The sequence below is a fragment of the Massilia aquatica genome, from assembly GCF_011682045.1.
Lineage (GTDB): Bacteria > Pseudomonadota > Gammaproteobacteria > Burkholderiales > Burkholderiaceae_D > Telluria_A > Telluria_A aquatica.
The window spans coordinates 1-86,765 of sequence record NZ_VVIW01000030.1 but is presented as its reverse complement, the minus strand read 5'-3'; the positions used below and the strand labels follow the sequence as shown (position 1 = coordinate 86,765).

The 86,765-nt window shown below is 62.9% G+C and carries 63 protein-coding genes, 6 tRNA genes and 2 pseudogenes; 41 read left to right on the top strand and 30 right to left on the bottom strand.

Translation table 11 applies throughout. The features are described from left to right. The first annotated feature begins 761 nt into the window (after positions 1-761). Genes F1609_RS30115 through F1609_RS30095 form a run of 5 tightly spaced genes read left to right on the top strand, consistent with a single transcriptional unit; the run spans position 762 to position 8,115 of the window. Positions 762-1,922, top strand: coding sequence for a GNAT family N-acetyltransferase (locus F1609_RS30115; RefSeq protein ID WP_167080955.1), 1,161 nt, complete (start codon positions 762-764; stop codon positions 1,920-1,922). Positions 1,923-1,932: 10 nt separating this feature from the next. Then, positions 1,933-3,147 carry an MFS transporter gene (locus F1609_RS30110; protein ID WP_167080954.1) on the top strand — a complete coding sequence of 405 codons (1,215 nt, stop codon included), beginning with the start codon at positions 1,933-1,935 and terminating at the stop codon, positions 3,145-3,147. Further along, entirely contained in the window at positions 3,144-4,304 is a 1,161-nt protein-coding gene (locus F1609_RS30105) for a LuxE/PaaK family acyltransferase (protein WP_167080952.1), read from the top strand. The genes F1609_RS30110 and F1609_RS30105 overlap by 4 nt, the downstream gene beginning before the upstream one ends. 2 nt (positions 4,305-4,306) lie before the next feature. Continuing rightward, positions 4,307-6,838 (top strand): acyl-CoA reductase, encoded by a 2,532-nt coding sequence (locus F1609_RS30100; RefSeq protein WP_167080951.1) that lies wholly within the window; start codon positions 4,307-4,309, stop codon positions 6,836-6,838. Next, positions 6,838-8,115 carry a phenylacetate--CoA ligase family protein gene (locus F1609_RS30095; RefSeq protein ID WP_167080950.1) on the top strand — a complete coding sequence of 426 codons (1,278 nt, stop codon included), beginning with the start codon at positions 6,838-6,840 and terminating at the stop codon, positions 8,113-8,115. The genes F1609_RS30100 and F1609_RS30095 overlap by 1 nt, the downstream gene beginning before the upstream one ends. 235 nt (positions 8,116-8,350) lie before the next feature. On the opposite strand, the gene F1609_RS30090 is transcribed toward F1609_RS30095, so the two are convergent. The 3 genes from F1609_RS30090 to aceA form a co-directional block, all read right to left on the bottom strand. Continuing rightward, entirely contained in the window at positions 8,351-9,610 is a 1,260-nt protein-coding gene (locus tag F1609_RS30090) for an EAL and HDOD domain-containing protein (RefSeq protein ID WP_167080948.1), read from the bottom strand. Positions 9,611-9,686: 76 nt separating this feature from the next. Further along, the gene (locus F1609_RS30085; RefSeq protein WP_167080947.1) at positions 9,687-10,898 is read right to left on the bottom strand and encodes a 23S rRNA (adenine(2030)-N(6))-methyltransferase RlmJ; all 1,212 of its coding nucleotides are present in this window, start codon (positions 10,896-10,898) and stop codon (positions 9,687-9,689) included. A gap of 236 nt (positions 10,899-11,134) precedes the next feature. Beyond that, positions 11,135-12,433, bottom strand: coding sequence for an isocitrate lyase (aceA, locus tag F1609_RS30080; protein WP_099877013.1), 1,299 nt, complete (start codon positions 12,431-12,433; stop codon positions 11,135-11,137). Positions 12,434-13,099: 666 nt separating this feature from the next. On the opposite strand from aceA, the gene F1609_RS30075 reads away from it, so the two are divergent. From F1609_RS30075 to F1609_RS30065, 3 genes are all read left to right on the top strand, one after another. Then, positions 13,100-14,176 carry a cache domain-containing protein gene (locus F1609_RS30075; protein WP_167080946.1) on the top strand — a complete coding sequence of 359 codons (1,077 nt, stop codon included), beginning with the start codon at positions 13,100-13,102 and terminating at the stop codon, positions 14,174-14,176. Positions 14,177-14,558: 382 nt separating this feature from the next. Further along, on the top strand, positions 14,559-15,635 hold the full coding sequence (locus F1609_RS30070) for a cache domain-containing protein (RefSeq protein ID WP_167080944.1): 1,077 nt from the start codon (positions 14,559-14,561) through the stop codon (positions 15,633-15,635). Positions 15,636-15,674: 39 nt separating this feature from the next. Beyond that, complete coding sequence (locus F1609_RS30065; RefSeq protein WP_167080942.1) at positions 15,675-16,247, top strand: DUF8082 domain-containing protein; 573 nt, start codon at positions 15,675-15,677, stop codon at positions 16,245-16,247. 93 nt (positions 16,248-16,340) lie between these two features. On the opposite strand, the gene rraA is transcribed toward F1609_RS30065, so the two are convergent. Then, positions 16,341-16,835, bottom strand: a complete 495-nt coding sequence (gene rraA / locus F1609_RS30060) for a ribonuclease E activity regulator RraA (protein ID WP_167080940.1) — start codon at positions 16,833-16,835, stop codon at positions 16,341-16,343. A gap of 244 nt (positions 16,836-17,079) precedes the next feature. Between rraA and F1609_RS30055 the strand changes: the two genes are divergently transcribed. Beyond that, positions 17,080-17,802, top strand: coding sequence for a hypothetical protein (locus tag F1609_RS30055; protein WP_167080938.1), 723 nt, complete (start codon positions 17,080-17,082; stop codon positions 17,800-17,802). Between the two features lie 12 nt (positions 17,803-17,814). Here F1609_RS30055 and F1609_RS30050 read toward each other — a convergent pair whose 3' ends face one another. Next, on the bottom strand, positions 17,815-19,023 hold the full coding sequence (locus F1609_RS30050; RefSeq protein ID WP_167080936.1) for an MFS transporter: 1,209 nt from the start codon (positions 19,021-19,023) through the stop codon (positions 17,815-17,817). Positions 19,024-19,127: 104 nt separating this feature from the next. On the opposite strand from F1609_RS30050, the gene F1609_RS30045 reads away from it, so the two are divergent. After that, positions 19,128-19,919: an AraC family transcriptional regulator gene (locus F1609_RS30045; protein WP_167080934.1), complete on the top strand. Its 792-nt coding sequence runs from the start codon at positions 19,128-19,130 to the stop codon at positions 19,917-19,919. Positions 19,920-19,989: 70 nt separating this feature from the next. Here F1609_RS30045 and F1609_RS30040 read toward each other — a convergent pair whose 3' ends face one another. Both F1609_RS30040 and F1609_RS30035 read right to left on the bottom strand, forming a co-directional pair. Further along, positions 19,990-20,538 (bottom strand): hypothetical protein, encoded by a 549-nt coding sequence (locus tag F1609_RS30040; protein ID WP_167080932.1) that lies wholly within the window; start codon positions 20,536-20,538, stop codon positions 19,990-19,992. Beyond that, positions 20,535-21,524: a questin oxidase family protein gene (locus tag F1609_RS30035; protein ID WP_167080930.1), complete on the bottom strand. Its 990-nt coding sequence runs from the start codon at positions 21,522-21,524 to the stop codon at positions 20,535-20,537. Before F1609_RS30035 ends, F1609_RS30040 begins: the two co-directional genes overlap by 4 nt. Before the next feature lie 161 nt (positions 21,525-21,685). Between F1609_RS30035 and F1609_RS30030 the strand changes: the two genes are divergently transcribed. From F1609_RS30030 to F1609_RS30020, 3 genes are all read left to right on the top strand, one after another. Then, positions 21,686-24,100: a catalase gene (locus F1609_RS30030; protein ID WP_167080928.1), complete on the top strand. Its 2,415-nt coding sequence runs from the start codon at positions 21,686-21,688 to the stop codon at positions 24,098-24,100. 381 nt (positions 24,101-24,481) lie between these two features. Next, entirely contained in the window at positions 24,482-26,371 is a 1,890-nt protein-coding gene (locus F1609_RS30025) for a response regulator (protein ID WP_167080926.1), read from the top strand. Between the two features lie 297 nt (positions 26,372-26,668). Further along, the gene (locus F1609_RS30020) at positions 26,669-27,721 is read left to right on the top strand and encodes an NF038122 family metalloprotease (protein WP_167080924.1); all 1,053 of its coding nucleotides are present in this window, start codon (positions 26,669-26,671) and stop codon (positions 27,719-27,721) included. Between the two features lie 54 nt (positions 27,722-27,775). On the opposite strand, the gene clpB is transcribed toward F1609_RS30020, so the two are convergent. Next, a complete protein-coding gene (clpB, locus tag F1609_RS30015) occupies positions 27,776-30,370 on the bottom strand; it encodes an ATP-dependent chaperone ClpB (protein WP_167080922.1) in 2,595 nt (864 codons plus the stop codon). Positions 30,371-30,507: 137 nt separating this feature from the next. Between clpB and pepN the strand changes: the two genes are divergently transcribed. Then, positions 30,508-33,144, top strand: coding sequence for an aminopeptidase N (gene pepN, locus F1609_RS30010; protein WP_167080920.1), 2,637 nt, complete (start codon positions 30,508-30,510; stop codon positions 33,142-33,144). A gap of 48 nt (positions 33,145-33,192) precedes the next feature. Here the strand turns inward: pepN and yiaA are convergent, their stop codons facing one another. From yiaA to F1609_RS29985, 5 genes are all read right to left on the bottom strand, one after another. Next, entirely contained in the window at positions 33,193-33,630 is a 438-nt protein-coding gene (gene yiaA / locus F1609_RS30005) for an inner membrane protein YiaA (protein ID WP_167080918.1), read from the bottom strand. A 21-nt stretch (positions 33,631-33,651) separates the two neighbouring features. Continuing rightward, positions 33,652-34,026 carry a fluoride efflux transporter CrcB gene (gene crcB / locus F1609_RS30000; protein ID WP_167080916.1) on the bottom strand — a complete coding sequence of 125 codons (375 nt, stop codon included), beginning with the start codon at positions 34,024-34,026 and terminating at the stop codon, positions 33,652-33,654. Continuing rightward, entirely contained in the window at positions 34,023-34,481 is a 459-nt protein-coding gene (gene moaE, locus F1609_RS29995) for a molybdopterin synthase catalytic subunit MoaE (protein WP_167080914.1), read from the bottom strand. Before moaE ends, crcB begins: the two co-directional genes overlap by 4 nt. Next, complete coding sequence (locus tag F1609_RS35145) at positions 34,478-37,048, bottom strand: DUF349 domain-containing protein (protein WP_167080912.1); 2,571 nt, start codon at positions 37,046-37,048, stop codon at positions 34,478-34,480. The genes moaE and F1609_RS35145 overlap by 4 nt, the downstream gene beginning before the upstream one ends. Before the next feature lie 171 nt (positions 37,049-37,219). Then, complete coding sequence (locus F1609_RS29985; RefSeq protein WP_167080910.1) at positions 37,220-37,834, bottom strand: hypothetical protein; 615 nt, start codon at positions 37,832-37,834, stop codon at positions 37,220-37,222. Between the two features lie 406 nt (positions 37,835-38,240). Between F1609_RS29985 and F1609_RS29980 the strand changes: the two genes are divergently transcribed. Continuing rightward, positions 38,241-41,216, top strand: a complete 2,976-nt coding sequence (locus tag F1609_RS29980) for a PAS domain S-box protein (RefSeq protein WP_229422141.1) — start codon at positions 38,241-38,243, stop codon at positions 41,214-41,216. Here F1609_RS29980 and F1609_RS29975 read toward each other — a convergent pair. After that, complete coding sequence (locus tag F1609_RS29975; RefSeq protein WP_167080902.1) at positions 41,108-41,686, bottom strand: metallophosphoesterase family protein; 579 nt, start codon at positions 41,684-41,686, stop codon at positions 41,108-41,110. The genes F1609_RS29980 and F1609_RS29975 overlap by 109 nt on opposite strands. 26 nt (positions 41,687-41,712) lie before the next feature. Between F1609_RS29975 and F1609_RS29970 the strand changes: the two genes are divergently transcribed. From F1609_RS29970 to F1609_RS29955, 4 genes are all read left to right on the top strand, one after another. Continuing rightward, a complete protein-coding gene (locus tag F1609_RS29970; RefSeq protein ID WP_167080900.1) occupies positions 41,713-41,913 on the top strand; it encodes an SPRY domain-containing protein in 201 nt (66 codons plus the stop codon). Positions 41,914-41,954: 41 nt separating this feature from the next. Next, a complete protein-coding gene (locus tag F1609_RS29965; protein ID WP_167080898.1) occupies positions 41,955-42,116 on the top strand; it encodes a hypothetical protein in 162 nt (53 codons plus the stop codon). 90 nt (positions 42,117-42,206) lie between these two features. Further along, positions 42,207-42,767, top strand: coding sequence for a hypothetical protein (locus F1609_RS29960; protein ID WP_167080896.1), 561 nt, complete (start codon positions 42,207-42,209; stop codon positions 42,765-42,767). Continuing rightward, positions 42,722-43,153 (top strand): PIN domain-containing protein, encoded by a 432-nt coding sequence (locus F1609_RS29955; RefSeq protein WP_167080894.1) that lies wholly within the window; start codon positions 42,722-42,724, stop codon positions 43,151-43,153. The genes F1609_RS29960 and F1609_RS29955 overlap by 46 nt, the downstream gene beginning before the upstream one ends. Positions 43,154-43,285: 132 nt before the next feature. On the opposite strand, the gene F1609_RS29950 is transcribed toward F1609_RS29955, so the two are convergent. Then, positions 43,286-45,973, bottom strand: a complete 2,688-nt coding sequence (locus F1609_RS29950; RefSeq protein ID WP_167080893.1) for an ankyrin repeat domain-containing protein — start codon at positions 45,971-45,973, stop codon at positions 43,286-43,288. Positions 45,974-46,163: 190 nt separating this feature from the next. Here F1609_RS29950 and F1609_RS29945 point away from each other — a divergent pair, with 190 nt between their 5' ends. Further along, positions 46,164-47,435 (top strand): exonuclease SbcCD subunit D C-terminal domain-containing protein, encoded by a 1,272-nt coding sequence (locus F1609_RS29945; protein WP_167080891.1) that lies wholly within the window; start codon positions 46,164-46,166, stop codon positions 47,433-47,435. Next, entirely contained in the window at positions 47,432-51,190 is a 3,759-nt protein-coding gene (locus tag F1609_RS29940; RefSeq protein ID WP_167080889.1) for an AAA family ATPase, read from the top strand. Before F1609_RS29945 ends, F1609_RS29940 begins: the two co-directional genes overlap by 4 nt. Before the next feature lie 20 nt (positions 51,191-51,210). Here the strand turns inward: F1609_RS29940 and F1609_RS29935 are convergent, their stop codons facing one another. Next, a complete protein-coding gene (locus tag F1609_RS29935) occupies positions 51,211-51,363 on the bottom strand; it encodes a hypothetical protein (protein WP_167080887.1) in 153 nt (50 codons plus the stop codon). A 125-nt stretch (positions 51,364-51,488) separates the two neighbouring features. Between F1609_RS29935 and F1609_RS34905 the strand changes: the two genes are divergently transcribed. The 4 genes from F1609_RS34905 (at position 51,489) to F1609_RS29915 (ending at position 54,666) form a co-directional block, all read left to right on the top strand. Next, entirely contained in the window at positions 51,489-51,701 is a 213-nt protein-coding gene (locus tag F1609_RS34905) for a hypothetical protein (protein ID WP_167080885.1), read from the top strand. Between the two features lie 104 nt (positions 51,702-51,805). Then, positions 51,806-52,654: a hypothetical protein gene (locus F1609_RS29925; RefSeq protein ID WP_167080883.1), complete on the top strand. Its 849-nt coding sequence runs from the start codon at positions 51,806-51,808 to the stop codon at positions 52,652-52,654. A gap of 99 nt (positions 52,655-52,753) precedes the next feature. After that, on the top strand, positions 52,754-53,911 hold the full coding sequence (locus tag F1609_RS29920; RefSeq protein WP_167080881.1) for a methyltransferase: 1,158 nt from the start codon (positions 52,754-52,756) through the stop codon (positions 53,909-53,911). A gap of 5 nt (positions 53,912-53,916) precedes the next feature. Next, on the top strand, positions 53,917-54,666 hold the full coding sequence (locus F1609_RS29915) for a substrate-binding periplasmic protein (protein WP_229422140.1): 750 nt from the start codon (positions 53,917-53,919) through the stop codon (positions 54,664-54,666). A gap of 237 nt (positions 54,667-54,903) precedes the next feature. On the opposite strand, the pseudogene F1609_RS29910 reads toward F1609_RS29915, so the two are convergent. Together F1609_RS29910 and F1609_RS29905 are read right to left on the bottom strand one after the other, a co-directional pair. Then, positions 54,904-55,110, bottom strand: a pseudogene (locus F1609_RS29910) (IS4/Tn5 family transposase DNA-binding protein); the annotation flags it as partial. A gap of 10 nt (positions 55,111-55,120) precedes the next feature. After that, positions 55,121-56,455 (bottom strand): annotated as a pseudogene (locus tag F1609_RS29905) (ISL3 family transposase). A gap of 900 nt (positions 56,456-57,355) precedes the next feature. Here F1609_RS29905 and F1609_RS29900 point away from each other — a divergent pair. From F1609_RS29900 to F1609_RS29855, 10 genes are all read left to right on the top strand, one after another. Continuing rightward, complete coding sequence (locus F1609_RS29900; RefSeq protein WP_167080877.1) at positions 57,356-61,609, top strand: RHS repeat-associated core domain-containing protein; 4,254 nt, start codon at positions 57,356-57,358, stop codon at positions 61,607-61,609. A gap of 8 nt (positions 61,610-61,617) precedes the next feature. Continuing rightward, the gene (locus F1609_RS29895) at positions 61,618-62,037 is read left to right on the top strand and encodes an Imm44 family immunity protein (protein ID WP_167080875.1); all 420 of its coding nucleotides are present in this window, start codon (positions 61,618-61,620) and stop codon (positions 62,035-62,037) included. Between the two features lie 533 nt (positions 62,038-62,570). Continuing rightward, a complete protein-coding gene (locus tag F1609_RS35460; protein WP_370661688.1) occupies positions 62,571-62,993 on the top strand; it encodes a transposase in 423 nt (140 codons plus the stop codon). Between the two features lie 274 nt (positions 62,994-63,267). Next, positions 63,268-63,344 (top strand) — tRNA-Met (locus tag F1609_RS29885). A 94-nt stretch (positions 63,345-63,438) separates the two neighbouring features. Continuing rightward, positions 63,439-63,672 carry a hypothetical protein gene (locus F1609_RS29880; protein WP_167080873.1) on the top strand — a complete coding sequence of 78 codons (234 nt, stop codon included), beginning with the start codon at positions 63,439-63,441 and terminating at the stop codon, positions 63,670-63,672. A gap of 95 nt (positions 63,673-63,767) precedes the next feature. Continuing rightward, positions 63,768-65,177 carry an ATP-dependent RNA helicase DbpA gene (gene dbpA, locus F1609_RS29875; protein ID WP_167080871.1) on the top strand — a complete coding sequence of 470 codons (1,410 nt, stop codon included), beginning with the start codon at positions 63,768-63,770 and terminating at the stop codon, positions 65,175-65,177. A gap of 305 nt (positions 65,178-65,482) precedes the next feature. Beyond that, positions 65,483-66,112 (top strand): type VI secretion system-associated FHA domain protein TagH, encoded by a 630-nt coding sequence (gene tagH / locus F1609_RS29870; RefSeq protein ID WP_167080869.1) that lies wholly within the window; start codon positions 65,483-65,485, stop codon positions 66,110-66,112. Then, the gene (locus F1609_RS29865; protein ID WP_167080868.1) at positions 66,105-66,878 is read left to right on the top strand and encodes a PP2C family protein-serine/threonine phosphatase; all 774 of its coding nucleotides are present in this window, start codon (positions 66,105-66,107) and stop codon (positions 66,876-66,878) included. Before tagH ends, F1609_RS29865 begins: the two co-directional genes overlap by 8 nt. Then, positions 66,875-68,566, top strand: a complete 1,692-nt coding sequence (locus F1609_RS29860) for a serine/threonine-protein kinase (RefSeq protein ID WP_167080866.1) — start codon at positions 66,875-66,877, stop codon at positions 68,564-68,566. Before F1609_RS29865 ends, F1609_RS29860 begins: the two co-directional genes overlap by 4 nt. Before the next feature lie 18 nt (positions 68,567-68,584). Then, positions 68,585-69,049, top strand: coding sequence for a TssQ family T6SS-associated lipoprotein (locus tag F1609_RS29855; protein ID WP_167080864.1), 465 nt, complete (start codon positions 68,585-68,587; stop codon positions 69,047-69,049). A gap of 66 nt (positions 69,050-69,115) precedes the next feature. Here F1609_RS29855 and F1609_RS29850 read toward each other — a convergent pair whose 3' ends face one another. The 8 genes from F1609_RS29850 to gltX all read right to left on the bottom strand — a co-directional run bounded on the left by F1609_RS29850 (position 69,116) and on the right by gltX (position 73,319). Beyond that, on the bottom strand, positions 69,116-69,691 hold the full coding sequence (locus F1609_RS29850) for an elongation factor P (protein WP_054267202.1): 576 nt from the start codon (positions 69,689-69,691) through the stop codon (positions 69,116-69,118). A 118-nt stretch (positions 69,692-69,809) separates the two neighbouring features. Next, positions 69,810-70,985, bottom strand: coding sequence for an elongation factor P maturation arginine rhamnosyltransferase EarP (gene earP / locus F1609_RS29845; RefSeq protein WP_167080862.1), 1,176 nt, complete (start codon positions 70,983-70,985; stop codon positions 69,810-69,812). A 173-nt stretch (positions 70,986-71,158) separates the two neighbouring features. Then, positions 71,159-71,234: transfer RNA gene (locus F1609_RS29840), tRNA-Glu, on the bottom strand. Positions 71,235-71,289: 55 nt separating this feature from the next. Next, positions 71,290-71,365, bottom strand: a tRNA-Ala gene (locus F1609_RS29835). Positions 71,366-71,430: 65 nt separating this feature from the next. Further along, positions 71,431-71,506 (bottom strand) — tRNA-Glu (locus tag F1609_RS29830). 139 nt (positions 71,507-71,645) lie between these two features. After that, positions 71,646-71,721, bottom strand: a tRNA-Glu gene (locus F1609_RS29825). Positions 71,722-71,784: 63 nt separating this feature from the next. Continuing rightward, positions 71,785-71,860, bottom strand: a tRNA-Ala gene (locus F1609_RS29820). Positions 71,861-71,924: 64 nt separating this feature from the next. Further along, a complete protein-coding gene (gltX, locus tag F1609_RS29815) occupies positions 71,925-73,319 on the bottom strand; it encodes a glutamate--tRNA ligase (protein ID WP_167080860.1) in 1,395 nt (464 codons plus the stop codon). Between the two features lie 308 nt (positions 73,320-73,627). On the opposite strand from gltX, the gene F1609_RS29810 reads away from it, so the two are divergent. From F1609_RS29810 to F1609_RS29785, 6 genes are all read left to right on the top strand, one after another. Then, positions 73,628-75,127 carry a vanadium-dependent haloperoxidase gene (locus F1609_RS29810; protein WP_167080858.1) on the top strand — a complete coding sequence of 500 codons (1,500 nt, stop codon included), beginning with the start codon at positions 73,628-73,630 and terminating at the stop codon, positions 75,125-75,127. A 337-nt stretch (positions 75,128-75,464) separates the two neighbouring features. Beyond that, the gene (locus F1609_RS29805) at positions 75,465-76,820 is read left to right on the top strand and encodes an SWIM zinc finger family protein (RefSeq protein ID WP_167080856.1); all 1,356 of its coding nucleotides are present in this window, start codon (positions 75,465-75,467) and stop codon (positions 76,818-76,820) included. Beyond that, positions 76,817-78,415 (top strand): DUF5691 domain-containing protein, encoded by a 1,599-nt coding sequence (locus tag F1609_RS29800; protein ID WP_167080853.1) that lies wholly within the window; start codon positions 76,817-76,819, stop codon positions 78,413-78,415. Before F1609_RS29805 ends, F1609_RS29800 begins: the two co-directional genes overlap by 4 nt. Next, positions 78,412-79,503, top strand: a complete 1,092-nt coding sequence (locus tag F1609_RS29795) for an ATP-binding protein (protein WP_167080851.1) — start codon at positions 78,412-78,414, stop codon at positions 79,501-79,503. Before F1609_RS29800 ends, F1609_RS29795 begins: the two co-directional genes overlap by 4 nt. A 7-nt stretch (positions 79,504-79,510) precedes the next feature. Further along, a complete protein-coding gene (locus F1609_RS29790) occupies positions 79,511-81,799 on the top strand; it encodes a DUF5682 family protein (protein ID WP_167080849.1) in 2,289 nt (762 codons plus the stop codon). After that, positions 81,789-82,946 carry a VWA domain-containing protein gene (locus F1609_RS29785; protein ID WP_167080847.1) on the top strand — a complete coding sequence of 386 codons (1,158 nt, stop codon included), beginning with the start codon at positions 81,789-81,791 and terminating at the stop codon, positions 82,944-82,946. Before F1609_RS29790 ends, F1609_RS29785 begins: the two co-directional genes overlap by 11 nt. Before the next feature lie 70 nt (positions 82,947-83,016). Here the strand turns inward: F1609_RS29785 and F1609_RS29780 are convergent, their stop codons facing one another. From F1609_RS29780 to apbC, 4 genes are all read right to left on the bottom strand, one after another. Then, positions 83,017-84,216, bottom strand: coding sequence for a right-handed parallel beta-helix repeat-containing protein (locus F1609_RS29780; protein WP_187363176.1), 1,200 nt, complete (start codon positions 84,214-84,216; stop codon positions 83,017-83,019). A 155-nt stretch (positions 84,217-84,371) separates the two neighbouring features. Next, positions 84,372-85,157, bottom strand: a complete 786-nt coding sequence (locus tag F1609_RS29775; protein WP_229422139.1) for a substrate-binding periplasmic protein — start codon at positions 85,155-85,157, stop codon at positions 84,372-84,374. A gap of 57 nt (positions 85,158-85,214) precedes the next feature. After that, complete coding sequence (locus F1609_RS29770) at positions 85,215-85,610, bottom strand: DUF4399 domain-containing protein (RefSeq protein WP_167080845.1); 396 nt, start codon at positions 85,608-85,610, stop codon at positions 85,215-85,217. Between the two features lie 175 nt (positions 85,611-85,785). After that, the coding region (apbC, locus tag F1609_RS29765) for an iron-sulfur cluster carrier protein ApbC (protein WP_167080843.1) at positions 85,786-86,765 on the bottom strand (980 nt) is incomplete at its 5' end.

Genomic DNA, 86,765 nt, shown 5'->3' with positions numbered 1-86,765 from the left:
ACATCGTCGGCTTCTACAACTGCAAACGCATCAATTCAGCATTGGGCAATCTGTCGCCCGCCGTCTACGAACGGAAAATGGCAGTACGCGAACCTATCGTGGTGTCCGAAATTACTTGACCACAGCACTCTGTTTCCCGGGTCTGCTGGCAAACTATCCTGTCCAGTTAGTCGATTTACTCATATGGGATGAATGGTCTGTGCCCGGCGGCATTGGCCCGCCGCCCGGTGGATCGATACGAGAATAGAATAATTTAGTACGTCCGTTCGCAAATCTGTTTGACGTGCCGAAAACGCCTGCGCGATGTAAAACATTGACACGACGGCGACGACGCCAGCAGGAGCCTTGTCAGGTGAACGCTTCGCCTCCAAAGCAGGCCGCCCAAAGCGCTGCATGCCGGTCATGCAATCGTCACATTATGTCGAGACCGCCGCGTTTATCGACTGAAAAGGTATCAAATGGTTTGCCAAAGCGAGGCGACGCGTCGCTCTCGTTATTCAAGAAAAACCGGATCCGTGGAAAATAATATGCCTATTGCATATGCGTTACAAATTAATGACAATTTTCCGCTTGATCTCCCTGCCCCACCATGACTAATCATTCGGCACCGGCCTCATATTCCTCCCTTGTCACCAAGCTTTCATATTTCCTTTCTTGACTTTCAATATTGCCTTATATAGAATTCGGCGCCATGATTAACTCGCACGTCGATAAAACGGCGCCATTCAAATAAGATAATACACTGTCAAAAAAATAATATTATGAAAAAAGATATTACCTTAAGAAAAGCCATTCCACGAGATGCCGCTCAGATCGTCGACCTCTACCAGAGCGTCTACCAAGGTGATTACAGTGATCCAATGATGTCGGAGACGGCGCGGCTGCGCGCTGCGCTCGGGCGGGATGACTATTACTGGATTGTGGCGTCCATCGATGACCGAATTGTTGGTTCCGTTGTCTATCAGCACACGCTCACTGGGTTGGCCAAGGTATTTGGCGCAGTCATTGAAAATGACTGCCGCGGACAGAATTTGACGGAACGGATGATGGAATTCGGCTATGCGCAATTGCGCGCCATCGCTCATGTCGAAGTCGTCTACGCCACAACCAGAACGGTTTCTTCGGCACCGCAAAAATTGACGGCGAATCTGGGCTACCGAAAACTGGGAATTTTTCCAAATGTTCACAAGACGAGTGGGTATGAAACGCATTGCCTTACTGCGTTATTTACGAAAAGCGCGCTCGATTCGCGCTTTACCGATTTTACCCTGCATCCACGCCTGCGTCCCCTGTTTGAAATAGTCCGGCGCGAATGCGGCTTGCCCGCGATTCCCGACGATTGGATTCCCCATACCAGCGCCGAAAATTTCTCGCGCGCACGCTCCGCGCTGGAACTCGAATTGATCCATGCACCGCGCCTGACCAAGCGCCGTTTTGACGAGGGCAAGAACACGCTGGTGGCGCAAGACCACCATACCTTTTTCCCGTTTCAAGAACCCAATCTGCTGATCAGCTCGGCCGATCAGGACGTGGAGGTTTTCTGTTATTTTTCAGAGACGGACAAACATTGCGTGTTGATCGGCATTCACGATTTGCGCAATGCAGGATTCGCCGATATCGTGGAAAAGGCATCGGTAATCTTGCAGGACCTGGGAGTGCGCTATATCGAATTCATTATTCGCGCCGATGAGTCGGAGAAAATAGAAAGCGCAATGCAAGCCGGTTTCATTCCCTGCGCCTATTTCCCCGCCATGCATTTGATTGGCGCGCAGCGCTATGATTTCGTCATATTCAGCCGATCTTATGAAATACTGAATTTCAGAAATATCCGCCTGGAAGGCATTAATCGCGAATATTTGAACCAGTATCTGCAACTCTGGAAAAAAAATTCGCTGGAGCCGGAACCGGCGTGCGCAGCGTGACAGGATTATCATGAAATTTTCAATAGCAGTATTCAAGGACCAGAATTCATCCCGGCTTTTCGTCGGGCAATTCATTTCACAAATCTGCGACAAGATGATGACCCTCGGCCTGGTCTGGGTTATTTCGCAGGAGCAATCCATACAAATGGTACCGTGGTTCCTGGCGATAGGCGCGCTTCCCCATCTGTTGCTGGCCAGCAGTGGGGGCAAGCTGGTGCAAAAAATCGGCGTCCTGAGGACACTGATACACACCGACGTATTAAGGGGCATCATCTTCTTGCTGGTCGGACTGTTGTGGCTCGCCTATTTCAAGCACCATTCGCTGACCACGCTATTTATCCTGACGTTTGTTTCAAATTTGCTTGGCGCGCTGTTCAATATCGCTGTCTTTACGTTGCCCGGGCTCATGCCAAAAAAGGAATTGGTCCCACAGTTGACCGCCATGGTCGATTCCTGCTTTTCCCTGGGGACGGTAGTCGGGCCAGCGATTTCCGCCCTGCTCTATCCCTGGCTTGGTTTGTCGGGTCTGCTTGTATTGAATGGGCTTAGCTATTTGCTGGCGGCAGGGCTGGAAGGGGGAATCCGGCTCGATCCTGCTGATCCGGAAACGGTCGAACCGGAGCCGGCGAATGCCGACATGGCGCCAGCGATACCCGGGCGGTCGATGTTTGCCGATCCCTTGATACGCTTCATGTTGTCGGCATTTTTCCTGATGAATCTTGCGCTGACACCCTTGATGGCCTTGCTCCCCTTGTTTGTCCAGACCCGATTCGCCGGCAATCTTGCCATGCTGGCCGCCTTCGAGGTGTCGATCGGCTTGGGGATGGTGGCGGGAAGTTTGTTGCTTTCGGTCGCGGAATTTCCGCTCAAAAGGGGCAAGCGGGCGATCGCCGGCTTGAGCGCCGTGTCCCTGCTCTACCTTTTCTTTGGCTTGAACCACAATCCCGTATTGGCTTGCCTGGCACTGGCTGGCCTGGGGCTGGCACTGGCCATCGTCAATGTGTCGCTATTGACGCTGTTTCAATCGCGGCCTGCGCCAGCCGATGTCCCCGTGGTCATGAGCTGGGTCAATACGATCAGTATTGGCGCCTTGCCGCTATCGATGTTGATGGTGGGAAGCTTGATTGAAAAAATCGATTTGACAAAAATGACGATATGTCTCGCGCTCGGGTTGTTGACGATATCACTGGCCACCGCATTTTATCGGGAATTTAGGGAAATATGAATATCAAGACTATGCACGCGGTCCAGGGCGTTTGCGAACAACGCCATCCCTTCGCTTCCTCCGCCGCGCAGGAATCGATGTTTGTCGATGCCATGAAGGAAAATATCAACTGGCACCGGGAGCAATCGCCATTTTATCGAAAATTGCTGGAAATGAAACAATTTGATGCCGCCACGCTGACGTCGATCGATGACCTGGCGAGCATCCCCTTTGTTCCGGCGACGTTTTTCAAGTCGCACGAACTTCTTTCGGTTGCGCGCGCTGACATCAAGCTGCACCTGACTTCTTCCGGAACGACCGGTCAAAAGTCGCAAGTCTCGTTTGATGCCTGGTCATTGAGCGCCGGGCAAAAGATGATCGACGCGGTCTTCGAGCACTTTGGCTGGAACACGCCGGATGTCAAGACCAACTATCTGCTGTATTCGTATGAAACCGCATCGGATTCGCGACTGGGAACGGCCCACACCGACAATTTCCTGTGCAAGTATGCACCCGTTGCATCGGCATTTTATGCTTTGCGCAGGACCGGCGCGCCAACCACGGCGACGGGCGGCGCGTCGCACGAGTTCGATGTTTTTGGTTGCATCGAAACGCTGCAACGCTACGCTGCGGAAGGTCTTCCGGTACGCATTTTCGGTTTCCCGGCATTTCTGTTTTTTACACTGAAGCGGATGCGCGAGCTGGGCTTGCCGCCGCTCAAACTCTCCCCCGATTCGCTGGTATTCCTCGGCGGTGGATGGAAAGGCAATGACGACCAGGCGATCGCCAAACACGATCTGTACGCCCGCATTCACGCGCAGCTTGGCATTCCCGACCTGCGTATCCGCGACAGTTTCGGCTCGGTCGAACATGCCGTCCCGTACGCGGAGTGCGCACACCACCAATTTCATGTTCCCGTCTGGTCGCAGGTGATCATCCGCGATGTGCGTACCCTGAAACCAAGGAAATTCGGTCAAGCGGGCTTTCTGCAATTTCTCACGCCCTACATCACCTCAGTGCCTGCCCAGAGTGTCTTGATGGGCGACATGGCGACACTGTATCCCGGCGAATCCTGTGCTTGCGGAAATGAGCGGCCGTATTTCGTCATTCACGGACGGGCTGGAACAAGCAAAAATAAAAGCTGCGCCATTGCGGCGGCTGAACTGTTGAGGCGGTAATCATGGAAAATATGAACAAGCAACACCTCTGGCAAGGCGAGTGGATCGGCGATCAAGAACTGGCCAGCAGGATCGGCGATCTGCCATCGTTGGTGGACCGGCAAATGGCGTGCGAACTCGATATCGAGACGGTGCTGGCGGCCGGGGATTTACTCGGGAAAAATATCAGGGAAAAATCGGCTATTTTTACCGAATTGAAGAACTGCTTGTCTGGCACCGATCAATTTACGCCGGACGAAATCGGTCTGGCCTTGCTTGAAATAGCCGATGTCTTGTGCCGTGCGAATCTGGAAAAGAAGCTGATCCGTGAACTCGGTTCCAGCAATCCCTTGCTCGCTTGCCGCACCCAATTCGACGATGCGATCTTCGAAGCTTGGGCGCCGTTGGGTTTCCTGGTCCACATTTCACCGCAAAATGCCTTCACGGTCGGGCCGATGAGCGTGCTCGAAGGATTGCTTTCTGGAAATTTTAACTTTCTCAAGACCAGTCCGCAAGAGAGTTCCTTCCCCCAGATCTTGTTACATGCCTTGGGCAAGTGCGATCCGAGCGCCCAGCTTGAGAAATTCATCATCGTGGCGACAATTTCGTCGAAGCGAAAAGATCTGTTGGAGCCGGTATTTGCCGGGGCCGATGGCATTGCCGCCTGGGGCGGTGAGGAATCGATTCAATCGATACGCGCCATGGCCCCTGCCAGCGTGCGCATGGTCGAGTGGGGACACAAGATATCGTTGGCATTTCTTTCCATGGAAGCTGCCCAGGATCCCCATACGCTGAAACAACTCGCCATGGAATGCTGCCTGATGGAACAGCAAGCCTGTTCCAGTCCGCAATGTGTCTATCTCGACACGTCGGACTGGAATGAATTGCAGCGGTTTGGCGAGCGGCTTGCCGATGCCTTGACGCTGGTGGCGCACGAACTGCCACGCCAGTTGCCCGATACCGCCAGTGCCGGCGAAATTGCTTTGGTCAGCGAGTGTCACAGGCTTGAATCGTGCCTCGGCAATGCCCGCCTCATCGAAGCACCAGATGGCGGGTGGCGCATTTACATCGACGACCATGCGGCGCTGGCGGCATCGCCGCTGTACCGCAGCATCTGGGTCAAGCCCTTGCCGCGCACCGACATCATCCGGGTCTTGCGGCCCATGCGCAACTATCTGCAAACAGTGGCGATCTGTTGCAAACTCTCGGAAATTGATCCGCTGTCGCGCTCTTTTTTGCGTGCGGGTGCGATCCGTATCCGGCGCATTGGCGAAATGACGGGAGGATACCCCGGCGAGCCGCATGACGGTGTCTATGCGTTGCAACGCTATTGCCGCAGAGTGAGCTTGCAGTTGGCCCATGAAGCGCAGGGGATTTCCAATTTCGATGAGTTGAGAAAATTCCCTCCGCTGCAGTGGGACCCCGTTCCGGCCATTACCGCCAAGGAGCAGTTCCAGTCGGTGCCGGCCGATCCTGCACAAGCCCATCTTTTCTTCAAGTCGGGCGGTAGCACGGGCGAACCAAAACTGTCGACGTTCAGCTACCAGCAATACCATGAGCATATCCGGCTCGGTGCCGAGGGTTTGTACGCGGCGGGTTTTGATCCGCTCGGCGACCGGGCGATGAATCTGTTCTTTGGCGGGGGACTCTACGGTGGCTTCATCAGCTTTTTTTCGGCACTCGAACAGCTGGGCGCCATCCAGTTCCCCATGGCGGCCCATGGCGATACCCGCATGGTCGCCCAGGAAATCGTCAAGAACAAGGTGAATGTCTTGCTCGGCATGCCATCGTATATCCTGCAACTGTTTGAAAAGGAAGCTGACATTCTCTCCGCCTATCGGGGAGTCAAGAAGATCTATTATGGCGGAGAACATTTCAGTCCCGCCCAGCGAGATTATCTGCACAAGTCTTTCCAGGTCGATGTGATACGCTCGGCCGCCTATGGCAGCGTCGATATCGGTCCGATCGGCTTCCAGTGCGAACATAGCGATGGCGCCGTCCACCATCTTCAGCAACAGCTTCAATACCTCGAAATATTGAAAATGGATGAAGATCGAGCGGTGCAGGGCGAGGAAGTCGGCCGATTGGTTTTCACGCCGCGCACGTTGTCGGTCAATAAGCCATTGCGCTACGAAATCGGCGATGTCGGCCACTGGATCGCCGATCCGGATGGCATTTGCGCCTGCGGCAGGGCCGCGCCGCGCTTTCGACTGCTGGGACGGACCGGGGATATTTGCCGGATTGGTTCCACTTTCCTCAATTATCAGGAATTCATCCGTATCCTGGCGACGCACTTCGCCTATGCGGGCGAAGCGCAGCTGATCCTGGCGCAAGGCGAGATCAAGGAAAAGGTCATCTTGGTCATTTCCGATTCGGAGCGCTTGCCAGCGCTGCGTTGCCGGGAGATTTTCCTGGAAAACTACCTGGATTTGCAGGAAGCCGTGCTGACCGATGAAACGCTGCTGTTTGAAGTGCAAGCGGTGGCAATCGATGAATTCCACAGGACTGCGGGAAGCGGAAAACTGATTCGTGTGCTGGACCGGAGAGCGCGTTGATGAGCATGGAAATTAGCCGGAAAATACTTCCCTCACTGATCGCGTTTGCCCGGAAAAATTCGCCATTTTATGGCGATCTTTACCGCGCATTGCCGGAAACGATACACGCGATCGAACAGTTGCCCGTGTTGAGCCAGCAAGCGTTTTGGGAAGCCAACCGTCTGGAGGGTGGGCAATTGCTGACGGGGGCGATGCACGATGGCATCGTCTTGAAGAGTGGCGGGACCACCGGCAACCCCAAATTCTCGGTGTTCAGCCGGACTGACTGGAATGTGTTTGTCACAGCCTTTTCCCGCGGACTGGCGCTGGGAGGTCTGCAGGATGGCGACCGGGTCGCCAATCTGTTTTATGTCGGCGAGTTGTATGGATCGTTCTTGTTTACCCACAAGGCACTCGAAGAGTGCCCCAAGCGGGTCATGCAACTCCCGATTGCGGGCGCCACGACACCCGGCGATATCTATCGCTTTATCACGGAATTGAAGGCCACGGTCTTGGCCGGCGTGCCGACCACAATGATGAGTCTGGTAGATCACATTGACAAGGTGGGGCGCGATCCAGCCGCGTCGACGGTCAGATTGATCCTGTTTGCCGGCGAAGCCATGTATCCCGATCAGCGCGCCAGGTTGGAAGCATGCTTTCCAGGCGTCGAGATCCGCTCCATCGGTTATGCGAGCACGGATGCCGGATTGCTGGGATTCGCCGATCTTTCATGCGGCCCCAATGAATTTCGCTGCTACGATGATGATGCGCTGTTCGAAATTATCGATGAAGAAACGGGCTCGCCCATCGTCGCGCCAGGCATCGAAGGGCTGGCCGTGGTTACGGCCCTGCGCCGCCATTTGATGCCGATCCTGCGCTATCCGGTCGGTGACAGGGCCAGCTGGGTCGATGCCCATGGTACGGCGCATCGCAAGTTTCTGTTACGGGGGCGTTCCGATGAATCGGCCAGAGTCGGCCCGGTCACGCTGTATCCGGAAGATGTAAGGTCGGTACTGGCGTCGTTTCCGGCTTGCCAGGGCGCCTGCGATTTTCAACTGCTGACCATTCATCGTGAGGGAAAAGATGGGTTGATACTGCGGATCGGCAATCGCAATGCCGATCCGGCGCTCAGCGCGCAGATCATCGCTGCTATTTACGAGCATCGCCCCATGTATGCTCAATTGCTGGCGCAAGGCAAGATCCTGCCCATCGACATAGAATGGGTGGATGCGACAGCGCTGGAAATCAATCCCCGCTCGGGAAAGCTCAAGCGCGTGATCGATCGTCGCTTTGCCTGAGTTCACGTAGAGGGAAGCACTGATTAATTCGCCCGATCCCGTTTCGGTCTGGCCTGTGATCTGAGACAATACCAACAAGCACTGATGTGCGTTTGCTTGCGGATAATCAGAAACCCGGCATTTGCTCACGCTGGCCGAGCGTATTCTGTTGCGTGCAAGGCAAACTGCGCCTTGCCGATTGCCGGTGCGCGAGCACGAGGCAGCGCTGCGCCAGCCTTTGCGCCAGCCTAGGGTCTCAGGTCACCAGCTCATTGACCCACCCAAACGCTTCCATCTCGATCTCGCGCATGGCGCTCGCGCTCAAGCCCAGCGTCTTGAGCGCACGCGCCAGCTCCGTGCCGCGCTTGGGATTGTCGACCAGCTCGACCACCTTGAGCATTTCGCCCAGCACGCCCTCGCGCTCGAGCAAGGCGGCGCGCACGTCGTCGGCCACCACCACGGTGTTGAGAATATCGCGCATCGACATCGAAAACAGCGCATCCATCAGCGACATGATGCCCACCGTAAATCCGGCCTCGGCGCTGACGCGCCGCTCGGGCGGCACTTTCTGCGTCATCAGCTCCATCAGCTTGCCGCGCGTGGTGGCCATCTGCAGCAGCGGCGAATTGAGTTCGACCGCCGCCCCCGGCTTGGCGTACAGCAAAATCTGCAGCCAGCGCTGCAATTGCTGGCGCCCCAGCACGTACAGCGCCTCGGTCAGCGAGTCGATGCGCCCGCGCGCACCGGCCGCCGGGGTATTGACCAGGCGCAGCAGGTTCAGGCTGATCAGGGCGTCGCGCTTGACCGCGCGTTCGATCTCGGCATTGTCGGCATCGGAATTGATCAGGTCGAGGAGGCGCAGGATCACCAGTTCCGACGGCGCAATCTTCTTGCCGCTGAGGATGGCCGGACGCGCGAAATAATAACCCTGGAAATATTCGAAGCCGAGCGCCATGCACATCTCGAATTCCTCGACCGTCTCGACCTTTTCGGCCAGCAGCTTCTTGTTGCGCCCGTTCAGCGCCGCCACCAGTTTCGGCAGATCGTCCGCCGCCACCGCCTGCACATCGACCTTGATGATGTCGACCAGGTCGACCAGCTTGCGCACGTCGTCGGACTCTTCCACCACATCGTCGAGCGCGAAGGTGAAGCCGAAACCCTTGAGCTCGGCCACGCGGGCGACCAGTGCCGGCGTGGCCCTGACGGTTTCCAGAATTTCCAGGATCACCTTGTCGTGCGGCAGGAAGCGCACGAAGTCGCTCATCAGGACGATATCGTCGACATTCACGAACGCCAGGCGCTCGCCCACCACCTTGGCCATGCCGAGCTGGGACGCGTGCGAAATCACGGCCGCCGTGGCGGCGGCGTGATCGGTCACATTGGCATCGCCGCCATTGGCACTGCGAAATAAGAGTTCAAAGGCAACCAGTCGCTGGTTACGTCCGAGAATCGGCTGGCGCGCGAGAAAGAAATCGTCGGACGGCAGCGCCAGCTCGGCCACGGTGTCAATAGGCATGGGAAATCCGGAAAACAGGAGCGCCAACAACGGCGCCTCCTGCGATGACTATACTACGTATACGACGGCGGGAATCTTAAGGACGGCGCGGGCCGCTGTTGCGTGGACCGGTCGGACGGGCGCTCTTGCCCGCCGTGCCAGCGTCGGCAGGACGCGCACTCTTGCGCGTGACGCCGGCTTCGGTGGGGCGGGCGCTCTTGCCGGCCGCGGCGGCGGCAATGCTGGACCGCTTGGCCACCGGTGCGCGCGGGGCGCCAGCGGCCGCGCCGGGGGTGCCGGCCGGCGCTTGTCCGGGCAGGCGCAGGCTGCCGGTGCCGGCGGTCGGGCTGGCCTTACGGGCGTTACCGACCGGCATGCGGGCAGCGCCATTGGCGCCGGTGCGGGCGGCGGCCGTGCCGGTCACCTGGGTGCCTTTTTCGATCACGTAGGTGGCGTCGGCATTCTTGCCCAGCACTTGCACCAGGTAAGGCATCACCTGGCGCAGGGTCGGCTCGAGCGTGAACGGCGGATTGAGAATGAACATGCCGCTGCTGTGCAGGCCGAAACCATCCGGACCCGGGGTGGTGATGGTCAGGGTGACGTTGAGCCAGTCCTTGGCCGCCAGGCGCTTGAGCTTGTCGGCGAACTGGCGCGATTCCATGCGTTGCAGCACCGGATACCAGATAGCGTAGATGCCCGACGGGAAGCGCACCAGCGCGTCGTCGAGCGCATCGCGCACCTTGCGGTAATCCTGCTTGTCTTCGTAGGGCGGGTCGATCAGCACCAGCGCGCGGCGCGAAGGCGGCGGTAGCAGGGTCTTGAGGGCGTGGAAACCGTCGCCGCGTTCGATCAGCACGCGCCGTCCGCGCGCGCTCGGGCGCTCGCCCTGGGCGGCGGCGTGCTCCGCCACCTTGCGGAAATTGTCGGCCAGGATCTTGCTGTCGGCCGGATGCAGTTCGAACAGGCGCAGGCGGTCTTGCTCACGCATGACCTTGTCGGCGCAGTACGGCGAACCCGGGTAGTAGCGCATCTTGCCGCTCGGGTTGAGTTCCTTGATCAGCTTGACGTACTCGGCCAGCGGCTTGGGCAGGTCGGTGCGCTCCCACAAGGGGCCGATGCCGGTTTCGTACTCGGCGTTCTTGGACGCGTAGCCGCCATCGAGCGCATACACGCCGGCACCGGAGTGGGTGTCGATATAGGTGTAGGCCGTGTCTTTCTGATTCATGTACTCATGCAGTTGAATCTGCACGAAATGCTTCAGGACGTCGGCGTGATTACCCGCGTGAAAGGCGTGGCGGTAGCTCAACATAACGTGGGAATTCCATAAAAAAAGGGGATCTGAGACGCCATTATCCTCTATAAAGGCGGTTCCGACGCAAAAAGCGCGTAAATGCACAACGCCCTCCCCCTTGCCGGCGCGCCGCGAAAGGCGCACGGACAAGGGGGAAGGCGCTGTGCGTTTCCACCCGTGGGGCGCGCGACGGTGCTTGTCCGCACCGTCGCGCTGGCGGCGCTCCTTCTGGAAGCGCCGCGGATCAATAGCTTTTAGGCTACTTTCTTTTCGTCGAAGAATTGTTCATCTTCGGTCGAACCATGCAGCGCGGTGGTCGAGCTCTGGTTCTGCTGAATGGTCTGGGTCACGGCATCGAAGTAGCCGGTACCGACTTCGCGCTGGTGCTTGACGGCCGTGAAGCCCTTGTCGGCGGCGGCGAATTCGGCTTCCTGCAGCTCGACGAAGGCCGACATCTGGCGCCGCGCATAGCCGTGCGCGAGGTTGAACATGCCGTAGTTCAGCGCGTGGAAGCCGGCCAGGGTGATGAACTGGAACTTGTAACCCATGGCGCCCAGCTCTTTCTGGAACTTGGCAATGGTGGCGTCGTCCAGGTTCTTTTTCCAGTTGAACGATGGCGAGCAGTTGTAAGCGAGCATCTTGCCCGGGAACTTGGCGTGCACGGCATCGGCGAACTGCTTGGCGAAGGCCAGGTCCGGCTTGCCGGTTTCGCACCAGACCAGATCGGCGAACGGGGCGTAGGCGATGGCGCGCGAAATGGCTTGCTCGATGCCCGGACGGACTTTATAGAAGCCTTCCACGGTGCGCTCGCCGGTGCAGAATTCGCGGTCGTTGTCGTCCACGTCGGAAGTCAACAGGTCGGCCGCTTCGGCGTCGGTACGGGCGATCACCAGGGTCGAGGTGCCCATCACGTCGGCCGCCAGGCGCGCCGCGGTCAGCTTTTCGACCGCTTCGCGGGTCGGCACCAGCACTTTGCCGCCCATGTGGCCGCATTTCTTGACCGAGGCCAGCTGATCTTCGAAGTGAACGCCGGCGGCGCCCGCGTCGATCATCGACTTCATCAGTTCATAGGCGTTCAGCACGCCGCCGAAACCGGCTTCGGCGTCGGCGATGATCGGTGCGAAGTAGTCGATGTCATCCTTGCCTTCGGACCATTGGATCTGGTCGGCGCGCTGGAAGGTGTTGTTGATGCGGCGCACCACCAGCGGCACCGAGTTGGCCGGGTACAGTGATTGGTCGGGATACATTTCACCAGCGACGTTGGCGTCGCCTGCGACTTGCCAGCCGGACAGGTAGATGGCTTTCAAGCCGGCCTTGACCTGCTGCATGGCCTGGTTGCCGGTCATGGCGCCGAGCGCGTTGACGAACGGCTCGTTGTTGACCAGGTCCCACAGTTTTTCCGCGCCGCGCTTGGCCAAGGTGTGCTCGATCTTCAGCGAGCCGCGCAGGCGCACCACGTCCGCTGCGGTGTAGTTACGTACAACACCTTTCCAGCGCGGGTTGGTGTCCCAATCTTTTTGCAGTTCTGCTACTTGCTGTTCACGAGTTGCCATGGTGTTCTCCTAATTGAAAAGCCGTTTAAGAAATGAAATGCCTTGAACAAATGATAGACCGTTTTGCGCGCTGCAACAACACTCTTATATAAGACATATAACTAAAATTTTATTTATAAAAATCAATGGCTTGAAATTCATTTTCCATGATACGAAATGGGATTTCTCTAAATGGGAGAGCGTGGCGGTGCAGATGCACCATGGTATTTCGCATTGTGAAATGCCGTCCGCGCCTGATGAAATCCGGCACCGTTTTCGCGCGCGCGAGGGCGATCGGCGGCGACGACGCCGGCCGACGCACCAAAATAGGGAGAATGGTGTTGCACAGAAGACACACGAGGGTATAATTCTCACGAAAAACAACAGGAATCGCGCGAAAAGCCATCGCTCGCTTACTGCCCCGTAGGATAATGTGCTCTCAGGCAATCCTTAATCACTGCCGCATGACGCACCTTAGGTCTCCAGGCAGTTTGCGATGCGTTCCATGGCGGACAGTGCAACTCCTACCAACACTTCTTCATCCCAGTCCCGTTGCGCCGACGGGCGGGATGGTTGCCAGATAAAGTCCGGCACGCTGTTTAGTGTCGGCCCAGCAATCGGTATCTTGATGTCCGACAGGCTGGCCGATCTGCCACGTCAAGCAGACCTACATTACGAATGCAACTCATGAACTCAAAATTTACATTAAACATCTTCCACAAAGTACTCATCACTTTGTTAGCGGTCACGCTGATCCCTCTGATTACCTTGTGGCTGGTCAGTAACAAGGCAGCCCAGGGCCAGTTGACCGCCAACGTCTCGCAAAACCTGGTCCTGACCATGGACACCGTGGCCGACGGCATCAATGCCTGGGACAGCACCAACGTGCGCGCCATGACCCAGCTCGGCTACCTGCCGGACATGGTCTCGATGAAGGCCGAGCGCCAGAATCCGATCCTGGGCGTCACCGGCACCGCCTACGAATGGTCGTACCTGATGTTTACGGTCGCGCCCGACGGCAGCAACGTCGGCCGCAACGACGGCGGCGCCCTGACCCCCTACGGCGACCGCTCCTACTTCCAGCAAGTGATCAAGGGCGCGCCGGTCGGCCGCCAGGTCGTGATCGGCAAGACCAGCGGCAAGCCGGCGCTGATCCTGGCCACCCCCATCAAGGATGAGAGCGCCAACCTGGTCGGCGTGCTGGCCATGTCGATGTACCTGACCGACATTTCCAAGATCGTGACCGATATCCGGGTCGGCGAAACCGGCCGCGCGATCCTGCTCGACGCCAGCAACAAAGTCATCGCCCACGGCGATTCCTCCAAGGTGCGCGGCGCGCTGCAGGATTTCAGCGCCTATCCCGCCCTCAAGGTGGCCGGCATCGACAAGGCGCCTGTGGTGTACACGGCGGAAGACCGCAAAGTCATCGGCTTCATGCGTAAATTGCCGCAAGGCTGGACCTTGCTGGTCGAACAGGACTACGACGAAGCCTTCCGCATCATGAAGCAGATGGAAAAAGAGGCGCAGATCCTGATCGCCGTGAGCGTGGCGCTGGTCATCGCGATCGCGGTTTTCCTCGGCAAGGCACTGACCCGTCCGATCAATGAATTGACCGCGATTGCGCGCCAGCTCAGTAACGGCGAACTGCAAGTGACGATCGAACAAACCGAACGCGGCGACGAAATCGGCGCGCTGGCCCGCGCCATCGACCGCCTCGGCATCAGTATCAAGCTGGCAATGGATCGCCTGCGCAAGAAAAGCTGAACCCCGGCGCCATCGACAGGAGTGAAGTCGTTGCACTAAAGACACAAATGCCGCTAATTCTCACGAAATACAAGGAGAGTTGCCGCAATACCGATGCTGTTGGTAAACACCGGTATAATAATGTGCTTACAAGCAACCAAAATCACTGCTAACGATTGCGCCCCGGAATTACTGGAAGACGGCGGCGCGGTCCATGACGGACAGTGCATCCTGCCAACAGTAACCTCCGAATCAACGACCCCGTTGCGCCGCCGGCGAACGGGGTTGCCAGATACAAAAGTCCGACACCTTGTTGTAACGTCGGCCCAGCAATCGGTTCCTTGATGTCCGATACGCTGGCCGATCTGCCACGTCAAGCAGACCTCTATTACGAAGGCCCAGCATGAACTCAAAATTTAGTTTGAATATTTTTCACAAGGTCTTGATGACCTTGCTCGCGGTGACGCTGATCCCCCTGTGCACGCTGTGGTTGATCAGCGACCGGGCGGCCCAGCGCGAACTGACCGACAATGTCGCGCAAAGCCTGGTGCTGACCATGAACACCGTGGTCAGCGGCATCAATGCCTGGGACGACACCAATATGCACGCCATGAACCAGGCCAGCCGCCTGGACGACATGATATCGATGAAGGGCGAGCGCCAGGTTCCCCTGCTGAAAGCGACCGGCAAGGCGTACGAATGGTCGTTCCTGATGTTTACCATCGCTCCGGATGGCAGCAACACCGCCCGTAACGACGGCGCCGCCCCGATCAACTACGGCGACCGCAGCTACTTCAAGGCCGTCATGGGTGGCCAGCCGGTCGGGCGCCAGGTAGCGATCAGCAAAACCACCGGCAAGCCGGCGCTGATCGTGGCGACCCCGATCCGCGACATCAACTCCGCCCTGGTCGGCGTGCTGGCGATGTCGATGAACCTGACCGACATCTCCAAGATCGTCACCGATATCCGTATCGGCAAGACCGGCCGCGCGATCCTGCTCGACGCCACCAACAAGGTGATCGCCCACGGCGACTCGGCCAAGGTACTTACCGCGCTGCAAGACTTCACCGCCCACCCGGCGCTCAAGGTCGCCGGCATCACCGACGCGCCCGTGGTTTATACTTCGGAAGAGCGCAAAGTGATCGGTTTCGTACGCAAACTGCCACAAGGCTGGACGGTACTGATCGAACAAGATTACGATGAAGCCTTCGCCACCATGCACAAGATGGAAAGCGAAGCACGCCTCCTGATCGCCGCCGCCGTGGCGCTGGTCATCGGCGTGGCGATTATCCTCGGCAAGGCGCTGACCCGCCCGATCAATCAGCTGACCGCCATTGCCGTACAATTAAGCAACGGCGAGCTGCAAGTGAACATTCCGCAAACGGCCCGCGGCGATGAAATCGGCTCGCTGGCCCGTGCCATTGAACGTCTCGGCGTCAGCATCCAGCTGGCAATGGATCGACTGCGTAAAAAGGTTTGATACCGATGAGAGGTTACTGATATGTCACAACCGGAATTCATGCCATTTATCGACGTGGTCGACCAGATCGCTGGCTTTTGCGCACAGCGCGTCAGCGGCACTGCGCTGGTCATCAGCGATGACAACCGCATGGCCCAGGTCCACCTGCAAGGCGGCAAGATCGTCTTCATCCTGTGCCGCGGCCGCCGCGGCCGCGACGGCCTGGCCATCATGCGCACCATGAAAAATGCGCGCCTGACCCTGGACAAGGCCGGCGTCGTCAACGCCGACGGCCTGGACTGGCCGACCGAGATCGTGCTGGGCTACCTCGACGGCACCCTGGACGACTTGCCGGGCACGGGCGTACTGGGCGGGGCATCGCCACGCGCCGACACCGCCGCTGCGCGCCCGGTGGCCACGCCGGGCCTGACGCCCGACATCAAGGCCACCTTGCAGCGTTGCCTGGTGAAGTATGTCGGTCCGATGGCGGAGATCGTTTGCAGCGACCATTTCGACGGCGCCACCGATGTGCGCGCCGTGGTCATGGCGCTGGCGAAAGAAATCCCCAACGACGACCAGGCCGCCAAGTTCAAGGTCGACGTCGCCAAGGCGCTCGACATGCCGGCGTTCTGAGAACTCCTGCGCGCGGCGGCTCCGGCCGCCGCGCGCAGGGTGCTGTCGTCCCCTTCCCCGCTGTATTCGCTGTTGCGCGCTGTCCCCCTCCCCTTACACCAGCTTTTGCTGCGACACCACGATGCCATCGGCATCGGCATACAACCAGTCTCCCGCCTGCACCGCCACCCCGCTCACGCAGATGCGCACATTGCGTTCGCCCGCGCCCAGCTTGCTGCTCTTTTGCGGATGCGTCCCCAGCGCGCGCACCCCGATGGCGCAGGCGTTGATCTCGTCGCTGTCGCGCACGCAACCATCGACCACGATGCCACTCCAGCCATTGTTTTGCGCCAATAAGGCCAGTTGGCCGCCCACCAGCGCGCGGCGCAGGCTGGCGCCGCCGTCGATGACCAGCACATTGCCGTTGCCCGGCGCTTCCAGGGTGGCGCGCACCAGGGCGTTGTCTTCAAACACTTTTAACGTGGTCACGCTGCCGCAAAAGCGCACATGCTGGCCGTAATGCCTGAACAGCGGCGGCAACACGGCCAGGCGGCCCTCATTCAGCAGTTCGGGGTGGTCGTCGCACAGATCGGTGGTGGCAAAGGTCATGTCGGCTCGCTCGCAAAAGAGGGAATGGAATTGGAAATGAGAACAATTCTAAGCGATTGGCGCCGCCGCCCCCGCGCGAGCGCGCCCCTGGAATGAGTACGACCGCGCCACCCGGGTGTTGGTTCCCGCGAAAACAAGGCATGTGCGACGCGCCTGATGTGCCACAAGCGAAGGGCAGACAGCGGCTGACATGGCGAGCGGAGCGCGCCATAATCGGTGCCTCTTTCTTGTCAAGGGGGCATGCATGCTGTCACAGATCCGGCGCCTGTGGGACCTTCTCATTGCCATCGCTAAACTGCCGCACGCTCACCTGGAATTCGACATGGCGCTCGCGCCCGCCGACGTGAGCGCCACCTACCGCAACTTTACACGGCGTCATCCGCGCTACCGCATCATCGGCAACAAGACCATCGGCGCGGCCCTGCTCGACACCGGGCAATTCGCCTCAGGCGCGCACTACCGCGACTCGATCGGCGAGCGCAACTGGGGTGGGTTTTTCGCACGGCGGGCCATGGCGCGCGGCTACCAGTTCACGCGCATCGACCGCAACCGCTACGTCGACGCGATCCACGCCATCAACCAGTCCATGCCCGAGCGCCAGGGCCGGCCCATGGCCGCCGGCTACCAGGACCGGGTGGCGCACTACACCGACCGCGAGAACTTCCGCTATTTCGGCGTGCTCGATGCGTCCGGCAAGCTGGTGGCTTACTGCGAACTGGGCATCTACGGCAACTTCGCCCTGTTCTCGCGCCTGCTCGGCTACCGCAACAACGATGGCGTCATGCACTTCATGATCGTGGAAATCGTCAGCATGCTGATCGCCGAGCGCAGCGTGCGCTACGCCATGTATGACACCTGGTTCGGCGCCTCCGGCGGGTTGCAGCGTTTCAAGACCATCCTCGGCTTCAAACCGTACCGGGTGCGCTATGCGCTGCTGGGCGTGGCCAGCCTGTGCCCGGTTACCTAGGAGCCTGCGCGCTCAGGCTTGCTTGAGCGCCGGCGCCCGGCTGCTGCCGCCCACGGTCAGGGCGGTGCCGATCGCCAACACCTGGAACAAGGCGATGCAACCGAACACCCAGGCCGGATGGCCCCGGTCCATCATGGTGCCGAACAGCAGCGGACCGAGCGCCAGGCCGCTGTCGAGTCCCGAGTACACGATGCCGAACACGCGGCCGGTCGCGTTCTTGGGTGCGGCGGCGCGGATCAGCAGGTCGCGCGAGGGACCGGCAACGCCGGCGGCCAGGCCGATGCCGCCCATCAGCACCACCGCCATGGAGCCCGGCACCACGGCCGCGCCCACCAGCAGCGCCATCAGCGCGGCGCAGATGAACGACATGGCAATCGTGCGGTCGTGGCGTTTGGCGCGCGTGGCCAGAAAGCCGCCCAGCACCATGCCGGCGGCGGACGCGAGCATGTAGGCGGTGTAGGCGGTGGTGGCCGAGGCCAGCGACATGCCGTACAGCGCCACCAGGCTGGCCGACGAAAAACTCTGGATACCGCCCAGCGCAATGGCGGTCAGGAAAAAGAAGCCAAAGCTCATCCACACCGCCGGCAGTTTCATGAAGGCGAAGGAACTGTCCTGCACCGTGCCGGCCGCCTGCACCGGGGCCGGCTCGGCGCGCAGGTGGGCGCGCTGGAAGAACAGCAGCGCCAGGGTGGCGAACGGAATGGCGGCGGCCGACAGCAGCGCCACGCGCCAGCCGGCCAGGGCGGCGATGCCGGCCAAAAACGCGGGCGCCGCCGCCCAGCCCAGGTTGCCGCTGATGCCGTGCAGTGAAAAGGCATGGGCGATGCGTGCGCGGCTCACGCGCTCGTTGAGCAAGGTGTAGTCGGCCGGATGGAACACGGCGTTGCCCAGGCCCGCCAGCATCGACCCGGCCGCCAGCATGAGGTAGCTCTGCGCACCGGCCAGCACCAGCGCCGCCGTGCCGAGCAGCGCCAGCCCGGAAAACAGCACGCGGCGCGCGCCGACCTTGTCCACCACGAAGCCCGACAAGGCCTGGCCGATCCCCGAAACCACGAAAAACAAGGTCATCAACAGCCCCAGCTGGGCGTACGACAGGCCGAAGGCGGGCTTGATCCATGGAAACAAAGCCGCCAGGATCAGGTGATAGAAGTGCGATACGCCGTGCGCCAGACTGACCAGGCCGATGACGCGCGCATCGTCGCGCAGGGTGGGTGTGTTCATAAGACATCCATAGTTGAGCAGCGTCCAGTGTAAGCAAAAAGCCATCGACAGTTTTGAGACAGGAAGCCATACTTTGTCGCGAATCCGCCAATATCCAGCCGCCCATGTCCCTGACCCTCCTCACCCATACCCGCTGGCAACCGCCCGAGCTGACGCCGACCCCGGCGCGGCCAGTGCGCGCGCTGGCACGCGACCTCGACATCACCCAGTCGCTCGCTCCGCACCGCCATCCCTGGGGCCAACTGACCTTCGCCCTCTCAGGCGTGCTGCGCGTAAACACCCCCGGCTCCAGCTGGATCGTGCCGCCGCTGCGCGCGATCTGGATTGCGCCGGAGGTGGTCCATTCGGTGCGCGTGCTCGAAAACGCGCGCTTGCGCCCGCTCGGCATCCTGGCCGCGCGCGCCCCGTTCGAGGGCGACGAGTGCCGCGTGCTGGCCGTGTCGCCACTGCTGCGCGAACTGATCGTCGCGCTCGGCCAGACCGGCGCCGGTGCGCGCGAAACGCTGCTGGCAGAACTGATCCTCGACGAATTACCGGGCGCGGCAACGCGGCCGCTGCGCGTGCCGCTGCCGCAGGACAAGCGGCTGGGCGCCCTGTGCGCGGCCCTGATCGACGACCCCGCCTGCCAGCTGACCCTGGGCCAGTGGGCGGCCCAGGTCGGCGCTTCCGAGCGCACCCTGACGCGCCTGTTCGAACGCGAGCTGGGCATGCGCTTCGGCCACTGGCGCCAGCAAGTGCGCCTGGCGCACGCCGCGCCCCTGATCGCGCGCGGCATGCCGCTCTCGCAGGTGGCCGGAGAACTCGGTTACGCCAGCCAGTCGGCGTTTTCGGCGATGTTCAAAAAGACCTACGGCAGTTCGCCGTCGGCATTTTTCGCCGGCGACGGCGTGGCGTGAACTGGCGTCGTTACAGCTGGGCGATAGTGGCCGCTCGACCCGGTGCGCAATGGTGACCTGGTGAGCGACATCATTGCGCGTTCAGACGGTGCGCCGGATCGAACACTGCGTCGAGTTCCTGCGCTGGACAGCCTTGCAACAGCCCCGCGCCGACCGGATGTTCTTCTCCCTCGGCAGGGCCGGCAAGGACTTTCTTGATATTGATTATTTTTGCCGTGCGCAAGTTGACCAGCATGCCGACATAGGTCCATTGCGTGCCCGCCTTGACGGCGCCGGGAGCGGCAAAGCGAAGACTGAGGTAATGCGGAAGCGAGTCGGCGTTGAGATGGTACCAGGACGCACTGGCGCTCACCTGCGCCATCTTCCGTGACGGCAGCAGCGCCACGATGCAGGCCGGCAGCATCGTCACGTGCCGACCGAGCTGCAGGGTTACACTCTCGACCGCTTGTTCCGCATCCGGCGCGGCGAAGACCACGTTCATCCGGGCCGGGCCGAACGCGGCCGGAATCGCGTCCATCATTCCTTCCGCGGAAATATTGACGATGCTATCTCTGTGAGCAAGGCAGGTAGCGCTGCTTCCAGTAAGCGTCAGCAGCAACAGCAAATGAGTCAGTTTCACATGGTCCTTTTGATTGATTGGCTGGCGAGCTTGCGCGCCGCAATCGCGAGGTAGCGCGCATCGCCGTAGGCAAGGTGTTCGCAATGCGCCGACCAGCACAGCTTGACGACGTGCGCATCGGTGGCCCGCGCAGCTTGCGCCATGCAGGCTTGCCAGTCAAGGTCCGGGGCGGCGGCGGGCATGGCGGCTGAAGGTTCGACCGTCAGCGTGGCGACCACGACCGCCTCCCACAAGTAGCGCAGCGCCCGGCCCGGCTCGCCCAAATACGGCAGCAGTAGCCGGAATGCATGGCATGCCGTCACCGTGTGCAAGAGCGTGAAATCTTCGCGCGCATGGTAGGCGCCCAGCGCGAACTGCGCCACTTGCCGCAGGTCCAACCCGCGTGGCTGGATCGCCGTCCCGGCCACGCCTGGATGGCGCGCCGCCTGGCGCATGCGGTCGATGATGATGCCGTCCCACGGCGCATGGCCTGCCACCGCCACGGCCAGGCGCGCGGCGAGCGCGGCCGGGGTGTCGTCCACCGTGTCCGGCGGCAAGTCGAGGCTCACGTATTCCATCACCCAGTACGCCAGCGCGGCGCAGGCTTCGTCATGGTCGCCGGCGTCAATCGCGTACGCCAGCCGGATCAGGCAATGAAAGGCCGACGCCGCCACGCCCGGCAGCAGGCGCGGCAGCCAGTCGCGCAGCACCGCGTCGCGTCCGTCGCGCCTTGCGCACGCCTGGAAATACCGTTCCAGCCCGCCCGCGTTGCGCCCCTTGCCCAGCCAGTCGGCGCCGTCCGCGACCGGGCTGATATCGGCGTCACGCGCCTGCAACTGGCGCGCGTTGGCGTCGAACGCGCGCGCCATGCTGTCCACCGGCGCCCCCATGCGGTCCAGCGCGATCAGCGTCATCGGCAGGTGATTGGCAAGGCGGTCGCCATACAGCGGCCCGAAGCGCTTGCTGCGTTCGAGCAAGGCCCGGCAGGTGTCCGACAAAATTTCCATGCACATCTCCACGCAAGTTTTCCAACGGCAGCGCCGCACTCTTGGCGACGCCCTGATCTCCCGCGCCGCCGCGCCTGTCCATGATCAAGCCCGCGCGCCCTCAGCGATGCAAACTCGACAAGCCAGGGGCGCCCGGCCCCACTCTTTCTAAGAGGTAATCCATGGTCACACGTAAAAAAGGCGGACCGTCCACCGACGGCGCAGGTTCCGTTCTCAGCACCGTCGCGGGTCCTTCGGACCCAACCCTGCCCGGCAGCCTGGGCAGCGCCAATCCCATCGCGGAGCGCCTGCTCGAAAAAGCCGGCGGCGACGCCGACCTGGCCGACGAGCGGCCCTTCAACGCCACCAAGCCGCTCGAATATGGGGCCGAAGCACTTACGCCGCATACCGGCGAATCCTACGCTCCATCGACGCCGCTGGCCACAGCCAGCACCAGCACCGAAAACATCGCTTCGTCCAAGCTCGGCGACGGCATCCCGCGCCTGGGCGACAACGCCCTCAACAGTTCGCTCGACCGCGTGCGCGCCGACGATACCGAACAGCGCCTCACCACCAACCAGGGCATTCCCGTCTCCAGCAACCAGGACTCGCTCAAGATCGGCCTGCGCGGCCCGATCGCGCTGGAAGACTTTGTGATGCGCGAAAAGATCACGCATTTCGACCATGAGCGCATCCCGGAGCGGGTGGTGCACGCGCGCGGTTCGGGCGCGCACGGCTACTTCGAATCGTATCAGGACTTGTGCCAGCTCACACGCGCCGCGCCCTTCGCCTACGCCGGCAAGCGCACCCCGGTGTTCGTGCGGTTCTCCACCGCCACCGGCGAGCGCGGCTCGCCCGACACCGCGCGCGACGTGCGCGGCTTCGCGGTCAAGTTCTATACGGACGAAGGCAACTGGGACCTGGTCGCCAACAACATCCCGGTGTTCTTCATCCAGGACCCGATGAAGTTTCCCGACGTCGCCCACGCGGTCAAGCCCGAACCGCACCACGCCATGCCGCAAGCGTCCAGCGCGCACGACACCTTCTGGGATTTCGCCTCGCTCAGCCCCGAAATCACCCACATGCTGATGTGGCTCATGTCCGACCGTGCCATTCCGCGCAGCTACCGCATGATGCAGGGTTTCGGCGTGCACACCTTCAAGCTGATCAACACCAGCGGCGAGGTACGCCTGTGCAAATTTCACTGGACCCCGCTGCAGGGTACCCACTCGCTGGTCTGGGACGAAGCGTTCAAGCTGCGCGGCCTCGATACCGATTTCCACCGGCGCGACCTGTGGGAAGCCATCGAAGCGGGCAACTTCCCCGAGTACGAACTGGGCCTGCAAGTGTTCACCGAAACGCAGGCCGAGAGCTTCCCCTTCGACATCCTCGACCCGACCAAGCTGATCCCGGAAGAACTGATCCCGGTGTTCCCGGTCGGCAAACTGGTCCTGAACCGGAATCCAGACAATTTTTTCGCCGAGACCGAACAAGTGGCCTTCTGCACCCAGCACATCATTCCCGGCATCGACTTCACCAACGATCCGATCCTGCAAGGCCGCAACCATTCCTATCCGGATACCCAGATCACGCGCCTGGGCGGCCCCAACTTCCACGAAATCCCCATCAACGCGCCGCTGGCCGAAGTGCATAACAACCAGCGCGAAGGCTTTCACCGGCAGTCGATCAACCGCGGCCGGGTCAACTACGAGCCCAACTCGCTGGCCGGCGGCTGCCCGTTCCAGGTTGGCCGCGCCGGTTTCGTGAGCGCGCCCGAGTCCGTCGTCGGCAACAAAATGCGCGGCAAGCCGGAATTGTTCGCCGACCACTACTCGCAAGCGCGCCTGTTCTGGATCAGCCAGAGCGCGCCCGAAAAAGCCCACATCATCGATGCCTTCCGCTACGAGCTCACGCGCGTGGAAACGCTGGCGATCCGGATTCGCATGGTGGCCGGGCTGGTCAATGTGGACGCGACCCTGGCGCACGCGCTCGCCTGCGGCCTGGGCATTGCGGTGCCGCCGCCGCTGCCGCTGGCCACCAGCCTGCCGCTGCCGAACTACGCGCCCTCGCCCGCCCTGTCCCTGCTCAGCCGTCCGGGCGTGACCGGCATCCGCACGCGCCAGGTCGCGATCTTTGTCGCCCCGGGCGTCGACGGGGCCGCCGTGCGCGCGGTCTACGCGGCCTTGCTGGACGCGGGCGCCGTGCCGCGCCTGGTGGGCCAGCGCCTCGGACAGGTCAGTTCGCTGGACGGTGTCCCGCTGCATGTCGAAACCACCATCGAGGTCACGCCCTCGGTGGTGTACGACGCCATGGTCGCGCCGGGCGGCGACGATGGCGCGATCGCACTCGGGCGCGATGCGCGCGTGATCGACTTCGTGCGCGAGCAATACCGCCACGGCAAGCCCATCCTGGCGCTCGGCAACGGCGCCGGCCTGCTCAGCGCCGCCGGCATCCCCACCACCCTGCCGGATGGCTGCGACGACCCCGGCATCGTCAGCATGGACCCCGCGCTTGCGACCCTGGCGATCGGCCAGTTCAGGCAGGCGCTCGCGCGGCACCGCACATTCGAGCGCGACACCGAGCCGCCGGCCGTATAAACGGCCTGGTGTGTGGTAAAGCCGGCATGCGCCGGCTTTTTTTGTGCAGCGAATATAGTGTCGCTATCCGCCCAATCCTGCTGAGCTCAGGCAAGAAATCGGATAAAGTAGCAGGTGGCGATACTAAAACCAGCTTCGTACCAATCGCCTCGGCGCTGTCGTAAAACAAGCTCACATGAATTGCTTACAACCATCCATCGTGTTCTGCGGCGCGCCGGTGTATCATTATTGCCTACAACCAAGATCGCCTTTTATTAACCCATTGCCTTGAAAAAAAGGTAACGACGGAGAGCTGTTCGCGTGTTTACTTCAAGTTACGAAACCAATGTCGGCATAGGCGTTTTTATCATTTTGTTGCTCTACGTGGGGTATCGCGTAGTGATGTACAAGTTGCGCGAACGCGAAATCAAGGCACTGCAACAACGCGATGAACCGAGCATGCTCGATGCTAACGAGCAGGCAAAGAACTTCGCGCGCATCCAGGCCGAGAAGGACGCAGCCGAGGAAGCCGCGCGCGTCGAAGCGGCCCGCCTGATCGCCGAAGCGCGCTCACAAGACGAACAGAACCGCCTGGCGGCGCTGGAACAAGCGCGCCTGGACGAAGAACGCATGGCTGCCGCCGAACAGGCGCGCCTGGAACAGGTGCGCGAGGCCGCCCGCCTCGACGCCGAGCGCATCGCCGCTGCCGAAGAAGCGGTACGCCTGGACGCCGAGCGGCTCGCTAGCGCCGAGGCCGAGCGCCTGGAAGCCGAACGCATCGCCGAAGAAGAGCGTCTTGCGGCGGAAGAAGCCGCGCGTGCCGAAGCGGCGCGCGCCGCCTTCGACGCGGCCGTGCGCGTGGAAGCGGAGCGCATCGCCGCCATCAATATTGCCCGCATGGAAGCGGAACGTCTGGCCGCCGAGGAAGCCGGCCGCCAGGAGGCCCAGCGCCTCGCCGACGAGCAGGCGGCGCAGCTGGAAGCGCAGCGTCTGGCCGATGAGCAGGCCGCGCAGGCGCAAGCGAAGCGCATCGCCGATGAGCAGGCCGCGCAACTGGAAGCCGCACGCCTGGCCGACGAGCAGGCGGCGCAACTGGAAGCCAAACGCCTGGCCGACGAGCTGGCAGCGCAATTGGAAGCCGCACGCCTGGCCGACGAACAGGCGGCGCAATTGGAAGCCGCACGCCTGGCCGACGAACAGGCGGCGCAGCTGGAAGCACAGCGCATCGCCGACGAGCAAGCAACGCAGCTGGAAGCGCAGCGTGTTGCCGATGAACAGGCTGCGCAGCTGGAAGCCGAGCGCATCGCCGCCATCGAAGCGGCACAGCGCGAAGCCGAACGCATCGCTGCCATCGATGCGGCGCAGCGTGAGGCCGAACGCATCGCTGCGGCCGAAGCCGAGCGCATCGAAGCAGAGCGCCTGGCTGCGGAAGAAGCGGCGCGCGTGGAAACGCAGCGCCTGGCCGACGCCGAAGCTGCACGCTTGCTGGCCGAACAGGCGGCGGCGGAAGAAGCTGCACGCGTCGCTGCCGCGCAAGCGGAAGCTGAACGCGTGGCCGCCGAAGAAGCCGCCCGACGCGAAGCCGAACGGTTTGCTGCGGAACAGGCTGCCCGAGTTGAAGCCGAACGCCTTGCAGCGCAAGAAGCGGCAAGTGTGGCGGCGGAGCAAGCGGCGCGCATCGAAGCCGAACGCGTCGTTGCCGAACAAGCGGCCCGTGCCGAAGCCGAGCGCATTGCCGCCGAACAAGCGGCACGTGCCGAAGCCGAGCGCGTCGCTGCGGAACAAGCAGCGCGCCTGGAAGCCGAACGCGCCGCCGCCGACGAGGCAGCACGCCTGGCCGCTGCAAACAGCGCCCCCGCTGCCGCGCCCGAGGTGGCTGCTCCCGCCGCCCCGGCACGCGTACACCAGGCTAAGGTCGCCACCGAGACCGTCGTCATGATCGCCGACGATTCCAAAGTGGTCCGGGTAAAAACCAACCGCTTGCTGGTCAACAATCAGTTCCAGGTAGCGCTGGCCGAAGACGGCCTCGACGCGATGAATCAGATCGCCGCGCGCATGCCCGACGTGCTCATCACCGACGTCGAAATGCCGGGCATGAATGGCTTCGAGCTGACCAGGCACGTGCGCCAGAACCCGCTGACGGCGCACATTCCCGTGATCATGATCAGCGCCGAAGAAAGCTACCAGGTCAAGGCTGCCGAAGCCGGCGTCGATGTCCTGCTCGGCAAGCCGTATTCGGACGCCGTCATGCTCGATCACATCCAGCGCTTCATGCGCGAGGGTCGCACCTGACCCGGCCGGCATCCGGTCTTTCCATCAAAAACCGCCATCCCTGCCAACGCAGGCATGGCGGTTTTTTCTTTCCGCCACCTAAGCCTGCGCTGTCGGATATCTTTACACTCCAACTGTCAAATCCGCCCTCGTTCAAAATTTAATGTTTAGTAACAAGGGCTTAAATTTCTGGCGCGAAACTTGCTTTTACAATACGCTTTTACGAGTGAACCATGCGGGCAATGCCCGATTGCACCAAGCATGGTTAAAAATATACCAATAGTCTGATTCTAATCAGCGACACCTTGAAAAGCGGAAATGAAAACCTTAAAACGTCTCTTGAAGATCGCGCCGGTCCTGCTGTGCGCTTATGCCGGCTCTGCCCAGGCACTCGTCATCAACTTCACCCCGGCCCCCGGCATGGATCCGCTGGCGCTGGCCGGCTTCCAGGCGGCCGCCGCGCGCTGGACCAATGTGTTGCACGATAATGTTCAGGTCAACCTGAACATCGGCTTCCTGGAGCTTGATGCGGGCGTGCTTGGTTCGACCGGCTCGACCCAGGAGCTGTTCAGTTACGACGACTACCGCAACGCGCTGGCCAAGGATGCCTGGAGCGGCAACGACAAGACGGCCGTGTCGAACCTGTCGGCCAGCAGCTGCCTGAACGTGATCATGAACGGCACCGGCACCAACCCGTCGGGCATCGGCAGCGCCACGCCCTTCCTGGACGATAACTGCGACGCCAACAACAACAGCATCCGCATGACCCGCGCCAACGCGCGCGCGGTCGGCCTGAGCGACGCCAGGGATGATGTCTCCGACGGCGAAATCAATTTCAGCAGCCTGTTCGACTGGGACTTCGATCCGGATAATGGCGTCGAGGGCAAGGCCTACGATTTCATCGGCGTGGCCGCGCACGAAATCGGCCACGCGCTCGGCTTCATCAGCGGCGTCGATGTCCTCGACTACAACCGCGATGGCGACTATGCCGACTCGGAGTTCAGCTACATCGCCCCGGGCGACCTGTATCGCTGCTCGTCGCACAGCAAAAAGAAAGCGGCGGACCTGGACTGGTCGGCCGATACGCGCACCAAGTTCTTCTCGCTCGATAAATGCCAGACCACCCTGGCGACCTTCTCCACCGGGTCGGTGTATGGCGACGGCCAGCAGGCCAGCCACTGGGAAGATAACCTGAACCTGGGCCTGCTCGACCCAACCGCCGGCCGTGGCGAAAAGCTCGGCCTGTCGCCGCTGGACCTGCAGTATTTTGACGTGATCGGCTGGAACGTGAACGCGGTTCCGGAGCCGGGCGCGCTGGCGCTGTTCATGCTTGGCCTGGCCGGCCTGGTCGGCCTGCGCCGCAAGCGCTGATCGTGATGTGACCTGCGTGGCGCAGGCGGGCAAGGTGCCCGCCTGCGCCAGCTTTTATTCCCCGAACGATTCGAACGTCAGACTGCCACCCTTGACCCGCACCGGAATGGTGTCCTTCGGTCCGAAGCGTCCCGACAAAATCAGCTTCGACAGCGGATTTTCAATCTGCTGCTGGATCGCGCGCTTGAGCGGCCGCGCGCCATACACCGGGTCGTAGCCCGCCTCCGCGATCTTCTGCAAGGCTTCGTCGGAGACGTCGAGCGTCATCTCCATCTTGGCCAGGCGCTGTTCCAGGTGCTTGAGCTGGATCTTGGCGATGGCGCCGATGTTCTTCTCGTCGAGCGCATGGAACACCACGATCTCGTCGATCCGGTTGACGAACTCCGGCCGGAAGTGCGAGCGCACCTCCGCCATCACCGCCAGCTTGACCACGCCCGGATCGTCGCTGTCCATCGACTGGATCTTGTGCGACCCGAGGTTCGAGGTCATCACGATCACCGTGTTCTTGAAGTCCACCGTGCGCCCCTGCCCGTCCGTCATGCGGCCGTCGTCGAGCACCTGCAACAGCACGTTGAACACGTCGCCGTGCGCTTTTTCGACTTCATCGAGCAGGATCACGCTGTACGGTTTGCGCCGCACCGCCTCGGTCAGGTAACCGCCTTCGTCGTAGCCCACATAGCCCGGCGGCGCGCCGATCAGGCGGGCCACCGAATGCTTCTCCATGAATTCGCTCATGTCGATGCGGATCATCGATTCCTCGGTATCGAACAGGAAGCCCGCCAGCGCCTTGCACAACTCGGTCTTGCCGACGCCGGTGGGGCCGAGGAACATGAAGGAGCCGTACGGCCGGTTCGGGTCCGACAGGCCCGCGCGCGAACGCCGGATGGCGTCCGCCACGGCGACAATCGCCTCGTCCTGCCCCACCACGCGCTCGTGCAGCTTTTCTTCGATGTGCAGCAGCTTGTCACGCTCGCCCTGCATCATGCGCGAGACCGGAATGCCGGTCGCGCGCGAGACCACTTCGGCGATTTCTTCGGCGCCGACCTGGGTGCGCAGCAGCTTCGGTTTGGCGCTTTCGGCAGCCTTGCCGTTGTCGGCTTCGGCGTGCTTGAGCTGCGCTTCGAGTTCGGGCAGCTTGCCGTACTGGAGTTCAGAGACCTTCTGCCAGTTGCTGCTGCGGGTCGCTTCTTCCATCTGCAAGCGCACGCGCTCGATTTCTTCCTTGATGTGCGTGGTGCCCTGCACGATCGCCTTCTCGGACTTGAGGATCTCCTCGAAATCGTTGTACTCGCGTTCCAGGCGCGCGATTTCGTCGTCGATCAGGTCGAGGCGCTTGCGCGAGGCGTCGTCCTTTTCCTTCTTGACCGCTTCGCGTTCGATTTTCAGCTGGATGATGCGGCGTTCCAGCTTGTCCATCACCTCCGGCTTGGAATCGATCTCGATCTTGATCTTCGATGCCGCTTCGTCGATCAGGTCGATCGCCTTGTCCGGCAAAAAGCGGTCGGTGATGTAGCGGTGCGACAGTTCGGCCGCCGCGATGATGGCCGCATCGGTGATTTCGACCTTGTGATGCAGCTCGTATTTGTCTTGCAGGCCGCGCAGGATGGCGATGGTCGCCTCCACGCTCGGCTCGTCCACCAGAATCTTCTGGAAGCGGCGCTCCAGCGCGGCATCCTTCTCGATGTACTTGCGGTATTCGTCGAGCGTGGTGGCGCCGACGCAATGCAGTTCGCCGCGTGCCAGCGCGGGCTTGAGCATATTGCCCGCGTCCATGGCGCCTTCGGCCTTGCCGGCGCCGACCATGGTGTGCATCTCGTCGATGAAGACGATGGTCTGGCCTTCATCCTGCGCCAGTTCCTTGAGCACCGACTTGAGGCGTTCCTCGAACTCGCCACGGAACTTGGCGCCCGCCAGCAGGGCCGCCATGTCGAGCGAGAGCACGCGCTTGCCCTTGAGCGAATCGGGTACCTCGCCGTTGATGATGCGCTGCGCCAGGCCTTCGACGATGGCGGTCTTGCCCACGCCAGGCTCGCCGATCAGCACCGGATTGTTTTTGGTACGCCGTTGCAGCACCTGGATGGCGCGCCGGATTTCGTCATCGCGCCCGATCACCGGATCGAGCTTGCCCAGGCGGGCGCGCTCGGTCAGGTCGAGCGTGTACTTTTTGAGCGATTCGCGCTGGCCTTCGGCGTCGGCTGATTTGACGCCTTCGCCGCCGCGCACGGCCTGGACCGCCGTTTCGAGCGCCTTGCGCGTCAAGCCGCTCTCGCGCGCCAGAGTGCCGGCGTCGGACTTGTCTTCGGTCAGCGCCAGCAGCACCATTTCGCTGGACAGGAACTGGTCGCCGCGCTTTTGCGCTTCCTTGTCGGCCAGATTAAGCACGCCCACGAACTCGCGCCCCGCCTGCACCTGGCCGCCGTTGCCCGATACTTTCGGCAGGCGCTCCAGAGAACTGCGCAGGGCCGTGGTCAGGCTGCCCACGTTCACGCCGGCGCGCTGCAGCAGCGAGCGCGCGGCGCCGTCGTCCTGGTTCAACAGGGCCGACAGCAGGTGGACCGGTTCGATATACTGGTTGTCATTGCCCACCGCGAGGCTTTGCGCATCGGACAGCGCTTCCTGCAGCTTGGTGGTCATTTTGTCTTGGCGCATGGTCGAGCTCCACATAAAAGTGTGATTAACTTGATTGAAAGATTGGGCCACGGCCGCCGTTTTCAAGGCGCAGCCGCGTGACCAACGCATTGCCCATGATATTCTTGCACCCTTGAAACCTTTATTGGACTGCCGCCTTGTCTATTTCCCGATTCAGCGCCCTGGGCGCCCTCCTCCTGGCCGGCGCCGCCTGCACAGCCGCCCCCGCTCCCGCGCCGGTGCGCGCCGACGCGCTGACCCAGGCCGACGCCGCGGCCAGATCGAAACGCATCGCCAACGTGGCCTATGTGCTCGACTTCACCTTGAGCGGCGCCGAGACCTTCAGCGGCGCCAGCACCTTGCAGTTCGACCTGGCCGACACGCGCGCGCCGATCACGGTGGACCTGGACAAGGCCACCATCGCCAGCCTCACCGTCAACGGCGTGGCGGTCACGCCGCAGTACAACAAGGCCTACATCACGATCGCCGCGCGCGACCTCAAGGTGGGGCGCAACAGCATCACCGTGAATTACCAGCGCGCCCACAGCACCAATGGCGAAGGCTTGCACCGCATGCGCGACCCGGTCGACGGCAAGGTCTACACCTACTCGCACTTCGAGCCGGCGGCGGCGCAGCAGATGTTCGCCCTGTTCGACCAGCCCGACCTGAAAGCGACCTACCAGCTGACGGTGACCGCGCCGGCCGACTGGCAGGTGGTCTCGACCAGGCGCGAAAGCGCCATCGAAGAACGCGGCGCCACGCGGCGCTGGACCTTCCCCGCCACCAGGCAGCTCTCGGCCTACAATTTCTCGATGCACGCAGGCCCGTACAAGGTCTGGGAAGACAACAGCGGCAAGTATCCGATGCGCCTGCTGGCGCGCCAGTCGGTCGCCGCCCAAGTCTCGCCCGCCGACTGGTTCAAGTACACCAGCCAGGGCCTGGCCTACTTCGACAACTACTTCGGCATTCCCTACCAGTTCGACAAGTACGACCAGGTGCTGGTGCCCGACTTCCTGTACGGCGCGATGGAAAACGCGGGTGCGGTGACCTTCGCCGAAAACGGCTTCCTGTACAAGGCGGCCATGACCGAGGCCCAGCGCGAAACCCTGGCCGAAGTCATCCTGCACGAAATGGCGCACCAGTGGTTCGGCGACCTGGTGACCATGAAATGGTGGAACGGCCTGTGGCTCAACGAAAGCTTCGCCTCCTTCATGGCGACCATGGCGACGGCGGAGTCGACCGAATTTACCGGCGCCTGGCAAACCTTCTATGCCGAAGGCAAGCAGCAGGCCTACGTACAGGACCAGAGCCCGGCCACGCACCCGATCGAGGTGCCGGTGGCGTCGACCGCCAACGCGTTCGATAACATCGATGCGATCACTTACTCGAAAGGCGCCTCCACCCTCAAGCAGCTGCGCCATCTGCTGGGCGAAGAAGTATTCCGCAAGGGCGTGCATAACTACCTGGTCAAGTACCAGTACAAGAATGCGCAGTTGGACGACTTCATCGGCAGCCTGGGCGACGCCGCCGGGCGCGATCTCAAGCCGTGGACGCAGCAGTGGCTGTACAAGGCCGGCGTGAACACGCTGGCGGCCGAGTACCGCTGCAGCGCCGGCAAGATCGCCAGCTTCAGCCTGCGCCAGAGCGCCCCGGCCGCGCTGCCGACCCTGCGCGAACAGCGCGTGCAGGTGGCCACCTTCGTGCTCGACGCCGGCAAGCTCGCTGCGGGAAAAACCGTCGCCGTCACGTACAAGGGCGCCACCACCGGCGTGCCCGAACTGGTGGGCAGCGCCTGCCCCGACCTGGTGTATCCGAACTACCAGGACTGGGGCTACGTCAAGGTCAAGCTGGACAAGCGCTCGTTCGCCTCGGCCGGCGCGCACCTGGGCGCCATCGATGAACCGCTGCTGCGCGCGATGATGTGGCAAAGCCTGTGGGACGGCGTGCGCGATGGCGAACTGCCGCTCGATAGCTTCATCCAGACCGCGCTGGCCAACGCCCCGCAAGAAAAGAACTACAACCTGCTCGGCGACGTGCTGGCCAAGGTGGCCGGCGCCAAGTACTACATCGACGTGATGCACGCGCCGCCGCGCTACACGCAAAAAACCATCGCCGCGCTCGAAGCGATGATGTGGCGCGGGGTCGAAGCGAGCAAGGGCAACGCCAACTTCACGCACCGCTGGATGGACGCCTACCTGGACGCGGCCACCACCGTGCAAGCGCAAGAGCGGCTGGTGTCCATCCTGGACGGCGCCACGGTGCTTGAAGCCGTGCCGGTCGACCAGGACCTGCGCTGGAAGATCATCGAAGCGCTCAGCCGCGCAGGTTACTCGGGCAGCGTGGCGCTCATCGCGGCCGAACAGGCGCGCGACAATTCCGACGCCGGCCAGGCCGCCGCGCTGCGCGCCACCGTGATCCGGCCCGACGCCGCCGTCAAGCGCCAGTGGCTGGCCACGATCATGGACCAGAAAACCACGCTGCCGTTTTCGCGCGTGCGCACGGCGATGGAAAACCTGTACCCGGCCGGGCAGCGCGTCCTGAGCGAAATGAGCGCGGCCGAACGCCTGCGCCAGTTGCCGGCGCTGGACAAGGCCGCCGGCCCGGTCTACATGCGCAGCTTTGCCGCGACCCTGATACCGAAGGACTGCACGCCGGCCAGCGTGGCGCGCCTGGCCAGGGCCGCCAAGGAGTTGAAGGGATTATCGGAGGGGACCATGCGCGCGCTGCGCGACCAGCATGAAAACGACCGGCGCTGCCTGGCGGTGAGGAAGGCGATGAAGTTCCCGCAGGAGTGACGGGACAGTGACAGGCTGACCGGGCCGCGGCGGCCCGGTCAGTGTGGCTTATTCCTTGCCCGAATCGACGTAGCCGCCGCCCGCGTCCTGCGACACGGCGACGTCGCGCACGTTCTTCTGCACCGCCACCGCCGCGAACAGGCTCAGGACGAACGACATCGCAAAAAAGCCTTTTTCGCTCAGCACCAGGGACGCGTTCAACAGGCCCACGGTCAGCAGCGCCACCGACAGCAGCAGCGACACCCAGCACAGCGTAAAGTAAATGCCCGTCACCTTCACGCCTTCGAGGCGGTCGCGCACCGACTTTTGCAGCGACACGGCGGCGAACAGCCCGTACATCAGCAAGGTGAAGTAGTAACCGCGCTCATTGAGCTGCATCGTCGAGTTCCACAGCCCGATGAGGTAAGTACCGGCGCCGACGACCAGCGCCGCCCAGGAGGCGCCGACAAAGGCGGTGGTAGGACGTTGCGGCAGGTGCTTGGACATTGAATTCTCCTTGGTTTGACATCACGTGGATAAAGCGCGCCAGCTGGCATGGCCGGCGATACAGCAGATAATCGATCCGGCCAGGTGCAGGGACGAATGCGCCAGCGCCCAGCCATAGTCGCCGCGTTCGAGCAGCGCCATGGCCTCGCCGGAAAAGGTGGAAAACGTGGTCAGGCCGCCCAGGAAACCGGTCACCGCGAACAGGCGCCATTCCGGCGGCAGCTGCGGGTGCGCCCCAAAAAATCCCAGCGCCACGCCGATCAGATAGCCGCCGGCCAGGTTCACGGCCAGGGTGCCGAGTTGCAGCTTCGGGTGCCAGGCGCCCATCCACAATCCCAGAGCCCAGCGCAGCCACGCGCCCAGCGCGGCGCCCACGCCGACGGCGACAAAGTTCACACGGCGGCCCACTTGGCCAGCGCGGCGTCGTCGCTCACGCGCGCGTCGACCCAGCGCGCGCCATCGGGCGTTTGCTCTTTTTTCCAGAACGGGGCGTCGGTCTTGAGGTAGTCGATGATGAATTCGCAGGCCGCAAACGCTTCGCCCCGGTGCGCGGCGGTGCACGCCACCAGCACGATCTGGTCGAGCGGCGCGAGCGGCCCGACCCGGTGCACCACCAGCGCGCCGTACAGGGGCCAGCGCTCGCAAGCCTCTGCCACGATTTTTTCCAGCGCCTGTTCGGTCATGCCCGGATAATGTTCGAGCTCCATCGCGGCCACGCTGGCGCCGTCGTTCATGTCGCGCACCGTGCCGACAAAACTGACGAGCGCGCCGATGCGCGCATCCTGCGCGCGCAGGGCGGCCATTTCGGTGCTCAGGTCGAAGTCGGCGGTCTGGACCCGCACCGCCATCATTTGCCGTCCCTGGCAATGCGCGTGAACAGGTGTTCGATGCGCGAGGCGGTGCGGTCGTCCACCAGCGCCGGCATGGCGCACAGCTGCAGGAACTGGGCCGCCTGGTTGCCCGGCTTTTGCCCGGACTTGAGCGAGGACTGCAAGGTCTCGACCTGCAGTTTCAGGCGCTCGCGCGCGAATTCGCTGCCGCTGTCGATGCCGGCCGCGATTTCGAGGCGCAGGATTTCGTGCAGCAGCGGTGCGCGGTTGTTCTCGAGCAGCGCGGCAAACGCGGCGCGGCCCTCGCCACGCGCGGCCAGCGCCGCAAGCGCCGCATCCATGCGCGCCTTGAGCGTGCGGTCGTGGTTGGCGTCCAGCGCCGGCAAGGCGCTCCAGCGCGCGGCCCAGTCGCTACTGTCGATACTGTCGGCCTGCTCGCCGCCGGCGGCAACCGCCGCTTCGAGTTCCTGGCACAGACGCAGCTTGTCGCGCAGCGCGCTGGCCTGGGCACGGCTGGCGTCGCGTTTGGCGGCATCGACATGGTGCTGCAACGCGGCGATGGCGGCATGGTAGCGTTTCTCGACCTTCGCTTCGTTGGCGCGCGGGACGGCGCCGATGGCGTTCCATTCGGCCCCCGCTTCGCGCAGCAATCTGGCGGCGTTGGCGGCGGCGTCAGGCTCGCCGGCGGCCAGTTCCAGGCGCGCGCTGATGGCGTCCTTGGCTTCCTGGTGGCTGCGCCGTTCGGCGTCGGCGGCGTTGGCGCTTTCTTTCCGGCGCGCGAAGACGGCGTCGCAGGCGGCGCGAAATTTCTGCCACAGGGCCTGCTCCGACTTGCGTTCGAGCGGCAGCGCTCTGGCGTGTTCCTGCCAGCGTTCCTGCAAGGCGCGCAGGGTGTCGAGGGCGTGGCGGTCATGCGCGTCGAGCGCGGCCACCTGGGCGATCATCGCTTCGCGTTCGGCCACCTCGTTCTTGCGCTGCTGTTCCAGTGGCGCCTGCAAGGTGTTGAGCGCATCGGTGAATTCGTGGTCGAGGCGCTTCTTTTCCTTGCGGTCGATCGCGCCCAGGTGGCTCCACGCCATGCGCATGCGCTGCACGGTGGCGGCCATGTGCTTCCAGTCGACGCTCTCGCCTTCGGCCAGCTTGGCGGTTTCTTGCGCCGCCTCGGCGATCAAGGCTTGCGCCTTGGCCGCGTTGGTGTGGCGCTCGTCGGCCAGGTGCTTGAAGTGGGCGGCGGCCGGCGCGTAGGCGGCGCTGCAGGCGGCGTCAAAGCGCTCCCACAGGCTCTTGGGCGCGGCGCCCGACAAGGTATCGAGCGCCTTCCAGCGTTCGCGCATGCTGCCGACCTTTTTGGCCAGTTCGCTCATCGCCAGTTTTTGCGTGGTCAACTGCTCGACCGCCTTGATCAGTTCTTCGCGCGAGACGTTGCCACCCCAGCGCGCCCAGTCCGACAGACGTTTGAGTTCGGCGCGCGCATGCGCCAGGCGGTCCGACAAAGCCGGGGTGAGGCGCGTGCCCTTGCTGTCCTTGAGGATCTTGTCCATCTCGGCCGCGCTGCCGAGCGAACCTTGCTGCAGGGCCGCTTCCATGGCGTCGAGCGCGTCGAGGAAATGCTGGTCGGGCGCTTGCGCGGGGGCGTTCTTGCGCGGCTCTCTGGCCGGCTTGCCAGGTGCGGCGACCGGCGCCGGCACCAGGGCAAGCAGTTCCTCGAAGCGCTGCTGCAAGTCGGCCGCTTCGGCCGCCGGAGCCGCCGGCAACTGCTGCCAGGCTTTTTTAAGCTGCTCCTGGTTGAACGCGCCGGGCGGCGTGGCACGCCATTCGGCCAGCGCGGTTTCGCGCGCGATCACGGCCGACTGCCCTTGTTCGAGCGCGCCGAGCGTGGCCGTGAGGCGCGCGTGCTCGGACGCGAATTCGTTGGTCAGGCTGCGCGGCAGCGAGGCGTGTTCCGGCGCGGCCAGGGCGGCGGCCTGCGCCTGCGCCATCTGTTCCAGGCGTTCGCCCAGTTCCGCGGCGCGCAGGCCGCTGGTGCCCAGGGCGCGCAAAGCGCTCAGGCTGTCGATCATGGCACGCTGCAAGGTGACCTGCGCTTCAAGGCGCTGGGCCAGCTGGGCGCGGATGGCGTTGAACTGCTCGGCCAGTTCGGGCGCGGCGATCACCGACCAGCGGCGGTCGAGGTCGGCCACCTGGTTGGGCGAGAGTTTGTCGTCCTTGAGCAGGGCCTGGGCCTGGTCGATGCAGGCTTGCCCGCGCCCAAGCTCGGCCTGGTGGTGGCGCAGCGCGTCCAGGCGCGACTGCATGAGCTTGGCGACGCGGCGGTCGGTGTTGCGCATGGCGGCGTGGACTTTTTCGAGCTGGGCGGCTGTATGGACGTGCTCGGCGGCAGCCAGGCGCAGCTCGGAAAAATCGGATTGCAGGATGAACTCGACGGCGGCGGCTTCATCGCCTTTCAACCCGGCTACCTTTTCGGCCTGCTGGGCACGCAGCACGCTGGTCTGCGAGGGCTGCGGCGCCGGATTCGGGCTCGCCTGCGCGGACTTCCCGGCAGGGGTGTCGGACTTGTCGGCCGGTCGCTTGAAAAGGAATTCGAACATGACGTGATATCAACCATTCAAAACCACCATGATAGCAAGAATGGCGAGGAAAGCACGCGATCGGATAGAGTATTCACTGCCGATACGACGGGTGGCATCGGCAACCACGGTTGCAAGCCACGCGCCGCAGCATTGTTGCGCTGCATACGCCGCTGGTGGAGCGCCCGGCCGTCAGTGAGCCGGATGGGTGGCGAAGCGGCGCCGGCCCGCCTCGTCGGTACGGGCTGACCCGCGCTCAAGCCCGTATCCGGCCGTACCGACGGCCTGGCGCGAGGGCTTGCGTTCTTGCTCGTACGCATCGTGTACCAGCATTTCGTTGGCGATTGAAAACCACGCCTCGCCGGAAATCACCGCCCGCGCCACCGGGAACAGTTCTTTTTCCTCGCGCTCGAGGCGCTTGAGCGTGGCGCTGCAAAACGCTTCGAGCGCGGCGCAGAACTGGGCCACGCTGGCATAGGTGTCGAGCGCGGTCACGCCCAGGCGCACCACCAGCACGCCAACCGCATCGGCGGCGGCCCGTCCCAGTTCTTCCAGGTCGAGCAGCAGGCGGTCGGCGGCCGGACTGGCCTTGCGGATGGCCGGCATCAGGAACATGTCGATCTTGCGCCAGTGGCAGTTTTCGTACAGGCGTTTGACCATCTCGCATGCGGCGCTTACCTGCCCGGCGGCCAACGCATTCTGGTGCGCGAAGGCCGCATGTAGCATCTTTTGCAAGGTCAGCACTTGCTTGCGAATATTCGCTTGCTCGACAGACAGTGCAACCAGGGTATATGTCGCCGTTAACATTCGTTCTCCTCAGAAGACCCGCATAGGCAAGATCCGGACGCTGGCAGCGTGGCGTGTTCAGGCAGGCTTGGAGAATCGCCCCTGAAGTTGTTTTTTATGAACTCTTGCATCAGCCCGGAGAAACCAGTGTAAAGAACGCCGACACTATCCGTTTGATCTAGCGCAAGGCGCGCGTCATCAGCTGGTTTCTTGTCGGCACGTCGCAACGTGGCGCGGGGGATTTAGTAACGAAAAGCCACGCTTTGTTCTTGCTCCCAAGATTTTTTTGAGTGTGCCAAGCACACCGCTTGTATTTGCGCGCAGAATGTAAGTTAGCGTGCCGCCCCATTTCAAGCAGTTGCGCTTGCACCATGTGATTTGATGCCACTCCACTATCAGGGGGACGCCTATTCCTTCCACCAGCGCATTGCGCCGCTCAGCCAGGCGCCTGTTCCGGGTCTTGCTGCTCCCGTGCTTCGCGCTGGCGCTGGTGGCGTCGATGTGGATCACCCTGTTCCACCACCTGCGCGTCGAGCGCGAGGCCGCGCATCACGACGCGGTACTCGGCAGCCAGGCGCTGGCGCGCGTGCTGTCGGAGCACGTCAGCCACATCCTGCGCCAGAGCGACCACGCGACCCAATTGTTCAAGCTCAAGTTCGAGGAAACCGATGGCGCCCTGCGCCTGGCCGAATTCAGCCAGCGCAACGGCCTGCTCGACAGCGTGCTGCCGGCCAAGCTCAACCTGCCGATGGCCGTCGTCGGGCGCGACGGCGCCATTCTCGACAGCGCCAACGGTTTCCATGCCGCTGCCGCCAGCCCGGCTTGGTTCCAGGCGCTCGCCAGCGGCGCCGGCGACGCGCCCCGGTTCTCCACCCCGGTGGTCGAGCCGCGCAGCGGCAAATGGATGATCCAGGTCGCGCGCCGCCTGAACGATGGCGCCGGCCGCTTCGCCGGCGCCATCGTGATCATGATCGACCCGCTGTATTTCGTCGACGACTACGACCGCGTCAACGTCGACGACGAAGCGGCCCTGTTCCTGTGGGCGCACGAGGCCAGACTGAGCATCGGACGCGTGGGCGAGCGCCTGTTCACGGGCGAACGCCTGGGTTTTCGCGCGCGCAGCAAGGGATCGGACGAACTGGTGCCCAGCGCGCCGCCGGACCGCGTCGCGCGCATCTACAGCTACAGCGACATGGACCGCTACGCGCTGGTGGCGGTGGTCGGCGTCACCGAGCGCGCCGCGATGGAAAAATTCGAGCGCCACCGCATCCGCTACCTGACCATGGCGCTGGGCGCGACCCTGGCGATCGCCCTGGTCACGGCGCTGCTGATGCACCAGGCCGCGCGCCTGCGCGCCAGCATGCGCGCCGCGCGCGACGCCCAGGCCACCTCGCGCGCGGCGGCCGAGGGCAGCCTCGATGGCGTCATGTTCCTCAAGGCGCGCCGCGACGCGCACGGTGCGGTCATCGATTTCACCGTCACCGACATCAACGACAAGGGCGCGGCCCTGTTCGGCCACACGCGCGCGGCCATCACCGGGCAAGGCATTGCGCCGCTGCTGCCGGGCGGGGTCGAGCCGCCATTTCTGGCGCGCTACGCGCAGGTGCTGCGCGAATCGCGCCCGCTGGAAGAAGAAGTCGAACTGCGCGCGCCCGGAGAGCGGGCGATCTGGATCCGCCACCAGATCGTACCGCTGCCCGACGGCGTGGCGGTGAGCTGGCGCGACATCAGCGCGCGCAAGCTGGCCGAACTCGAAATCAGCGGCAACCGCGGCTTTTTGCAGTCGCTGATCGAACACCTGCCGCTGCTCATTTACGTCAAGAGCGTGCGTGCGGCCAGCTTCGGCACCATGGTGGTGTGGAACAAGGCGGCCGAAGCGGCCACCGGCTACGCCGCCGATGACGTTATCGGCAAGACCGACTGCACCGCCTTCGCGCCCGATTTCGCCCTGTGCAGCCCTGATGAAGACCGCGCCATGCTGGCCAATCCGGCGGCGATCGACTTGCCCGAAAAGCCGCTGCGCCGGCCCGACGGCGAACTGCGCTACCTGCACACGGTGTCGGTGCCGCTGTTCGACAACGGCGGCGCCATCGAATACATTTTATGCATCGCCGAAGACGTGACGCGGCGCCATGAGCAGGACCAGAACCTGCGCAACAGCGAAGCGCAGCTGACCGCTATCACCAACGCCTCCCCGCTCGGCCTGATCCGCGCCGACCTGCGCGGCCACTGCACCTACGTCAACCGCATGTTCGAAACCATCACCGGCCTGACCCGCGAGCAGGCGCTCGGCAGCGGCTGGAAAGAGGCGCTGCTGCCCGAAGAGCGCGACAGCCTCGATACCATTTTCCAGCACCAGCGCAGGACCACCGAGCCATTCAAGAAAGTGGTGCGCTGCCTGCATCCGGACGGCAGCCTGGTATGGGGTTCGCTCAAGGTGGCGGCGGTGCGCATTGGCGATCGCATCGAAGGTTTTGTGGGCACCATCGACGACATCACCACCCTGCGCGAAGCCGAGATGGCGCTGCGCGAAAGCGAGGCGCGCCTGCGCACCATCGCCGACACCTTGCCGGCCATGGTGGCCTACATCGACGCGGCACAGGTGTACCGCTTCCACAACCTGGCCTACGACCGCGAGTTCAGCCGCGGCGGCGCCCAGGTGCCCGGCATGACGGTGCGCCAGACCGTCGGCGAACAGCGTTACGCCACGCTCGAACCGTACATCCTGCGCGCGCTGGGGGGCGAGACCCTGGTCTTCGAGGAACACGACGGCGTCGAAGGCAGCGAGCGCGCGCTGGAAGTGACCTACATTCCGCAACTGGGCGAGGACGGCGCGACGGTGGTCGGCTTTCACGTCATGCGCCAGGACATCACCTCGCAAAAGCGCGAGAAGAAACGCCTGCTCAAGCTGGCCCAGGTCGACGCGCTCACCGGGCTGGCCAACCGCGCCGGCTTTCTGCTCAAACTGAGCGTGGCCATGCGCGAGAGCGCCGACGAGGACCAGTTGATGGCGCTGATGTACATGGACATCGACCATTTCAAGCCGGTCAACGACACCCATGGCCACCATGTGGGCGACGCCCTGCTCAAGGCGTTTTCGGCGCGCCTGACGCAGACCCTGCGCGCCAGCGACACGGTGGCGCGCCTGGGCGGCGACGAATTCACCATCATCATGGAAAAGCTGGCGCGCCCGGAAGACGCGCAGGCGATCGCGGCCAAGATCGTGAGCGCGATGCAGGCGCCGTTCGAGCTGGGCATGGTGACGGTGTCGGTCTCGGCCAGCATCGGGCTGGCCTATTTCAGCGGCGGCGCCCCGGATCCGGACGCGCTGCTGCAGCAGGCCGACATGCAGCTGTACCAGGCCAAGCAGGCCGGGCGCAATACCTGGCGCGCGGCGGCCTGAGCAAGCGTACAGCCCGCGCCTTTGCGGACAGTGGCTTGCCCAGATCGAATAACGCTTACTGACTTGGCATCGCGTCCGACCAGTTGCGCGGTTTTCGAGCCGGCGCCGGAGACGATGAATTCCGTGCCGCAGCGTGCCATCGGCCATTGCAGTTTGTGGTCGTGAGCGCTGAGGACGATGTCGGCGTTGCCGCAGATGACGTCTTCGAACAGGCGCTTGAGGGACGCGCCGTTGATGATCTCCGGGCAAAAGTTGCCGCAGCGTTCATAGTTGCCCGCATTGCCGTGCTCGCCGTTGAACGATCTTCCATGTTGCTCCAGAAATAGCCAGCGCGCCGGGCGCCAGGTGTAGGCGATCTGGAACTGCGGCTTCCAGTAATCGAGGGGCGGATCGCCGTAATCGTGGTTGCCCGGCATAGCGTAGAACGGCAGGTCGAGGCCTGCGTAGGGCAATGCGAATTTTGCTGGCACTGGGGATCGTCGGGGCGGGTGATGCCTTGCCCGTAGAAATTGTCGCCCAGATAGATCACGAAGTCGCAGCCCTTGCGCGCACACCGGGCCGCCATGGCCTTGCCGTTGGCGAACTGGGCACGGTTGCCTTCGCCGGCGTCGCCCAGGGCCAGGAAGCGCACTGCGCGACGATGTCGTGGGGCGGGAACTTGATCGACGCGCGCCTGTCCAACTTCTGTCGCACCTGATTGCCTACTTTCTTTGCGAGACCAACGTCCGGGAGCCACAGATGAATTTGCCAATCACAACAGAGAATGGGCTTGGAACAGAAAGCAAGACGATTCTTGCCGTTGAAGAACTCCCTGCCGAAAAGGATTTGCTACCGGGGAAAAGGAGAGCGGGAACGCAAGCGTCCGGCGGCCTTGAAAGGCATTTTCGGTCTATGGGCTGATCGGGACGACATTCCGAAAGATGGCGTGGAATACCAACGTCAGTTAAGGGCAGAATGGGTGTAGTACTCATTGAACGGGGGGGGCAAGGCATGAGCTCACTAAATGGCAGCAGTGGCGATACCGGGCGCACGGAGAATTCTTCGCCCTCAGGAACAACGCCGGAGAAAATCCGCGATCAGGCGGCAGGCGCAGGGCCGGCGCCATCTTACTCGACGCATGTTCGTCTGAATTACGTGACGACCTTGCATGGCACGGTCAATGGTGGTGAAGACAGGAAAGTCCATCAGATTCGCTATTCCTACGGTCCGGAGACGGAAACGGGCAGTTCTGTTTCGCAGTCGCACATGTCGATCACCTGCGACATCGGGGTCAAAGGTGACACTGATGAGTTGCGCCTTGATATCGACGCAAGCGCTTGCGATGCCGGGTCAGTGTCGTTGCCCGATACGCCTCATCGGCCAGGGGATCCGGAGTCGGCTGAAAATGCCTTGAAAACCGTGCGTGAACAGCGCGCGGCAGCGCTCAAGGAAATGTTCGGAGCCTGGAAGGATCGCGACGACACGCCTAAGGACGGCCTTCAATATCAAATCGAGTCGAGGGCTGAATGGCCTCAGTCTTATTCGATACAAATATCGTCATCGACGCGTTGAATGGCATTGCTCAAGCCAGTCAAGAGCTCGAGTATTACACCAATCCGGCCATCAGCACTGTCACGTGGATGGAGCTGATTGCGGGAGCTTCCCTCTCGGAGCAGCCTCGCGCACGTGCCTTTTTAATCAAATTGGGATTTGAAGTTATCCAGACCAATCACGCGATCATGCACGAGGCTGCGGCGCTTCGCAGCGCAAGTATGCGTCGGCCGCCGAAAATTCCATTACTGGATGCGATCATCAAGGCCACCGCAACTGTAACGGGACGGCTGATCATTACTCGTAACAAAAAAGACTTTGTCGGCCAGAATATCCGTATTCCTTATGAACTGGAAACACACACGATCGTACAAGTAATCAATGTAATGCCGCCGCCTCCGCCATGACGCGTTGGTGAAACGCCACGGCGAAGGCAAGCAGATTGCAGCAGCGCAATACGCTACGACAACGGGGCAGCACCAGCCGGCTACGCGAATCAAGCACCCGCTGACTAGCTCAATGCCGCTCGCCGCTCCGCGCTAAGCGTTCTGCGCCGCTTTCTCAACAGCCCGCGCCGCCTTTTCCAATTGGTTTCTCAACGCCACCGTCGTGCACCGGCTCAGCGGCGTATCGCCATCCTGATCGGCCAGGTCCAGGCGCGCGCCCTGTCTGACCATCGCGACGGCCAGCGCGTCGCGCCTGGCCCGGAATTCCTTCGGCGTCATGGCGTCACCGTAGCGCTCCGGACAGCTTGCCGCAACCAGCGCAGCGAGCGGCACGCAGCCGCCATCATCCTGCGCGTTCAGATCCCAGTCATAGTGCGAACACAGCCACTCAGCCTGCAACAGCGCGCCTTGCTGGCAAGCCAGGAACAGCGCCGTCTTGCCATCTTCCATGGCCGCATTGACGACAAAACCGTAACCCTCAAGAATTTCCAGGTTACGCAAGGCATTCGGCCAATCCGCTTCGCCGGTCGCGTCCATCGCCCACCACCCCAACAGGTTGCAGCCATGCGCATTCAGGCCGCGCCAGTTGCCGGCGTCGCCAATCAGGGCGGCAAGCAGGTCCGGCTGGCAGGCGCTGACCGCATCGAACAAGGCGGCGGGATACTCGCCATGGCAGCCCTGATGCGCGCGCATCCATGACACCAGTGCCGGGTGGCGCAGCAAGTCGATGACGTTGGCCCCCTCTTCGTTGGGCAGGTTCGGATCGGCTCCGGCAGCGCTGAAGTCCTCGAGAATGTCCAGTACGGCGAGATCGTCCCTGACGTGACCGCGGCCGAACGCGCTGCATGCCATCTTCGCCACCTTGTGGTACGGCGTTTCGTGGTACAGCGTTTCCACCGCATCCGGATTGGCGCCCTTGTCGAGCAGGAGCTTGACGCATTCGCGCAGCATCGCAATCGGCGCACCTTCCCCGTCCGGCTCGTAACAGCGGAAGCTGTCGAGAACCCGATGCAAGATGGTTTCGTCATCATGGTAACTGTCCGCGCTCGCATAATTGACGTCGCCGCTATCGGCGTCGCGCAGCGTTTCGAGGAACATCTCGAGATGATCGACCTCGCTGCAACGGAGCGCCTGTTCAAACAGGGTGATGCCCAGCCCGGTCCGGTACCGTTCGGTCTCCATCTCCAGCATGCACTCTTGATGCCGGCCATCGCTCATCAGGTTGGCCATGTCCATGATGAAGGCGCGGTGCGCGTCGCCCGCCTCCACTTGCGCCGATGCGGGAGGCGGGGCAAGCTGGCGCCGTTCGGCCGCGCGCAGCAGGCGCGCGACCTCGACGCACCTGGCGTCGTCGACAATCTGGCCGAGGCCGTCGGAAAGGCTGGCGCCATGGCGCAGCAGCGCTTCGATCGCACCGAGTCGCCCACGCCCCCGTTCCGATTCCAGATCCTTTTTTTCGATGCGGCCGACCAGGCAACGCAGGGCGCTTTCGGGCCGCATGAAGCTCGAATTGCGCGCGTTCAGGTCGACGCCGAATTCGACCAACACATCGACCACCTCCGCGTTGGCTGCGTTCGCCAATGGAAAGGAAGAGAAATCGCCTCGTGCGCAATCCGGATCGCGGTTGACCCCGTTCGGCGATGCGCCGCGTTCGAGCAAATAGCGCAGCAGCGCGCTGTCGCCCTGGCCGGCGGCCGCGTAGGCAGCAGTCCGGTTCGCCTGGTCGTTCAGGGCGTTCAGGTCGGCGCCGCGCTCGACCAGGTAACGGGCAACGTCGGGATAGCCCTCATTGATCGCCATGTACAGCGGCGTCTTGGTTTCACGGATGATGAAATTGAGGTTGCCTTTGATATTGACCTTGGCGCCACCCTGCTCCACCAGCAGCTTGACGATGTCCAGGTCGCCCTGTTGCGCGGCCCAATGCAAAGGCCGGTAATTGAGCGTATTGCGGCCCTCCACCTTCAATTTGCGCCGCAGCAATTCCTGCACCAGATCGGCCTTGTGCGATGCGACTGCGGAATGCATCAAGGTATTTTTGTACGCAACCAACTGGTCGGCATCGCACCCCGCATCAAGCAGGTGGCACACGATGTCGGTGCAGCCGCGCCTGGCGAATCCATGCAGCGAACAGCTGCCGTCCTCGAAGCCGATATCGAGCGCGATGGCGGGATAGCGCTGCAAGATCGCGGCAAACAAGGCATAGCTGCTGCAAGCGTCGAGGGGACGGCGCCCGTCCCGGGCGGCGCGGTCGAAGGCGACGCCGCAGCGCTCGTGGATGCGCATGGCCAGCTCGATATTGCCGGATCTGCAGGCGAAATGCAGCGCCGTGTTGCCTTTCTCGTTCACCGAGGCGAGCGCCACGCCCTGCCGCACGAACCAGTCGACCTGCTCCATGTTGCCGCTGGCGAGCACCGTGTCGAGCACCCGCGTGCCCAGTTTGGTGGTGGCGCGGATATCCGCACCCGCCGCGATCAACTGCGCGGCAATCGACACTTGTCTGGCGCTGTAGGCCTGGTGCAGCGGGGTGGCGCCGATCTTGTCGCGCTGCTCCAGGTCACACCCCTGCTCAAGCAACAGGCCGACAATGGCGCCCTGCCCGGTACGTACCGCCTCGAACAGGGGCAGGCTGGAACCATCGTCGGAGTCGTCTGGCGCGAACACGGCGGCAAAACGCCGCACGCCGGCTTGCTTGCACTCATCCACCATGGCCGCGACGTCCGTCAGGTCGCCGGCCGCAATGGCGGTTTTGAGTTGTTCACGGAGAAACAAAGGAGAATGCATGCGGTTGGCCTGTCGAATTCATTGATATGTTATTAATTATGCCAAAAGACAAATAAATTTTCCAGATTATCAGGAAGACCGCATAAACCATGCCGGCCAGCACCTGGTTGGCCGCCGCCCTGCGCCGGCCCCGGTCGTGCGCCGCCAACTTGCGCTATATTGAGCGCCTCTCTCTCGCTTCAACGATCCTATGCGCCTGCTGCACACGTCCGACTGGCATCTCGGCCAGACTCTCCACAATCACGACCGCACCTACGAGCACCAGTGTTTTCTCGACTGGCTGCTCGACACCATCGTGCTGGAGTGCCCCGACGCGCTGCTGGTCGCCGGAGACGTGTTCGACACGGCCAATCCTTCCGCCGCCTCGCAAAAGCAGTTGTACCGCTTTTTGCAGCAGGCCCGCAGGCGCGCCCCATCGCTCGACATCGTCATCATCGCCGGCAACCACGATTCGCCCGGCCGCCTGGAAGCGCCCGCGCCGCTGCTCGAAGCCTACGGCACCACCGTGGTCGGCCACGTGGCGCGCCGGCGCGACGGCGAGATCGACCTGGAACGCCTGATCGTGCCGTTGCACGACGCCACCGGCGCGGTGGCCGCGTGGTGCATCGCCATTCCCTTCCTGCGCCCGGGCGACGTGCCGCGCCTGCCCCCGCCTGACGCGGCCGCGCCAGCATCGGACGCGCCGCCGCCGGACCCCTACCTGAACGGCATCGCCCTGCTCTACCAGCAGGTGTTCGCGCTGGCCAAAGCGCGCTGCGAAAACGGCCAGGTGGTGGTCGCCATGGGGCACTGCCACATGGTCGACGGCCAGGCCTCGCTCGACTCCGAACGCCGCATCGTGATCGGCGGCACCGAAGCGCTGCCGGCGGCGATCTTCGACCCCGCCATCGCCTACGCCGCGCTCGGCCACCTGCACCTGGCGCAGCGCGTCGCCCAGAAGGAGCAGGTACGCTACAGCGGCAGTCCGCTGCCCCTGTCGTTTTCCGAAATCGCCTACCAGCACCAGATCCTGCGCATCGACCTGCATGACGGCGCTGTGACCGTCGACGCGCTGCCGGTGCCGCGCGCGGTTGACCTGCTGCGCGTGCCATCCAAGCCGGCGCCGCTGGAAGAAGCGCTGGCCGCACTCGGCGCGCTCGAACTGGACGACCTGCCGCTGGTGGCCCAGCCCTTTCTGGAAGTGCGGGTGCTGCTGGACGCGCCCGAACCGGGCCTGCGCGGCCGGGTCGAAGCGGCCATCGCCGGCAAACCGGTGCGCCTGGCGAAAATCGAACCGACCCGCAAGCACAATGGCGCGGGCGAAGCGGGCACGGTGCTCTCGCTTGAACAGTTGGCGCAGATCCAGCCGGACGATATTTTTCGCCGCCTGTATCGCCAGAAGTTCGGCGACGAGGCGCCGCCCGACCAGCTCAGCGCATTCGCGGAACTGATGCTGCCCGGCGCCCTGGGAGACGACGCATGAAGATCCTCAAGATCAGCGGCAGGAACCTCGCTTCGCTGGCCGGCGAATTTTGCGTCGACTTCGAACAGGAGCCGCTCGCCGCGGCCGGCCTGTTCGCCATCAGCGGCCCGACCGGCGCCGGCAAGAGCACCCTGCTCGACGCCCTGTGCCTGTCCTTGTACAACGCCACGCCACGGCTGCTCAAGATCGTCCGCAACAGCAGCTTGCTGCCGGACGTCGGCGACGACACCGTATCGGCCCACGATCCGCGTACCCTGCTGCGGCGCGGCGCCGGCGAAGCCTGGTCCGAAGTCGATTTCGTCGGTAACGACCAGTTGCGCTACCGCGCGCGCTGGAGCGTGCGGCGCTCGCGCGGCAAGTCCGGCGGCGCCCTGCAGCCGTCGGCAATGAGCCTGCACAAGCTGCCCGGCCTGATTCCCTTAGGCGGCACCAAGACCGAGGTCCTCGACGAGATCGTCAAATGCATCGGGCTCTCGTTCGACCAGTTCACGCGCGCCGTGCTGCTGGCGCAGAACGAGTTTTCAGCCTTCCTCAAAACCGAAGACAACGACCGTGGCGAACTGCTTGAGACGCTCACCGGAAGCGCCATCTACACCGCCATTTCGAAGCGCGCCTTCGAGCGTTTCAGAAAAGAGCAGGAGGAATTGAAACGCTTGAGCGCGCGCCTGGCCGACCAGGCGCCGCTGCCCGCCGAGCTGCGCACCGCGATCGACCAACAAAGCGGCGCCGCCGACAGCGCCCTGGCGGCGCTCGACCAGCGCAAGGCCCTGCTCGAGCACCAGCTGCGCTGGCACCAGGAGCGCGCGCGCCTGCGCCGCAACGAACTGCTGGCCGAGGAAACCCTGGCCAGCGCCCGCGCCGAGTCGCAACAAGCCGAAGCGCGCCGCCGCCACCTCGCCACGCTCGACGCGCTGCAACCGGCGCGCGCGCTGCTGGCCGAACAGGCCCGGCTCGACGCCGACATCGCCGCCCTCGACCAGGCGCTGGCCGCCAGCGGCGACCAGCTGCAACGCGCCCAGGACATGCAGCAAGGCGCCATCGTCGCCCTGGCCGGCGCCAGCGCCGCCCTGCACGACCAGGAACAGGCGCTGCGCGCGGCCGCGCCGCAGCTGGACCAGGCCAAGGCCTTCGACGCCAGCATCGCGGCCCTCACACCGCCGCACGCCAAGGCGGCGCAGGTGCGCGAGCACGCCGCGCGCGATGCCGCCAACGCCGGCGCCGCACTGCAATCGAAAGCCGCCGAGCTGGCCGCGCTGCGCAGCGCCCACCAGCAAGGCGCCGACTGGCTGGTGCGCCAGAGCGACTGGGAAGTGCTGGCCGCCGCGTGGCCGCGCTGGGACACGCTGTTCGCCCAAGCCGCGCAGGCGGCGGCGCAACACAGCGCCAGCAGCGCCGGCCTGGAAGCGGCGCAGCAGGCCATGCTGGCCGCCGCCGACACCGAAGCGCGCAGCGCCGACGCGCTGGCGCAATCGACCCAGCAACTGCAAGGGTTGGAGACCACGCGCCAGCAAGCCATCACCGCGCTCGACGCTTTTGATGCCGACCAGCTGCGCGCCGAACGCACAGCGCTCGACCGGCACCGCGACAGCCTGGTCGAGGCCGAGAAGATCTGGACCGGCTTGAACGCAACACGCGAGCGCCTGCGCCAGGCCAGCGCCAATGCGGCGCGTGCGCGCAGCGCGATCGAGGCCGCCGATAACGCCCTGGCCGCGCACGTGGCTGGCGCCGGCGCGCTCGACGCGGCGCTGGCCCAGGCCGAGCGCTCGCTCAAGATCGCCGAACTGGCCTGCGCCGACAGCATCGTCAACCTGCGCGCCAATCTCGATGACGGCCAGCCCTGCCCCGTGTGCGGCAGCGCCGAGCACCCGTATCAGCATCAGGATGCGGGCCTGCGCGCCATGCTGGACAGCCTGCGCGCCGAAGTCGCCGCCTGCCGCGCCGCGCTGCAAGAGAACCTGTCGGCCCAGGCCACCGAACGCGCGCTCGCGGCGGCGGCCGGCGAGCAGCTCGACGCCAGCGTGCGCGAGCACGAGCTGCTCGAAGCCACCTTGGCCGAGGCGGAGGCGGCATGGAGCGAGCACGCCGTGGCCAGCCTCGCGCCTGAAGAAATGGGACGCAGCGCGTGGTTCGTCAGCGAAGCGGCCGCGCTCAAGAAGCACTCGCAGCAGCTCGACGAACGCGAACGCGCCGCGCGCGCGGCCGCCAGCGCGCGCGACGCCGCGCAGCGCGCCTGCGATAGCGCCAACAATGCCCACGCGCGTCTGCAGGAAGCCGCCGGCGCCGGCCGCACCGCCCTGGCCGAAGCCAATGCGCGCCATGCGGCGCTGGCGGACAAGCACGCCCGCGCCGCCAGCACCCTGGCGCAACTGCTGGACGAACTCGACCCCGCCTTCAGTGGCGACTGGCGCAGCGCATGGCAGCGCGATGCCGAGGCCTTTCGCGACGCGCGCGCCGCCGAGGCGCAGCAATGGCGCACACAATCGGCGCTGCATGCCAGCCGCGCCGGCGCGATCGTGACCGTGGAAGCGGCCCACCTGGCGGCGGCCGGCGAGCTGGAACGCGCGCGCCAGGCCGACGCGGCCGCCGCCGCTGATTTCGTACGGATCGACGCCGAGGTACAGGCCATGCAGGCGCAGCGCGCCGCCCTGTGGGACGGGCAGCCAGTGCGCGAGATCGAAGCGCAGCTGCGCGGTGCGGTCGATGCGGCCCGCGCCGCACTCGATCAGCAGCACAGCGCCGCCAGCCACGCAGCGCAGGCCGAAACGCGCGCGCGCGAAGCGCTGCTGCAGCTCGGCACCAGGCTCACCACTTCGCAGACCGGCAAGCAGCAGGTCAAAGAGCGCCTGGCGCACTGGCTGGCCAGCTACGCAGATCGCCATCCTGCGCTGGAGAGCGTGACCGATGGCGCGCACCTGGCCGACCTGCTGGCGCAGGACGCCGGCGTCATCGCGCAGGAGCGCGCAGCCTTGCAGGCGATCGACGAGCGCAGCGCCAACGCGCAAGCGGTGCTGGCCGAGCGGCGCGCCCAGCGCGAACTGCACGAGCAGCACCAGCAGCAGGTGGAAGGCGACGATCCGGCCGCCAGCGAAGCCTTGCTGGTGCAGGCGCTGGACGAACTGCTCGCCGAACGCGCGACCGCCGCCGACGCCGCCGCCGCGCTGCGCCTGCAGATCGCACAGGACGACGTGCGGCGCACGCAGGCGGCATCAAGCATGGCGCAGATCGAGGAACAGCAGTTGCGCGAGCGGCGCTGGGGCAAGATGAACGAGTTGATCGGCTCGGCCGACGGCAAGAAGTTCCGCAACTACGCGCAGCAGTTCACGCTCGATGTACTGCTCGGGTATGCCAACAGCCACCTCACTCACCTGGCCAAACGCTATCGGCTCGAACGCGTGGTCAACGCCGCCGGGCCGTCGCTCGGGCTGATGGTGCGCGACCAGGACATGGGCGGCGAGGTGCGCTCGGTCAATTCGCTCTCGGGCGGCGAATCGTTCCTGGTGTCGCTGGCGCTGGCGCTGGGACTGGCGTCGCTGTCGTCGAACCGGGTGCGGGTCGAGTCGCTGTTCATCGACGAGGGCTTCGGCAGCCTCGATAGCGAAACGCTGCGGGTGGCGATGGATGCGCTGGACGGCTTGCAGTCGATGGGCCGCAAGGTCGGCGTGATCTCGCACGTCCAGGAGATGACCGAGCGCATCGCCACGCGCATCCTGGTGCAGCCAAACGGCGGCGGCACCAGTACCGTGACCGTCCAGTAAGCCTGTTTACGGCGGCGGGACTAGCGTTTTACTTTCGCCAACTGCACCTTGGTCCGCTCCCACCCCAGCTCGCGCCGGATTTCCTGCGCGTCAGGCGGCGGGCGGCGCTGGGCGATCTGCGTGCGCAGCCACTGGCGCACGCTTTCCTTGCTTGGTTGCTTGTCGGTATTCATGTTGCTTCCTGTCTCGATCACTTCGCCCGGGGGCCTGCTCGGTTAACGCCGCGCCAGGCCAGCAGTTGACTGCGGCTGCGCATCCCGATGATAAAATGCGCGTTTTTTACGTCCGGATCTTTCCCATGTCAAAACCCGCCCGCGTGCTGACCTTCAAATGCGTCAAGTGCGAGAAACCTGTCAAAGTCTTCCTCCAGAAAGTTTCCGCCTGCTCCCACATCCAGCCTTACCAGGGCGTGTGCGCCTGCGGTGAACTGAGGCGCCATGCAACAGGAAGCAAGGACGCAGTTCAATCCTATCTCGCTTCGCCAGAAGGGCAATGGTCCCATCACCATTGATTGAGATGCCTCAAGGCAATAAAAAAATAATAGAAAAATAACTAAAGTAATCGGCATGGCTGCCGTTATGGTCAGTATCGCAACGTTTTTATTGTCTGACCGCCATGTCTTTTCTGTCCGCCCTGAGCGCCCGTCCGCCTGCTACGACCCTCCTTCCCGCCGCTGCGCAGGGTGGCGGACGGTCCGTGGGCGCGCAGCTGACGCCAGCGAGCGGCAATATTGCTCCGCGCTTGCCGGTGGTCGATCCCGTCTCGCTGTATAACGACAACGTCAGCTTGTCGCCACAGAGCATGATGAACCGGGTCGGTAACCTGGCCAGCTCCACGGTCGATGTGGCGCAGAAATTTCTCGACACCTTCGTGGGCAAGTTGTTCGGCGACGCCGCCAAGGGCGCCACGGTCAGTTTCGACGCCGTGGCGGTGCAGGCGCAATCGGCATTATCAAACGCCGCCACGCAAAACGGCAGCGTGCGCAGCAGCGCCTTTTCCCTGAACCAGTCCGCCAGCTTCATCGGCACCGGCCAGTTGGTGACAAACGACGGCCAGACTTTCGATTTCGAGCTGGAAGTCAATTACGAAGCCAGTGCCAGCGTGGCCAGCATCGCCAGTGAAGCGGCGGCCGGGACTGCCGCGGCCAGCCGCCCGGCCCGGCTCGACTCCCCCGATGTGCTGGTGCTGACCGGAAAACCGCTGCCGCCGGTGAAATTTCCCGGCAGCCTGGATGACTTGTTCAAGCTGCTTGGACGCGAGTTGCAGTCCAACGTCAACGGCAATGCCGGCGAAAGCGGCGGCGATCTCAGCCTGCGCCTGTTGCGCCTGGTCGACCGCGCCGCCCTGCTGGCCCCGCGCCCGCGCGCCGACCAGCCGGAGCTGCCGCTACCCGACCGCAACAAGGCCCTGGCCAACTCCTACGGTGGCGCGCCGGCGGCCGCCAGCATGCTGGCGAGCGCCTGACAGCGTCGCACGCCCACGTATAATAGGGATATTGACGCCCCGTGCCTGCACGGGGCGCTTGCCGTTTCCTGTTTTTTGCACCACTGACCGATCGCCCCCATGCACCCTGAACACACTGCCGACGCACCGGCGCGCATCCACTGGACCGAAGAGGGCCAGCCGCGCAACGCGCGCTGGCGCTCCGAGAGCGGCATGCCGCCGCCAAAAAAGGTTGTCATCGCCGACGACAAAACCCCGGCCGACGTGGCCTACCGCCTCGCCTGCGAAGGCACCGCCCTGCTCTGGCGCGGCGACTTCCACAATGCGCGCCAGCTGTTGCAGGCGCTGGCGCGGCGCGCCGACCATAAGGGCGGGCGCGCCAGGGCGCCCAAGGTGCCCGCCTCGCCGGCCGAAGCCTTCCACCTGCACCGCCAGGCCCAGTCGCAGCGCGCCCGCACCCTGGCCATGCTGCTGCTGCCCTTCGAGGCCGACTACACGGTGCCGCTGCGGCGCGCACCGGACGTCACGCAGGCCTGCAACGAAGCCTACGGGCGCGCCGACGAAGCGTTTGTCGCGTCGATGCGCGAACTGCTTGGCCTGATCGGCGCCCACGAGTGGCGCAAGAACGGGGTCGAGATTCCCGCGCTCGACGCCCGCATCCACCCGCACTATGGCGTGTTTTCGCCGATCCGCGGCGAGTACGTGGCGCTGGTGGCCGACGCGCCGCTGCCACCGGCCTGCGCGCTGGCGTTCGACATCGGCACCGGCACCGGCGTGCTGGCGGCCTTGCTGGCGCAGCGCGGCGTGGGACGCGTGGTGGCGACCGACATGGATGCGCGCGCCCTGTCCTGCGCGCGCGAAAACCTGCAGCGCCTCGGCGTGGCCGGCACGGTCGAGGTGGTGCAGGCCGACCTGTTCCCGGACGGCCGCGCCAATCTGGTGGTGTGCAATCCGCCATGGCTGCCGGGGCGTCCGAGTTCCTCGATCGAATACGCGGTGTACGACCCGGACAGCCGCATGCTCAAGGGCTTCCTGAACGGCCTGGCGGCGCACCTGGCGCCCGGCGGCGAGGGCTGGCTGATCCTGTCCGACCTGGCCGAGCACCTTGGCCTGCGTCCGCGCGAGCAGTTGCTGGCGCTGATCGCGGCCGGCGGCCTTGAAGTGATCGAACGCATTGATGTGCGGCCCACCCATCCGCGCGCCAGCGACGCTGCCGACCCGCTGCACGCCGCGCGCGCCGCCGAACTGACATCGCTATGGCGCCTGCGCGCACTGTAAGAGCGTTGTTTGCCGCAGCGGGCCTGCTCGCGTGCGCGCCGGCGCTCGCCTGCAGCCGTCCGCTGAACATGGTCAGCGAAGAGTGGCCGCCCTACTCGTTTACCAACGAAGAGAACCTCCAGACCGGCCTCGATATGGACATGGCCAAGGCCATCCTCAAGGAAGCCGGCTGCACCCTGGTCACCGCCCCGCCGCTGCCGGCGGTGCGGCGCCAACTGCTGTTCGAGCGCGGCGAATTCGACCTGATGCTGTCTGCCACCGACACGCCCGAGCGGCGCCGCATCGCGCGCTTTTCCAACGCCTACCGCCACGAGACGGTGGCGCTGTTCGCGCTGGCGCGCGACTATCCGCGCTACGCAGGCATCAACAGCATGCCGGCCGTGCTGCGCGCCCAGGCGGCCGTGCTGGCGCCGCGCGTCGGCTGGTACGGCGCCGACTTCGCACACGCCGCACCCGGCCTGCGCGCCGGCGGGCGCCTGCACGAATTCGGCAGCTTCGAGCAGGGCATGCGCATGTTCGGCGCCGGCCGCGCACCGCTGATCATGGGCGACCGCGCCGCCATCCTGTACGAAGCGCAGCGTCAAAGGCTGGCGCTGCGCCAGCTGCCTTTCGTGCTGCAGCAGGCGCCGGTGCACCTGATGCTCAGCCGCGCCAGTACCACTGAAGACGACCTGGCGCGCATCAACGCGGCTATCGGGCGGCTGGAGAAAAGCGGCGCCCTGCAAGCGCTGCGCGCGCGCTACGGTGTGCGCTGATCATCGAACATATAGCAACTCGACCGTTTCAATTTCGATCGCTTTGCGGCTCCACCGCACGCTCGCTGCCATGGCGTGTCATCAATTCATTTTCGATAGCACGATATGCGCTATCGCTTCGTACAAATCCCCCGGCCTCCCATCCAAGTTATCCGGAGTGCATCCGTAGTCGTCCCGTTCAGGTCTCTCAACGACAAATTCGGCGGGCGGATCTGCACGATGGGAAGCGGTGCCCGCAGCCGCGCACGTTTCACTCCAGCTTCCGCACGCCATCGGGATGCTGGCCGTCGGATTTGCCGAAAGTCGTTCCATCAGTATCTTCGCTCTCTCGTCGATGCGACCGTCTCCCAAGTCGAGACCCGCGAATTCTTGCTCTGTCCAGCGGCTCGATCCTGTTGCCAACGCATCACTTAAAAGGCGAGAGTAAACCTCAAACCAGCTCAGTTTACAGGCTCTACGCCGTTTTCAGTGGAAATGGACGCCCTGCGCGGTAGATGGTAGATCGGATCGGCGCGGCCGGTTGCATCGGATTGATGGGCAAGTTAATTAGTTTGGAGATGCGAAAGTAGGCGATGGCGATGAAGTTCTTCACGGTGCGAAATCCGCGCGCGGCCCGTTTGGTCTGCTGGAGCATGCCATTCATCGCCTCGACATAGGCGTTGCTGCGCCCATCGAGCATGCCGCGCACGGCGCCGGCCAGGCGCTCCTTGAGCGTGGTGGCGAGTTTCTTAAACGATCAAGCCGGCTGCGTCGTGAGATCCTGCTCGTCAAGGCGGCCTCGGCCTGCTGCGGGCAGTTGCTCGTCACGCCGGCGGCGTAAGTCGAGCGCAGCCCTTCCTTCAGGCACCACGCGCGCGCGCTCTTGAGCTTCAAACGCTGCAGCCGGTACATCGTGTTGATCTGATCGACGCTCCAGTTGGCATGATCCTTGCTTATGCCCCAGAACATGCCCTTGAGTGCCTTTACGGTCCGTTCCCATCGCTGCCCGCACGACGCGCGGCTGGTCACGCATCTCGTCGCGCCTGACGGTATCCATCGCCTCGTTAGCCAGGGCGATCACATGAAATCGGTCGAAGCTGATCTGGGCTTGGGCAGCATCTCTATCACGCCCTTGGTGTAGGCGGCGCTCATGTCCATGCAGACGTGTTTGATGTCGTCAGGATCGCCGCCGTGCGCGATCACGTCGGCCTTGAAGTCGATGACGGTGCCCTGTTTGCGGCCTTCGGTCATGAACAGCAGGGCGCTTGCCTTCCAGATCATGGACCAGCGTCACATAGTCCTGACCACGTCTGAAACTCAAGTCGTCGATGCCGACCACGGCGACGCTGTTCATGTCCTCCTGGGCGCGTGCCGCGCCGACATAGTGTTCAATCCGGCGCCACAACTGCTTCGCGTTGACACGCAACAGGCTGGCGGCGTGCGCGACCGGCATGGATTGGCACAGCGCCAAGGCGAGCGCCTCGAACAGCAGCGTGAAGCCGCTGCCCGGCCGCGCCCAGGGTGCCTCCACAGTCGTCGTCTTGCCGCAAGCGCCGCAATCGACGCGCGGCATGTCGGCGTGCAACCATGCCTCGTTCTGGAAGAAATCGAGATGGCGCCAGTCGCGCCGGACCCTGTCGTGAATGCCTTGCCCGTTCACGCCGCAGGCCAGGCAAGGCAGCTGCTTGGCGTTGCAGGCCACCTCGAAATCGATCCTCCGCTTGGCGGTGTCCAACTCGACCTTGACCACCTCCCATGGGGACTTCAGCCCCAGGGCGGACGTGAACAGAGCTTCAACACCAATACTCATTGCGGCTTCCTCGCATCAAAACAACGGTCATTACTGTGGACGAGTACATCGTCGCCGGGCGTCTGCATGGCCATCGCCCCGGCATGCCAGGTCGACGGCGATGCCCGAGCTTATTGGCCCTGCACAGCGTCAAGGGTTCGCTTCCCCGAGCCGCGCTTCGCGCGGCCCGCCCTTGACCCTGTTCCGGGCCGGTCACGACGACATCAGGCATTCACAGCGGTAGCCGACATGGTAGCCGAAGTCAACTTCCACTCTAAACGACATTGGGCCAGTTTAGTGCCAACGCAAGTATTTGAATGTGAACCGATTTTTCACGCACCGGCTGAGCTGTTCAGAGTTGTGTATAACGATATGGCTTATACCTCGCAATCTGGGCAATGACCAAAGATCCAGTTCTTTGCGCGTTATGAGAAATTTGCTTTTCCCATTGCCATTTATGAAATAATTCCTATGTTCATTGGTGCAATATCGAGATCCGCTATTACACAGAAATATGCTAATCAAGCTTACAGGTATTGATCTAAAAATATAGCTGTGACGCCTCTCTTGCAACCCATCTGGGCCCGCTAATTAATTCCTCGAACGATTCCCATTTTTTACCGACCTCAACATTCGCGCTTTCAGTATTAATGACGGCGAGGATAGCGCATGGTGTGCGCCATACGCCGCAACAAAAACAGATTATTTTTAATGATTAACGAAACTTCATTATCAATAGGAAGGCAATACCGCGTCGCGCAGTTTGAGCCGCGTAGCTGCGCGATGAAGACTATCCACCGCTCAAATTCAAATTTGATAAGTATCAATCGCCTAGACCTCGGCTACTAGATAATCGATATGAGTCGGAGTGGTCGGCCGCATTCTCAGATAGTTCGTTTCAAACCTTCCAATTGGACAATCATGAAAAAAATAAACATTAAAGCGCTTTTTTTGATACCGCTCGTGCTATTGAACAGTGTTGGCTTAGCTGTCGAAGAAGTACCGGCGACTCCGGACCACGCTGCGACATTACAAGGAACGATTAATTCGGACGGCGTGCTTCAAGTGTATGTCGGCGCGCAGAGACCTACACCGCAGAGATTTATTTTTGACGGCTTACGTGGTGGATTCTATATGAGTCGCTACTCAACCATGTCCGACTCAGGCACGCCGTTGCGAACTGCGCCAGGTGCAGTGAATGAATCCAACATGGAGTCGGAGCAGAGCTGCAAGACGACAGCCAATCCCGTCGTGCTTGCGACCGGCGAAAAAACCAAAGCTGAGGTGGATTTTGAAGCGGAAGGAATTTATGCCATATCGCTACAGCGCACTTACCGAAGCCAGAATGCTCAAGGTACTCTTTTTGGAAAGAATTGGCTTTCGTCTCTAGACCCGCAAAAATTGGTCAATTCAACCTGTCATAAGCAGAAACCGGACTTTGACTGCGTGCCTAAAAACATCACCCATGTGACAGAAACCGGAACGATGGTCGTGTACCACTATTCGCGCCCTGGTCCGATTGTCCATGAAGGGAAACGACCCAACGAATATTACTACTTTACCGGGTCCGGCGGTGAACTGAACAAAATTGTCTATAAACCGAGAGAAAATATCGACTTGGTAACAAACGGACTCACATACGTTTTTAGTCAAAATAGTGTACTGCAACATGTCCGTGACGAGTCCGGCGAGCTCGTCCGAAAGTTCATCTACGACGGCCCGCGGCTGGTCGCGATACAAAATCTGCCTGGTCAATCGGTTAAGTTGAATTGGGCCGGGGATAAGGTAGCGACCGTCCAGGACACCTCGGGAGCGATATGGGACTATAAATATAATGGTAATGGCATGTTGATCAAAGTCACAGTTCCGGGTGGCTCGGTCCGCGAATATCATTACGAACATGGCGATCCGACTCTGCTAACCGGTATCTCGATTGGCGGCCGGCGCTACAGCAGCTACGCCTATCACGCTGACCGCCGTGTACACGTTAGCCAGCTAGCTGGCAATCGAGAGGTAGATACCTTTAACTATTCAAAAGACAATCAAAATGAGTACACAGTGGTCAGTAACGCACAGGGACAGACGACTCGATACATTTTTGGGCCTGTTGGAGAAGTGTCAGAAAGGAAGATTATCGGAGCAGATCGGTCGGCATCAGCAACTTGCGCAGGTGCGAGTAGCCGAACCGAGTACGATCAATTTGGTTCTCTCACGCGTACATTCGACTGGAAAGGAATTGCCACATGGTACCAGTACAATGTTGATGGACACTTGCGCTCGAAAATTACTGCCGAAAATACCTCGGAAGCAATCCGAGAAGACCACTCCTGGGTGGAAGGTAAACTTGTAGAAACAGTGTACAAGAATTCCGCAGGTGATAGTCAGTCGAGCATTAAATATGCTTATCATTCCGGTGGTCCGGCGCACGGCCGTATTGCAGAGACTACAGTCACTGATCTGAAGTCTGGTAAACAGAGAGTCACGCGATACGGATACGGTTTTCATCCAAACCGAACCTTGGGGATGATCGTTTCCGCGGACATATTGAACGGGCGGGGAGTTTCGACCATCGTGAACTACGACTACTACGGCAGAGTCAGCTCAGTTGTGAACCCACTCAATCAAACGGTTACTTATGGCGGCTTTACGGGGCTAGGGCAGCCGACATCGGTCGTTGATATCAACGGGCTTCGTACCGATTATACATATAATCCGGACGGCACCATCGCGACAATTACAGCGCCTGGTAATCTCATTACAAAGTTCGGGTACAACCAGGCGCGTTTGCCTACGCTTATTATCTATCCGGACGGCACAGTTACGTGGTATCGATACACTGATTCTCTCGAACTTGAGGCCGTAGGAGACGCGCAGAAGAATTATGCCGAGTCCAGGGTTGACGTTGCTACAAATTCGTTAGCCCGTGTCGCGCCCCGTCAGGTGGCCTCTGCTGGTCCCAACGGACCGGTGGCGACTGCAAGCGGCGAATTTACCAAGCTACTCAAGCTGGACTCCCTAAATCGACTCTATCAGACAGTAAATAGCAAGGGAGAGCGGGAAGATCGGCGCTATGATGCGAACGGTAATCTTGTCGAGGCTTACAGTGGTGATGGCAAGGGAACTTTTTACGAATATGATGCGCAGAATCGATTAATTAAGCAAACCACGGCGAATGGTGCGATTACCAGGCTGGAATACGACTGGGCTGGGCGGTTAGAAGCCTTAATTGATCCTCGCGGAGTAAGAACCAATTATGCTTATAATAATTTTGGTGACGTTATCCGCATCGATAGCCCGGATCGAGGGACAACTACATACGATAATTATGACGACCTTGGACGCCTAACCCAAGAAACTCAACCGAACGGCAAGGTCGTTACTTACAATTGGGACGACCTGGACCGCCGCACAACGCGGAAAAGCGGCGATACGACTGAAACATTCAATTACGATGAAGGACACTTGGGCAAGGGCCACTTGACGAGCATGACCGATGCCACTGGCCGCACGGCGTGGGCGTACGAAGTTTCCGGCAAGCTGATTCGCCAAGATAACGACATATACGGAACAAAATTCACAACTCGATGGGCTTACGACACCAGCGGGCGGGTGAGCGGCATGGCTTGGTCAAGTGGCCTTAACATAAATTACGATTACGACGCGACCGGCCGGCTGACCAGAATCCGAAGCAATTTGGGAGGAAAGTGGGCGACGCTTGCTGATACCTTCCTGTATCAGCCTGCCACTGATGCAATCTACGCTTGGCGCTTTGGTAACGGGCAATCGCGCATTAGCACATTCGATGTGGATGGGCGCCTTGACCAGCTTCATACACCAGGTGTGCATGCCCAGAACTTCGACTATAGCCCAGGCGCGACGATATCAAAAGTTTCTGACGCAGTGCACCCTGAATTGACGACCGACTATGGCTACGATGAGCATGGCAGGATTTCGACCGTCGGGCGCCCGGGCGACCACCAATATTTCGGATGGGATAATGTTGGCAATAGGGTAAAACACAGCAGGGAAGGTCAAGGCGATTATACTTACGGCCTTTACGCCGGAACGAACCGTCTGGAAAACTGGGGTGGCAGTGGGCAATCGCGTCGATTTGAATACGATGCAGTGGGCAATGCTACCATTGAAAACCGCCATGATGGTAGCCATAGGTACACCTACGATAACTTAAACCGCATGAACGGTGTGTGGATTAATAACGCACAAGTCGGTGATTACCGTGTCAACGGGCTTAACCAGCGCGCCTTGAAGATCAGCAGAAATGTTGGAACTAGGTCAATTTTCGGACCTTCCGGCGAACTCATTGCGGAGATTGGAGCTACTGATACACAGTACGTATATCTTGGCGGACAGCTCTTGGGCATTGCACGCGGAGGGCAGTTCTACGCCAGCCATAACGATCAGATCGGTCGCCCGGAAGTGCTGACCAATGCGGCTGGGGCGCCGGTCTGGCGCGCCGCAAATTCTGCTTTCGACCGGCGAGTCGTGACGGACACTATTGGCGCCATGAATGTCGGGTTTCCTGGCCAGTATTACGATGCTGAATCCGGTCTCTGGTACAACTGGATTCGCTACTACGACCCTGTGTTGGGCCGATATCTCCAGAGTGACCCGATAGGCTTACTTGGCGGTACGAATCCATACGCATATGTAGGGGGAAACCCGCTTAGCTACACCGATCCCGAAGGCTTAATCGTCCCGTTCTTTGTTTATGGCGCGTTGATGTTTGTTGCTGAGAATCAGCTTGGGTTCTTAGCCGGTGCGACCATTGGCGCCGCTCTCATTACCGGCGCGGATCTTCCAGGGCCTGTAGGGTCTGCTACAAAAGCGGCAGGCACTGCTGCCAAAGTCGGTGGCCAGTACGCACTTGTAGCGGCGGAAGCGGGGTTGTATCCTTTGATGAAGAGAGGATTCAAAGATCCGGTAGCGCTTGTGTGGTGCGAGAAAGGGGATGTGTATAAGTTCGGAATCACTAAAGATTTTACGAAACGGTATACGCAAACTTACATGAGTAATACCGGAACAGCCGGCCTGAAAATGATAACGGAATTTCAAGGCGGGACTAGGCCTGAATGGCGTACACTGGAAACCATGAAGATTAGGAACTACACTGCCATACACGGTCAGCGCCCACCAGGAAACAAAACTAACCATTAGGAAATAGTATGAAAGTTCAAATATTAGGCGATTTTAATCATGAATCCGGGGTCAATGCGGTAACGGACTGGTTTTCAGACTCTAGCTACTGGGAAGCCTTTGCGACCGACTACGGGGACGGGCTGTGGAAAGTTGCGATTTTTCTCATTTGTAGAAATCCGGAACTGAATTTCAAACAGCGTATTCGTCATAGCAAAAAAGACAAGGCACTATACATGGATATCATGCTACCTCTTGCCGATTTCGTGAACGCAACGCTAGAGGAAAGGAAGGAAAATGTAGTAGTGGCCATGTTGAAAGAAGTGCCACGAATTGTCCGAAAGTACAAGTTCGCCGAGTTTGATACAGAGGCATTCCTGTCGGACTTCGATCAGTACTTTTCCGGTTTGTTAGCACAGTTGCCGCGCCCTTCCACACTCGCCGCCTGATTGGCAGGACTCGGGTCAGCCCACGCTAAAGCGTCCTGGCTGTGGCGTGGCTTTTGCTTTGTGCATCCAGCCGAAGTCACGTCCAACACATATTTAACTTCCTGTCCCGCCATCGGCTATACTGTATATAAATACAGTATTTATCAAGAGTAATTATGACGGCTAACGCACAGTTTGCTTCGGAGGAGTTGCACCCTTCTCTCTGGCGCGCGAGCCAGCTGGCCCGTTCGTCGATCCACTGCGTACCTACTAGGTATGCCGCTTCGTCAAATCAGCTCTCTGGCAGTGGATGGGCCACTGGGTCGTTGACCGACCTCTTGGTGCAGCAAGCAGGAATCGGCGAGATACGCTTGCTCGCGCCGACTTTGTCGACCGTCGCGGCCCGGAAAGTTGTTTTCCTGCAGCCGCCCCATCCACCACAGACGATCGCGCTTTCCCACATGGGGCTGGCGCCGTCTCAGGTACTATGGGACACCTCGAAAAGCTACCCCAGCCGTGGCCTTATAGCGGCTTCATGTTGCTGACCTAATTCCATGATCAAAACGAGCCTGCTTGCCGACCAGGAACGCGAAGCGAAGCGGAACAAGCCTGGTAATGCGCTCAAGGTGATGGAGCAGCATGTCGACTTCATCGCGCTTGCCGGTGCGTTTGACGAAGCCGCTCCCCGCCCCAGCCGCGAACGCGGCGGGCGTCCTCCATTCCCGACCGACCTGATAGTTCGCGTCCCGCTGATCCAGCAGTTGTTCAACCTAAGCGACGAACAAATGGAATTCCAGTTGCTCGACCGCCTGAGCTTCCGGCGCTTTGTCGGACTGCGGTCCAGTAGTCAGATGCATGTGTTTGCCGGCCTGGCCGAGATGGGCAGCAAAGGCCTGCGCGCAATCGGACTGGCGTGCGCCACGTTGCAGCTCAATTGGAAGGTCGCCGTTTACAATTGCGGCGCCTGGTCTACTTGAAGGAGGCCAGGGTCGAGGCGTTCTGACGCCCGCAGTCCGTCCGGACTGCACAAAACGAGGTTCAGCGCCTATAAAACGGGCGGGAAGCGGCTCGGCCTGACATCAAAAAACGCAACTGCCGGCATCGCGACCGGCGATTATGCGGGATTTACGGGTAATTCGAGGTGCCCTCTAGTATGACCGCCGGCGCAGCCGGCCATCCTGGCCCCTGACGCAGCAATTTTCACCAGGCATTGCACTTCTGCACAAACCTCTATATAATTCGCCGCTCAGACGCGGGGTGGAGCAGTCTGGCAGCTCGTCGGGCTCATAACCCGAAGGTCACAGGTTCAAATCCTGTCCCCGCAACCAAATACATTTTGAACTGAGCCCGACTCTTCACACAGCCGGGCTTTTGTTTTTAGAAAGGGGCTGGCTGCCTTCAAGCCAGTCCACCACACCTCCCATGAGAGACAAAAAAGATAACGCGACCTTCGACTTGCCGGGGTTCGGCGCGGCTGCGCCGCTCGTTCACCCCCCTGCCGAAGCGCGCCGCACCACCGTGCCGCGCCAGCGCAAAGCCGCCCTCCGCCAGGAACAGCTCGAACTGCTCGACGAAACCGACGCCAGCGGCTTGCCAGTGTGGCGGCGCGAAGACAATACCGACCTGACCGGCCTGCCCAACTGGGCTGCCGCGTAATTCCCCGGCGCGCGGCCGTACCGCACCAGCGCCATCCGCCCTCTCGCAGCTTGCCTGCTAGACTGGGTCCGTTCCCTTTTTTGCCAGAGCACGCCATGAATCCAAACGCCTTCGCCACCCTGCCCCTGACCGCCACCTTCCTGGCCAACCTGGACTCGCTCGGCTATAAAGAGATGACCGACATCCAGACCAAGAGCCTGCCGCACGTGCTCGACGGACGCGACCTGATCGCCCAGGCCAAGACCGGCAGCGGCAAGACCGCGGCCTTCGGCATCGGCATTTTGCATAAACTCAATCCAGCCTGGTTCGCGGTGCAAGGCCTGGTGCTGTGCCCGACGCGCGAACTGGCCGATCAGGTGGCCAACGAACTGCGCCGCCTGGCGCGCGGCGAAGGCAATATCAAGGTGCTGACCCTGACCGGCGGCGCGCCGATGCGCCCGCAGATCGCCTCGCTCGAACACGGCGCCCACATCGTGGTCGGCACCCCTGGCCGCATCCGCGACCACCTGGGCCGCGGCAGCATCGACCTGTCCAAGGTGCAGACCCTGGTGCTGGACGAAGCGGACCGCATGACCGACATGGGTTTTTACGACGAAATCGCCGGCATCGTCAGCGCCTGCCCGTCGCGCCGCCAGACCTTGCTGTTTTCAGCCACCTACCCGGACGATATCCGCCGCGCCACCGAATTGTTCCTGCGCAACCCGGTGGAAGTCGTGGTCGAAGCCCAGCACAGCGGCGACCAGATCGAGCAGCGCTTCTATGAAGTCGGCTTCGACAACCGCGACCAGGCCGTCGGCCGCCTCTTGAAGCACTTCAAACCTGTTTCGGCGCTGGCGTTTTGCAACACCAAGGTGCATTGCCGCGAACTGGCCGACGAATTGCGCGCGCAGGGCTTTTCGGCGCTGGCGCTGTACGGCGAACTGGAGCAACGCGAGCGCGACGAGATCCTGGTGTTGTTTTCCAACCGCAGCTGCTCGGTACTGGTGGCGACCGACGTCGCCGCGCGCGGCCTCGACATTGCCAACCTGGGCGCGGTGATCAATGCCGATGTGTCGAAAGATACCGAAGTGCACATCCACCGCGTGGGCCGCACCGGCCGCGCCGGCGAATCGGGCCTGGCGCTGACCTTGTGCGCCCCGAACGAAAAGAAATGGGTCAAGCTGATCGAGGAATACCAGCACGCGCCGGTGGCCTGGCATCCCTTGAGCGAACTGGCCGACGATGGCGAAGCGGCCGCGCCGGCGCCGATGGTGACCCTGGTCATCATGGGCGGCAAGAAGGACAAGCTGCGCCCGGGCGACCTGCTGGGTGCGCTGACCGGCGACGCCGGCCTGACCAAGGAACAGGTCGGCAAGATCAATGTGTTCGAATTCATGACCTACGTCGCGCTCGACCGCCATGTGGCCGAGCAAGCTTTCCAGCGCCTCAACGCGGGCAACAAACTGGGCCGCGACTTCGGCAACATCAAGGGCCGCAGCTTCAAGATGCGCTTTATCGACGCCTGATAGTCTGCCAGGAAACATCTGGTAACGATTCTTTAATGCATTGTGTTGCGCATCCGACAAGCCGGGCTATACGGCGGGGCACTTATGCAGCTACACTAAACGTGTCACGCGTCCTGCTGCCCAGAAATGCAGCGCCAGGACGCGCGCATGACGCCAATGAAGGCGCTCGTGCTGGAAGATGCGGCAAATTGCGTTGTCATGAGGCAAAATGCGTAAATTAGGTTCATCCGGGTGATGCGCTTAATCGTTAAATCTGGCATGATTGCTTGAGATAAACATCGACGCTTCCCTGCGGCCCCGCACTCATGAATAATAACGTCGTGCTTGATGACATTGAAACACTGAAGCAGGCTTTCCTGCGCGGCGCCGGCATTCCTGCCGATGCGCTCGGTTCCGGCCTGACGCCGGAGTTAATGGAGCTGATGGGCAAGCTGATGGCCAGCTCGCTACAGGGGACGATCGACTTGCTGGCGCTGCGTTCGCTGGTCAAGCAAGAGGTCAAGGCGGATGTCACGATGGTGGTGATGCGCAACAACAATCCACTCAAGTTCTTCCCGGACAGCCAGACCGTGCTGACCCAGATGCTGCGCAAGAAAATGCCCGGCTTCATGGAGCCGCTCGAGTCGCTCGACGATGCCTACAACGACCTGCGCAGCCACCAAAAAGGCATGGTGGCCGGCACCCGCGCCAGCATGGGCGCCATGATGGCGCGCCTCAAGCCCGAGCTGTTCGAGTCCGATGTCTCGGGCGGCGGCATGATGGGCAGCCTGATTCCTTCGCGCCGCCAGGCCGAGAGCTGGAAGACCTACAAGCAGGCCTACCACACTGCCGAAGCGGAAGCGAAAGACCAGTTCAAGACCATTTTCGGCCCGGCCTTCCTGGCCGCGTACGAAAAGGAAGTCGAGCGCGCGAATGCCGGCAGCAACAATGCTTGAGCGTAATCCAATCCGCCTGGCCTGGACCCGCATCAGCGAAATCGGCATGCGCGCCACCAACCAGGACGCTGTCGGCGAAGCCCAGCATGGCGATATTTCCTGCTTCATCATCGCCGACGGCGCCGGTGGACATGAAGGCGGCGAAGTGGCCGCCAACATCGTGGTCGACGCCATGCTCGAAAAATTTGCCAGCGTGCCCGCCTTCGGCGCCCATGCTTTGCTCTCGTATACCGCCAGCGCCATCGCAAGTGTTGCGAAAAACAAACAAACCCAGCCGCAGAACCACGACATGAGCGCCACCGTGGCCGCCCTGCTGGTCGACCAGGCCAACGCCCACGCTTTATGGGCGCACCTGGGCGACACCCGTGTCTACCTGTTCCGCGAAGCGAAGCTGGTCAGCGTCACGCGCGACCACAGCCTGACCCAGCAACTGATCGACGCCGGCTATGCGCGCGCCGAGCAGCTGCGCACCCATCCGCAACGCAACATCCTGTTCGCGGCGGTCGGCGCCGAAGGCGAAACCCCGGTCGCGCTCGGCGACGGCCCGGTCCAGCTGCTCGACGGCGACGCCTTGCTGGTGTGCAGCGACGGCCTGTGGGAATGGGTGCACGAAGACGAGATGGAACGCACCCTGGCCGAGTCAGGCAACAGCGAGCAGTGGCTGACCGCCATGTGCGCGCTGGCCGAGGCGGCCCTGGAAGGCACCGACAAGGTACGCGACAATTTCTCCGCCTACGCCATCCGCGTCGAGAGAGAGATCGTATGAACGCGCTCGCCCCCGGCTCCGAAAACTGCCTGCCGATCGGCACCCGGCTGGCCGACTTCGAAATCACCGGCGTACTCGGTGAAGGCGGCTTCGGCATCGTCTACATGGCCTTCGACCATTCGCTGCAGCGCAGCGTGGCCCTGAAAGAATACATGCCGGGCGTGCTGGCCGCGCGCGCCAGCGACAACAGCATCATGGTGCGTGCCGAACGGCACCAGGAAACCTTCAATGTGGGGCTGAAAAGCTTTATCAACGAAGCGCGTTTCCTGGCCCAGTTCGACCACCCGTCGCTGGTCAAGGTGCACCGTTTCTGGGAACAGAACCGCACCGCCTACACCGCCATGCAGTATTACGACGGCCGCACGATCAAGGATATTGTCACGCATAGCCCGGAACTGGTGACCGAAGCGTGGTGTAAAAAGGTGATGAAGCAGATTCTCGACGCCCTTGAGATGCTGTACACCATGAAGATCCTGCACCGCGACGTTTCTCCGGACAACATCATCGTGCAGGAAAGCGGCGACGCCGTGCTGCTCGACTTCGGCTCGGCGCGCCAGATCATTGGCGACCGCACGCGCGGCCTGACCGTGATCCTGAAACCCGGCTACGCGCCGGTGGAACAGTACGCCGGCGACGCCTCGCTCGACCAGGGGCCGTACACCGACATCTACGCGCTGGCCGCGGTGATGTTTTTTGCCATCATCAAGGAACCGCCGGCGACCTCGATCGCGCGCATGGTGCGCGATCCGGTCAAGCCGCTGGCCGAACGCGGCCTGCCCGGCTACAGCCTGCCCTTCCTGGCGGCAATCGACAAGGGCCTGGCGGTGCTGGCGCAAGACCGTCCGCAAACCATCGACGCCTTCCGCGCCCTGCTCGGCATCGAAACCGGCGGCGAAGCGCCGCGCGCCCGGCCCACCGGCCCGGCGCAGCGCTTCGCCACGCTCGACCGCCTGCCGGACGCCCCCGCCAGCGCCAGCACCGGGCCGCTCGCGGCCAATGGCGCCAGCGCCGCCGATGGCGCGCCGGCCAAGACCAGCCTGTCGAAATCGCCCGCCTCGTCGAAACAAGATCCGCTGGCCAAGTCCTCGCGCCGTCCGAAGCCGGACGTGACAGACAAGCCGGCCAAACCGGTCAAGCCAGCCAAAAAGGGCTTGCCGCCCTGGACCGGCATTGCCGCCTCGGCCGTGGTGATGATCGCCGCGATCGGCGTGGGCGTGTATTCGCTGCTGTCCAAGCCGTCCGACACGATCATGGTGGCGCCGGCCCAGCCTGTCATCCCCGACGCCGCGGCACTGCCGCCGCCGGCCGCCGTGACGCCGCCCGTGGTCGCGGCCACGGCGCCGGTCGAGCCGCTTGGGCCGGCCGGCACCGTGGGCGCGACAGCGCCGGCCGACGGCGCCGCCGCCGCTGCCGTTACCGATGTACTGGCCGAGCCCGTGCCGGAACCAGCGCCGGAAGCCGCGCCGGAATCGTTCAACTACAAGTTGGCGATCAAGCCGTGGGGCACCATCTATGTCGACGGCAAAGAAGCGGGCGTCACGCCGCCGCTGAAAAAACTGACCCTGGCGGCCGGCAAGCACAAGATCCGGATCGCCAATCCCGGTTTCCAGGATTTCACGGTCAGTCTCGATACCGCCAAAAACAAGTCACGCACGATTGAACATGATTTCACAGCGCAGCCTAAATAAACGCATTAAGATCGAGGCATGAACCGATCCCAACACTTTCTGATGTACGCCGCACTGGCCGGCAGCCTCGCGCTGTCCGGCTGCGTCACCCCCGAAGCGCCGTCCAAGCCGAGCTCTGCCGTCAAGCCGACGACGCCGCGCACGCCCGCGCCGCGCCCGCCAACACCGGTCGTTCCCGCCACCCAGGCGCCGGGCGCCGACCAGCTGGCACTGAACGAAGGCATCGAGCTGTATAACCAGGGTTCCTACAACGACGCCATCAAGCGCCTGGGCGCTGCCGATGTGACCGGCGGCTCCAAGGCCAGCCAGGTCATGGCGCACAAGTACATTGCCTTCAGCTACTGCGTGACCTCGCGCCCGGTGCCGTGCCGCCAGCATTTCGACAAAGCCTTCAAGCTCGATCCCGCCTTTGCGCTGGCGCCCGGCGAAAGCGGGCATCCGCTGTGGGGTCCGGTCTTCGCCAGGGCCAAAAAAGCCAAGTAATCATTGCATACCGACGAAAAAAAACGCTGCCCATGAGGCAGCGTTTCTTTTGGAGCAGCGGCGTGATCAGTTACGGACGACGCGCTTGTACTCGTTGGTGCGGGTGTCGATCTCGATGACGTCGTCGGTGCTGACGAACAGTGGCACCTGGACCGAGTGGCTGTGCGCTTCGATCGCGTTTTCCAGTTTGGCTTCTTTCAGGACGTTGCCCGAAGTGTTGCCTTTGACTGCTGGCTCGGAGTAAGCAACCTTGCGTGCGATCGTGGTTGGCAGTTCGACCGAGATAGCCTTGCCGTCGTAGAACACGGCTTCGCATTCCATGCCGTCTTTCAGGTAATGCAGTGCATCGCCCAGGTTTTCTTCTTCGATTTCATACTGGTTGTATTCAGTATCCATGAAGACGAACAGCGGATCGGCGAAGTACGAGTAGGTTACCGGCTTCTTGTCCAGCACCACAACGTCGAACTTGTCGTCGCCACGGAAAACGTTTTCCATTGGGCTGTTGTTCAGAAGATTCTTCATCTTCCATTTGTAAGTGAAGCCCGTGCGGCTCGAGCCGTTGACATCGGAACGCAACACGATCATAGGCTTGCTGTCGACCATAATAATGTTGCCAACACGAATTTCTTTTGCAGGTTTCATAAAGAGTGTACGTAAAAAGTGGGTTGCATAAAAATCATCTGTCGCCTGCTGGCATGACGCCGGAAGCTCACGTTTGATCGAGGTAAAAATACGTTAGAAATTAACCGAATATTGTACCTTATCCGGGGTGCGATGACCTAAGCGAAGAGGCAAAGATCAGCATATTACTGGTCAGGTCGCCGTTTGCCAACATCTGGCGCTGCCATTCGTCGGCTCGCGCATGCATTTCCGGCAAATCGGACTGAAACGGCGGCCACAGCGGCGCCGGATCGGGATCGTGCGGCGTCGCGCCGTTCCAGCACAGCGACAGCGCGGACAGGCTGTCTGACCCGGTAGCGTAGCGTTGCAAGAAGGCGCGCAGCTTTTTGTGATGCAAGTTTTCATCTTGCGGGTAGATATGCCAGATGAACGGCCGGCCGGCCCACTGCGCCCGCACGAAGGAATCTTCGCCGCGCACAAAGTTCAGGTCGCATGCCCACAGCAGGCGGTCGTAATCGGGCTGGGCGACAAAAGGCAATACGCGCACGGTCAGCGCGCCGCGCGTGTGGACGGCGCCGGGGTCGGCAGGCGCTTGCAGAAAAGTTTCCACCGCTTCTTTTGCCACCCCGTCGGGCACCAGGCAGGTGATGGCTTGCGCCCCGCCCTGCCAGGCAGCGAACAGCTGCGCCACCGGCGCGTGCGGGTAGCAGAACAGCGAGACTTTGGTCGATGCCATTTCCTGCGGTGTGACGCCGAACTGGCCGAGAAAATCCGCCATCGTGGCGGGATCGGCCTGGAACCGGCGGCGTTCGTCGTCGAGCGTGGCTTCGCGCATCAGACCGCCGGTTTTGGCGGTGAAGCCGGGGAAGAAGAAATGCTTGGTCAGCGGCAGGCGCGGATGGGACGATGGCAAGGTGTGGCAGCCTTCGACCCACTCTTCGGCGCTCAAACCTTCCAGGTTGAACCAGACCGGACGCGGGTCGCACCGGGCCATGGCCGTGATGTAACCGGGCGGAATGTCGCAAGCGAAAAATTCGATGACGATGTCGGCAATGTCGGCAGGCGCGAAGACGCCATCCTGGCCGGCCCAGTGGCGCACCAGCACGCCGTCGACCTCCTGGCGCGCGCCAGCGGGGTCGATATCGGGGCAAATACGGCGGAAACTGTGCAGGTCGTCGACCCACAGGGTGACGGCGATACCGTGCTCGCGCTCAAGTTGGCGCGCCAGGCGCCAGCAGATGCCGATATCGCCGTAGTTATCGACGACACGGCAGAACAGGGCGAGGGTCAGCCGAGGCTTTTGAGCTTGGATCATATGACTTTGTCGGAGACTATATTGGAAATGCCCATCAACTTATGCGCCGTCGTCCCCGCGCGGGGACGACGCGCTAACGCTAGGTCGCGACCGACGCGCTAAAGGTATGCCGCTATCGCCACCCGATCGATCGCACAATGCAAAAAGCCGCACAAGGCGGCTTTTGCTCTTACTGGCGTCCCCAAGGGGATTCGAACCCCTGTACTCACCGTGAAAGGGTGATGTCCTAGGCCTCTAGACGATGGGGACCTGAACTGTTGTCAGGTAGTGGCAACTACCTGCAATGTACGACTACATCAAAACTTGGTGGAGGTAAGCGGGATCGAACCGCTGACCTCTTGCATGCCATGCAAGCGCTCTCCCAGCTGAGCTATACCCCCCATGTAACGCGAACTACCCGGCGCTGGAATAACAAAGAACCGTTTTCACGACCCTCTGGTAAAACTGGCGTCCCCAAGGGGATTCGAACCCCTGTACTCACCGTGAAAGGGTGATGTCCTAGGCCTCTAGACGATGGGGACAGAAATCTGTCCTGGATGTATTCTACATCCTGACCTGCCCTGCTGCACCAATAAAAAACCCTGACTTGTCAGGGCGTTTAGTGGTACTAAACTGCGGCTGCATTATACTGCATCTTACTGCTTTTTACTACTCGAATCCTGGCGTCCCCAAGGGGATTCGAACCCCTGTACTCACCGTGAAAGGGTGATGTCCTAGGCCTCTAGACGATGGGGACCCGGTACTGCAATCAGATAGTGGCATCTATCTGCAATCTACTACGCACAACTACTTCGATTAGTGGTGGAGGTAAGCGGGATCGAACCGCTGACCTCTTGCATGCCATGCAAGCGCTCTCCCAGCTGAGCTATACCCCCGTCCGTCGAAGAAGCAGAATTATATACTAGGGCTTGCAATATGCAAAGCCCCGGGAAAAACAATTTATACGGCAGCGTTCAGGCGCGACAGAACCAGCTCGCGTCCCAGCAGCACCAGCACCGCATCGATGGCCGGTGTTTGCAACTGGCCAGTGAGCAAGAGGCGCAGCGGCATCGCCAGTACTGGCATCTTGATCGTGTTAGCAGCAAGCACCTCCTTGATCATTGCGGCCAGCGCTTCGCGGGTCCACTCGACCGTGGCGCAACGCTCGGCGAACTGGGCCAGCGCCGGCTTGACGGCATCGGTCAGGTGCTGGGTCATCAAGGCCGCGTCCGGCTGCGGCGCGCGGTAGAACAGCATGGCGGCATCGGCCAGTTCGTTCACCGTGTTGGTGCGGTCCTTCATCAGCGCCAGTGCGGCCGCCAGGTCGGGTGCGCCGTCGAACCGGGCGCCCTGCGCTTCCATCAGCGGACGCGCCAGCGCGGCCAGGCGGGTGTTGTCGGCCTGCTTGATATAACGGTTGTTGAGCCAGGCCAGCTTTTCCAGGTCGAACTGTGCAGCCGAGCTGGTCAGGTGATCGGTATTGAACCAGGCGCAGAACTGCTCCATTGAAAAGATCTCGTCATCGCCATGGCTCCAGCCCAGGCGCGCCAGGTAGTTCAACATCGCTTCCGGCAAGATACCTTTGGCGGGGTAATCCATGACGCTCACGGCCGAGGTGCGCTTGGACAGTTTCTTGCCTTCATGGTCGAGGATCATCGGCAAATGTCCGTACTGCGGCAGCGGCGCGCCGATCGCGCGCAGGATATTGATCTGGCGCGGGGTGTTATTAACGTGGTCGTCGCCGCGCAGCACGTGGGTGATCTGCATGTCCCAGTCGTCGACCGCGACGCAGAAGTTATAGGTCGGCACGCCGCCCGGACGAGCGATCACGAGGTCGTCCAGTTCCTTGTTGGAAATCGTGATCGTTCCCTTGACCACATCGTCCCAGGTGACGTCGCCGTCGAGCGGATTCTTGAAGCGCACCACGGGCTCGCGCTCGGCCGGTACCACAGGCAGGGTCTTGCCCGGCTCCGGACGCCAGGTGCCGTCGTAGCGCGGCTTTTCGCCAGCGGCCGTGAAGCGCTCGCGCATGGCGTCGACTTCTTCTTTCGAGGAATAGCAGTGGTAGGCGGTGCCGGCTTCCAGCATCTGCGCCAGCACCTCGCGGTAGCGGTCCATGCGCTGCATCTGATAGAACGGGCCTTCGTCGTGCGACAGGCCGAGCCACTGCATGCCCTCGATGATGGCCTGCACCGCTTCCGGCGTGGAACGCTCGACGTCGGTATCTTCGATACGCAGGACGAAGGTGCCGCCGAAGTGGCGGGCGTACGCCCAGCTGTAGAGTGCGGTGCGGGCGCCGCCAAGGTGGAGGTAGCCGGTTGGGCTGGGGGCAAAACGGGTGCGGACGACGGTCATGGGAATGGTATGCGTAGGTAAAGAGAAGTATTTTACAGCGTCGCCTTGCACGCTGAATCAAAGCGTCGCGGATTTCATCATGCCCGCACCATATTTTGCCCTGGGGCCATATTCTCAGGGACAGACGTCTGCGGCCTGTTCCGGGCAGCGCCTCACCAATGATACGACTGCAGGTCCGCGCCTGAGTCACCGCAACACCCATGCGGCGGCGGCGGGCTATCGTCCGCACGTATGCCCCCACGACCGCGGACCACCCTGCGGGCATCCCCGCGCTTCCCGGCCGGAAGCCACCTCACAGGGAACACACCATGAAACGACGCACCTTCCTGGCGGCCGGCGGCGCTGCCGCCATCGGCAATGCGCTCACGGCCTGCGGCGGCTCGCACAACCCACCTCCTTCGCCACCACCACCGGAGCCGACCCAAGAGGGCACGGTCACCGGCTGGAACAACCAGGCGCTTGAGGCCGTGCGCACCACGCGCATGGCGCCTCCCATGGCCGCGCGCGCGGTCGCGATTGTTCACAGCGCCATGTACGAAGCCTGGGCCGCCTACGACAATGCCGCACTCGGACAGTGCCTGGGCGCGCAGTTGCGCAGGCCGGCCGTGGAGCGCACGGCGGCCAACAAGGCGAGGGCCATGAGCTTTGCCGCCTATGCCGCCCTGCTCGATCAGTTTCCCGGCCAGCAAGCCGCCTTCACCGCCTACCTCATCACGCTCGGCAGCCGCCCGATCGACGCCTACAACAACAGCGCCACCGCACCCCGCCTGGGCACCATCGCCGCCCAGGCGGTGCTCGACAAGCGCCGCGACGATGGCGCCAACCAGGCAGGCACGATGGCGCCCGGCGGCACCCCGTTCGCCGACTACAGCGGCTACCTGGCGCGCAATCCGCCCCTGCTGGTCATCCAGCCCACGCCGCGCAGCGGCATCGTCTTCCCCGACCGCTGGCAGCCACTCTCGTTCAACGACGCCGCCGGCGTGCGCCGCACCCAGAGCTTTCTCACCCCGTTCTGGGGCACGCTGCAGCCGTTCGCGCTGACCTCGGGGAGCCAGTTCCGCCCGCCCCCGCCTGCCGCCTTCGGCACCCAGGAATTTGTCGACCAGGCAACCGAGATCGTTCAAATCCAGGCCACCCTGACCGAGCGCCAGAAGGTCATCGGCGACTTCTGGGCCGGCGGCGCCAGCGGCGAATTGCCCGGCTCGTACTGGTGCCGCTTTGCCCAGTTGATATCGGCGCGCAAGGGCTACACCGACGATGACGACGTGAAACTGTTTTTCGCGCTCACCAATGCCGTATTCGATGCCAGCATTGCCGCCTGGGACGCCAAGCGTGCCTACGATTCAGCCCGCCCGATCACCGCGATCCGCTACCTGTTCAACGGGCGCATCGTTCAAAGCTTCGGCCCCGAAGGCCCGGCCGGCGGCCTGCGGCCGGTCCCCGGCGAGGCCTGGATGCCCTTCCAGCTGCCGAGCGCACCGACACCGGCCTTTCCCGACCATGTTTCCGGACACAGCACCTTCAGCGCGGCCTCGGCCGAAGTACTGCGGCGCTTTACCGGCAGCGATTTGTTCAGGCACGCGGTCACCATCCAGGCACGCTCGCTGCTGATCGATCCCGGCCTGCCCACGGCGCCCGTCACGCTTGCCTGGGAAACCTTTACCGACGCCGTCATCGAGGCCAGCGCGTCGCGTGTATATACGGGCATCCACTTCGAGCGTGCCAGCGATGACGGCCGCTCGCTCGGCAACCAGGTGGGCGCCACAGCGTTTGCACGCGCACGCGCGCTCTGGAGCGGCAACGCCTGACGACGCGCCGCGCCGCCACGCGCTGCCAGGCCGGAATCGGCCGGCCTGGCAGCCGGCAGCCGCGTACGGCCCGGCCTGGCTCGAGCGGATCAATGCCGGTCGCCATCCCCAGATCCGATTCTTCCTCGTCAACGCCGCCGCGCGTAACCAAGCACAGCCGCCCGGGCCCGGTCGCCGCTCCGCAGCCAGGCGCCAGCGCTACGCCCACCACATCCGGCGCTGGCATGACTGACGGCCCACTTCGGCAAAAAAGGACTTCCCAAAATGGCCACCAACGGTTAACTTACTAACTTTAATCATTTACCAACGGTCTTTGGCCGCGGGCATTGTTCCCTCCATGACTTTGAACGCCGATCAAATCCTCGCACTGGCGCCCGATGCGAGTTCCGCCAACGCCGGCAGCCAGCTGGCCGGACCCGCCAAGTGGAGCAACCTGGGCCGGACCGACAGCGCCGTGTGGGGCGAATGCCAGGGCAGCGGCAAAGTTCCCTACCGCACCCAGATCGACCTCGACGAGCCTGCTTTCAAGTGCTCTTGCCCCAGCCGCAAGTTTCCGTGCAAGCACGGCATCGGCCTGTACCTGCTACTGGCCGCCAACGGCGCGCTGTTCGCCGCAGCAGACGCGCCGCAGTGGGTCAGCGACTGGCTCGACAGCCGCCAGCAGCGCAGCGAAAAGAAGCAGCAAAGCGCTGCCGACAAAGCCGCCGCCGCCACGCCCGAACAAGCCGCGGCCCTGGCCGCCGCCGCACAAAAGCGCGAGGGAAAGCGCGACAGCAAGGTTGCAGCCGGCATCGTCGAGCTGCAAACCTGGCTGGAAGACCTGGCGCGCGAGGGCCTGTCGACCCTGCGCGCACGCGGCCCCGGGTTCTGGAACGACATTGCCGCCCGCATGGTCGACGCTCAGGCCGCCGGCCTGGCTGCGCGCCTGCGCCGCGCCAGCGGCATGGCGTTCGATACCAGCCTGCCAAACTGGGAAACCCGGCTGGCGCGCGAGCTGGCCTCGATCTACCTGCTCTGCACCGCGTGCAGTCGCCTGCCGGACCTGACGCCGGAACTGCAAAGCGACGTGCGCTCCCTGGTCGGCTGGAACATCAGCCAGGAGGACGTACTGGCCCAGGCCGGCGTGCAGGACCGCTGGCAAGTGCTGGCCCAGCACACCGGCGACAACGAACGCGTGCGCGCCCGCACGACCTGGCTGCGCGGGCAAGCGAGCGGGCGCTGGGCCATGATCTTGCAATACGCCGCCGGCAGCCTGGGCTACGACAAGGTGCTGGCGCCGGGCACCCAGTTCGACGGCGAACTGTGCTTCTACCACGGCGCTTACCCGCTGCGCGCCCTGATCAGGCAGCAGGACGCCTTCGGCACGCTCGACACCACGCTGGCCCCGGCCCCCACCCTGGACGCCGCGCTGGCCGCTTACGCCGGCGCGCTGGCGCGCAACCCCTTTCTTGAGCGCTTTCCGTTGCTGCTCGACGCCATGGTGCCGCACGCAGGAACAGCGCCCCACCTTGCCGGCGCCGATGGCCGCATACTGCCGCTGCACCCAGGCTTTCGCCACCTGTGGCCGCTGCTCGCGCTCAGCGGCGGCCACCCGGTCACGGTGATCGGCGAGTGGGACGGCCACGCCATCGTCCCGCTCAGCGTGTTCACCGAAGGCCGCTTGCATCATTTTGACAATGAGACCGTAGCATGAGTTCCCCGCTCCCGATAAAAATCCATCAAACCCTGCAGATCGGCACTTCGCGCGCCGCGCCCGGCTTCGACGACGACTTGCCGCCCGACCTGCGCGAGGGCGTGCGCGGCCGTCCCGGCGCGAACACGGCACCGCAAGAGGCGAACCTGTGGCTCGCGCTGGCCGCCCATTGCCTGTGGCAGCGCGCCGGCTACCAGCCCGGCAGCGCCGCGCAAGCCGCGCCGGCAACGCCGTCCTGCGACAGCGATGCCTTGCGCCCCTGCCCGGCGCAGGCCGAAAAGGCGCTGGCGCTGCTGCTGCTCGATGAATATCCGCAAGTTCGCCCCGAGTGGCTGCGCCTGGCCAACGCCCATCAATGCCGCCTGCCGCCGCGCCTGCTGCCCGGCGTGCTGGACATGGGCACCGCGCAGCGCCCTTTGCGCAGCCTGATCGAAGGCGTGCTGGGCACGCGCGGGCACTGGCTGGCCAAGCAGAATCCCGACTGGAACTGGGTTGGCGCCGACACCGATGACATCAACGCCTTGTGGGAAGACGGCAATATCGAACAGCGCGCCCACGCCCTGCGCGACATGCGCGCCAGTGACCCGGGCGCCGCCGTGCAAGCCCTGCAAGCGACCTGGGCCAGCGAAACGCCGGACCACCGCGCCACCCTGCTCGGCTGCCTCTCCGTCGGCCTGAGCCTGGCCGACGAAGCCTTTCTCGAAAGCGCGCTCGACGACAAGCGCAAGGAAGTGCGCAGCGTGGCCCAGCGCCTGCTGGCCGGCCTGCCCGGCTCGCAACTGGCGCAGCGCATGCTGGCGCGCGCCAAGCCGCTGCTGCGCCTCGAACGCAACGGCGGCACCAGCCACCTGCTGGTCGAGGTACCGCAAGAACGCGACAAAAGCATGCAGCGCGACGGCGTCGGCGCCGGCCTGTACCCCGCCATGGGTGAAAAATCGAGCTGGGTGGTCGATATTCTGGCGGCCGTTCCGCCGACGCACTGGTCGGCCAGCTTCGACGCCTCGCCGCGTACCTGTCTGACCCTGGCCATGGGCAGCGAGTTCAAACATACTTTACTGCTCGGCTGGTCGAGCGCGCTGCAGCGCAGCCTGCAAGCCGGCTACGATGCCAGCCTGCATGCGTGGTTCACCGCCTTCCTCGACCTGTACCTGAAATCGTCCGGCATCCACACCCACATGCCGCGCGACTTCTTCAGCCTGTTCGGCACCCTGCCGCCGGACGCCGCCGACGACTTGCTGGCCACTTTGGTCGAAGCCACCCCGGCCGCCTGGATGCACGCCCATTCGAGCCTGATCGACCTGCTCGACGACGCCGCCAAGAATGCCAGGCGCAACTGGCCGCTGGCCTTGTCCAAGGCCGTGGTCAGCCGCATCCAGGCCGGCTGCGCGGCCAACACGCTGCAAAGCTGGTCGCTCGGCTACAGCATGGCCACGCTGGCGCTGGTGCTCGATCCGCGCGCCATCGAGGCCTACGAAAACGGCTGGCCCAGAGACATCCCCGAGTTTGCGCAGTGGGAAGACACGGTCGACAAATTCCTGCGCACCCTGCGTTTCCGACACGATATGTACTTACCTTTTCAGGAGCAATCTGCATGACCGCCACTTCTACCATCCTGCGCCAGCACGCCGAAACCCAGTACGCCGAGGAACTCGCAGCGCTGGCCGCGGCCGACACGCGCCAGCGTCCGCCGCGCTGGAAGCTGTCGCCATGGGCCGTGTCCAAATATCTGCTGGGCGGAACCCTGGACAATGGCGTGGAAATTAGCGCTAAATATATCGGTAATGCGCGCATCATCGAAATCGCCGTCGCCACCCTGGCCACCGACCGGGCCCTGCTGCTGCTGGGCGTGCCGGGCACCGCCAAGTCGTGGGTGTCGGAACACCTCGCTGCCGCCATCAGCGGCGATTCGACCATGATCGTGCAGGGAACCGCCGGCACCAGCGAGGAAGCGGTGCGTTTCGGCTGGAACTACGCGCAGCTGCTGGCCAAGGGCCCGTCGATGGAAGCGGTGGTGCCGAGTCCGATCATGCGCGCCATGCGCGACGGCAAAATCGCCCGCGTGGAAGAACTGACCCGCATCCCGAGCGAAGTACAGGACAGCCTGATCACCATCCTGTCGGAAAAAATGCTGCCGATCGCCGAACTCGACGACGAAGTGCTGGCGCAAAAAGGTTTTAACATCATCGCCACCGCCAACGACCGCGACCGTGGTGTGAATGAACTGTCGAGCGCGCTCAAGCGCCGCTTCAACACCGTGGTGCTGCCGCCGCCGGCCACCGCCGACGAGGAAGTGCGCATCGTCGAAACCCGCGTGGCCAGCCTTGGCCGCGCGCTGGAGTTGCCCGGCGAAGTGCCGGCGCTGGAAGAAATCCGCCGCGTCGTCACCGTGTTCCGCGAGCTGCGCGCCGGCCTCACCGCCGACAGCAAGCGCAAGATCAAGACCCCCAGCGCCAGCATGAGCACGGCCGAAGCGATTTCGGTCATTACCAACGGCATGTCGCTGGCCGCCCACTTCGGCGACGGCACCATGCGCGGCGCCGACGTGGCCGCCGGCATGATCGGCGCCATCGTCAAGGACCCGGTGCAGGACCGCGTGGTCATGCTGGAATACCTGGAAACCGTGGTCAAGGAACGCGAAGGCTGGAAAGACCTGTACCGGGCCTGCCGCGACGTGATGAATTGAGTGGCCGATGAGCGTCCATTTATTCGGCATCCGCCACCACGGTCCGGGCTGCGCGCGCAGCCTGGCGCAAGCCTTGCAGGCGCTGGCCCCGGACTGCATCCTGATCGAAGGCCCGCCCGAGGCCGACGAGCTGATCGCCTTTGCCGCCGATCCGGCCATCAAGCCGCCGGTCGCGCTGCTGGTCTACGTGCCGGCCGCGCCGCAGCGCGCCGTGTTCTATCCGTTCGCCGAGTTCTCGCCGGAATGGCAAGCCATGCGCTACGCCACCGCCAACGGCGTGCCGGTGCGCTTTTGCGACTTGCCGCAGGCGCATCGCCTGGCCGAGCCGGACGTGGCCGACGTGGTTCCGGCCGAGGCTGAGGCTGAACAAGAGGACGAACGCGAAGCGACGCAAGCAGCGTCCGCCACCGACACCGACGAACTGCACGAAGACCCGCTGCACTGGCTCGCCAACGCCGCCGGCTTCTCCGACACCGACACCTGGTGGGAGCACCTGGTCGAGCAGCGCGCAGACAGCCTCGACCTGTTCGCCGCCATCGCCGAAATGATGACCACGGTGCGCAGCGAGATCGCCGCCCCGCCCAAGCTGCAAGAACAGCAGCGCGAAGCGTGGATGCGCAACGCCATCCGCCTGGCCGAAAAACAGGGCCACCAGCGCATCGCCGTGGTGTGCGGCGCCTACCACGTGCCGGCGCTGGCAAGCATGCCGTCGGCCAAGAGCGACAACGACTTGCTCAAGGGCTTGCCGAAGGTCAAACTGGCCGCGACCTGGACGCCGTGGAGCTACGGCCGCCTGGCGTTTCGCAGCGGCTACGGAGCGGGGGTCAGCGCGCCCGGCTGGTACCATCACATGTGGAACCATCCGGCCCAGGCCAGCCTGTACTGGCTGACCGACGTCGCCATTTTGCTGCGCAAGCACGACCTGGACGCCTCCTCGGCCAGCATCATCGAAGCGGTGCGCCTGGCCGATACCCTGGCGGCGATGCGCGAACGGCCCCGTCCGGGCCTGGGCGAGTTGCAGGAAGCCGTGCGCGCGGTGTTTTGCTACGACAACGACGCCCCGCTGCGCCTGATCCACGACGCCCTGCTGGTCAACGAGCGCCTGGGCGAGGTCCCCGACAGCGTGCCGACCCTGCCGCTGCCGCAGGATGTGCAGGCCCAGCAAAAACGCTTGCGCCTGCCGCCCAAGGCCGACCACAGCCAGCTCGAACTCGACCTGCGCCAGCCGGCACACCTGGAAAAAAGCGTGCTGCTGCACCGCCTGGCGCTGCTCGGGGTCGCGTGGGGCCGTTACGAACACGTCAATGGCAAGTCCGGCACCTTCCACGAATGGTGGCGCCTGGCATGGGAGCCGGAGTTTGCGATCCGCCTGATCGAAGCGAACGTGTGGGGCGGCACCGTGCAAGCGGCCGCCACCGGCAAGGCGGTCAGCCTGGCCAATGAAGCAACCACCCTGCCCGAACTGACCGCCCTGATCGAACAGGTGCTGCTGGCCGACCTGCCGCAAGCGGTCGACTTGCTGATGCAGCGCATTCAGGAGGTCGGCGCGCTCACGCCCGACGTCGGTTTCATGCTGGCGGCCCTGCCGCCGCTGGCCGGCGTGCTGCGCTACGGCAGCGTGCGCGCCACCGACACCAGCGCCATCGGCCAGGTGGTCGACGGCCTCGTCACGCGCGCCTGCATCGCCCTGCCCTACGGCGTGCTGGGCATGGCCGACGAACCGGCGCAAGGGCTGGTCAAGCAAGTGATCGCCGCCGACCGCGCGATCCGCCTGATCCAGGAAGATACGCTGCTGCAAGCCTGGTTCGATGCGCTCGACCAGGTGGCCGGCAACGAACAGTCGCATCCGCTGATCGGCGGGCGCTGCGCCCGGATTTTGTCGGAGCAAGGACACTGGGACCAGGAACGCACCGCGCGCGCCCTGGCCCAGCGCTGCTCGCACGCCAGTGCCCCGCTGGCCAGCGGCAACTGGCTGGAAGGCTTCCTGCAAGGCAGCGCGGCCCTGCTGCTGCACAACGACAGTTTATGGACCCTGGTCAATGCCTGGATCAACAGCCTGGATGCGGAGAGCTTCGTCGAACTGTTGCCGCTGCTGCGCCGCACCTTTGGCGCCTTTGAAGCGCCCGAGCGGCGCCAGCTGAGCGAACGCGCCGGCAGCGCCGGTGGCACGCTGAGCATCGCCACAGCGGGCGGCAAGCTCGATGAAGCGCGCGCCAGGCTGGTGCTGCCGGTGCTCGGCATGATTCTCGGCGGCAGCGCAGCCACATTGACAACGGAGGGCGCTCATGGCGCATGACATCACCCCGCAGGAACAAACGCGCCGCTGGCGCATGGTATTGGGCGCCGAACCGGGCCAGCCGCAAGACGGGCTCGGGGTCGACGACCTGGCCATGGACCGCGCCCTGTCGGCCCTGTACAACCCGCCGTCGGGACGCGGCGCCGGGCTCGGTGCCTCGGCGCCGAACGTGGCGCGCTGGCTGGGCGATATCCGCCAGTATTTCCCGTCGAGCGTGGTCCAGGTGATGCAGAAAGATGCGCTGGAGCGCCTGGGCCTGGAGCAAATGCTGCTCGAACCCGAAATGCTCAAGTCGGTCGAACCGGATGTGCACCTGGTTGCCACCCTGCTCAGCTTGAACAAGGTGATGCCGAACAAGACCAAGGAAACCGCGCGCATGGTGGTGCGGCAAGTCGTTGACGAGCTCGAGCGCCGGCTGGCCAATCCATTCCGGCAAGCGGTATCGGGCAGCCTGAACCGGGCGGTACGCAACCGCCGCCCGCGCCATCACGAAATCGACTGGCTGCGCACGATCCGCGCCAATCTGCGCCATTACCAGCCGGAATACCGGACCATTATCCCGGAAACGCGCATCGGCTTCGGGCGCAAGGGGCAATCGCTGCGCGATATCGTGCTGTGCATCGACCAGAGCGGCTCGATGGCGCCGTCGGTGGTGTACGCCAGCGTGTTCGCGGCGGTGCTGGCGACCATCAAGGCGGTCAGCACGCAAGTGGTGGTGTTCGATACGGCGGTGATCGACCTGACGCCAATGCTGGCCGATCCGGTCGATGTGCTGTTCGGTACCCAATTGGGCGGCGGGACCGATATCAACCGCGCGCTGGGGTATTGCCAGGGTTTGATCACGCGCCCGGCCGACACTATTTTCGTGCTGATCAGCGATCTGTATGAAGGCGGGAATAATGCCGAAATGCGCAAGCGGGCGGCGGCGCTGGTGGCGGCCGGGGTGCAGGTGATTGTGCTGCTGGCGCTCGACGATCACGGAGCGCCCAGTTACGACCACGCGAATGCGGCGTATTTTGCCGCGCTGGGGGCGCCGTGCTTTGCGTGTACGCCCGATCTGTTCCCGGAATTGATGGCGGCGGCGATCAAGCGCAGCGATATAAGCCAGTGGGCGGCGGAAGCGGGGATTGTGGGGGTGAAGGCGTAAGCCTCATCGCTAACCTGAAAGCCGTCCTTCCCGCCAAGGCGGCCGCCGAGGCCGGGAAGGACGTCGGTGGCTAAGGCGCGATCGAATTCGCCTCGTACGCCCCGATATCGAGCTCGCCGACCACCGGGCGGCCGACCCAGAACGCCACATGCTTGTACTGCGCCACCGGCTTGAGCACATAGCCAGTGGCCGACACCCCCGGATCGCTGCCGGCATTGACCACCAGCGGCGACGGCGTCGGCCGCAAATCGTAGGTCGCGCGGTTGACAAACCCCGGCGCCACAGAGCGGTAATTGGTCTTGGCTACCGTGGTGGCCTGCGTACTCAAGGTCCCGATCCCAGAAAAGATATTATTCTGCAGCAGAACCGGCTTGGTCACGCCCGACCCGACCATCACAAACACCCCGCGCGCGGTATCGTCGTTGAGGAAGGTATTATTGATCACATACAGATCATGCCCGGCATTCGACGCCCCCTCTTCCCCATACGCCAGCATGGCCCCGTTTTGGTTGGCCGCAGGCTGCTGGATCACATTCCCGATCACGTACGAGGTACCGGCATTCGGTAAATCGATCTCGTAACTCGGCTGGCCGGCGGCGGTCGAACCGGTTTCGCCCGGGCGCAGGCTGGAAAAGCGGTTATACAAAATATAGTTGGTCTGCGCGCGCGACTTGAGGTTATGGCCCACGTTGGCATCATGCGAAAAATTGCGGCGGAAGGTCAGGCTGCGCACCGTGCCGATATACAGATTATGGGTCTGCCCGGTGCCATACCCATTGCGCCCGAATTCGGTGCCTTCGATGACCACATCGCTGGCCGCATTGGCGCCGCTGAGAATGCCGTTCTCGTTATCGTGCAGGAAGCTGTTGAGCAAGGTAAAGCCGGCGCCCTCCAGGCGCAAGGCTGCGCCATTGCGGTCGGGAACCTTGGCGCCAAACATTTCCACGTTGGCGATCAACACATTGTTGCCGACCACCACCCAGATCGCTTTCCCCATCGCATTCTTGCCTGCGGCATCGATTTTCGGACGTCCATTCACGCCCCGGATCGTGAAGTTGCTGGCATAAATACCGCACACGTCGCCGCTGTACACCACGCCACCTTCGATCTCGACGGTGTCACCATTCTTCGCCGCGGCGATCGCGGCGCAGGGTTTGACATAGGTCTTGCCCGGTCCGACCGACAATATCGCTGCCGAGGCGCTCGCCTGGACGCCGAATACCGCTACCGCCGACACGCAAGCAGCGCGCAAAATATTTTTATCAATCATTGTTTGTCTCCTGGGAGCAGGCCGACGCACCAACGCATCTCCTGCGAAAAATCAACTGGGAATATGACCGTAGTCAATGCGTCAAGCGGCGTATGATAACCGCAAGTTGTCAATACTACGCGGATATAGCCGGGGCCGGCGCGCTACAGCGCCGCTCAGGGCACCTGGACGTTGAGCCGCTTGCCGAGTTTGCGCAGTTCGCCGCTGTCGACCCAGGCATTGAAGGCACGGTCGAAGCGTGCACGCATGACGTCGTATTCGGGACGTTTGGGGAAGGCGAAATAACCGCGCTGAAGGGAAATGGTGCGCCCGACCGGGATCACCTTGCCTTCCAGCGCCAGCAATGGCACCACCGGCTCGGTATTGCGCACATTGCTGGCAAATAAATCGACGCGCCCGTGCGCGAGCATGGTCAGCGCCGACTCGACCGAATTGGTCACGCTGACCGTCAGATGTTCGCGCGCGGCATTGAATTCGTCGCCGTAAGCCCAGCCATTGATGAGCACGATGCGCTTGTCGCGCAAGGACGCGTAGGTGCCGTCCCAGGCAAACGGTGCATTGCTGCGCGAGAAGAACACCATCTGGTCCTGGTAAAACGGCCGCTCGGAAAACGCAAACGATGCCAGCCGTTCCGGCGACTTGTAGGGACCGACCAGAATATCAGCCTGGCCCTGCGCCACCATCGACTGCGCGCGCGCCCACGGGTACAGCTCGAAATGCACCGGCTGCCCGAGTTCGCCTGCAATGGCACGGATGATCTCGACCGCCATGCCCGAAAATTCGCCGTTGGCGCGCTCGTACACCCTGGCGAAATGGGCGCCGACGACCAGCAGCTCGCGTGGCCCGGAACGCGCCGTGGCGGCCGGCATGGCGAGTGCCGCCGCCGTGCCCAGCAACAGGGCGCGCCTGGCAACATCAACGGAGGAATCGGAGCGCGTCATGGCAGGGGTTGTTTTATCGATAAAACAATTGTACTGCCGACAGCGCTCCAGGGGGAATTACTTGACGGTTACTTTAATCGACTTGCTCATCGGCGTGCCGTAAGACTGGTGCGCACCGTTGGCGAACTGCATGGTCAGGGTGTACTCGCCCGGCGGCAGCTTGACCTCGGTCTCGGTCTGGCCTTTGCCGAAGTGCAAGTGCTTGTCATCGAAGGGAATCGATTCGCCTTCCTTGATGGCGCCGCCGTTGATCACCAGGTGATGGTGGCCCGAATTGGCGACCAGCGCCCCGGCCGGCTTGATCTCCATGCCCTCGACGGCGAACTTGACCTTGAACGGGCTCTTGACGGTCGCGCCGTCGGCCGGCTCGACGAAGTTGACCGATTGCGCCGACGCGGCGGCCGCCGCCAGCAGGGCTGCGGAGAAGACGATGTGCTTGATGAACGATTTCAAGTAGATTCCTTTGCGGTTGGTAAAAGGCTGGCCGGCGTGGACCACGCCAACCCTTGCCTATTTTGCACGCGGGCGCCGCGAAAGCGCCACACGATAGCGCCTATCTGAACAGATAGGCCCTCTCAGCCTGGCTTAAGTAAGTGCGCATAAATTCTTGTAATTTCTGCACACTTACTTAGTCGTTTTTGATGACAATGCTGGGGAACTTGCTGGTCATGTCTTTCGCCTTCTCGGCGATCTTGATGGCAACCTTGCGCGCGATATCCTTGTAGATCTGCGCCACCGGACCATTCGGCTCGGCCACCACGGTCGGGCGGCCCGAATCGGTCTGCTCGCGGATCGACATGGTCAGCGGCAAGGCCCCAAGAAACTCCACGCCGAAGTCGGCGCACATCTTGGCGCCGCCGCCGTGGCCGAAAATCGCTTCGGTGTGGCCACAGTTCGAGCAGATGTGGGTACTCATGTTTTCCACCACGCCGAGGATCGGAATGCCGACTTTCTCGAACATTTTCAAGCCCTTGCGTGCGTCCAGCAGGGCGATATCCTGCGGCGTGGTGACGATCACCGCGCCCGTGACCGGCACTTTTTGCGACAGGGTCAGCTGGATGTCGCCGGTGCCTGGCGGCATGTCGACGATCAGGTAATCGAGGTCGCGCCAGTTGGTTTGCTCAAGCAACTGTTGCAGCGCCTGCGTGACCATCGGGCCGCGCCACACCATCGGCTCGTCCGGATCGATCATGAAACCGATCGACGACACCTGCAAACCGTGGTTCTCCAGCGGCTCCATGGTCTTGCCATCCGAGGTTTCCGGACGGCCGTTAATGCCCAGCATCATCGGCTGCGACGGACCATAAATGTCGGCGTCCAGCACGCCAACGCTGGCGCCCTCGGCCGCCAGGGCCAGCGCCAGGTTGACCGCCGTCGTCGACTTGCCCACGCCGCCCTTGCCGGAAGCCACCGCGATGATGTTCTTCACGTTCGGCATGATTTTCAGGCCGCGCTGCACCGTATGCGAAATAATTTTGGAATACACGTTCGGATTGATCCGCCCTGCGCCCGGCAGCGCCTGCAAGGCGGCCACGACCGCGCTGCGGATGGCGTCGATCTGGCTCTTGGCCGGATAGCCGAGCTCGACGTCGAGGGCGATATCGTTGC

What these genes read in the sequence shown, in the direction of transcription:
- F1609_RS30115 (WP_167080955.1), top strand. Translation starts at nt 762, where the DNA reads ATGAAAAAAGATATTACCTTAAGAAAAGCCATTCCACGAGATGCCGCT.
- F1609_RS30110 (WP_167080954.1), top strand. Translation starts at nt 1,933, where the DNA reads ATGAAATTTTCAATAGCAGTATTCAAGGACCAGAATTCATCCCGGCTT.
- F1609_RS30105 (WP_167080952.1), top strand. Translation starts at nt 3,144, where the DNA reads ATGAATATCAAGACTATGCACGCGGTCCAGGGCGTTTGCGAACAACGC.
- F1609_RS30100 (WP_167080951.1), top strand. Translation starts at nt 4,307, where the DNA reads ATGGAAAATATGAACAAGCAACACCTCTGGCAAGGCGAGTGGATCGGC.
- F1609_RS30095 (WP_167080950.1), top strand. Translation starts at nt 6,838, where the DNA reads ATGAGCATGGAAATTAGCCGGAAAATACTTCCCTCACTGATCGCGTTT.
- F1609_RS30090 (WP_167080948.1), bottom strand. Translation starts at nt 9,610, where the DNA reads ATGCCTATTGACACCGTGGCCGAGCTGGCGCTGCCGTCCGACGATTTC.
- F1609_RS30085 (WP_167080947.1), bottom strand. Translation starts at nt 10,898, where the DNA reads ATGTTGAGCTACCGCCACGCCTTTCACGCGGGTAATCACGCCGACGTC.
- aceA (WP_099877013.1), bottom strand. Translation starts at nt 12,433, where the DNA reads ATGGCAACTCGTGAACAGCAAGTAGCAGAACTGCAAAAAGATTGGGAC.
- F1609_RS30075 (WP_167080946.1), top strand. Translation starts at nt 13,100, where the DNA reads ATGAACTCAAAATTTACATTAAACATCTTCCACAAAGTACTCATCACT.
- F1609_RS30070 (WP_167080944.1), top strand. Translation starts at nt 14,559, where the DNA reads ATGAACTCAAAATTTAGTTTGAATATTTTTCACAAGGTCTTGATGACC.
- F1609_RS30065 (WP_167080942.1), top strand. Translation starts at nt 15,675, where the DNA reads ATGCCATTTATCGACGTGGTCGACCAGATCGCTGGCTTTTGCGCACAG.
- rraA (WP_167080940.1), bottom strand. Translation starts at nt 16,835, where the DNA reads ATGACCTTTGCCACCACCGATCTGTGCGACGACCACCCCGAACTGCTG.
- F1609_RS30055 (WP_167080938.1), top strand. Translation starts at nt 17,080, where the DNA reads ATGCTGTCACAGATCCGGCGCCTGTGGGACCTTCTCATTGCCATCGCT.
- F1609_RS30050 (WP_167080936.1), bottom strand. Translation starts at nt 19,023, where the DNA reads ATGAACACACCCACCCTGCGCGACGATGCGCGCGTCATCGGCCTGGTC.
- F1609_RS30045 (WP_167080934.1), top strand. Translation starts at nt 19,128, where the DNA reads ATGTCCCTGACCCTCCTCACCCATACCCGCTGGCAACCGCCCGAGCTG.
- F1609_RS30035 (WP_167080930.1), bottom strand. Translation starts at nt 21,524, where the DNA reads ATGGAAATTTTGTCGGACACCTGCCGGGCCTTGCTCGAACGCAGCAAG.
- F1609_RS30030 (WP_167080928.1), top strand. Translation starts at nt 21,686, where the DNA reads ATGGTCACACGTAAAAAAGGCGGACCGTCCACCGACGGCGCAGGTTCC.
- F1609_RS30025 (WP_167080926.1), top strand. Translation starts at nt 24,482, where the DNA reads ATGTACAAGTTGCGCGAACGCGAAATCAAGGCACTGCAACAACGCGAT.
- F1609_RS30020 (WP_167080924.1), top strand. Translation starts at nt 26,669, where the DNA reads ATGAAAACCTTAAAACGTCTCTTGAAGATCGCGCCGGTCCTGCTGTGC.
- clpB (WP_167080922.1), bottom strand. Translation starts at nt 30,370, where the DNA reads ATGCGCCAAGACAAAATGACCACCAAGCTGCAGGAAGCGCTGTCCGAT.
- yiaA (WP_167080918.1), bottom strand. Translation starts at nt 33,630, where the DNA reads ATGTCCAAGCACCTGCCGCAACGTCCTACCACCGCCTTTGTCGGCGCC.
- moaE (WP_167080914.1), bottom strand. Translation starts at nt 34,481, where the DNA reads ATGATGGCGGTGCGGGTCCAGACCGCCGACTTCGACCTGAGCACCGAA.
- F1609_RS35145 (WP_167080912.1), bottom strand. Translation starts at nt 37,048, where the DNA reads ATGTTCGAATTCCTTTTCAAGCGACCGGCCGACAAGTCCGACACCCCT.
- F1609_RS29985 (WP_167080910.1), bottom strand. Translation starts at nt 37,834, where the DNA reads ATGTTAACGGCGACATATACCCTGGTTGCACTGTCTGTCGAGCAAGCG.
- F1609_RS29965 (WP_167080898.1), top strand. Translation starts at nt 41,955, where the DNA reads ATGAATTTGCCAATCACAACAGAGAATGGGCTTGGAACAGAAAGCAAG.
- F1609_RS29960 (WP_167080896.1), top strand. Translation starts at nt 42,207, where the DNA reads ATGAGCTCACTAAATGGCAGCAGTGGCGATACCGGGCGCACGGAGAAT.
- F1609_RS29955 (WP_167080894.1), top strand. Translation starts at nt 42,722, where the DNA reads ATGGCCTCAGTCTTATTCGATACAAATATCGTCATCGACGCGTTGAAT.
- F1609_RS29950 (WP_167080893.1), bottom strand. Translation starts at nt 45,973, where the DNA reads ATGCATTCTCCTTTGTTTCTCCGTGAACAACTCAAAACCGCCATTGCG.
- F1609_RS29945 (WP_167080891.1), top strand. Translation starts at nt 46,164, where the DNA reads ATGCGCCTGCTGCACACGTCCGACTGGCATCTCGGCCAGACTCTCCAC.
- F1609_RS29940 (WP_167080889.1), top strand. Translation starts at nt 47,432, where the DNA reads ATGAAGATCCTCAAGATCAGCGGCAGGAACCTCGCTTCGCTGGCCGGC.
- F1609_RS29935 (WP_167080887.1), bottom strand. Translation starts at nt 51,363, where the DNA reads ATGAATACCGACAAGCAACCAAGCAAGGAAAGCGTGCGCCAGTGGCTG.
- F1609_RS34905 (WP_167080885.1), top strand. Translation starts at nt 51,489, where the DNA reads ATGTCAAAACCCGCCCGCGTGCTGACCTTCAAATGCGTCAAGTGCGAG.
- F1609_RS29925 (WP_167080883.1), top strand. Translation starts at nt 51,806, where the DNA reads ATGTCTTTTCTGTCCGCCCTGAGCGCCCGTCCGCCTGCTACGACCCTC.
- F1609_RS29920 (WP_167080881.1), top strand. Translation starts at nt 52,754, where the DNA reads ATGCACCCTGAACACACTGCCGACGCACCGGCGCGCATCCACTGGACC.
- F1609_RS29900 (WP_167080877.1), top strand. Translation starts at nt 57,356, where the DNA reads ATGAAAAAAATAAACATTAAAGCGCTTTTTTTGATACCGCTCGTGCTA.
- F1609_RS29895 (WP_167080875.1), top strand. Translation starts at nt 61,618, where the DNA reads ATGAAAGTTCAAATATTAGGCGATTTTAATCATGAATCCGGGGTCAAT.
- F1609_RS35460 (WP_370661688.1), top strand. Translation starts at nt 62,571, where the DNA reads ATGATCAAAACGAGCCTGCTTGCCGACCAGGAACGCGAAGCGAAGCGG.
- F1609_RS29880 (WP_167080873.1), top strand. Translation starts at nt 63,439, where the DNA reads ATGAGAGACAAAAAAGATAACGCGACCTTCGACTTGCCGGGGTTCGGC.
- dbpA (WP_167080871.1), top strand. Translation starts at nt 63,768, where the DNA reads ATGAATCCAAACGCCTTCGCCACCCTGCCCCTGACCGCCACCTTCCTG.
- tagH (WP_167080869.1), top strand. Translation starts at nt 65,483, where the DNA reads ATGAATAATAACGTCGTGCTTGATGACATTGAAACACTGAAGCAGGCT.
- F1609_RS29865 (WP_167080868.1), top strand. Translation starts at nt 66,105, where the DNA reads ATGCTTGAGCGTAATCCAATCCGCCTGGCCTGGACCCGCATCAGCGAA.
- F1609_RS29860 (WP_167080866.1), top strand. Translation starts at nt 66,875, where the DNA reads ATGAACGCGCTCGCCCCCGGCTCCGAAAACTGCCTGCCGATCGGCACC.
- F1609_RS29855 (WP_167080864.1), top strand. Translation starts at nt 68,585, where the DNA reads ATGAACCGATCCCAACACTTTCTGATGTACGCCGCACTGGCCGGCAGC.
- F1609_RS29850 (WP_054267202.1), bottom strand. Translation starts at nt 69,691, where the DNA reads ATGAAACCTGCAAAAGAAATTCGTGTTGGCAACATTATTATGGTCGAC.
- earP (WP_167080862.1), bottom strand. Translation starts at nt 70,985, where the DNA reads ATGATCCAAGCTCAAAAGCCTCGGCTGACCCTCGCCCTGTTCTGCCGT.
- gltX (WP_167080860.1), bottom strand. Translation starts at nt 73,319, where the DNA reads ATGACCGTCGTCCGCACCCGTTTTGCCCCCAGCCCAACCGGCTACCTC.
- F1609_RS29810 (WP_167080858.1), top strand. Translation starts at nt 73,628, where the DNA reads ATGAAACGACGCACCTTCCTGGCGGCCGGCGGCGCTGCCGCCATCGGC.
- F1609_RS29805 (WP_167080856.1), top strand. Translation starts at nt 75,465, where the DNA reads ATGACTTTGAACGCCGATCAAATCCTCGCACTGGCGCCCGATGCGAGT.
- F1609_RS29800 (WP_167080853.1), top strand. Translation starts at nt 76,817, where the DNA reads ATGAGTTCCCCGCTCCCGATAAAAATCCATCAAACCCTGCAGATCGGC.
- F1609_RS29795 (WP_167080851.1), top strand. Translation starts at nt 78,412, where the DNA reads ATGACCGCCACTTCTACCATCCTGCGCCAGCACGCCGAAACCCAGTAC.
- F1609_RS29790 (WP_167080849.1), top strand. Translation starts at nt 79,511, where the DNA reads ATGAGCGTCCATTTATTCGGCATCCGCCACCACGGTCCGGGCTGCGCG.
- F1609_RS29785 (WP_167080847.1), top strand. Translation starts at nt 81,789, where the DNA reads ATGGCGCATGACATCACCCCGCAGGAACAAACGCGCCGCTGGCGCATG.
- F1609_RS29780 (WP_187363176.1), bottom strand. Translation starts at nt 84,216, where the DNA reads ATGATTGATAAAAATATTTTGCGCGCTGCTTGCGTGTCGGCGGTAGCG.
- F1609_RS29775 (WP_229422139.1), bottom strand. Translation starts at nt 85,157, where the DNA reads ATGACGCGCTCCGATTCCTCCGTTGATGTTGCCAGGCGCGCCCTGTTG.